This is a genomic window from Mesorhizobium sp. M3A.F.Ca.ET.175.01.1.1 (assembly GCF_004791945.1).
In the GTDB taxonomy this organism is placed as follows: Bacteria; Pseudomonadota; Alphaproteobacteria; order Rhizobiales; family Rhizobiaceae; genus Mesorhizobium.
The window spans coordinates 1-114,935 of the sequence record NZ_SRTP01000006.1 but is presented as its reverse complement, the minus strand read 5'-3'; the positions used below and the strand labels follow the sequence as shown (position 1 = coordinate 114,935).

Genomic DNA, 114,935 nt, shown 5'->3' with positions numbered 1-114,935 from the left:
TGAAGTTCCAGGAAACCGCTGCGCAATTTTCCTGGATAACGCAATTTCGGGCGGAAAACCGCTTCACGTTTTTCCTGAAATTTCCTAGCCGTGCAGGTTCTTGGAGATCGGTGGACCGACCGAAAACTCGGAGAACGTGACTTCGAACCCTTCGCGCTGCGGCGAGCAGCACATCACGCCGACATCGATGGTCCTCGAGGGTGGAAAATAGGCAAGCCGCACCGGCTTCCAGTGGGCGTCCGCCGCATCGAGGTACTGAACCCGCACCGCCTCCGCGTGGCGGGTCAGGCGGATGCGGACGCCGTCGGGACCGCCGGGAATGCTGACCAGCGACCAGTCGGAATTGTCGTTGGTGACCACGACGGAGACATAGGCCAGGCCGTCCGAGTATTCGATGCCGGCCTTGATCCAGTGCGTTTCGCTCAGGCGGACCATGAGGCCGGCCTGATCGTAAAGGACCCTGTACTCGCCTTTCACCGTGAGCTCGGCGCTGAAATCGCCTTCGGCCGGCCGGCAGAGAAAGTGGCCGCTGTCGCGGCGGAAACCATAGAAGGTTTCGCGCCAGAAATCGGTTTCCTTGCCGGTGCGGACATGGAGCGTCCCGTCGCCGAACACGTGGTGCGGCGGCGGGTTGAGCCATGTCATGCCGCCAAAGCCCGACAGCATTACGCTGATCCGTTAGCCGGCGAAGGTGTAGGCCGTCTTCACCGTGGTGTAGAACTCCATGGCGTAACGGCCCTGCTCGCGCGGGCCGTAGCTGGAGCCCTTGCGGCCGCCGAACGGCACGTGGAAGTCGACGCCGGCCGTCGGCAGGTTGACCATCACCATGCCGGCCTCCGAATTGCGCTTGAAGTGGGTCGCGTGCTTCAGGCTGGTCGTGCAGATTCCGGAGGTCAGGCCGAAAGGCGTGTCGTTGGCCACAGTCAGCGCCTCGTCGTAGTCCTTGACGCGAATGACGTTGGCGACCGGGCCGAAGATCTCCTCGCGCGAGATGCGCATGGCATTGGTGGCGCCGAGGAAGAGCGCCGGCCTGAGATAGAAGCCGGGCGTCTCGCGTTCCAGCCGCTCGCCGCCGAAGGCGAGTTCGGCGCCTTCCTGGCGGCCGATGGCGATATAATCCTCGTCCTGCTTGAGCTGGCTCTGGTCGACGACGGGACCGATCTGGGTCTTGGCGTCCAGCGCGTCGCCAATGACCAGCTTGTCCATACGCTCCTTGAGCGCGTCGACGAAACGGTCGTGAATGCCCTCGGTGACGACAAGGCGCGAGGATGCCGTGCAGCGCTGGCCGGTCGAGAAATAGGCGCCGTTGATTGCGCAGTCGACGGCGACCGCGAGGTCGGCGTCGTCGAGCACGACGAGCGGGTTCTTGCCGCCCATTTCGAGCTGGAACTTGCGCATGTGCTCGACGCTGGCGGCCGCCACCCGCTTGCCGGTGCCGACCGAGCCGGTGAAGCTGATAGCGTTGACATCCGGGCTGTCGAGCATGGCCTGGCCGACCACCGAGCCCTTGCCCATGACGAGGTTGAGCACGCCCTTGGGCAAGCCGGCCCGATGCAGGATATCGACGATCGTCCAGGCGCTCTCGGGAACCAGGTCGGCCGGCTTGAACACGATGGTGTTGCCGTAGGCGAGCGCCGGCGCGATCTTCCAGGCGGGGATGGCGATCGGGAAGTTCCACGGCGTGATGATGCCGACGACGCCGACGCCTTCGCGGGTCATCTCGACGCCGACGCCCGGCCTGACGCTCGGCACGAGCTCACCCGACAGGCGCAGCGTCTCGCCGGCGAAGAAGTCGAATATCTGGGCAGCGCGGATGGTCTCGCCGACGCCTTCGGCCAGCGTCTTGCCTTCCTCGCGCGCCAGCGACCGGCCGATCTCATCCTTGCGCGCCAGGATTTCATCGGAGGCTTTCTTCAGCACGGCGTGGCGGGCCAGCGGGCCGGAGCGCGACCATGCCGGGAACGCGGCCTTGGCAGCTGCGATGGCCTGCTTCGCCTCCTCCGGTCCGGCCGAGGCGTACTCGCCGACCACATCGTCGGTGTTCGACGGGTTGATGTTGCGCGAGCCGGCTTCGCCCAGCCACTCGCCGTCGATAAGGTTCTTGCGGAGCACGGTCATGTTGATTCCTTCGAGACTGGCTGGACGGCGACGCGACCGTCATTTGTCAGACAATTGATATAGCACTGCCTGCGAAAAGGTCTACCCGAGACCTTCGATAAACGTAGGCGCGAAGCGGTGGAAGTCCATCAAGCGCGACCGCGACGACCTGTCACGACCAAGGCGCGTCCCGCTGAATGCATGCCGTTGCCGAAAACCGCCGCGCAGGCCTTGGGCAACACGCGGCGCCTCAGATGGAAAAGGACCAGAACAGGCAGGCCAGCGTGGCCGCGGCGAAGATGACGAAGAACAGGCTTCTGAGCAGGATGTTGCGGCGAAGCTCATTCATGGTGAGATGCGCACCTGCGATCGCCGCGACGAACAGGAAGCGCCAGTTGACCAGCGTCCAGACCGCGTCGTGCTGGCCGAATGCCCAGCGGGCGAGAAGCGAGCCGACGATGGTCGAAAACAGCACGATCGTCGCCCAGAAGATCGCGTCGGCGGCATGAGTGAGCACAATGCCGGCGGCGCGGATAGGCAGGATCATCATCAGCAGCGCGCTGAAGAAATAAATCGCCGCGATCGCCAGGAAGGATCCCGCCTCGGCGATGCCGTCGAGGCGTTTCATGCCGAAGGCGCCGTATGGATAACCATGGCGGGCGACCGCCAGCGAAAGCGCCATCAGCAAGGCGCTCAGAACCGTAACCAATGCGAATGTGCCGAGAGCCTTGCTCATGCCGTTCCCTGTCGAGACGAATCAACGGGAGTCTAGCAGAGCGCGGCTGCCGAACACCGCAATTCACCTCTCGGCAGCATCGAAGCGTCAGGGCTTTTGCGATGCCCGGACGAGTTCGGCCTTGTGCCGGGCGGTCTCCATGCCGACGTCGATGAACCGGCGCGCATGGCGGGCTAGCTCCATGTTGTCGGTCCACAGATTGCGCCAGATCGCCGTCTTCCTCGACAGGTTCTCGTCGACGATCTCGGAAGAGAAGGATTCGAAGCTGAGGTCGTCCCTATAGCCGATCGCCGTCAGCGCATCGAAGATCGCGGCGAAATCGATGCTGCCGGTGCCGAGGAAACCGCGATGGCTCTCGCCGATATGGACATAGCCGATCTTCTTCGCGGCATGACGGATGGCCAGCCCGGCATCTGCCTCCTCAATGTTCATGTGGAATGTATCGAGATGCAGGAAGATGTTGTCGGAGCCGGTGTCCTCGATGAAGGCAAGCCCCTGCGCGGCGGTGTTGAGCAGGTTGCTCTCGAAGCGGTTGACAATTTCGAGGTTGAGCGTGACGCCGGCTGTCTTGGCGGTCTCCGCGACCTCGGCGAGGGTCGCAGCGCTGCGGTTCCACTGCTCGCGCGTGGGCGGCTCTGTCTGCAAACCGTGGCTGGCCGAAAGAATGCCGCCGACCTTGCGGCCGCCGAGATCGCGCGTGAGCGCGATGGTGCGGTTCAGGATTTCGACGCCGCGCGCGGCGACCGTCTTGTCGGGGCTTGAAATGTCGCCATCTGCGGGCAGGCCGATGCTGATCGCAACTCCCAGACGATGATCGGCGATGCTTTTGGCCAGCTTGGCGATATCGACGTCGGCCGGGTCGAGATAGGAGAACTCGATCAGGTCGAAGCCGGCTTCCTTTGTGTTGGCCAGCGTGCGCTCGAGGTCTTTCTGCGCCGAGCTCGCCGACCAGACGAAAGAATGGATACCAATGCGCGACATGTTCGTCTCCGTCTGCGGGGATGAGGCGCGGCCGGGTCGACCCGGCCGCGCCAGCCTTTGGCAGCGCTAGCGGGCCGCGGTCCAGCCCTTGTAGTCCTTAAGGTTCTCGGCGGTGATCAGCTTCGGGTCGAGCAGGACCACGGGCTCGGCCGGCTTCTTGCCGGCAAGCACGTCTGCCGCCATCTGCAGCGACTGACCGGCCATCACATAGGGATCCTGCGAGGCGGACGCCTTGATCATCGAGGTGCCGGAGGCGAACTCCTTCTCGATGTCGGGAGCGCCGTCGACCGCGGTGAAGATGAATTCCGAGCGGTTGAGCTGCTTGGCCGCGAGCTGAGCGCCGATGGCCGTCGGATCGTTGATGGCGAACACCGCGTCGATCTTGTCGAAGCGGGTGAGCAGCGACTGGAACACCTTCAGGCCGCCGTCGCGGGAGCCTTCGGCGTTCTGGTCGTCGGACAGGATCTTGATGTCCGGATGCTGCGAGAGAACATCCTTGCAGCCCTTGACGCGCTCCAGGATCGAGGACGATGCCGGGCCGTTGAGGATGACGTAGTCGCCCTTGCCGCCGGTGTGGTCGACCAGATACTGGCAAGCTTCCTCGCCCGCCTTGACGTTGTTGGTCATCACGGTGACGTCGGCGCCCGGTGCCGAAACGTCAAAGGCAGCGACCACGATGCCGGCCGCCTGCGCCTTCTTGACGGCAGGCGCGATCGCCTTGGCGTCGACCGCGTTGAGCATGATCACGTCGACGCCGGCGGCGATGAAGGAATCGATCTGCGAGACCTGCTTGTTGAGATCGTAGTCCGCCGATACCGACGTCACCTCGACCTTGGGATTGATCTTCTTGGCCGCGTCCTCGATGCCCTTGATGGTGGCGACGAAGAAGGGATTGCCGAGCAGGCCGACCGAGATGCCGACCTTGTTGAGGTCCTTGGCCGATGCCGGCGCGACGGCGAGCGCCGCGATGGCTGCGCCGCAGAGCAGTTTGGCGATGGTCTTCATTTACTTGCTTCCTCCGATTGCGCCGCGCCTCTCACGGTGCGTTACAAACAATCCGGCTCGTCCGAGCCGGCGACCAAGGTCAATCACGTTCTTGCGCCGGCCTGGAGCCGGTAACGGTCGAGGGCGACCGCCACGATGATGACCAATCCCTTGATGATGTACTGCCAGATGTCGGAGACACCGGCCAAAATGAGTCCGTTGGAGAGCACCGCGATGATCAGGCCGCCGATCAGCGTGCCCCAGATCGAGCCGACGCCGCCGACGCAGCTGGTGCCGCCGAGGATTACGGCAGCGATGGCATCGAGCTCGTAGGATTGGCCGAGCTGCAGACCGTTGGCGGCATAGAGTCGGGCCGCCGACATCACGCCGCCGAGGCCGGCAAGCAGGCCGGAGACCCCATAGACGAAGAGCAGCACGAGCGGCACCTTGATGCCGGTGAGGCGCGCCGCCTCGGCATTGCCACCCACGGCATAGATCCAGGTGCCGAGCACCGTGCGCTTGAGCACCATCCAGGACAGCACCACCACCGTCAGCGCGATGATGACCAGCCACGGAATGCCGAGCAGCGAGCCATTGCCGATGAAGTCGAACGGCAGGTCGGAATTGAACACGGTGGTGTCCTCGCCGAGCAACCGGGCGAGGCCGCGCACCGCGGTGAGCGAGCCCAGCGTGACGATGAAGGGCGGCAGCCTGACATAGGCGACGAGCAGCCCATTGATGACGCCGAAGCCGAGGCCGACCAGGATGGCGGCGGGAATGCCGAGCATGCCCCAATCCGGCACCAGCGACACCAGCACTGCCACCATCGCCGACGCGGCCAGGACGGAGCCGACGGAGAGGTCGATGCCGCCGGTGAGAATAACGAAGGTCATGCCGGCGGCGAGCACGATGTTGATCGACGATTGCTGGCTAACGATCAGCAGGTTGGTGCCGGTGAGGAAACGCGGGTTGATCAGCTGGAAGGCGGCCGCAAGCAGCACCAGCACGGGCAGCATGCCGAGCGCGGCGAAGGCCGTGCGCAACCGCCGACTCCTGAGCGCCGCCTGGTCCGCTGTCGTCGTTGCCGATGTGCTGTCGGTCATCGCTTCGGTCCTTCCTGGGCCGCTCCCGTCGCAAGTTCCATGATCGCTTCCTGACGAAGCGGCTCGCCGGCCGACGCCGTCACCTCGCCGACGATGGCGCCGTCGCGCATCACCAGCACGCGGTCGGCGACGCCGATCACTTCCGGCAATTCGCTGGAGATCATCAGGATGGCGATGCCCCTGCTGGCGAGATTGTCGATCAGCCGGTAGATCTCCGACTTGGCGCCGACATCGACGCCGCGCGTCGGCTCGTCGAGAATGACGACCTTCGGCTCGGTTTCCAGCAGGCGGGCGAGCAGCACCTTTTGCTGGTTGCCGCCCGACAGCGAGCCGGCATTGGCCTGCGCCGACCTCGTGCGGATCGACAGGTCGGCGACCGCCTTGGCGGCGCGCCGGTCGGCGGCGGCGAAATCGCGGAAGCCGCCGGCGCGCGCATCCCTGGGGAGCACGCCCATGTTGATGTTGTCGGAAATCGACATGTCGAGGAACAGGCCGAGCTCCTTGCGGTCCTCAGTGAGATAGGCGATGCCGGCCTCGAGCGCCTCGCGCGGCGAGGCGATGGCGAGCGGCTTGCAGTCGAGCTTCAGCTCGCCCGCGCTGCGCCGGTCGGCGCCGAAAATCAGTCTGGCGAGCTCGGTGCGGCCGGAGCCGACCAGCCCGGCAAGCGCCAGCACCTCGCCGTGATAGAGGTCGAACGAGCAGTCCTTCAACAGCCTGCCGTCCGACATGCCGCGCACCGACAGCGCCACCTTGCGCTTGCTGTCCGGCGGGCGATGATCCTTCTTGTAGAAGGCCGAGAGGTCGCGGCCGACCATCATCGAGACAAGGCGCGAAGCGTTGAGATCGGCGCGCTCCAGAGTGCCGACATAGCCGCTGTCGCGCAGCACGCTGACGCGGTCGGCGAGCTGGTAGACCTCCTCCATGCGATGGCTGATGTAAATGATGGCGATCCCTTGTGCCTTGAGCGCGGCAATGACTTCGAACAGCCTTTCGGTCTCGCGCGAGGTCAGCGAGGTGGTCGGCTCGTCCATGACGATGATGCGGGCGCTGGTCGACAGCGCGCGGGCGATCTCGACCAGCTGACGCTCGCCGAGCGACAGGCTGGAGACCAGGGCGCGCGCCGAGAAGGAAACACCAAGCCGGCCGATGATGTCCCGGGCACGCCGGTTGCACCGATCGCGGTCGACGATGCCGAACCTGCGCGGCTCGTTGCCGAGGAAGATGTTCTGCGCGACGGTGAGGTTCGGCGCCAGCGATAGTTCCTGGTAGATGACGGCAATGCCGTGGGCGCGGGCCTTGATCGGATCGCCGGTGGCAATCGGCGCGCCGTCGATGAGGATCTCGCCGCCGGCATCGGGCCGGTAGGCGCCGGACAGCACCTTCATCAGCGTCGACTTGCCGGCGCCGTTCTCGCCCATCAGCGCGTGCAGTTCGCCGGCGTTCACGGCGAGCGACACATCCTGCAGTGCGCGGATAGGGCCGAAGGTCTTGGAGATGTGACGCATCTCCAAGACCGGCCTCTGCGTCGCCTCGACATGGGCGGCGGAGCTCATCGCGCACCTCCCGCCGACCGGGCGACGCCGCGCTCGGCAATGAGGCCGCGCCATTGGTCACGGTAGCCGGTCAGACCCCGGAAGCTCGCAGCACGCGCCGGCTGCGGCTTCTCGGCGGCGAATTCGCGGCCGACGCTCTCGAAGGCGAGCGCGGCCGCACCGGTGGCACTGCCTTCCAGCGTGGAGCCCTGCAGGAAAGATTGGCCGGGGCGCAGCGCGGCCAAAAGACCGGCGAGCAGGCCGCCCGCATTGAGGCCGCCATCGACGATGACCGCGCCCAGCGAACGGATCATGTCGAGCGAGAGGTCGACCATCAGCGCGACATAGAGCAGCGCCATGGCCGCGCGTTCCTCGCCATGGGAAACGCTGCCTATGATTTCACCTGCCCGGCCGGGCATCGGGCCGCCCGGGGCAAAGCTCGGCAGGGCCATGACGCCGGCATCGATTGCCTGCTGTATGGAAGCCGGAGCAATGGTGCCTTGCCAGTTGCCGCTGATGGCCGCGAACTCGCGCCCGCCCATGAAACGGATGGTGGGCACCGGGCCGCCGTCTACATCGACATTGACCAGCATGTCGCGGTCGCGGTCGAGCGCCTCGAGCGGGCAGTCCGGGTTGAGGACGATCACCCAAGTGCCGGTCGACACCACGGTGAGCGGCCCGAGTTCCTGCCGCCGATGGACATGGAGCGCGGCGTTGCTGTCATGGACGCCGTTGTGGATGGCGACGGACTTGCCGGCCTTGCCGAAACGCCGCTCCCCGATGACCGCGCCGGCACGGGCGAAGGCCGGCATCCGGCCGCGCCATCCTTCGGCGTCGACCAGCGAGGAGAAGTCGCGCCGACGCGGCGCCCACAGATGCGAATGGCAGCCGAGATAGGACACTTCCGAAACGGCGCGGCCGCCGAAGCGCCAGCTCCAATATTGCGAATAGCCGAGGATCGACGTCGCCGCCGCGAAGGCGCCGGGCTCAACCTCCTGCAGCCACAGCATGTGACGGCCGTAGTTGAAGCCGAGCGGCAGGCGCGGCGAGAAGGTCTCGGCGAAATCGGGAATGCGACGATCGATCCGCGCGGCGATTTCGGCCGGCGGTTCCTGCTCGTAGTCGAGGATCGGATGCGTCAGCGCCATTTCGTCGACCAGGGCGAACGTGCAGCCATGGCCGGACACCATCAGGGCTTCGATGCCATGGCCGTCGACGGCCTCGTTGACCGCAGCGAGCGCCCAGTCATGAAGCGCCGCCTCGTCGAGCACGCTGAAACCATCTTTGCGTATCCAGTCGGGCCTGGTGCGCCGCTCGTCGAGGATGTGCCCGTCCTGTCCGAAGACGAACAGCTTCGAATTGGTCTTGCCGAAATCAAGCACCGCCACCTTCACTGGACGGCTCCCGAGGACGGCGCGATGCGCACCGCGACGCCGGCGTCCTCCAGCATGCGCGCGTCGGCATCGGAAAGACCGTCGTCGGTCACCAGCGTGCCGATGCGCGACAGCGGCAGCGCGACATTGCGGGCGTGGATCGACAGCTTGCGGCTGTCGGCCAACACCACGATCTGGTCAGCGCAGAGGCTGAGATCGACGATCGAGCGCACCAGGAGAGGATGCGATTCCAGCACGCCTTCATGACCGAGACCCTGCGCGCCGAGGAAGAATTTCGAAGCGTAGAAAGGCACCGATTGGGTGAGCGAATGGATGATGCCGGGTTCGCGGTGCAGGTCGCCGCCGGCGATGGTGAGGCTGCAGTGGCCGTGATCGCAGAGATAGGCCGCGAGCGGCATGGAATTGGTGAAGAGGCGGATATTGCGCTCGGCAAGCCTGACGCCAAGCTGGAAGCAGGTCGAGCCGCCATGGACGATGACGGCATCGCCGTCGCGCACCATGGTCGCGGCGACGGCGGCGATCTGCCGCTTGGCGTCGACCGCCAGATCCCGGTTCTCGTCATAGGGCCTGGCATAGGCGACGCTGGCGTGGGCCGCGCCGTCGAGAGCCGATATGCCGCCGTAGACCTTCCGCGCCTCGCCGGCCTCGTCGATCTTGTCGATGTCGCGCCTGACCGTCGCGGCCGACACTCCAAGACGCTCCTGCAGTTCGCGCACCGACGCGAAGGGGCGGTCGCGCAACAGCTCGACGATCTGACGCTGGCGGCCGGAGTCGCTCAAGTCTTTCCCTCCCGAGATGCCATTTTCCACGGCAATTGGCGCAACTTACTCAACACCAGGCGGAATGCAAGTTATTTTGACGATACTAGATCACTGTTGACGTAAGTCGCTCGCATCTGCGATATCAGCGCCGAACGCTCCCCGACGGGAGATGATGCCGGACCCGATCAAGCCATCGGAGGACAAGCGCCATGGCGACTGAAGCTGACGCGCAGGAACTGGCCGCCTTGCGGGCGCTTTCGGCAAGGATCGGCAGCAATCCGCATCTGACCCAGGCGGCCGGCGGCAACACTTCGCTGAAAGCCGGCGATACGCTGTGGATCAAGGCTTCCGGAACCTGGCTGAAGGATGCCCTATCCGACGACATCATGGTGCCGGTGGCGATGACGCCGCTGATCGAGGCCGTCAAACGGCACGATCCGGCCGCGGACAAGCCGCAGGCCTTCGCCATCGATGCGCTCAATCCGCGCGGGCTGCGCCCGTCGATCGAGACCACGGTGCACGCGTTGATGCCGCAGCGGGTCGTGCTGCATGTCCATTGCGTGGATACCATCTCGCTCGCGGTCCAGGCCGATTGTGAAAGCGAGGCCGCGCGGCGTCTCGAGGGCATCGAATGGGCCTATGTTCCCTATCGCCGGCCGGGCCTGCCGCTTGCCCAGGGCATTGCCGAACGGCTCCGGCCCGGAGTCGACGTGCTGATCCTCGGCAATCACGGGCTGGTCGTGGCCGCCGAGACCGTGGCCGAGGCGGAGCGTCTGCTGCATCGGGTCAGGTCGCTTCTGGCGCGCCCGGCGCGAGTGATGGCGAGACCGGATGTCGAGGCCCTGACGGCGCTTGCCGGAGACAGCGGCTACAGATTGCCGGCAGATGCCGAGGCGCATGCGGTGGCGCTCGACGTGGACAGCTGCCGCATGGCCGAAGCCGGCAGCCTCTATCCGGACCATGTCATCTTCCTCGGCCAGGGCTCGGTGCTGGCAAGACCCGGCGAGCAGGTTGCCGATGTCGCCGCGCGGCTGGGCGAAGACCCGGTCGCGGTCCTCTTTCCCGGCGCCGGCGTGCTGATGCGCGGCGACGCCAGCTCGGGCGCGGACGCCATGCAGCGCTGCCTTGCCGACGTGACTGTCCGGATCGACATCACGGCGCGGCTGAATTACCTCACCGCCGCCGAGAATGACGAACTGATCAACTGGGATGCCGAGCAGTATCGCCAGAAACTCAACGCGGCGGGCTAGGCGCATGGCGCCGCTTGCCATAGGCATCGACGTCGGCACCTCCGGGTCGCGGGCTGTCGCGATGCGGCCGGATTTTTCAATAGCAGCGCATGCCGCAGCACCGCTCGAACGCTTCGGCGCGAACGGGCGCGATCCCGCCGTCTGGTGGGCCGCGGTCGAGGCGACGCTGAAGGAGCTGCTCTCCGGCATTGACCGCGCGGCGGTGCGCGCGATCGCCGTCGACGGCACGTCTGGCACCCTGCTGCCGGTCGACGGCGCCGGGCTGCCGCTGGCCGAGCCGCTGATGTACAACGACAGGGTTCCGGACGACGCGGTCCTCGCCGCGATCGCCCGTTGGGCGCCGGAAACAAGCGCCGCGCATGGGGCGACATCGGGCCTCGCCAAGGCGCTCTGGTTCCAGCGGCTGCCCGGCGTCCATGCCGTGCTTCACCAGGGCGACTGGATCGCCGGGCAATTCTCAGGCCGTTTCGACGTCAGCGACGAGAACAACAGCCTGAAGACCGGCTATGACGCCGAGGCGCGACGCTGGCCAGACTGGATCGCGGCGACCGGCATGCGCATGGCGCTGCTGCCCGCGGTCGTCAGGCCGGGCAGCGTCACCGGCACCCTTACGGCCGCCGCCGACCTGTTCGGGCTGCCGCGCGAGGTGGCGATTGTTGCCGGCACCACGGATGGCTGCGCCTCATTCCTGGCGACGGGCGCCACAGGCGTGGGCGAGGGTGTCACCGCGCTCGGATCGTCGCTGACCATCAAGATCCTGTCCGGCCGGCCGATCTTTGCGCCGCGCTATGGCATCTACAGCCATCGGCTGGGCGACGCCTGGCTAGCGGGGGGCGCCTCGAACACCGGAGGCAAGGTTCTTGCCCAGCATTTCACGCTGGACCGCATCGTCGAGCTCAGCGCCGCGATCGATCCCGCAACCCAGACCGGCCTCGACTACTATCCGCTCGGGGTACCCGGCGAGCGTTTCCCAATTGCCGATCCTTCGCTGCAGCCGCGCCTGCTGCCGAGGCCGGCATCCGACGCCGACTATCTCAAGGCGATGCTGGAAGGCATCGCGGCCATCGAGGCGCTCGGCTATCGGAGGCTTGCCGAACTCGGCGCGCCGAAGCTCACCTCGGTGCGCAGCGTCGGCGGGGGCGCCGCAAATGCCGCCTGGACCGCGATCCGACGGCGCAAGCTCGGAGTCGATTTCCTGCCCGCGCTCTCAAACGAAGCCGCCGCCGGCACCGCGCGGCTGGCCCTGATGGGCGCAAAGGAAGCGGGGCTGCTTTGAGCGCGAAACAGGCCAAACATCTCGACGGGATCGCAGCGCTGGCCGAACGCTACGGGGTCTTCCTGCTCGACCAGTTCGGCGTGCTGCATGACGGCAGAGAGCCTTATCCCGGCGCGGTCGAAGCCTTGTCGGCGCTGAAGCGCGCCGGCAAGGCGGTGGTGCTGATCTCGAATTCCGGCAAGCGGGCGGCGCCCAACGAGCGGCGGCTGCTCAAGCTCGGCTTCGAGGCCGGGAGCTGGGACCATTTCGTGTCGTCCGGCGAGGTGGCCTGGCGAAGGTTCAAGGGCATGGTGGGCTCGGGCGCCTTGAAGCCCGGCACAAGATGCCTGCTGGTCAGCCGCGACGGCGACCGTTCGGCAATCGAAGGCCTCCCCCTGACCGTAACCGACAGCGGCGACGACGCGGAGCTGGTGCTGCTCTCGGCCAGCGAGGGCGATCGCTACGATCTCGATCATTACAGCGCGCTGCTTGGCCCGGCCGCAGCGCGGCGGGTGCCGTGCTTCTGCACCAATCCCGACCGGATCATGCTGACCGCGGTTGGCCCGCGTTTCGGCGCCGGCGAGATCGCCGGCCTCTATGAGCGCCTCGGCGGCAGCGTCAGCCGCATCGGCAAGCCTTACCCGGCGATCTTTGAAGCGGCGCTGGGGACGGCCGGAAATCCGGCGCGCGACAACATTGTCTGCGTCGGCGACAGCATCGAGCACGACATCGCAGGCGGGGCCGGTGCAGGCGTGGCGACCGTGCTGGTCTTGTCCGGGATATTGGCCGATAGCGGCGATCTGGCCGGACTGTACCGAGAGCTTGGCGCGTGGCCCGATTACACTCTCGACGCCTTCCGCTGGCGCTGACCTATCCGATGCGAGCGCCGCTTTCCGGGTCGAACAGATGCAGCGCGGCCGGATCGGCTGACAGCCGCACGGTGTCGCCCGGCCTGACATTGCTGCGGCCCATGACGAAGACGCAGACCTGCTGATTGGCCAGCCTGACATAGAACTGCGTCGAGAGGCCCAGTGGCTCGACCACCTCGACCTCGGCCTTCAGGGCGCCGTCGTCGATCAGCTTGATATGCTCGGGCCGCAGCCCGACGGTCAGCGCATCGCCATCCGTCAATGGCAGGCCGTCCGGCAGCCTGAGCTTGTGGCCGTCGGCCAGCACCGCATCGACCTTGCCGCCCTTGGCGACCTTGGCCGGCAGGAAGTTCATCCCCGGCGAGCCGATGAAGCCGGCGACAAAGGCATTGGCCGGGCGGTCGTAGAGCTCCAGCGGGTGGCCGACCTGCTGCACATAGCCGTCATGCATGACGACGATACGGTCGGCCATGGTCATCGCCTCGACCTGGTCGTGGGTGACATAGACCGAGGTGGTCTTGAGCTGCTGGTGCAGCGCCTTGATCTCGGCGCGCATGTGGACGCGCAGCTTGGCGTCGAGGTTCGACAGCGGCTCGTCGAACAGGAACACTTTCGGGTCGCGCACGATGGCGCGGCCCATGGCGACGCGCTGGCGCTGGCCGCCGGAGAGCTGGCGCGGGAGGCGGCCGAGGAAGCTATCCAGGCCCAGACGCTTGGCCGCGGCGCCGACCCTGCCATCGATCATGGTCTTCTCGGCCTTCTTCAGCATCAGGCTGAAGCCCATGTTCGAGGAGACGTCCATGTGCGGATAGAGCGCGTAGGACTGGAACACCATGGCGATGTCGCGGTCTTTCGGCGCGACGTCGTTGACCAGGCGCTCACCAATGCGGATCTCGCCGCCGGTGACCTCCTCAAGCCCGGCAATCATGCGCAGCAGCGTGGACTTGCCGCAGCCGGACGGACCGACGAGGACGACGAACTCGCCGTCAGCGATCTCGAGATCGACGCCGTGCAGGATGCGCAGCGCGCCGTAATCCTTCTCGACATGTTGCAGGGTGACGGAAGCCATCTTTTATCCTTTGACCGCGCCGGCGGTGAGGCCGGTGACGAGATAGCGTTGCAGGAAGGCGAAGAAGATGCAGACCGGGATCAGCGCCAGGATCGAGGCGGCCATCATCTGCCCCCAGTCGACGGCGAATTTGCCGATGAAGGTGAGCAGGCCGACGGCAAAGGTCTTCTGCTCATCGCTGGAGATCAGCATCAGCGCGAACAGCAACTCGCTCCAGGCGGCGGTGAAGACGAAGCCGAGCGTCGCGCCCATGCCGGGCAAAGTCAACGGGACGATCACCCGGCGCATCGCCTGGGCACGCGTGCAGCCGTCGATCATCGCCGCCTCCTCCAGATCCTTCGGAATGCCGTCGAAGAAGGACTGCATGAGGAAGGTGGCGAAGGCGGTGTTGAAGGCGGTGTAGATGATGATCAGGCCGGTCAGGCTGTTGGTGAGGCCGAGATCGCCCATGATACGATAGATCGGCGGAATGACCATGACGAGCGGGAAGGTCTGGGTCAGCAGCAGCAGGATGGCCAAGGTAGCCTTGCCACGGAAGGCGAAGCGCGACATGGCGTAGCCAGCCAGCGTGGCGATGACGGTGACCAGTGCCGCCGTCGATACCGAGACGATGACGCTGTTCAGGAAATAGCGCGGGAAGTCGGAGGCTTCGAGCACGGTGTCGAAGTTGCGCAGCGTCATCTCAGACGGCCAGAAGGTGATGCCTTCGGAGTAGAGCAGCCGCTCCGGCGTCACCGAGATCTTCAGCGTCCAGAAGATCGGGAACAGCGCGAAGATCACGTAGGCGGCAATCGCGCCGTAGAGACCGATGCCGCCGGCAATGCGCGAGGAGGTGGAGCGTCCGGCGATCATCAGACGTGCCTCACCAACGTGCGGCGGATGGCGATCAAGCCGATCGCATAAGCAATCAGCAGCACCAGCAGCAGCACCGCGACCGCCGAGGCATAGCCCTTATCCAGCGATTTGAAGGCGCTGACATAGATGTAGACCGGCACCGTGCTGGTCGAGCCCGCCGGTCCGCCCTCGGTCATGACAAAGATGAGGTCGGCGAAGGTGGCGATCCAGATGGTGCGCAGCATGACGGTGATGACGATGGTCGGAGCCAGGAAAGGCAGCGTCACCTTGGTGAAGCGCTGCCAGGGCGAGGCGCCGTCGATGGCGGCGGCCTCGTGCAATTCGGACGGGATCGACTTCAGCGCCGCCAGCAGCGTAATGGCGAAGAAGGGAATGCCGAACCAGATGTTGGCGACGATCGGCCCCCACATGGCGGTGGCGGGATCGGACAGCACATTGGTCGGCTCGGCCTTCAGCCCGAGCGCGAAGAGCCAGTGCGGCAGCGGCCCAATGATCGGGTTGAACAGCCACGCCCAGGTGAGGCCCGACAGAAAGGAGGGCACCGCCCAGGGCAGGAACACCACCGCCTGCACTATCCTGCGGCCATGGAACGGCTTGTCGAGCAGCAGCGCCAGGCCGAGCCCGAGGAAGAACTGGAAGAACAGGCTGGCGACCGTCCACCACAGCGTGTTGACCAGCGCCTGGCCGAGCACGGCGTCGGAGAGCATCGCCTCATACTGACCGAGGCCGACATATTCCGATTTGAAGGCAGAGAACTTACGGAACGAATAGCCGATGCCGATGATCAGCGGCACCAGGAGCACCACGACCAGCAGGACGATTGCCGGCGACAGATAGAGCCAAGGCTCGATCGCCGCCTTGCTCAGCCGCTTGTTGCGCGGCCTGGCGGCGGATCGGATTTCGGACACGGCGTAGGTCATGCGGTGCTCGCGGTAAGTAGTGGGTGCCGGCGCAGACGACAGCGCCCTTCTCCCCGTTCACGGGCAGAAGATGCCGGCAGGCAGATGAGGGGCGGAGCCAGCTTCTCGGAACTCGGCGCTGCCCCTCATCCGTCACTTCGTGACACCTCTCCCCGTTGAACGGGGAGAAGGCAGAGTGGGCGTCACTTCTTATTTTTCGCCAGCCAGGCCTGCTGCTCCTTGGTCAGGAACGCCGCCCATTCGTCGGCCACCTGCTTGGCGGGCTTCTGGCCGAGCAGCACTTCCTGGAAGTTCTTGATCGCCACCTGGTCGACGAAGTTGCCGAGGTTTTCCAGATGCGTCGGCGGCGTCACCATTTCATATTTGGAGCTGTCGCTCAGCTCGGTGAACCAGCCCTTGAACTGCTCGGTCTTGAAGTGAGCGTCCTGGTCGGCGCCGTTGTGGATCGGGACGACCCCGACTTCCTTTGCCCATTCCAGATTGTCCTTGGGCGACAGAAGCGTCGCCATCAGCTTCCAGCTCTCTTCCTTGTGCTGGGAGTTGGCGAACATAGCCCAACCTGCATAGCCCAAGGTCGGGTAGGACTTGCCGCTCGGTCCGACCGGCAACGGCGCCACGGCGAAGTCGTCGGCGCTCATCTTGTCGGCGATGCCCAGCAGCGCGTCGGGATCCTGGTTGAGCATGGCGCAGGTGCCGGAATAGAAACCGGTCACCGTCTCGTTGAAGCCCCAGCTCACGGAATCCTTCGGCGCCAGGCCGTTCTTGTACATGTCGGCCAGCATCTGCAGGCCCTTGACCGAGCCCTCGTCGTTGATGGTCGAGGTGCCGTCCTCGGTGAAATAGCCGCCCTTGCCGTCGGCGATGTTCATGAACATGTGCATGCCGTTGAAGGCGCCGGGGCCGCCGCGCAGGCAGTAGCCGTATTTGCCGGGGATGGCGGAGATCTTCTTGGAGAACTCGACGAACTCGTCGAGCGTTGCCGGCGGACGGTCGAGACCCGCTTCCTTGAACAGCTTCTTGTTCCAGAACAGCGCGTTCACATAGTAGCCGTAGGGGATCATGAACTGCGTGTTGTTGACGGTAGAGCCGAATTGCTTGGCGCGGTCGCCGAGCGTCTTGGCGTCGTCCCATTTGGCCATGTAGGGGCCGAGATCCTCGAGCTGGCCGTTGTTGGCGTAGAGGCCCATCCAACGTTCCGGCATCTCGACCACGTCGGGCGTGTCGCCGGCCTGGACCATGGTGAGAAACTTCTCGAACGCCTGGCCCCAGGGCAGCGAGACGAGCTCGACCTTGATGCCGGGATTGGCCTGCTCGAACTCGGCGATCTGCTTCTTCAGGAATTCGGTGCGCGGCGGACTGGTGATGACCTCGACCATCTTAATGGTGGTGTCGGCCAGCGCGGCCCCGGCGGAGATCGCCAGGCCGGCAACGGCGGCAAGCATGAATGTCAGTCTTTTCATGTTCGAAACTCCCATTTTGTACTCTGGTTATCTTCTTGCCTTGTCGAAGGCCTGGGCGATGTCCGTCCAGAGGTCCTCGACATTCTCCAACCCGACATTGAAGCGGATGGTTCGGGGGCTGACGCCGAAGCGCGCCATCGAATTGAGACCCGGCGTCTGCTCGAGCGAAGCCTTTGCCGGCACGACCAGGCTTTCGTGGCCGCCCCAGCTGACGCCGATGCGGAACAGCCTGAGCGCATCGACGAAAGCCGGAATGTCGACATCCTCGGCGACCTCGAAGGAGAACAGCCCGGCATAGCCGGCAAGTGTCTGCTTGCCGGGATGGTTGGAATAGGCAGGGTGGTTGACCCGCTCAACCTTGCCATGTGCTTTCAGCCGCTCGGCCAGCATGAGCCCGCTCTTCATATGATGCGGCAGTCTGAGCGGCAGCGTGCGCAGCCCGCGCAGCAAGAGCCAGCCCTCGAAAGGCGACAGCTTGCCGCCGAGCGAGGAATAGGTCTGCTCGTTGATGTGCCTGATATGCGCGGCCGAGCCGGCCACCACGCCGGCAACGGTGTCGCTGTGGCCGCCGAGGTACTTCGAAGCCGAATGCAGCACCAGATCGACACCGTGCGAGATCGGCTTCTGGAAGACAGGCGTGGCCCATGAATTGTCGAGGGTGGTGACGATGCCCTGTTCCCTCGCCAGCCGCGTCAGATGGGCGATGTCCTGCAACTCGAACATCATCGAGGTCGGACTTTCGAGATAGAGCAGCTTGGCGCCGGGAAGCGCCGCCGCCACGGCGTCGGGATCGGAACCGTCGACATAGTCGACCTTGATCTGCAAGCGCGGGAACAGCCGTTCGAACAGCCGGTAGGCATCGCCGTAGCAGTTACGTACGGCAACCATGCGCTGGCCGGCGCCGACGAAGGCGAGCACCGTGGCGCTGATGGCCGCCATGCCGCTTGAGAAGCCGCGCGCGGCCTCGGCGCCTTCGAGCGCCGCGACACGCGCCTCGAACTCCATCACCGTCGGATTGTCGCCGCGCGAATAGATCGGCTGGCGGCGACGGCCGGCGAAGGTGTCGGCCATGTCGGCATAGCTGTCGAAGGTGAACAGAGACGTCTGGTAGATCGGCGGCACCACCGCCCCGCCGGGAAACGGATCGTCATGGGCGAGAAGCGTGGCGGCCTCGCCGAGATAGTCGCTGGCCAGAGAAGCCGGGTCGAAACCGGTCGGGTGCTCGTTCATCTGCGGTCCGAAAGTTTGAGGTTGGCGGCGCCGCGCTTCAGGTCGTCCTCGACGGTGGCGATGAGCTTCAGCGCCTCGTCGCGGGCCCCGTCCGGATCGTGCGCGGCGATGCAGTCGAAGATGGTGCGGTGATAGGGAAAGCTGGCATGGCCGAAGTCGCGCACGCCGAGCGGATGTTCCCAGAAGCGGTGGAACATCTCGTACATGGCGGCGATGATCTGCTCGAACAGCGGATTTCCCGAGGCACGGAAGACCGCCTGATGGAATTCCCAGTCCTCCTCCGACGACATGCCGGCGCGGGTGTGGAAGGCCTCTTCCATGATGTCGAGCTTGCGTTCGATCTCTGCGATCTCGGCCTTGCCGGCGCGGACGGCGCAAAGGGCGGCGGCCTCGGCCTCCAGCGCGCGGCGGATCTCCAGCGTGGACATCAGGCCGGCGAAATCATTGCCGCCGGCCAATGTCAGCGGCATGTGCAACATATCGGGCGAGACGGCCGCCTTGAGATAGGTACCGCTGCCCTGCCGCCGCTCAACCAGGCCCAACCCTTCCCAGCGGGTGAGCGCTTCGCGCACCGTGTTGCGGCTGACCTTGAGACGCTCCGCCAGGATGCGCTCGGTCGGCAGCTTTTCACCCGGGCCAAGGGCCTCCTGCCTGACGAAGCCCGCCAACGCCTTGAGCACCGCGTCGTCGCGGGCCGTGGTCTGGATGGGCGGCAGGAGATCGGTCACGCCAAAACCTAAAGTGGTTCAATGGTCCAACCAATTTCTGCACGCACTACGACATGAGTCAATCATTTTTTCTGGAGTCGTCACCTGATGTAGTGACCGTGAAGTTCAGATCGGTCACGGCTGAACCGGTCAGGTCGCCGCCGACCGCGCCTTCTCGCGCCAGTTGGCTGGGCTGAGCGCGGTAACGCGCCGGAACTCGCGGTTGAAATTCGATTTGGTCTGGAAGCCGGATTCCAGCATCGCAGCCGTCACGGACAGGTCGGTTTCGTGCAGCAGCCGACAGGCTTCGGCGACGCGGAAATCGTTGATGTATTGCGAAACGTTCTTGCCGGCGAGCCGGTTGACCGCGCCGGATATGCGGCGGGCCGGAACGCCAGCGCGCCGCGCCAGGCGCGACAAGGTCAGGTTTTCGTCGCGCGAGAGTTTCTGCTCGACCAGCAGCTTGTCTATGCGGTCGAGGACCTCGCGATCCTGCGCGGCGATGGATGCGGCCTCAGTTTCGATGGGAGGCATCGGAGTTGCCCGTGCGCGGGCAGCGACAATGGCAGTGATACCGAAGAGAAAGAGACCGAGAAGGTTCGCATTGCTGACCAGGAAGGCCGCGTTCTTGCCCCTGCTCCATTCGAAATCCAGGAGCACCACCAAATCGAACAGGGCCGACAGACAAAGCGATGCGGCTGCGATGACGAGCGCGCGATGCGCGGCTATTGCGCCGTCGAAGCGTGCCTCGTCCAGCGCGTCCGGGCCGGCGCGGCCAAGGCTGAGCACAGCCAATGCGTAGCCGACGAAGATCACGATCAAGGCAGCATCTATCAACGCGGGAGCCAGCAGCAACAGCCCGACGATGACCACCGGGGGTGCGGCATGAAGCCAGCGGACACCGTCCGCTTCCGCCGCATCGTGATGGATCAAGCTGCGAAAGCTCGCCAGGACCAGCGGCGGCAGGCAGCTCGCCACCACAGGCATCAAAAAGCGCAAATCCAGGACATCATAGCCCCAGCGCAAGCCGACGAGGATAGATTGCACAGCGCACAACCCCACAAGGGCCAGGAATGGACGGTTGGCTTGCGACGACTGCTCGCCCTGCAGGATCCTGACAAGCAGGATCAGCAGCAGCAGGGCGACGACGAAGGGCAGAGGAACGAAAATCACGGCAGTCTCGAGACAAATCGGGAGGCACGGATAATGGCCCAGATCGCGATCGAGAACGACCTCGATCGCGATCGAGGACGCAGCTTAGGGACATTATCGGCAAATCATCGCCGGTCTTTTCAACCGAGCGAGGTTTTCATGACACTCTCCCGTTTGCTTTCCGCGGTAGTGCTTACAGTCGCGTTCTCCGCAGCCAGCCAGGCTGCCGAGATCGGCATGCGCGAAATCTTCGTGGCCGCGCCAGAACGCGGCCGCGACCTCCAGGTGTTTGTCTGGTATCCGGCCGAGGCCGGCGGCGAAGCCGTTCTGCTGGGCGACAACAAGGTATTCAAGGGCGTGCCGGCCCTGAAGAATGCGCCGCTCGTCAAAGGACGCTTTCCACTCGTCGTGCTGTCGCACGGGTCGGGCGGCCGTGTCCAGGGAATGGCCTGGCTGGCAACGGAACTCGCCAGGGCGGGCTTTATAGTCGCCGGTCCCAATCACCCCGGCACGACCAGCGGTGACTCGACCCCAGTCAACACGCCCAAGGTGTGGGAACGCACGCAGGACCTTTCCGCGGTGATCGACACGATGACGACCGACCCGACCTGGAGCAGCGCCGTCGACAGCGGCAAGATCGGTGTCCTTGGCTTCTCGCTCGGCGGCGCGGCGCCGATGGAGATTGCCGGCGCCCGCGCCAGCCTCGACGCCTATGCCCAATATTGCGACGAATACAAGAAATGGGACTGCGCCTGGTATGCCGGCGGCATCGGCTATCTCAACGACGTGGTCGTGCATGTCGACAAGCTCGACCTGCGGACGATCGACAAGACACGCTTCGATCAATCAAACCTCGACCCCCGCGTCAAATCGGCCGTGCTGATCGATCCCGGCCTTGCCCTGGCTTACGATGCCGGAAGCCTGAAGGCGGTCACGATCCCGATGGATTTCATCAATCTGGGCAGCGCCGACACGATCCCCGACGGGGTGATTGCCGATAAATTGGCGGCGCTGACGCCGCGCGGGACCTATGCCACCGTCAAGGGCGCAATCCACTTCAGCTTCCTGCAGGAATGCAAGCCGGGCGGCGCCGAACTGCTGAAGGAATCCGGTGAAGTCGACCCGATCTGCGCCGACGGCGGCAGCCGGTCACGCGCCGACCTTCACGCCGAGCTGGTCGGCCTGATACGGAGCGACCTGCAGCGAGCCTTCAAGGACCCGATGTGATTGGATGGCGGCGTGGCCGGCTTCGGTCAGCGCGTAGATGCCGCGCTCGGCCCTGGCGAACCAGCCATAATAATTGTGCAGCAGGATGCTGGCCGCGCGTGTTGAAATGCTTTTCAGATCGCGCGGCCGTTTGGGGCCGTCGGCCATGGCGGCGGCGCAGGCGATCGCTTCCTGCCGGTAAGCGGTCATGATCGGCTTTCGCGTGCTGCCGCCGGTAGCCGGATCGCCCTTGCGGCGCTGATGCTCCTCGACCAGACGCGAGCGCCGTCGCGGATCGCGCCGTGGCGGCAGGGCTGCGGGGCTGAGCAGCAGCTCGACCTCGCCCTTGCCGCCGACGCCAAGCAGGCCGAAGCCGAGCCGCCGGCAAAGCGCGCGAAAACGGCGGTCGTGCTCGCGACCTTTGCCGCGCGCCGACATGCGAGCAGCGAGCCAGACCTCGTCGCAGGCCGCCGCGCGATCGACGCCCTGTAGCACGAGCTCGAGATTGAACTGCAGCTTCAGCTCGCAGATGACCACCACCGGCGGCTCACCACCGCGCAGCCCAACGACGTCGCAGCCGCCGATCTCGCCCTTGACGGTGAAGTCGAGGCTCTCGAGGAAGCGCTTCACCGGGGCGTAGAGGGACGTCTCCTGCATTGCAGAGGCATAGCCGATTCGCCTTCACCCGGCACAGGTTGAAGCGATCAGGTGAGGCTGGACGAAACTCGATTCATGAGGGCGGCCGCAGGAAGTCGCGGGCGGCGGCGGAAAGCAGGGTAGCCCCAATGGAGAGCGCCGCCTCGTCGACGCGAAAGCGCGGATGATGGAGCGGATAGACCGCGCCGGCTTCCTCGTTACGGATGCCGAGCCGGAAATAGACCGACGGGCACTTCTCGCTGTAGAAAGCAAAATCGTCCGCGGCGGTCCAGCCCGGCGCGCCGACCACGCCCTCTTGTCCCAGCAGATCGGCGCCAGCCTTGCGGATGATCTCGACCATGTCGGGGTCGTTGATCACCGGCGGCTCACCGCGCTGCAGGTTCACCTCGGCGCTGGCGTTATGACATGCCGCCACGCCCTCGACGATCTGGCGCAGCCTCCTCCAAGCATACTGGCGGGTCGCCTCGTGGCCGCTGCGGATCGTGCCTTTCAACCTGGCCTCGGCCGCGATCACATTATAGGCGCCGCCGCCCTCGATGCCGGTGATGGAGACGACCAGCGGATCGTAGGGATCGATCTCGCGCGAGACGACCTTCTGCAGCTCCGTCACGATCGAGCAGGCGACGGCGATGGCGTCGACGCCCTCCGACGGCTTGGCCGCGTGCGCGGAACTCCCGGTCACCCTGATGTCGAACGTGTCGCAGGCGAGGGTATACGGCCCCGGGCCCACCGCGATCTTGCCCGTCGTGGTGTAAGGATCGACATGGATGCCGATCGCGGCGTCGATATCGTCGAGCAGCCCTTCCGCCACGACGCGCCGACCACCCAGCGGCTCCGCCTCCTCGGCAGGCTGGAAGATGATCCTCACCGTGCCGCTGAAGGACTGCTTCTGGCGCTCCAGCATAGCGGCGGCAGCATAGCCCATTGCCGCGTGGGCGTCATGGCCGCAGGCATGCATGACGCCTGGACGCTCGGAGCTGAACGGCACGCCGGAGGCTTCCGTGATCGGCAGCGCATCGATGTCGGCCCGGATCACCACCTTGCGGTTCGAAGGCGCCGCCGTGCCGACGATCTCCACGGCGAGACCGAAGCCGGCCACCGGCCTCACGCCATGCAATCCGGCTTCCTCCAGCGCATGCTTGAGATAGGCCTGCGTCTCGCGCTCTTCGTTGGAGAGCTCCGGGTTGCGGTGGAGATGGCGCCGGATCTCGATCATCCGGCGCTCCAGAGCGGGGTCCATCAAGCCATTGCCGGCTTCAGCGCTTGACATGGATTTCTCGCGGGAAGCTGGTCAGCGTCTCGCAGCCATTGGCAGTGACGAAGATCGTTTCGCTGATTTCGATGCCCCAGCCGTCCATCCACATGCCGAGAATGGAATGAAGCACGTTGCCAGGCTTCAGGATGGTCTTGTCGCCCTGGCGCAGGCTGATCGTGTGCTCGCCCCAGTCGGGCGGATAGGCGGCGCCGATCGAATAGCCGATGCGCGACTCCTTCTTCAGGTCGTAGCGCTGGATGACCTTGCGCCAGCTTGCCTCGACGTCTTCCGCCACCGCGCCGGGCTTGATCGCGGCGAGCACGGCGTCCATCCCTTCCAGCACGGCCTTGCCCGTGTCGCCGACCTTGGCGGGCATGGCGCCCAGCTGAAGCGTGCGCGCGAGACCGGCGGCGTAGCGGCGCACGACACCGGCGAGTTCCAGCGCGACGGTTTCGTTCTCGCCGAAGCGGCGGTCGCTCCACATGATGTGCGGGGCCGAGGCGTTCTCGCCGCCAAGGATGGTCGGCGGCAAAGCGGTGATGTCGCCGGCGAAGTCCGGCGAGCCGGCTATTTGTGCCGCCTGGATCTTGGCGATGGCGTCGCATTCGCGGACGCCCGGCGCAATCACCTCATAGGCCGCACTGACCGCCGCCTCGGCCAGGCGCGCGGCCTTGCGCAGGTAGGCGATCTCGGCCTCCGACTTGACACTGCGGATCCAGTTCACCAGGAGGTCGGCGTCGTGGAACATCGCGTTGGGCAGGCCGGCGGTCAGGCGGGCATGGGCTTTCGGCGAATAGTAATAGGCCTCGAGCTCGATGCCGATATTGCCGCGCCCCCAGCCCTTCTTGTCGATCCAGCCGGCAATCCAGTCCATCGGATGGCGGTCCGGGCGCTGGACATGGTCTTCAGGGAAGCCGACGACATTCTCCGGCTTCATCCAGGCCGTCAGCAGCCCGCCCGCCGCGTCCATGGCCCGGCCGATCCAGACCGGCTCCTCGTCGCCAAGCGGCACCAGGACCACCTGCGGCGTATAGAACGACCAGCCGTCGTAACCGGTGATGTAGTGCTGGTTGGCAACGTCATTGACGATCAGCAGATCGAGACCGCGCTGCGCCATCTCGGCGCGGATGGCGGCAAGCCTGCTTCGATACTCGGCAAGCGCAAAAGGCAATTGGATCATGCGGATTCGTCCTGTGGCCGGCGGAAGTTCGCTCGACAGTAAAGCGAAGCCCGGCGAGCGTGCTGAACCATGACCGACAAACCGAGGGGGCCATGCGCCAAAGCGCGTCGCGCTGACACGGATTCAGACGGCGCGCTTTTGCCGTTGTCCCAGAACCGCTGCACAATTCTGGTCCGCCTGCATCAGGAGAGTTCTGCCTATTGCTTTGCGAACTGGCCCTTAAAAGTCTGGCCGGCAAGCGCATAGGTGGCGGCCAAAGTTCCATCGGGCAGCATGGTGAAGGTGGCGTCGGCGCCGTTCGGAAGGCGCCCGAGCTTCAATGTGTTCCCGACAATTCTGCCGGCGCCGTCGGCGACCCCCGGCTTGTTCTCGGCCACGTCGCCCCAGGCGTAGCTTACCGTCGCCTGCCCGCCTGGAGACACCGTCAGCACGGCGAGCTTGCCTTCATACAATCCATCCAGCCGTCCGGCCCATATGCCTGAAAACGCGGCATACTTGGCCGGAACGCCCTTGCCGGGAGGAGTGACCGTCAAGGATTGATCCAGCACCGCCGTATCCGGGGAAGCCGGGGCCGCAACGGCAGCCAACGGAGGTTGGGACGGAGGAGGTGGTGGTGTCTCGGAGGCCGATTGGCAGGCAACGAGCGCGAATGTCGCAAAACCAAGCGTCAGAGAAGAAAGTCTGTGTGCCGGAGCCAATCGAGACCAACCCAATTGCGAAATGTAACAACAACAACGCTTAGCTGCGCATATCGCGCATAGTGTACTTCAATTGTATAGCATCCCTCGGTCGCGAAACTCAAGTTTCGCCGACGTCAGACGCGATGAAAAACAGATAGCAGTTTCGTTTGGGGGCCGCTGGCGGCTGTTCGACGAAAGTGCCGGCCGCCACGGGTTTTGGCTGGTGGCCGCTCCGTGCGGCAATAACTGAAGAGCGCCCGCCGCGACGGCGGCTTGCGGGAATGTCGAGAGCGGTCATTGCATCATCCAGGCTTGGCGTGCGGTCTAGGCACGAATGGCGTGCTTGCGCTTGTCCAGGTGAAACCGTTCCCCTCGACGATGTTCGGCCGTTTTGAGGGTATGCACGATTTCGAAAACAAGCGTCGCTCGGACCAGCATTCCGACCGCCGTCGGCCCGGTAAAGGGCAATTCGATTCATGCATGTATGAGCGTGGGCGCACCAACGGCCGCCGGTTCAGCAACGCCCCCACCGTCACGGAAAGTGTTTGGCGAGCATCCGCTCCGGCGCGATGCCGGCCTGGCTTCAGGCGGAAGATCTTGCCGAAAGCCAATCCCTGAACTGCGCTACGGCTCTTCTGATTCCAGGACCCGAAGCGATCACGGCATAGTGGTGACGACCCGTTTCCAACGTCCGGGGAAAAGCAATGGCAAGCCGTCCGGCAGCAAGCGCATGGTCGACGATCGGTCGCCAGCCCAGCGAAATCCCCTCGCCCATCTCGGCCGCTTTTTGGGCAAAGAGCGAATCGTTGACCTCCAGTGCGACGGGCAAATTCGCCGGCACCGGCAATTCAAGAGCTCGCAACCATTCGGCCCAGCCAATCCTCAATCGGTAAGGGTCGACATAGTGGATGAGCGGATGCGACAGCAATTCCGCGACAGACCCGAACGGTCCGTGACGTTCGAGAAACGCCGGGCTGCACACCGGAACAATCTGCTCGGCCCACAACTGGGTGCTGCTGCAAAAAGGCCAGTTGCCGTCGCCCAGTCGAATGTGAATATCGATCCCGGACGATGCGAGCTCCGGGTCGCGATCAAGACACCGGATCTCGATCTGCAGATTGGGATGCTCCTGCCGAAGCCCCGCCAGCTTCGGAAGCAGCCATTCGGTGGCGAGAACCGTGGAAGCGCTGGCAACGATCTTGTCGCGATGCGCCGAACCGGAAATCTCCGCGAGCGTCTCGGAAATGGTGCCAAAGCCGCTTGCCACCGCCGCGTACAGGCGCAGGCCCTGGGTGGTAAGGCTGAGCGTACGGTGCTCGCGCACGAACAATGGATGGCCGAGCGTCACTTCCAGCTGCCTGATGCCATGACTGACCGCAGGCTGGGTTATCGAGAGCTCGCTGGCGGCGGTGGAAAAATTGAGATGGCGCGCTGCCGCCTCGAACAAAATCAAACCGTGCAGCGAAGGGACTGAATGGCGGATCGTGCGGCGGTCGTGGCTCATACGTCCATGAATCTAATTGCTCTTTACCCAACCCGGCCGCGACGGAATTTTGATGTGATCGAAGGCCACCATTCGAGCGCTCCTGCCAACAATCCGATCAGAGAGATTCCAGAGTGTCAACTGATCCGCTTCTTCAGCCCTTGCAGCTCAAGCACCTGACGCTTCGCAACCGACTCATGTCGACCGCCCATGAGCCGGCTTATACGCAAGAAGGCCTGCCGAAAGATCGCTACCGCCTCTACCACGCCGAGAAGGCGAAGGGCGGCATCGCCCTGACGATGATCGGCGGCTCTTCGGTGGTCGACATCGACAGTCCCCAGGCATTCGGGAACATCCAACTCCACAGGGACGATTGCGTGAAATGGCTCCGCGAATTGGCCGACGACGTTCACGAGCACGGCGCAGCCGTCATGATCCAGATGACGCATCTGGGCGCCCGGACGAATTGGAACAAAGCTGACTGGCTGCCCATGATTGCTCCGTCCTCCATTCCGGAGCCAGCGCACCGCAGCTTTCCCAAGGCCATGGAGGATTGGGATATCGAACGGCTCGTCAAGTCGTTCGCGGACGCCGCGGAGCGCGTCAGAGACGCCGGGCTGGATGGGCTCGAACTGGAGTGCGCCTCGCACATCATCGCCCAGTCATGGTCGAAAGGAACCAACAAGCGCGAGGATGAGTATGGCGGCTCGCTGGACAACCGCATGAGGCTGGTGCGCGACATCCTGTCGGCAATCCGCGACAGGATCGGACGTGAATTCGTCGTTGGCGTGCGAATGGTCTGCGACGAGCAATGGGAAAAGGGCCTCTCGGCGGATGAAGGGGTGGAGATCGCCCGCAGGTTGAATGCAGACGGCATGATCGACTTCATCAACGTCATTCGCGGCCGGGCTGCCACTGACGAGGGATTGAGCCGGGTCATTCCGACGATGGGATCGCCGTCGGCGCCCCATCTCGATTTCGCCGGTTACGTGCGCTCGCAGATCAACCTGCCGACCTTCCACGCCGCCCGGATCCAGGACGTCGCAACGGCGCGCCATGCCATTGCGAGCGGGAAGCTGGATATGGTTGCGATGACACGCGCGCACATGGCGGACCCGCATATCGCGAACAAGCTCATCGAGGGACGCGAGCATCAGATCCGGCCCTGCGTCGGCATGGGTTACTGCATCGACTCCATCTATTCCGGGCAGGCTGTCTGCATCCACAACGCCGCAACCGGGCGTGAGGAAACCCTCTCGCACACCGTCGGCCGAAGCTCCAACGGCCGGAAGAAGGTCGTGGTTGTCGGTGCGGGTCCCGGTGGCCTGGAGGCGGCACGCGTCGCCGCCGAGCGAGGCCACGAGGTCGTGGTCTTCGAGGCGGGTTCCAAGGCCGGTGGTCAGGTAGTGCTTACAGCCGCCCTAAAGCGCCGACGCGAGATCATGGGGATCATCGACTGGCGGCTGGAAGAGTGCGCAAGGCTCGGGGTGCAAATCAAATACGATCACTATGCAGGCGTGGACGACGTTCTGGCGGAACAACCGGATTACGTCGTCACCGCGACCGGCGGCATACCCAATCTCGAACTGCTGAGCGGTGGCGAGGATCTCGCAACGACAAGCTGGGACGTGCTCAGCGGCGCCGTCACGCCGACGGGATCGGTGCTCATCTGCGACAGCAACGGTTCTCACCAGGGCATGACCATAGCGGAGTTCATCGCCGCGACCGGCGTCGATCTGGAGCTTGTGACGCCTGAGCGGACGTTGGCGCCGGATATCGGCGCGACGAACTATCCGGTCTATCTCCGGGCCTTGAACGCCGCCAACGCCAGGATCACCCTCAACCTGCGCCTGGAACGGCTCGAACGCAGGGGCAACAAGATTGCGGCAATCTTCGAGGACGAATATGCGAAGCGGCGGATTGAGAAGGAAGCCGACCACGTTGTGGTGGAGTACGGCACGACACCGCTGGACGAACTCTATTTCGGCCTCAAAGACCACTCCATCAACCGCGGCGAGGTGGACCATAAATCTCTTGTGGCGGCCATGCCTCAGACCGTTTCAAGAAACCCCGAGGGAAGATTCCAGCTTTACCGGATCGGCGATGCGGTCGCCAGCCGCAACATTCACGCCGCCGTCCTCGAAGGCTACCGCCTGATGGCGCTGGTGTGATCACCCACTGCACTGGCGGCGAGGTTCGGTAGTTTTTGCCCACGGATGCGAGCCGCATTCGTGGACATCAAAGAAACATTAATCCGGAAGGATGACTGGTGGAGCCAATCGGAATCGAACCGACGACCTCTTGAATGCCATTCAAGCGCTCTCCCAACTGAGCTATGGCCCCACTCCCGGCAGTCGGCCGGCGCCGTTTCCGGCGAAGAGATCCGGCGCAGATGGGAACCGCGCCGTCGTTTAGTGCTGGCGGCTTCTAGCGCCGCCTTCGGTCAAGATCAAGCCTTGTAAGCCGCTTTTTCGTCACAGGCCGAAATGGCCGGCAATCGATCGCGCAGAGGCTGAAACTCAGACCTCGTCCTCGTCGTCGCCGACGCCGATCATATCGGAAACGTCGTCGTCCTCTTCCTCCTCATCGGCAAGGAAGGTGTCGTCGTCATCGTCACCGAGGTCGACATCCTCGTCGTCGCCGAGATCGGGAAGATCGTCGCCGCCGCCCTTGGTTTCGTCGTCCGCATCTTCCAGCGAGACGAGCTCGGCGCCTTCCTCCTCGTTCTCGTCCACTTCCTTGTCGGCGACATCCTCATCTTCCTCGATGGCGGAAATCTTGCCTTCCTCGAAATAGGAACGCGGATAGCTCTTGCCAGTATAGGGAGAGACGATGGGATCTTTGTTCAGGTCGTAGAATTTCCGACCCGTTTCGGGGTCGATGCGTTTGGTGCCAAGTTCGGGTTTTGCCACGGCAAGCCTCGTCAAAAAAAGAATGGTCCCCTTAACCGCAGTTTACGGCGCTGTCAAAGCCAAAAGCCGGCATCGCAAAACCTTGCATTCGAAGGCCTGCGCGAGGGGATGACCATCGCCGCGCGCCGTGATACGAGACCGCCGCAACATGACGAATTGAGCCGGCCCGCCGGCATCTTGCTTGGAAGAAATCATGTCTCACGCTGCCGCTCCGAAGCCGGCCACGGCCCGCAAATCCCCTGCCCTTGCCGGCGTGGCCCGGGTGCCGGGCGACAAGTCGATCTCGCATCGTTCCTTCATGTTCGGCGGCCTCGCTTCCGGAGAGACGCGCATCACCGGCCTGCTCGAAGGCGAGGACGTGATGCGCACCGGCGCTGCGATGAAGGCGATGGGCGCGCACATCGAAAAGAAGGGCGACGAGTGGGTGATCCGCGGCACCGGCAACGGCGCGCTGCTTCAGCCCGAAGGGCCGCTCGATTTCGGCAATGCCGGCACCGGCTCGCGCCTCACCATGGGCCTGGTCGGCACCTATGACATGGAGACGACCTTCATCGGCGACGCCTCGCTCTCCGGCCGGCCGATGGCCCGCGTGCTGGAACCGCTGCGCCAGATGGGCGTGCAGGTGCTGAAGGCCTCGCCGGGCGACCGCATGCCGATCACGCTGCGCGGCCCCAAGCACGCCGCGCCCATCACCTACCGCGTGCCGATGGCGTCCGCCCAGGTGAAGTCGGCGGTGCTGCTCGCCGGCCTCAATACGGCGGGCATCACCACCGTCATCGAGCCGGTGATGACGCGCGACCACACCGAAAAGATGCTGAAAGGCTTCGGCGCGAACCTGACGGTCGAGACCGATGAGCGCGGCGTGCGCCACATCTTCATCGAGGGACAGGGCAAGCTTACGGGCCAGACCATCGCCGTACCGGGCGACCCCTCCTCCGCCGGCTTTCCGCTGGTTGCGGCGCTCATCGTGCCGGGCTCCGATATTGTGATCGAAAACGTGCTGATGAACCCGACGCGCACCGGCCTGCTGCTGACGCTGCAGGAAATGGGCGGCCGCATCGACATACTCAACCCGCGCAATGCCGGCGGCGAGGATGTCGCCGACCTGCGCGTGCGTTCCTCGAAATTGAAGGGCGTCGCTGTGCCGGCGGAGCGGGCGCCGTCGATGATCGACGAGTATCCGGTGCTGGCCGTCGCCGCCAGCTTCGCCGAGGGCGAGACGCTGATGCAGGGGCTGGAGGAGCTTCGGGTCAAGGAATCCGACCGGCTGTCGGCGGTCGCCAATGGGCTCAAGCTCAACGGCGTCGACTGCACCGAAGGCGAGGCCTCGCTCGCCGTGCGCGGCAAGCCGGGCGGCAAGGGACTGGGCGCTCATCCCAACGGGCTGGACACGGCGGTGAAGACGCATCTCGACCACCGCATCGCCATGAGTTTTCTGGTGATGGGACTGGCGACCGAAAAGCCGGTGACCATCGACGACGCCAACATGATCGCGACGAGTTTTCCGGAGTTCATGGGATTGATGAAGGGGCTGGGCGCGGAGATCGAGTGACGGGAGATGGGCTGGAACCAAACTGAAATGCTGGCGGGACAGCGGCGCTCGTCTTGTTCATCGCGCCTCATGGGCGGCCAATGAGCGCAACCTTCACCATCGCCATCGACGGCCCGGCCGGCGCCGGCAAGGGCACGCTGGCCCGGCGGCTCTCCGACCACTACCGGCTGAATCTGCTCGACACCGGTCTCACCTATCGCGCGGTTGCCCACAAGCTGCTCGAGCTCGGCCTGCCGCTCGACAATGTCTCGGCGGCCGAAACCGCGGCACGGCAGGTGGACCTCTCGAATCTCGACCGCACGGTGCTTTCGGCGCACGCGGTGGGCGAAGCGGCTTCCAAGGTCGCGGTCATTCCCACTGTGCGGCGCATCCTGGTCGACAAGCAGCGCGCCTTCGCCAAGGCGCCCCCAGGCGCCGTGCTCGACGGCCGCGACATCGGCACGGTCGTGTGTCCCGACGCCGACATCAAGCTCTATGTGACGGCAAGTGCTGCGGTGCGGGCGCAACGCCGGCTGGCCGAGATCGAGAGCATGGGCGGCAGAGCCGATTTCGCCACGATCCTGGCCGACATCGAGCGCCGCGACGAACGCGACATGGGCCGAGCCGACTCGCCACTCAAGCCCGCCCCAGACGCGCACTTGCTTGATACGTCCGAAATGGCTATAGAGGCCGCGTTCCTGGCGGCCATGGCGATCATCGACGACGTCCTGGCCAAGAGAAACAAGGCCTGAGCCGGGTTTCCCATCGCTGCCGATTGTCGGCGGCGCAAAAGATACCCATATCGGGCACGAACCAGCCTGCCAGCATTCTTCATGCGCCGGACTTGCCGCTTTGAGCGGCCAAGGGCTCTTAGCCCGGAACGCCGGCAGGCTCACGCAATGCTAACCCACGGCGCCCGTCCCGCTCGAGATGCGGGGCACTTCAGGAGAAACAATGTCTGCTGCAAATCCCTCTCGCGATGATTTCGCGAGCATGCTCGAAGAATCATTCACCGCCGGCCATTCCGGCGAGGGCCAGGTTGTCCGGGGCACGATCACCGCGATCGAAAAGGACATGGCCATCATCGATGTCGGCCTCAAGGTCGAAGGCCGCGTGCCGCTGAAGGAATTCGGCGCCAAGGGCAAGGAGTCCTCCCTCAAGGTCGGCGACACCGTCGAAGTCTATGTCGAGCGCATCGAGAACGCGCTTGGCGAAGCCATGCTGTCGCGCGAGAAGGCGCGCCGCGAGGAGAGCTGGGTGCGCCTGGAGGAGAAGTTCACCAAGGGTGAGCGCGTCGAAGGCGTCATCTTCAACCAGGTCAAGGGCGGCTTCACCGTCGACCTCGACGGCGCCGTGGCGTTCCTGCCGCGCAGCCAGGTCGATATCCGCCCGATCCGCGACGTCTCGCCGCTGATGCACAACCCGCAGCCCTTCGAGATCCTCAAGATGGATCGCCGCCGCGGCAACATCGTGGTGTCGCGCCGCACCGTGCTCGAGGAGAGCCGCGCCGAACAGCGTTCGGAAATCGTGCAGAACCTCGAAGAGGGCCAGGTGGTCGAAGGCGTGGTCAAGAACATCACCGACTACGGTGCGTTCGTCGACCTCGGCGGCATCGACGGCCTGCTGCATGTCACCGACATGGCATGGCGCCGCGTCAACCATCCGACCGAGATCCTTAACATCGGCCAGACGGTCAAGGTGCAGATCATCCGCATCAACCAGGAAACCCACCGCATCTCGCTCGGCATGAAGCAGCTCGAGAGCGATCCGTGGTCGGAGATCGGCACCAAGTTCCCGATCGGCAAGAAGATTAAGGGCACCGTCACCAACATCACCGACTACGGCGCGTTCGTCGAGCTGGAGCCGGGCATCGAGGGCCTCATCCACGTTTCGGAAATGTCGTGGACGAAGAAGAACGTGCATCCCGGCAAGATCCTGTCGACGACCCAGGAAGTCGACGTGGTGGTGCTCGAGGTCGATCCGGCCAAGCGCCGCATCTCGCTCGGTCTCAAGCAGACGCTGGAGAACCCGTGGGAAGCGTTCGCGCGCAACCATCCGGTTGGCAGCCAGGTCGAGGGCGAGGTCAAGAACAAGACCGAGTTCGGCCTGTTCATCGGCCTCGAAGGCGATGTGGACGGCATGGTCCACCTCTCCGACCTCGACTGGACCCGTCCGGGCGAGCAGGTGATCGAGGAGTACAATCGCGGCGACATGGTCAAGGCGCAGGTGCTCGACGTCGACATCGAGAAGGAGCGCATCTCGCTCGGCATCAAGCAGCTGGCCAGGGACACCGTCGGTGAGGCGGCAAGCAGCGGTGAGCTGCGCAAGAACGCCGTCGTCACCTGCGAGGTCATCGGCGTCAAGGACGGCGGTCTGGACGTGCGGCTGGTCGACAGCGGCCTCGAGACCTTCATCAAGCGCTCCGACCTCAGCCGCGACCGCGACGAGCAGCGCCCCGAGCGCTTCACCGTCGGCCAGAAGGTCGATGCCCGCGTCATCGCCTTCGACAAGAAGACCCGCAAGCTGCAGGTCTCCATCAAGGCGCTGGAAATCGCCGAGGAGAAGGAAGCAGTCGCCCAGTACGGCTCGACCGACTCCGGTGCCTCGCTTGGCGACATCCTGGGCGCGGCGCTGAAGAAGCAGGGCAACTAAGCTCCACTTCGCAAGGCCAAAGAAAACCCCGCCGGAGCGATCCGGCGGGGTTTTTCTTTACGGCAAGATAAACTTCCTGGCGTATTGCCTTGGGCCCGAAGGGAAGGGCTTCCATGGACATGGGCGACTATCGTCCCGCTACGCCATCTTCGCGGGTGCTGCATCTCTACGGCAAGTCGCCGGCCCTGTTCTGCTACTGTGCAACGGCATTGGTGATGATCGCCCTCCGATCATTGGGCTTCAGGCTCGATGGCGATATGGACGACTACATCAAACTCTATGAAGTCCGCACCTTCCTTGAGACGGGAAATATCTTCGACCGGACCCTGCCCGGCATTGTCCAGCCGGAGCCCTATATCTCGCATTGGCCGTGGATCGTGGACTTGCCCTATGCCGCCTTCGCGTGGCTGCTCGCGCCGTTTTTGGGCGCCGAGCCGGCGTTGGCGGCGGCAAGCTTTGTCGTGCCGGTGCTGCTGTTTGCGCCCGCCTTGTATCTCTACAGGCGGCTGATGATTGCCGTGGACATCGGCAGTCCGGCCGTTGCCTTGCCGCTGGGGCTGATCCTGGCCTCGAGCACGTTCTGCGAATACGCCCCAGAGCGCATCGACTATCACAATCTGCAAATATTGCTTCTACTGGCTGCGTTGGTGCTGCTGCTGTCGCAGAAACGCGCTGCTCCGTTGATCAACGGGCTGCTCACAGCCCTGGCGTTCGCGATCAGCGCCGAATTCGCGCCTTTCTATGCGCTGTTGATGGCCGTCTACGCCTTTGACTGGATCACGGACCGTGAACAGGGCGCAGCCAGGCTCACCGGTTTCGGCCTGAGCTTGGCGATGGGAGCAATCGCGCTGCTCGCCGCAGTCCAACCGCCTTCGGCCTATGCCGCGGTCAAGTGCGACACCTATTCGGCGCCATATGCGACGGCGCTGGTCGCCGCCGGGCTTTCCTTTGCCGTTTCACCGTTGCTGGCCGGCCGGCGCAGCAGGTGGGCAATGCGGGCCACGATCCTGGCGGTGTTCGCGGCCGCTAGCGTGGCGACGCTGACGATGCTGTTCCCGCAATGCCTGCATGGCCCCTATGCCTCGATCGACGCCTATGTGCGCGACAACATGCTCAACAGAATCCTTCAGGAAATGAGCCTGTTTCGGCATCCGCGCTTTCTGTCGTGGACATTCTCCGCCGCAGTGCTGATACTTGTGGGCGCGCTTGCCCCGGCCGTCATCTGCCTCGACGCCGAAAGCCGAACCCGGCCGCGCGTCATCCTCGCCTTGTTCTCGATGCTCGCCCTGGTGCTGGGGATCGGCTATCTGCGCTACTTTCGCTATGTTCCCCTCTTTTCCAGCATCGGCCTGGTTTTCGCGGTGGCGAAGTTCCTGCCGGCAGACTCGCGACTGGCACGCTCCCTGACACCTGATGTCGCCGTGGTATCGCGCAAATACGCCCTGATCCTGCCCGGCCTGATCCTGTCGGCGGCAATTGCGCTATACCACCTGTCGGTGCGAACGTCCCAGGCAGCCATTCCCGCTGGAGAGGTGGCCGACAGCTGCGATCTCAGCCGTCTGGAACCGCAGCCGGGGTGGCCCGCCGGCGCCATCGTCCTCTCGCCACCGCTGATCGGAGGCCATCTCGTCGCCCTCGCCACAGGTCCCAGGGTGGTGACGATCCCCAACCATCCGTCGGCAAAGGGTATCGAGCGGAGCTATCGTTTCCTTGATCCGTCGACCGCCGACCCGCGCATGTATCTGGATGCGTCCAGGGCGACGCATATAGCGGTTTGCGCCTGGCGAGGTCCGCCATTGCCGAAACTGGAAACCAACTATCCATTCGCGGCAGCGCTGATCGAAGGCAAGCCGCCGGCATGGTTGAGGGAGTGCCCCACCGATCCTTCATCGCCGCTGCGAATCTACAGCTACCGCAATCCGGACGGTTCCCAAGCCGCCTGCCCCGCGTCGGCGGTATCCGATCAGGCCCTGCCGTAGAGCGGCACCAGCGTGCCGCTCATCGCCTGGTTGGCGGGCGAGGCGAGATAGGCGATCGCCTCGGCGACGGCTTCGAGACTCACCCATTTGGCGAAATCGGCATCTGGCATGTCCGCTCGGTTGGCCGGGGTGTCGAGCGTCGACGGTGCCACGGCATTGACCAGGATGCCTTTGTGCTTCAGTTCCTCGGCCATCGCGACCGTCATCGCGGCCACGGCTGCCTTGCTGGCCGCATAGGCGACCATGCCGGAACCACGTCTCGGATCGAGCCCGGCGCGCGCGCTGACGTTGACGATGCGGCCCGCGGTTCCCGATGTCAGCATCGAGCGCACCGCCGCCCGGCTGCAGAGGAAGGTCGTGCGGGCGTTGGTGTCCATCATCTCGGCAAAGGATGCCGATTCGATCTTCTCCACCGGCGCCATGGTGAACCCGCCGGCGAGATGGATCGAAGCCCAAAGGTCGGGGAGCTGATGGTAGAAAGCCTCGACCTTGGCGGAATCCGACAGGTCGACATTGTGCGCCAGATGGACGCTCGCATGGGCGGAGTAGGGGAAGTTCGGCGGAGCGGCTGCATGGGCGTTGGGCACATGGCAGATGGCGCCTTGCTCCAGCAACCTGCCGACAACCGCGCCACCAAGGGCACCGGTGCCGCCGGTCACCACGACATGCCTGCCATTCAGCGTTTCCGTCATACTTCGACCGCTCCTGTCGCTTCTTTTTGCTTCTTCTTGGTCATTCCGCCCCAGGATAGACCGTCGCGCCTTTCGCGCTGTCACTCAATTGAAATATCGACATGGCAGGCGTCGCGTCTTTGCATGCTTCGGCTTGGCGCCGGGCCGATGTGAAGCTCATGCGGTGTGAGGCCAGCCATCGATGATGGCGTCCCAGAGCAGTCGTCCCCCGATCGCCGGCCGCTGGAACTTGTGCGTGAGCTTGTGCAGCCAGAAGCCGTCGTAGATCTCGCGGTGGACCGCCTCGTCGAACGGCTCGAGGAGCGCCCTTTGCAGTCCATGCGGCCGGTCGGCTCCTACCTGGGGCATGCGCAGGAAGTCACACCGCAGCCGGCGATGCAGGAGAAGGGCGGCCTCCATGTGATGCGGAAACATGAAATATTGAAGAAGCCTGTCATGCGTCTTCCAATAGTCGGCGAGGTTGTGCAGCACGGTTTCGACAAGCGGATGCCCCTTGCGGGCGTGGATGAACCACGTTTCCACGAGCCGCGGGGCGCGACTGGTTTCGCGCAGGATGTAGAACTCTTCGTCTTCGATCTGCGCCGGAACGGGTTGCCTGAGCAGGATCGTCGCGTCGAGCCATGTGCCGCCGTGGCGGGCGAGCAGGCTCAGCCGGATGAAGTTGGAAAAATGCTGGCGGTTCATCAGGCCGCGCCGTCGCTTGTCCCAGACATGGCCGGGCAGATCGATGTAGTCGCCAACGGTCCTGTCGTCGAGGATGACGAGTTCGCGCCCGCCCTTGTGGAGCTGTACGGAATGCAGGCAGGCCTTGACCACCGGTGGCGCGTCGTCGACGCCTTGCGCCCAATACTGCCAGATCGGACCGAGACTGCTGGACGGCGTGCTGGTGGAGCACCACTTCGAATGATCGACCGCAGCGCTGCGTGCGCGCCAGTCCCGGCGCCGGGCCAAGGTCGCGCAGGTCTTGGCGGCGCACGCGCGCAACGACCATGGCAGCACCTGCGAAGACGCCGCCCAACGCAGCGGCGCAAGATAGGGGCGCTTCAGCGGATCATTGAACGGCGCTTCGCTGAAAAACGAACTCTCCGAAAAATCGTGCGTGCGTGGCGCCATGTCGTCAGTCCACCCTGATCTCGACCACACGCGGCTTTGCGGCGGCTCGGGCTCGCCTCAGCGCCCCGGGAAGATCGCCGACGTCCGGCAGCCGCTCGGCCTCTACGCCATAGGCTTCGGCGAGCTTGCAGAAATCCGGCGGCGCCGGCGACACGCCGACCGGCTCGACGCCGACGTCGAGCATCGACGTCTCGATCTCGCGATAGCCGCGATTGTTCCAGACGACGAAGATCACCGGCGCGCCTGCATCGAGCGCGGCGCCCAGTTCCGGCAAGGTGAACTGGAAGCCGCCATCGCCGGTCAGGCAGACGACCGGCGCCTCGGGAACCGCAAGCGCGGCGCCGATCGCCGCCGGCGGACCATAGCCCAACGCGCCGAACCCCGTCGCGGCATTGAACCAGCCGCCTGGCCGGTCATGGTCGTAATAGAGATTGGCGGCATAGATCGGCTGCGTCGAATCGCCGACGATAATGGCGCCCGGCAGGGCGTCGCGGATCGCTTCCACGGCTCGCATCTGCGCCACATGGGCCGGCCTCAGCTCGGCCAATGCAGCCGCACGCGCTGCGGCAGCACGGGCCTCGCCGTCCTTCACGGCGACGTCGCCCGCGCCGAGCTCGGCTTGCAGGGCACGAAGTGCCTCGGCGCAATCGGCCTGGATCGCGACGGTCGCAGGGCGGCGAGCGAGCTGATCGGCGCCGATGTCGATGCGGATCAGGTTGGGCGGCAGCACGAAGCCGCCGTCGCCGTAGCCGTCATAGTCTGTCTGGCCGAACTCCGTCCCCGCGGCGATCACCAGGTCGGCGTCGGCCATCAGCGCCCGCACCGCCTTCAGGCTGGGGCTTGCGGGGACGCAGAGCGGATGATTGTGCAGCAGGCCGCGCGCATTGGTGGTCTCGACCACCGGCGCCCCGAGCGTCTCGGCGACAAGCGTGAGCGCCGCATCGGCCTTCTTCGCGCCGCCGCCGGCGAGGATAAGCGGACGGCGGGCCTGCTTTGCAAGCCGCGCCGCCTCCGCGATCGCGCTTGCCGCAGGAGCGGGCGGGGCTGCATTGCCGAGCACGGCCGAGATTGCGTTCGCCGGCGTCGCCATGACATCGGTCGGGATCTCGATATGGACCGGTCCCGGGCGTGAAGAGGAAAACAGCGCGAAGGCGCGGGCGAGCGCACCGGGCAACTGCCCGGCCTCGGTGACGCGTTCCGAAAACAGCGCCACCTTTTCCATCATGCCGCGCTGGTCGGGCAGTTCATGCAGGTATCCAAGTCCCTTGCCCAGCGTGTTGGTAGCGTTGACCCCCGAGATCACCAGCATCGGCACGGAATCGGCGCGCGCCTGCCCCATGGCGGTGATGGTGTTGGTCAGACCCGGACCGGTGATGACGAAAGCGACGCCCGGCCGGCCGCTGGCCCGCGCGTAGCCGTCTGCCATGAAGCCGGCACCCTGCTCGTGGCGGGGCGTCACATGGCGGATCTTCGAGCGCGCCAGCCCGCGATAGAGCTCGACCGTGTGAACGCCGGGAATGCCAAAGACGATGTCGACGCCATGCGCCTCGAGCAAGGTGATGAGCGCTTCGCCGAGCGTGGTCATTGGATATCTCCCCTTAGAGCGGATCACTGTTTAGCGGAAACAGTGATCCGCTCTATCTCTTTGTTTCTTGCGCAATTCCAGACGGAAAACCGTTTCTCACTTTTCCTGGGATTGCTCCAGAGGCGAGAGGCCGAGTTCGACCTCCACAGCCTTGATGCCAATCGCCGCCAATTCGCCGGGCGAGAACATCTCGCCGGCCAGGCAACCTTCGATCCAGAGCCCGTCGATGATCGCATTGATGGCGATCGCATGATGGCGCAACTGGCCTGCGTCCGTCTTGCGCCGTTCGGCGGCAAGCACTTCGGCCACAACCGCTTCCACCTCATTGCGAAAGCCAAGGTAGCCTTCGCGGTGGGCACGAGCCAGGGTCGGATCCGCATTGGCGCGGCCAAGGAAGGTTGCCCAGAGCGAAAACACCCGCGAGTCGATGATCGGCGGGTTGAGGTTGGCGGTGACGAAAGCCGCAAGGCGTTGGCGCGGCGAGGCATCTTCCATGACCAATGCTCGTTTCGCCTGCTCGGTCATGCGGCCGACCAGCGTCGTGTAGGCCTCCTGCAGCAATTCTTCCTTGCCGGGAAAATAGTGCCGGATCAGCCCGGCGGTGACGCCAGCACGCAATGCGATGGTGCGTAAGGTGGCGCCCTGCAGGCCATATTCCGCCACGCTGTCCAGAGTCGCCTCGATCAAATCCTGCCGCCGCCGCTCCTCGCCTTCGCGACGGAACTTGCGGCGGCCATTCATTGGCGCAGGATCGGCCGCGTCAGGCATGTCGGCCCGCCTTCGCAGGCGATGCAGAGCGCATCCGCCTCGAAGATCTCAACCGTGCAGCCGGCAGCTTCCATCGCGGCTTTGGTCTTGGGAAAACCTGCAACGGCGATAACCTTGAGCGGGCTGGTGGGCAGCACGTTCAGGCTGAGGCCGTTGGAAGCGGCGAACTCTTCGGCATCGCCTTCGACCAGACGGATGCCGCGCGCCTTGAGCATCTGGTAGAAGGGAGCCGGCAAAAGCGGTGAATAGACCAATGCCAGGTCGTCGGCCAGCGGGCTGATTACCGACATCAGATGCAGGCATGCCTCTTCGCCCTGCCACAGCGGCAGATCAAAGCCGTAGACGGAAATGCCCAGCGGCGTCAGCAGGTTGGAAACCTGTTGGATGCCTTCCTGGTTGGAGCGGACGCCGCGCCCGATCGCCAGCGTGCGGCCATCAACCCATACACAATCGCCGCCTTCGACCTGGCCAGGAGCCTCGATGCGGCCGAGGATCGGAATGCCTAGTCTTCTGTAGGTTTCCTCATGCAGCGATGGCTCCCTGGCGCGCAATGACTTGCCCATGGACAGGATCAGCGCGCCGCGGTCGGTCATCAGCGACGGGTCGTGCGTGAACACCGAATCCGAAAGGCCGTCGGCCTTGTCCTCGATCCATTCGATTTCGGCGCCGGAAGCCGCCACCAGTTCAGCAAGGACCGTGTGCTGCGACACTGCTTTGGCCGGGTTGAACCCCGGGCCATAATGCCAGGCAGTTCTGTCGGCGTCGCGCATGGCGTTGGCCGCCGACCGCATCAGCACGCGCCGCAGCGGCGCCGCCATGGACTGTGATCCGAAAGCGCTCATCGATGCCCTTTTAGGATGAAAAAACACGAGAAAATTTCATGAAGGGCTATTTATACACTTGCGCAACAAGGCCGCAAGTGCCGTAATGAGCGAGATTGACGGGCTCGCGCCGTCGGGTCCATGCTGAAATCCAAAGCGGGGCAGTAGAGCGTATGTTGATTAGCCGGATGGACGTTCGACGAGCTGCCCTCGCCCAAATTGAGGTCTTCCGGTGAGCGCGGTGGAAGCTGCCGCAGTCTCATCCGGTAAGGCGCAGAACAGTGCAGCCGAAGCCATCCATGTCGAGAACCTGCACAAGAAATTCGGCCAGTTGCATGTTCTGAAGGGCGTCTCGCTGTCGGCGCGCGACGGCGAGGTGATCGCCATCATCGGTGGCTCCGGGTCCGGCAAGTCGACACTGCTGCGCTGCATCAACTGTCTGGAAAACCCCACCAGCGGCATCATCCGGGTCAATGGCGAGGAGATCAAGCTCAAGGCCGACAGCTACGGCCACACGGTGCCGGCCGACCGCAGGCAGATCGAGCGCATCCGCTCCAGGCTCGGCATGGTGTTCCAGAACTTCAACCTGTGGAGCCACATGACGCTGATCGAGAACGTGATCGAGGTTCCGGTGCATGTGCTCGGCGTCAAGCGCGACGAGGCGATCGCCCAGGCCGAGAAGCTGCTCGCCCGCGTCGGGCTCGCCGAAAAGCGCGATGTCTATCCGGCCTTCCTGTCGGGCGGCCAGCAGCAGCGCGCCGCGATTGCCCGCGCGCTGGCAATCAATCCGCGCGTGATGCTGTTCGACGAGCCGACATCGGCGCTCGACCCGGAATTGGTCGGCGAGGTGCTGAAGGTGATCGGCGATCTGGCGCGCGAGGGGCGCACCATGGTTCTGGTAACCCATGAAATGAAGTTTGCCCGCGAGGTCGCGACGCATGTCGTCTATCTCTACAACGGGCTGGTCGAGGAAGAAGGTCCGCCGGAACAGCTGTTCGGCGCGCCCAAATCCGAAAGGCTCAAGCAATTCCTCCGCAACGTCGGCTAGCGCCGGCGAGAAGCGGAGCGAAAACCGGGAACAACAACAAACTGGGAGTTGTGAAATGAAGACTGTTCTCAAGACTTTCGCCGCGGCGCTGCTGTTCGGCGTCGCAGCGATGGGGGTCGCCAAAGCCGACCCCGTCAAGGTCGGCGTCGCCGCCGAACCCTATCCACCCTTCACCTCGCCCGACGCCTCGGGCAAGTGGGTCGGCTGGGAAATCGAGTTCATCGACGCCGTCTGCGCCGAGGAAAAGCTCGACTGCGTGATCACGCCGGTTGCCTGGGACGGCATCATTCCCGCACTGACCACCAAGAAGATCGACCTTATCGTCGCCTCGATGACAATCACAGAAGAACGCAAGAAAACGATCGACTTCTCGGACAAGTATTACAACACGCTGCCGGCGATCATCGGCCCGAAAGACCAGAAATTCGGGTCCACGCCGGACGACCTCAAAGGCAAGGTCATCGGGGTCCAGGTGTCGACCACCCACGCGGCCTACGCCAAGAAGCACTTCACCGGGGCGCAGGAGATCAAGGAGTACCAGACCCAGGACGAGGCCAACCAGGATCTCGCCGCCGGCCGTCTCGACGCGGTTCAGGCCGATTCCATCGCGATGACGGAATACCTCAAGAGCGACCAGGGCAAGGCCTGCTGCGATATGAAGGGCATGGTCGCGCCGGACGACGAGGTGCTGGGGCCAGGCATCGGCGCCGGCGTGCGCAAGGAGGACACGGCGTTGAAGGAAAAGATCAACGCCGGCATCAAGGCCATTCGTGCCAACGGCAAATATGACGAAATCACGAAGAAATATTTCGATTTCGACATCTATGGCGGGCCTTCGCAGTCGAACTGACTTTTGCCCCATGAACAAGGGGCATGGCGCCAGCGCCATGCCCCTTCCTTCCCACGCATGCTCGCCGCCAGGCGTTGCCTGAGCGGCTTGCCAGCAATCCGGGGGCGAAGCTGATCGACGCCTTTCTTCCGGCCTCGGCGGCCGGCATCATCGAACTCCTGTCGCCCGTGCCGCCCGGCTGGGGCGGCAACCTCTTGCGCGGCCTGCTCCACTCCGTCGAGATCGCCATCGGCGCCACCTGCCTCGGCCTGTTGATCGGCACCAGCGGCGCCTATGGCAAGCTCTATGGCGGCCCGGTGACGCGCGATCTCCTGGCCGTCTACACGACCGTGGTGCGCGCCGTGCCGGAGCTGGTGCTGATCCTGCTGCTCTATTATGCCGGCACCGACCTCATCAATCAGGTGCTGGAGGCGATCGGCTACCAGCGCATCGACATCAGCGGGCTGGCGGCGGGCATTTTCGTCCTCGGCTTTGTCCAGGGCGCCTATTCGACGGAAGTCATCCGTGGCGCCATCCTGGCGATCCCGCAGGGACAGATCGAGGCGGCCCGCGCCTACGGCATGTCTCCGGGTCTGATGCTGAGGCGCATAACGCTGCCGGCGATGCTGCCCTTCGCCATACCCGGCCTTGCCAATCTTTGGCTGATCGCCACCAAGGACACCGCCCTGCTCGCGGTCGTGGGCTTCAACGAGCTGACGCTCGAAACCCGGCAGGCCGCCGGCGTGACCAAGGCCTATCTGATCTTCTATGTCGCGGCAGGCGCGCTCTATCTCGCGCTGACGCTGTTCTCGAACCTGATCATCGGCCGTGTCGAAGCCTGGTCGCGGCGCGGCATGCCCTCTGTCAAGGAGGCGCGCTGATGGCTGGTGAAGCCGCCGTGATCAATGTGGCGGCGCGCGCGTCGCTGTGGCTTCAACCGCACCGCGTCGTGCTGATCCTGATAGCGCTGGCAATGGTGTTTAGTGCGGCCTTCTTCATGCGCTGGGACTGGCTGCCGCAATATTGGCAATTGGGGCTCATCGGCATCTGGCGGGCGCTGTGGATCCTCGCCGTCACCTGCGCGCTGGGCTTCCTGCTGGCCGTGCCGCTCGGCCTGGCGCAGGCCGGGGGGCCGTTCTGGCTCGCTGCGCCGGCCAGAGTCTTCTGCACCATCATCCGGGGAACACCGCTGCTGTTGCAGCTGTGGCTGCTCTATTACGGGCTCGGTTCGCTGTTTCCGCAATATCCCTGGATCCGCGAGTCCTGGATGTGGACATATCTGCGACAAGCCTGGCCCTATGCCGTCGTGGCGCTGACGTTTTCCTTCGCCGGCTATGAGGGCGAGGTGATGCGCGGGGCCTTCGCCGGCGTGCCGAAAGGGCAGCTCGAGGCGGCCCGCGCCTTCGGGATGAGCCGCTGGAAGATCTTCCGCCGCATCTGGCTGCCGCAGGCCTTTTACCGCGCGCTGCCGACGCTGACCGGCGAAACCGTGCTGCAGCTGAAGTCGACGCCGCTGGTGGCGACGATCAGCGTCATCGACATCTTCGCCGTATCCTCCAAGGTGCGGCAGGACACCTACCTGACCTACGAGCCCTTGCTGCTCCTGGCGTTGATCTATATGGCGATCACCGGCATTCTCGTCTTCGCCTTCAGCAGGATCGAGGCGCGGATTCCCGTTAAGATCGGGTAGTGAATGGTGAATGGTGAATGGAAAAATAGTGAATAGGCCTTCGGTTCGCCTTAGCTATGGCTTCTCACTGTCCCCATTCACCATTGACTATTCACCATTCACCAGAGGCACCATGCAACTCAGTCTCGACCAGGCAACAGGACTGTGCCGGATGGCGGCGCTCGGCGCTGGGGCAAATGAGGAGGTTGCCCAGTCGCTGGTCGCTTCGATCATCGCTGCGGAGGCCGAAGGGCTCACCGCGGTCGGGCTCGCCCATTTCATCGACTATCTGGAAGCGATCGAGGCCGGCCGCATCGACGGCAATGCCGATCCGGTCGTCACGCGGCCGGCGCTCGCGGTCTATCTCTCCGACGCCCGCGGCGGGCTCGCTCATACCGGCTTCGACCGCACGATCGGCGATCTCGCCAAGGCGGCAAGGCTGTTCGGCGTCGCCATCTTCTCGCAGAAGAACGCCTATACCTGCGGCGCGCTCGGCTATTTCACCGGACGCCTGGCCGGGCAAGGACTGGTTTCCTTCGCCGCCACCAACGGGCCGGCCGTGCTGGCAGGCTCGGGCTCCGTCAAGCCGGTCTACTGCACCAATCCGATGTCCTTTGCCGCCCCCGCCGCCGACGGGCCGCCGCTCCTCATCGACCAGTCGTCGAGCGCCACCGCCTTCGTCAACATCCGCAAGGCGGCCGAGGAAGGCAGGAAAATCCCCGAGGGATGGGCGCTGGATGCGAGCGGCAATCCGACCACCGATCCGGCGGCGGCGATGAAAGGCGCGATGCTCGCTTTCGGCGGCCAGCGCGGCGCCAACATCGCATTGATGGTCGAGGTGCTGGCGGCGGGTATTTCCGGCGCCAACTGGTCGGTCGACGCGCCGTGGTTCACCGGCGGGCCAGACAGCCCAGGAACCGGTTTGTTCGTGCTCGCGGTGGAACCCAAGCTGCTCGATCCGGATTTCGAGCGCCGCATGCGGGACCAGCTCGACCGGCTGCGACGGCGCTACGGCGTGCACATCCCCGGCCGCGCCCGCGCCGAGGCAGCGGAGAAAGCGACGGCGCGCGGCGTCGACGTGCCGAAGGCAGTGGTGCAGCGCATTTCCGAGTTCGCTGAGCGCTATTCGGCCTGATCGAGACGACAGACAGCAAAAAGCTGGGCGTTTCTTCGCGCAGCCGCTGAACCTTTTCCTGTCCCATTGCGACCCATTTTCGGCACCTCACAACGCGAGCCGCACGGGGTGGGCGTGGGTTGCGGCTTGCGGTTGGTGGCGCCGCGCCGGGCGTCCAGGGCCGCGGGCGGGCGTGCTTGCTTCACGCCGCCTTGATGCCGTCTCAGGTCAGGCCGCCTCGTTGGTCCTGTTTCGGCGCGAGCGTTGCCCGGAAAACCCCGCTGCGGCGGGGTTTTCTGTTTTCCTCATAGCAGGCGGCAAACCGCCTTCCGGGCACGGACAAAAACAAAGCCGCGGTGACCCCCGGTCGCTCTTTGCCTTTGACGCGAAACCGACTAAGAAGCGGCTTCAGCCAAGCTTTTGCGCGGAGCCAGCCATGACCGAAATCCTGCAGACCCCGAAGCTGATCGTCGTGTTTGGCGGCTCGGGCTTTGTCGGCCGCCATGTGGTGCGCGCGCTGGCCAAGCGCGGCTATCGCATCCGCGTCGCCTGCCGGCGGCCAGACCTTGCCGGGCACCTGCAGCCGCTCGGCAATGTCGGCCAGATCCAGCCGGTGCAGGCCAATGTGCGCGTGCGCTGGTCGGTCGACCGTGCCGTGCAGGGCGCCGATCATGTGATCAATCTGGTCGCCATTCTGCATGAGACCGGCCGGCAGAAGTTCAACACCGTGCATGATTTCGGCGCGCGCGCCGTGGCGGAAGCCGCACGCTCGGTCGGCGCCGGCCTCACCCATATCTCGGCGCTCGGCGCAGACGCAAACTCGCCGTCGAGCTACGCACGCACCAAGGCGCTCGGCGAGAAGGCCGTGCTGGAAACGGTCGAAGATGCGGTGATCTTCCGGCCGTCGATCAATTTCGGGCCGGAGGACAGCTTCTTCAACCGCTTCGCCAACATGGCGCGCTACTCGCCGGTGCTGCCGCTGATCGGCGGCGGACAGACCAGGTTCCAGCCGGTCTATGTCGGCGATGTCGCCGAGGCAGTGGCGCGCTCGGTCGAGGGCAAGGTCAAGGGCGGCCAGATCTACGAGCTTGGCGGGCCGCAGGTGCTGACCTTCAAGCAATGCATGGAGGAGATGCTGAGCGTAATCGAGCGCCGGCGGATGCTGGTGCCGGTGCCGTGGTGGATGGCGAACATCCAGGCCTCGATCCTCGGCCTGCTTCCCAACCCGCTCTTGACCAAGGACCAGGTGCTGCAGCTGCGCGAGCACAATGTCGTTTCCGAATCCGCCGCCAAGGCGAACAGGACGCTCGGCGGCCTCGGGATCCAATCGCAGTCGATTGCAGCGATCCTGCCCAGCTATCTCTGGCGCTTCCGTGCGGCCGGCCAGTTCCAGCAGCGCAAGCCGATAGCCGACCGGTAATTCCGGAGACGGAATACCGCTTCACGTTTTTCCTGGAATTGCTCGGCTCAGGCGCGGCGCGAAACCAGCATCGGCAGGCCACCCTGCGGCTGCGTGGTCAGCTTCTGCACCGGCCAGGGCCGGGTTTCGGATGTGACGTCGAAGCGGAAGCGCGACAACAGGATCGCCAACGCAATGATCGCCTCCTGCATGGCGAAGCTGGCGCCGATGCAGACACGCGGGCCGGCGCCGAACGGCAGATACTGGAAGCGGTCGATTCGGTCGCGGTTGTCCGGATGGAAGCGCTCCGGCATGAAGGCGTCCGGCCTGTCCCATAGCTTGCGGTGGCGGTGCACGACCCAGGGCATCACCAGCACGGCGGCGTATTTCGGGATGGTGAGGCCGTTCCAGGTCTCCGGCTCGATCGGCTCGCGGTTGATCGAGGGGGCCGGCGGATAGAGCCGCAGCGCCTCCTCGAAGGCGGCACGGGTGAATGGCATGGCGTCCAGCCATTTCGTCGGATCGGGCTCCCTTGCCAACACCGCGTCGATCTCGCGCTCGACCCTGTCGCGCTCCCAGAGCGCCTCGGCGAGGCAATAGAGCGTCCAGCCGAGCGCGCGCGCCGTGGTCTCGTGGCCCGCGCCGATGAAGGTGATGATGTTGTCCTCGACTTCCGCGCGCGTCAGCCCGTCCGGCCCCTCGGCTCTCAGCAGGAGCGTCAGGAAATCCTGCGGCACGCCGTCGGGATCGCGCCGCATGCGCTCTTCACGCATCCTGACCGTGCTGGCGACGATGTTGCGGAAATAGGTCATGGTCTTGCGGCCGCGGATGCGGGTGAGACGCGGCAGCCACTCCGGCGCGCGCAAAAGGTCGAGCGGGTCGACCCGGCCCATGGTCTCGAACAGCCGGTCGATCTCCTTGGCGAAGCTGCCTGGCTCGCCGGCAATCTCGCCGGAAAACAGCGTCTCGGCCAGGATGTCGAAGGTCAGCAGCGTCATGTCATGGGCGATGTCGAACGTGCCGCCGGCCTCGTAGCGGCTGACGAACTCCACCGTGCGTTTCAGCATCGGCTCGGCAAAGCCGAAGATGTGGCGGGGCGTGAAGACCGGCGCCATCGCCTTGCGCGAACGCTTCCACACCTCCCCCTCTGCGGTCAGCAACCCGTCACGCAGGATCGGGCGCAGGATCATCTGGCGCACCGTCGCCATCTTGTAATTCCTGGCATTGTCGACCAGCACGTGCCGGATGAGGCCGGGATGGTTGGCGATGACCAGCGGCCCGCCGATGCCAGTCACCGAGATCCAGGGCTCGTTGTAGGTCGGCTCGCCCCACAGCTCGAGCGGGTTGCGGTAAACGATGCGCATCATCTCCAGCGTCGAGGGCGGCGAGGTGCGCGGCCTCGGCGCGGGCGGCACGAAGGGGACAGGTTTGGTGTCCATGGCATGCTCCGCTGGCACCGCGAATGTAGTGCGCTGCAAGGCGGCCGTCCATGTGACCGAACCGCAAGGGCGCCGAGCGCAATAGGTTGGCAGGAGCGGTAGGATCGTTGTCATGCTTCTCGACCGCAGCTTCTATTGCCGCCGCGTCAGTCGGAATCTCCCAACTCGATGGTAAATCAGATCGGGGCAGCCCAGTCACTGGCACTGGATTCTTCTGGACGTAGAGCGGCGACGATACCAGCGGCAATTTCGATTAGACTGCTGATGGTGTCATCGGACATCGATGTATCTCTACCTTCAGACAGAATGTCTCTTATCCGGTGATACACAGTTGTGCAATCATGGCCGTCGGTTGCGCCTCAACCACTCGGGGGTCGACTATCTGTGTCCAAGTTGGTGTGGGGCGCAAAAACTACTATTGGATGTCTTCTAGATAAACAAAAACTGGATTAACCTAGAACTCATTCCTGACTTGGGAGGATTCATGGGTAAGAGAATTATCGTGTGTATCGATGGCACATGGAATAATGCAGCAAGCCAAAGCGGCAGTGGCACAAACATCGATGCGATATACCAGTCTCTGTCAAAAAGAGATCAAGCAAAGAACTATTTCCATGGCGTGGGCGAGCATGCAGGGACTCTCGGAAGGTGGGTGTTTGGGGCTACCGGAAAGGGTGTCTTTCAAACCGCCAGAGAGGCATGGAAATGGGTGGCAGGTAACCATGAAGACGGCGACAAGATTTACATCTTTGGCTTTAGTAGGGGTGCGTTCGCCGCGCGGCATCTTGCTGGAATGATCGTCAGACATGGCCTGAAAGGATGGCAAGGCAACATCGAAGAAGAATTTAGGAAATGGCGGGTCTCCGTGGCAAAGCCATGTACCCTCCCACGTGCCGAGGTATATTTTCTCGGCCTGTTTGATTGTGTGCCAGGCAATCAGATATATGTACTAAAAGACGGCTCTAGTCATCTTAATCGGCCCCAGCTGGAGCCCGGAATCAAGCATTTTCGCCACGCAATGGCTATCCACGAGAGGCGCTGGTCGTTTAGGCCGATACTATTCGAAAATACGGGCAACCAAGAGACCTTTGGGCAGGTCTGGTTTCCTGGTTACCACAGCGATGTCGGGGGAGGGGCTAATGTAGCTGGGGGCTTGGCGAGCGTGAGCCTTTGGTGGATGTTGCGGGAGGCTTACGGAATGGGCTTGGAATTTGACAACATAGGCTGTGGTCATCTTCATAAGTATGGGCACGCTCTTGGCGTGATATGCAGTGCTGACCCCGATGAAAAGCCGGTTTGTTCCGACTATTTGACAACAAGATTGGGCCTCAAATACGAAAGGTCAGGTTTGGGCCCGACCGTCGGCCCACCATTTTCAGAACTCGTCGATTGTCCTCGCTGTGGTACGGAAATGTTCGACGTCTTTCTTACGGTCCCGGGCCGGAGGTGGTTAGAGTCAAAGGGACTCCTTCGCAGCAGTACCGCGTGATGTTGCGACAAGGTCCGGGAGAGGCTGCTCGCCAAGCCGTCAAAATGCCCGCAAACCTTGGAAAACCCGCCATTTGCGCCTATATCTAGGACATCAAAACGGCGCGATTCGGGGTCATTTTTCTGCGCCGAGCCAGCAGCATCAATCAGACAGGTTTTCATGAGCGACCAGACCGAAGGCGCCAGCGGCGCGGAAGCCGAGTACGGCGCCGATTCCATCAAGGTTTTGAAGGGGTTGGATGCCGTCCGGAAGCGCCCGGGCATGTATATCGGCGACACGGACGACGGATCGGGCCTGCACCACATGGTCTATGAGGTGGTGGACAACGCCATCGACGAGGCGCTGGCCGGCCACGCCGATCTCGTTTCGGTGACGCTCAACCCCGACGGTTCAGTGACCGTTATCGACAATGGCCGCGGGATTCCCACCGATATCCATCCCAGCGAGGGCGTCTCGGCAGCCGAAGTCATCATGACGCAACTGCACGCCGGCGGCAAATTCGACCAGAACTCCTACAAGGTCTCGGGCGGCTTGCACGGCGTCGGCGTTTCGGTGGTCAATGCGCTCTCGGCCTGGCTGAAGCTCAAGATCCGCCGCAACGGCGAGATCTTCGAGATGGGCTTCACGCACGGCAACGCCGATGCACCGCTGAAGGTGACGGGTAGCTACGAGCAGGAAAGGCGGCCCGGCACCTATGAGGGCCGCAGCGGCAGCGAGATCACCTTCTTCCCGTCGGCCGACACCTTCAGCATGATCGAGTTCGACTACAGCACGCTGGAGCATCGGCTGCGCGAACTCGCCTTCCTCAATTCCGGCGTGCGCATCGTGCTGAGCGACGCCCGCCATGCCGACCTCGTGCGCCACGAGCTGCATTATGACGGCGGCCTCGAGGAATTCGTCAAATATCTCGACCGCGTGAAGAAGCCGCTGATCGACAAGCCGATCGCGATCCGTGCCGAGCGCGACGGGATCACCGTCGAGGTGGCGATGTGGTGGAACGACAGCTACCACGAGAATGTGCTGGCGTTCACCAACAACATCCCGCAGCGCGACGGCGGCACGCATCTGGCCGGCTTCCGCGCGGCGCTGACGCGGCAGATCACTGGCTATGGCGAGTCTTCCGGCCAGACCAAGAAGGAAAAGGTCTCACTGACCGGCGACGACTGCCGCGAAGGCTTGACCGCGGTGCTGTCGGTGAAAGTTCCCGACCCGAAGTTTTCCTCACAGACCAAGGACAAGCTGGTCTCGTCCGAGGTTCGTCCGGTCGTCGAAAGCCTGGTCAACGAGGCGCTCGGCACTTGGCTGGAAGAGCATCCGGCCGAGGGCAAGGTGGTGGTCGAGAAGGTGATTCAGGCGGCCGCGGCGCGCGAGGCCGCGCGCAAGGCGCGCGACATAACCCGCAAGAGCACGCTCGGCGTCACCTCGCTGCCCGGCAAGCTTGCCGACTGCCAGGAGCGCGACCCGGCGAAGTCGGAAATCTTCATCGTCGAGGGCGATTCGGCCGGCGGCTCGGCCAAGGGCGGACGCTCGCGCCAGAACCAGGCCATCCTGCCGCTGCGCGGCAAGATCCTCAACGTCGAGCGCGCCCGTTTCGACCGTATGCTGTCGTCCGACATGATCGGCACGCTTATCACCGCGCTCGGCACCTCGATCGGCAAGGACGAGTTCAACGCCGACAAGCTGCGCTATCACAAGATCATCCTGATGACCGACGCCGACGTCGACGGCGCCCACATCCGCACGCTGCTGCTCACCTTCTTCTTCCGGCAGATGCCGGAGCTGATCGAGCGCGGCCATCTCTACATCGCCCAGCCGCCGCTCTACAAAGTGACGCGGGGCAAGAGCTCGCAATACCTCAAGGACGAAGGGGCCTATGAGGAATATCTGATCGACTCCGGACTGGAAGAGGCTTCGCTGACGCTGGCTTCCGGCGAGGTGCGGACCGGACAGGACCTGCGGGGCGCCATCGACGACGCGCTTGCGGTGCGGCACCTGATCAACGGGCTGCATACGCGCTACAACCGCAGCGTTGTCGAGCAGGCGGCGATCGCCGGCGCGCTCAACGCCGACGTGCTTGCCGATCTGGGGCGCGCCAATGCCATGGCCGAACGCGTTGCCAGGCGGCTTGATCTCATCGCCGAGGAGACCGAGCGCGGCTGGACCGGGCATCTGTCGACTTCCAACGACGGCGCCGGCGGCTATGTGTTCGAACGCATGGTGCGGGGCGTCAAGGAATACGTGCAGCTCGACGCCGGGCTGATCAATTCGGCCGATGCGCGCCAGCTCGATCGTTATGCCTCGCGCTTGGCCGAGATCTACAGCGAACCGCCGGTGCTGCGCCGCAAAGAGCTCTCCGAGATCATTTCGGGCCCGCTGGCGCTGCTCAACGCGGTGTTCGCGACCGGCCGCAAGGGCCTGACCATGCAGCGCTACAAGGGCCTTGGCGAGATGAACGCCGAGCAGCTCTGGGAAACCACGCTCGACCCGAATGTGCGCTCGCTGCTGCAGGTCAAGGTCGCCGACGCCACCGATGCCGACTCCCTGTTCTCGCGGCTGATGGGCGACGAGGTCGAACCGCGGCGCGAGTTCATCCAGGACAATGCGCTGTCGGTGGCCAATCTGGATATCTGACCAGGATCCAGGCATTCGAAGCGTGTCGGCTGAATGCGTTGAGCCTGACGCGCTTTGGCGGAGGCGAACCAGCTTGGGACCCGCGATATGAAGCGCGTTATCGACATTGGCCTGCCGGATGTCGGCCGGCCCTTGGAATGGGTCATATTGGCCGATGGTATACTCTACGCAACTCTGTTGCCGGTGTACCCAGATGGCAGCTTCGAAACCGGCGACATCAAGAAGCAGACCGAGATTACCTTAAATCATCTGCGGAGCGCTGTTGAGGCGGCAGGCGGCTCACTCGACGATGTCGTGCAAGTCCTCGTCTACATGCCCTACGCAGAAGACTTCGCGGGAATGAACGAGGTTTACGCGCGTTACTTTTCGAAACCCTATCCGCAGCGCGCGACTCTTTTGAGCAAGCTCGTCATCCCCGGCGCTCGTATCGAAATCGTTGCCTATGCTCATATAAATGTCGCCGAACGAAACTGAAGCACGCCTCGCTCTGTTCAGCCCGAGGCGTTTGCGGTGAAAATTCCCGCTTGACCTGGAGCTGCTCCAGCTTGGTAGCCTGACGCAAGATCTGCAGGCTATGGGCGACATATGCTTATCTCTGAGGCGGCTTCTGCGAGCGGGCTGACTATCGACACCATCCGCTACTACGAGAAATTGGGCTTGCTTCCAAAGATCGCCCGAAGGCGGGACGGAAGGCGTGACTTCTCGGCCGAGAATGTCGACTGGCTCATACTACTGTCCTCGCTGCGCGAGACGGGAATGCCGATGGAGCGGATGCGATATTTCGCGCAGCTCTATCGGAGGGGTGACGAAACCCTGTCCGAACGCAAGGCGGTTCTTCTCGACCACGCTCAGCACTTGGATATGCGGCGTGCTGGGTTGGATCGCTGTGCCGAGCTGCTTGCCTACAAGCTCAGACGGTATGACGAGATGACAGAGGCAGTGTCATGAGAATTATCGTCGTGGGCGCCGGAGGCGATATCGGGAAAGCGGTCTGCAGCGAGTTGGGCTGCCGGCACGAGGTCATCAAGGCAGGACGGACGAGCGGCGACATTCAGGTCGACATAGCCGACCGCGCATCGGTCGAGGCCATGTACGCCAAATGCGCCCAGGTGGACGCCGTCATCTCGACCGCTGGCAATGTCCATTTCGGAGCGCTTGGCGAATACACCGAAGAGACCTTCATGCTGGGCCTGCGCGATAAGGTCATGGGACAGGTCAATTTGGTGCTGGCAGGGTTGGCTGCCGTAAGCGACGGAGGCTCATTCACTTTGACAAGCGGAGTGCTCGACCGCGATCCCATTCGCATGGGAACGGCGGCAGCAACCGCGAATGGCGCCCTCGGAGCCTTTGTCCTCGGCGCGGCGATCGAGATGCCGCGCGGTCTGCGCATCAATGCCGTAAGCCCCGGACTTCTTGATGTGTCCGTGCCGAGATATGGCGAATGGTTCCCTGGCCATGAGCCGGTTTCGTCGAAACGGGTGGGGCTTGCCTATGCAAGAAGCGTGGAAGGAGCCATCACCGGCAAGGTGATCATCGTCGGGTAGTCGGCGAAGCTCCGATGATCAACAAGCCGGGGTGAAAAGCGGAGTTCGGCGCGCGACTGGCGCATCCCGCCGGCGGTCTCGGAACGTAAGAAGCCCGGCATCGGCCGAGCTTTGGAATTTGATGCATGGCCGACAACCTTCTGCAGAAGGTTGCGGCCGATCAGTGATCGAAGGCCTTGACGATTTCTTCCGTCATCTTCTTGGCGTCGCCGAGCAGCATCATGGTGCCGTCCTTGTAGAACAGCGTGTTATCGATGCCGGCATAGCCGGAGCCGAGCGAGCGCTTGACGAACAGGCAGGTGCGGGCCTTGTCGACATCGAGGATCGGCATGCCGTAGATGGGGCTGCTCTTGTCATCGCGCGCGGACGGGTTGGTGACGTCGTTGGCACCGATGACGTAGGCAACGTCCGCCTGTGCGAACTCGGAGTTGATGTCCTCCAGCTCGAACACCTCGTCATAAGGCACATTGGCTTCGGCCAAGAGCACGTTCATATGGCCGGGCATGCGGCCGGCGACCGGGTGAATAGCGTATTTGACCTCGACGCCGTTGGCCTTGAGCTTATCGGCCATCTCGCGCAGCGCGTGCTGTGCCTGGGCGACCGCCATGCCGTAGCCGGGCACGATGATGACCTTTTGCGCGTTCATCATCAGGTAGGCGGCGTCGTCGGCCGAGCCCTGCTTGACGGTGCGCTCGATGCCGTCGTCGGCTGCCGCAGCGGTCTCGCCGCCGAAGCCGCCCAGGATGACCGAGATGAAGGAGCGGTTCATGCCCTTGCACATGATGTAGGACAGGATCGCACCGGAAGAGCCGACCAGCGCGCCGGTGATGATCAGCGCGAGGTTGCCGAGCGTGAAGCCGAGCGCCGCTGCCGCCCAGCCGGAATAGGAGTTCAGCATCGACACCACGACCGGCATGTCGGCGCCGCCGATCGGGATGATCAAGAGCACGCCGAGCACCAGCGAGGCGGCGACGATCAGCCAGAAGATGAGCTTGGATTCGGTGGTGACCAAAAGCACGATCAGCACCACCAGGGCGACGCCGAGCGCGATGTTGATGAGGTGGCGACCGCCGATCATGATCGGCTTGCCGGACATGCGGCCGTCGAGCTTCAGGAAGGCGATGACCGAGCCGGTGAAGGTGATGGCGCCGATGGCGACACCGAGGCTCATCTCGACAAGCGCCTGCGCATGGATGTCGCCTGCGGTGCCGATGCCGAAGCTTTCCGGCGCGTAGATGGCGGCGGCGGCCACCATGACGGCGGCGAAACCGACGAGCGAGTGGAAGGCTGCGACCAGCTGCGGCATCGAGGTCATGGCGATGCGGCGCGCGGTGACGGCGCCGATGCCGCCGCCGATGGCGAGGCCCAACACGATCAGGCCGAAACGGCCGGCGGATGGGGTCGCAAGCGCCAGCGTGGTGGCGATGGCAATGCCCATGCCGATCATGCCGTAGAGATTGCCCTGACGGCTGGTGGTCGGATGCGACAGACCGCGCAGCGCCAGAATGAACAGGATGCCGGAGACCAGATAGAGGAAGGAAGCGAGATTGACGGTCACGTCACTTATCCTTCTTCTTGTACATGGCGAGCATGCGCTGGGTGACGAGGAAGCCGCCGAAGATGTTGACCGAGACCAGCACCAGCGCGACGAAGCCGAAGCCCGCTGCAAGGCCGGAGGCAGCAATGCCGATGGCAAGCAATGCGCCGACGACGATCACCGAGGAGATGGCGTTGGTGACGGCCATCAGTGGCGTGTGCAGCGCCGGCGTCACCGACCACACGACGTAATAGCCGACGAAGATCGCCAGCACGAAGATGGCGAAGCGGAAGACGAAGGGATCGATGACGCCGCCGGAGAGAGCATGCGCGGCACCGCCGGCAGCGTCCGCGGCGGCGGGGGCGTTGGCCAGATCCTGGACCGCAAGGCGAACGGCGGCGGTGGCCTGATCGAGCTGGTCGAGGGCTTTCTGCAGCTGTTCCATCACGCTGTCCCTTTTGGCTTGGCGGCAGACTTCTTCGCCGTTGTCTTCCTAGCAGCTGGCTTCTCGGAGGCGTCGGCGACGATGGTCGTGGCCGGGATCGCGGCCGGTTCGGTGCGCGGCGCCTCGACCGCCCTGGCGAAGTTCGGATGCACGACCTTGCCGCCGTCGGTCAGCATGGTCGCCTTGACCAGTTCGTCGTCGCGCTTGATGGCAAGCTCCTTCGTCGCCTTGTCGACCATCGTTTCGAGGAAGGCATAGAGGTTCTTGGCATAGAGCAGCGAGGCGGACGCTGCGACGCGGCCGGGCACGTTGAGATGGCCGACGATCTTGACGCCGTTTTCTGTCGTCACGACCTTGCCGGCCTCCGCGCCCTCGACATTGCCGCCGCGCTCCACCGCAAGGTCGACGATCACCGAGCCCGGCTTCATCGAGGCGACCATGGCGGCCGAGACCAGCTTCGGCGCCGGACGGCCGGGGATCAGCGCCGTGGTGATGACGATGTCTTGCTTGGCGATGTGCTCGGCGGTCAGCGCCGCCTGCTTGGCCTGGTATTCCTTCGACATTTCCTTGGCGTAGCCGCCCGCCGTCTCGGCCGCCTTGAACTCCTCGTCCTCGACCGCCAGGAATTTCGCGCCGAGCGACTGCACCTGCTCCTTCACAGCAGGACGCACGTCGGTGGCGGTGACCACGGCGCCGAGCCGGCGCGCGGTGGCGATCGCCTGCAGGCCGGCGACGCCGACGCCCATGATGAAGGTCTTGGCCGCCGGCACGGTGCCCGCCGCCGTCATCATCATCGGCAGCGCGCGGTCATATTCGGCGGCCGCATCGACCACTGCCTGGTAGCCGGCGAGATTGGCCTGCGAGGACAACACGTCCATCACCTGCGCGCGGGTGATGCGGGGCATGAACTCCATGGAAAAGGCGGTGATGCCGGCCCTGGCCATCGCGGCAAGCGCCGCATCGTTGCCATAGGGATCCATGATGGCGATGACGGCAGCGCCCGACTTATAGCCCGTCAGCTCGCCGTCGGTCGGCCGGCGCACTTTCAGGACCACGTCGGCCTTCTTGGCGTCGGCGGCCGTTCCGATCGTGCCGCCGACAGCGGCAAAATCCTGATCGACGATGCGCGAACCGAGGCCGGCGCCCTTCTCGACGACCACATCGAAGCCGAGGCCCACCAGGCGCTTCACCGTCTCAGGCGAAGCCGCGACGCGCGGCTCGTTCGGGTCAACCTCACGAGGGATGAATACCGTCTGTCCCACCGCATGATCCTTTCGGCTGGAACCTGTTTGCGCAAGGCGTGCGCCGGGTTTCCCGGCGGGACGTCATTGGCAATGGGCTTTGGAAATCTATCGCAGAATGAAGGCGCCGGCGGCCATGATCAGCATGAACAGGATGGTCGCCGAGAAGAAGCCGCCAACGAAGAAGCCGAAGGCCATCGCCACGAGCAGGGCGACGCAGACGAGCGAGCCGTATTTGGCGAGCGCCAGGAAGGCCGCGTAGGTGCGGTCGTGCTCGGCATAGTCCATCTTCGCGCCCAGTTCGACAGGACCGGTCGGCGTGTGTTCGGCCATTAGGAGTACCCCTTCGAAGATATCTTCGAGGCACATAGCGAAAAGCCGAACGGAGAGCAATGGCGCTATTGCCGCACAGCAGGCGACAACAGCGTCAAACGAAAGTTGAAATTGGGGAGAGGACGGCGACCGGCGTTATGCGCCGCGATTCCTCGGTCTTTCAGGCCGCGAGATGCGGGAAAAGCCCGAGCAAGCCGACGACGATCAGGTAGAGCGCGACGATGTAGTTGAGCAGGCGCGGCATCACCAGGATGAGCACGCCGGCAATCAGCGAGATCAGCGGCGTGAGCGCGAGCGAATGGATGGTCATGTCGGTGTCCTTTCGAGGATTGCTGCCTGCAAGGCAAGTTGCCCCGCCCCCAAACGCGGATCGCGCCGGAAAGCTCCGCTGGGGCCATCACTCAGCCGTGAGGTCTCAGGCCGCCTCGTGGAAGTATTTTGCCGTCGGCAGGATGGTCAGTGGCGCGAGTTCGCCGGCATTGGGAGTGTCGAACAGCATGCGCTGCTCCATCGGCGTCGAACGGAAGAAAGGGAAGCGCGAGAAGGAGCGTTCGCGAATGGCCGCGACATTGGCGCGATAGAGCACGACTTGATAATTCAGGCCCGGGTAGTCTCGGAGCTCGCCGATCTGTTCCGAACAATAGATGCGGCGGTAGAATCCGGCATGTTCCGGCCGGATGGTAGAGAGGCAGTAAGGCGCATCGAAATAGAAGCACGCCATGCCGGCAAGTCTGAGCGTCAGGTAAGGAATTTGTGGGTATACGCGCGACCAGTCCGGATCAGCAGCGAAGCGGCTCGGGTCGACGAAATGCGCGCCGGCCGCGAGCATTGGCCGCAATATGTCGCCATAGACCGTCGTCGAAGGCGATTGCGGCGTCGCGCTGCAGGCATGGTGAATGCGCAGCGTGCTTACCAAAGTTCCGTCTATGTAGATGCCAAATTTGGAGCAGTTCTCTGCTTCGTCGAGATCGTCATGAACGATGTGGGCGGGATTTTCCGGCACCATATCGCTCATGCGGTAGGATTTGTAGCGCAACCTATATATGTCTTCGAGGTCTTCGCCCTTGTCGCAACGGCGATACTCGGTCCGCTCCAGGATTGTTGCGACATGACGGGCGAAACTCGATGTGTTGTAAGACGCATCTACTTCGCTTGCGCTCGCACGTTGGCGAAGCGCACTCATCTGCGCATCCATGCACTGTCCCCGTAAACTGCCGCCGCGTTGCAACCCTACGACAGGGCGGCAGGATGTAAAGATGAAAATGAGACAGAGGTCGTTTACCGAGGGTTAAGGTTAATATTCGGTAAAATTGCAATAAAATGCCGCGCTTTGGCGCAAATCTAGCGGCGTGCCGCTTTTCCGGCTGTCTCGATGTCCTTGGCGAAAGGCCAGACTGTGGTCGACATCGTCTCGATACCGGATGCGCTCAGCGCCGAGCCGAACAGGAAACCCTGCACCAAATCCGGTTTGACCTCCAGCGCCAAGATCTTGAGTTGTTCGAAGGTTTCTACGCCTTCGACCGTCACCGCGAGGCCGAGCGGCCGCGACAGACTGACGATGCCGCGCAGCAACTCCAGCGATCGGATGTTCTGGGTAACGTCGATGAGAAAAGAGCGGTCGATCTTGATCTTGTCGAGCGGCAGCTTGTGCAGATAGCTGAGGCTCGAATAGCCGGTGCCGAAGTCGTCAAGCGCAATGCGCACGCCCAGCTGCTTCAACTCCTCGATATACTGTCTTGTCAGCGACTTGTCGTCGAGCAGCGCCGTCTCGGTGACCTCGATCTCGAGGCGCTGGGGCGAAAGGCCCGAGGTCACCAGCGCATCCCGCACTTTGTGCACGACGTCGCGGTTGCGGAAATCCCTGGCCGAGAGGTTGACGGAAACGCTGGTTTGCGCCGGCCACTTCGCGCATTCCGCGCAGGCCGCCTGGAGCACGAAGCTACTTATCTCGGAGATAATGCCCATCTCCTCGGCCAGCGGGATGAAGATGCCGGGTGAAATCGGCCCGAGGTCGGGGTGATCCCAGCGGCAGAGCGCTTCGCAGCTTGCGATGCGCATCGAGCTCATCGCCACGATGGGCTGGTAGACGACCCGCAGTCCCTTGTTTTCAATGGCAGCGCGCAGATCGGCCTTGATCAGCTGGCGATTGCGGAAGGCGGCATCCATCGATGCCTCGAACAGCCGCCAACTGTTCTTGCCAAGCTCCTTGGCCTTGTAGAGGGCAAGGTCGGCTTTGACGATCATGGCGTCGACATCGGTGTCCCTGACCGTCGACAGCACCGCGCCGCCGCTGGCCTGGATGCGCAGGCCGTGGCCGGCGACGTCGACCTCGCCCTGCAGGTCGGCGAAAATCTCGTCCAGCAGGTTGTTGAGGTGGCTTTCGTCCTCGATACGATCGAAATAGATCATGAACTCGTCGCCGCCAAAGCGGCTGACATTGATGCCGGATCCTGCGATCGCCGAGAGCCGTTCGGCCACAGCGTAGATCAGCCCGTCGCCGACCGGATGGCCAAGCGTGTCGTTGACGCTCTTGAAGTCGTCCAGGTCGAGCACGGCGAGGCCGCAGAGCCGGTCGCGATCGCCGGAGGCCATCGCCTCGCCGACCAGCTCGTGGAAATAGGCGCGGTTCGGCAGGCCGGTGAGGTTGTCATAGCGCGCCATGAAGCGGATCTTTTCCTCCGCCTCGACACGGGCCGTCACGTCCTCGAAGGTGATCACGCCGAGTTCCTGGCTGCCTTCGCGCGCCGAGAACTCGTAGTGCTGGCCGTTGGCCAGCGAGACCAGCACCTTGCGGTCGCGCCCTTCGCGCAAAGCGCGCGTCAGCTGCGCCTCGATGTAGCGGCAGTCCTTCGGCGCCAGCATGCCGCCGGCCACGCCGCGCATCAGCAGGCCATGGATCGATCGCCCCAGCAGGGCATCCGCCGATCTCAGCGACATCAGATGCGCCGCCTCGGCATTGGCCACCGCAACGCGTCCGTCAGGCCCCAGCATGACCAGGCCATGCGACATGGTGTTGAGCGCGCGATTGAAGCGCTGGGCTATGCGACTGGCCTTCTTTTCCTCCGACAGCGCAGCAAAAAGCACCTCGCGGACCATGTCCGCGAAGCGCTTGATGGCGAACAAGAAAGGCGCCGATAGGAGACCAAGAATGAAATGGTATGGGTCCCCGCGCAGGATGAAGCCCAGCGAAATCGGCCAGGTCATCGTCATGATGAAGATCATGACCATGCGGGGAGAGCCATAATTGCGGCCGGCGATCGATGTGGCTGAAGCCAGGGTCACGCAGACGGCGGAGATCTCCGCGAAATTGTCATGCGCCAAATAGATGCCAACAAAACAGAAGGCACCCAACATCAAGCCATGCATCGAACCGTAGAGAATGTAGTCGTTCTCACGGCGGCGGGCTTCTTCCCAGTTCTTCGGCGAGGGCGCATTGCGGTATTTGCTGATGTTTCGCAGGCGAAGGAAAGCCACCGTCAGCAGTCCTGCGGCAACAGCGATGTAGGTGGGCTCCTTGGTCTTCCAGTAAACCAGGAAGACCAGCAAGGTCTGGGCGAAGAATCCGATAGATAGCGTCAGACCGTCGCGAAACAGGGTTTCCACGAACGGGATGTAGACGTCGACCGGGATCTCGTTTTTTCTTCGCAGATTCACGCCTGAATCCCAACCCTTGGGAGCCAAGGAGTGTCATATCCGCCTTAAGAAAGGTTTAGAGGGAGCTTTTTTGCCCCCGCAGTCAAGCGGGTTTCCGCAATGCAGGGTTGGGAATTTTAGCTTCAGGTAAATAAGCCGTATCGATCATTCCGCAGCCTGCAATTCCGGGCTTTCAGGCGTTTTTTGCAGACGCTCCAGCAGCCTGGAACGCTCGGCTGCCGCCACCTCGGCACTGGCCTGCCGGACATGGCCGTAGCCGCGGACGAGCGCAGGCACGGAGGCAAGCGCAGCGGCGGCTTCGATCCTGCCCGGCGCCAGCGATGCGGCGATCAGGCCAAGATCGGCCTCGTACTGCGCCAGCAGCTGCCGTTCCATGCGCCGCTCGGCGGTTCGGCCGAAGACGTCGAAGGTCGTTCCACGCAAGCCCTTCATCGCCGCCAGCAGGCGGAAGCCCTTCATCATCCACGGACCGAAGCTCGATTTCCTCGGGCTGCCGTCATTGCCGCGGCGGCCGAGAATTGGAGGCGCCAGGTGGAACTCGAGCTTGTCATAGCTCTGGAACTGCCTGGCGAGATCGGCGGCGAAGGAGCCGTCGGAGTAGAGCCGCGCCACCTCGTACTCGTCCTTGACGGCCATCAGCTTGAACAGGTTCTTCGCCGCGGCCGCGGTGACGGCGGTCGAGCCCGGCACCGCCTTCGCCTCGGCTTTGCGCAGCGCCGCGATCCTCTCGGCATAGCGCTTGCCGTAGGCGGCATTCTGGTAGGCGGTGAGGAAAGCGACGCGCCGGGCGATCATGGCGTCCAGCGTCTCGGCAGCCGCCGGCGCGGTCTTGCCTGACTGGCTGACCAGGCCGCGCACATAGTCCGGCTGATGCGCGGCGCGACGACCCCAGCGGAAGGCGGCGACATTCATCGCGACCGCTTCGCCGTTCAATTCTATTGCTCTTTCAATGGCTTGGGCCGACAGCGGCAGCCCGCCATGCTGGAACGCGAAGCCCAGCATGAACATGTTGGCCCCGAGCGAATTGCCGAACAGCACGGCAGCGGTGCGGGTGGCGTCGAAGAAGTGCGACTTTTCCTCGCCGGCCGCCGCGCGGATCGCCTTCTTCAGGCGCTCGACCGGCAGCGAGAAATCGGCGGAACGGGTGAATTCGCCGGGCATGATCTCGGCGGTGTTGGCGAGGAACATCGTGTGGCCCTCGCGCACCGCCGCGAGCACTTTCTTGGCCCCGGACACGACGAGGTCGCAACCGAGCACGAGATCCGCCTTGCCGGCCGAAACGCGGATGGCGTGGATGTCCTCCGGGGTGCGGGCAATGCGGACATGGGTGAACACTGAGCCACCCTTCTGGGCAAGGCCCGCCATGTCGATCATGCCGCAGCCCTTGCCTTCGAGGTGGGCAGCCATGCCGAGCACCGCGCCTATGGTGACGACACCAGTGCCGCCGACCCCGTCGATGATCGCCGCCCAGCCCTGCTCGTGAAGCGCAAACTCGGCCGGAGCGGGGACGCCGGCGAGCGGATCGTTGCTGCCGGCGACACCCTCGGCCTTCCTGATCTTGCCGCCATGCACCGTGACGAAGGACGGGCAGAAGCCGTTGAGACAGGAAAAATCCTTGTTGCAGCTCGACTGGTCGATCCTGCGCTTGCGGCCGAATTCGGTTTCGACAGGCTGGATCGAGACGCAATTGGACTGCACGCCGCAATCGCCGCAGCCCTCGCAGACCAGTTCGTTGATGAAGACGCGGCGGTCGGGGTCGGGGAAGGTGCCGCGCTTGCGGCGACGGCGCTTCTCGGCGGCGCAGGTCTGGTCGTAGATGAGCACCGAGACGCCGCTGACATCGCGCAGCTCGCGTTGGACAAGATCGAGGTCGTCGCGGTGGTGGATGGTGATGCCGGTCGGAAAGTCGGCCGTGCCGGCATATTTGCCCGGTTCGTCGGTAACGACGGCGATGCGGCCGACGCCTTCGGCGCGCACCTGCCTGGCGATCATGTCGACGGTCAGGCCGCCCTCGTGCGGCTGGCCGCCGGTCATGGCGACGGCGTCGTTATAGAGGATCTTGTAGGTGATGTTGGCACCGCTCGACAGCGCGAAGCGGATCGCCAGCAGGCCGGAATGGTTGTAGGTGCCGTCGCCAAGGTTCTGGAAGATGTGGCCGCGCTTCGAGAACGGCGCCTGGCCCACCCATTGCGCGCCCTCGCCGCCCATCGCCGTGAAGCCGACTGTGTTCCTGTCCATCCAAAGCGCCATGAAATGGCAGCCGATGCCGGCGGCGGCGAGCGAGCCTTCGGGCACCTTGGTCGAGGAATTGTGCGGACAGCCGGAACAGAAGAACGGCGTGCGCGAGCCGATGTCGACGGTGTCGGCGAGCATGGCCTGGAACTGGCGCAGTTTCGCCACACGTGCGGCGATCTCCTCCGAGCGACCGACGGTGCGCAGGATGCGCTCGCCGAGCGCAATCGCGATCTCGTTGGGATCGAGCGCGCCCTTGGCCGGGAACAGCCAGTCGCCACGCTCGTCCTTCTTGCCGATGATGACCGGCTGCATGGCAGTGCCATAGAGATTTTCGCGCAGCTGCAGCTCGATCAGCGAGCGCTTCTCCTCGACGACGACGATGGTGTCGAGGCCGCGCGCGAAGTCGGCAATGTGCTGGAGATCGAGCGGCCATGGGCAGCCGACCTTGAACAGGCGGATGCCGATGCGGTTGGCGGCCTGTTCGTCGACGCCGATGTCGTCCAGCGCCTGGCGGACATCGAGATAGCTCTTGCCGATGGTGATGACGCCAAGCTTCGGATTGCGGCCGCCGGAATAGACGATGCGGTTCAGCCCGTTGGCATGGATGAAGGCGGAAGCGGCGGCGCGCTTATGTTCGTGCAGCCGCTCCTCCTGCCCGAGCATGTCGATCTCGTGGCGGATGTTGAGACCGCCGGGCGGCATGTCAAAGTGAGGAACGACGATGTTCAGCCGCTCCAGCGAGGCGTCGACCGAGGCGGTCGATTCGATGTTGTCCTTGACGCATTTGATCGCCGCCCAGGTGCCGGCGAAACGCGACATGGCAAAGCCGTAGAGGCCGTAGTCGATGATCTCCTGGACACCGGCCGGGTTGAGGATCGGCACCATGGTATCGACGAACAGGAATTCTGTGGCGTGCGCGTTGGTCGAGGATTCGGCCATGTGATCGTCGCCCATCAGGGCGAGCACGCCGCCATGCTTGGAGGAGCCGGCGAGGTTGGCGTGGCGGAACACGTCGCCGGAACGGTCGACGCCCGGCCCTTTTCCGTACCAGACCGAGAAGACGCCGTCATGCGTGCCCTCGCCGAGCAATTCGGTCTGCTGCGATCCCCAGCAGGCGGTGGCGGCGAGTTCCTCGTTGAGCCCCGGCTGGAAGACGATATCAGCCTGCGCAAGCTGCTTCTTGGCCCTCCAAAGCTGCATGTCGAGGCCGCCGAGCGGCGAACCGCGATAGCCTGAGACGAAGCCCGCGGTGTTGAGGCCGGCGCGGCGGTCGCGCTCGCGCTGCATCAACAGCATGCGGATGACGGCTTGCGCGCCGGACAGGAAGATGCGCTCCTTGCCAAGGTCGAACTTGTCGTCGAGCGCGACGTCATGCAGCGTCATCAGGTATTTCCTTCGCGGAGGCGCGCGGAATCACGCGGCCTTCCTCGGAGTGCCATGCCGCAGTCTTTCTCCGCTTGCTAGAGAGGTCAAACGAAATCGCAGGGGCCAAGCCAGACGCAACAAGCGGTCCGCTCGGGGCTCGTGGGAGCACAGAACGACAAGGCCGACGCCACGCGCAAGCAAGAAAATTCCAGGGGCCGCGGCCTCAGGCAGGCTTGGGGCAGTCAGGCTTCGGCTCGTCGGGCAACTTGCCGTCGGGATGGCCGACCATGTCCTTGTTGAGCTCGTAGACCGGGCCGATCACAAGTGGCCTGTCGGGCAGCACCGATTGATCCATCGAGGAGGTCAGCGTGGTCTCGAAACTCTGCAGCAGCTTGCCATTGGCATCCTCGATGCGGATCGAGACCGAATAAGGCTTGTCCTTCACCACGCATGTCAGCGGCGGGCTGGTGAGCGTGACATGCGGCAGCTTCGGCCAGATCTTCTGGTTGACGATGATCGGGTCACCGCCGGCCGGGTTCTGGAAGCTAACCACTGCGACCTGGCCCTCGCCCATCGGCCGCAGCGGGTTGAGGGTTATGACATAGGTGGCGATGCCAAGCCGGTAGTTGAACTCGAACAGCTTGCCGGAAATGGCGAAGAGCTGCTCCTTGCCGGAATCGCGGCAAGCGCCGAGCACCGTCGCCGCAAGCAAGGCCGTGCCGACAACCACCGAACGGACGAACTTTCTAGACATTGCCTGCCTCCCTGGCCACCGTGCGGCGGCGATAATGGCGATTTGCCTTCTGTCTGTTGCCGCACACCTTCATGTCGCACCAGAGGCGGCTGGAGTTGCGGCTGCGATCGACGAACAGCCAGCTGCAGTTGGGACAGATCCTGAGCCTGGCCACCGTCTCGTCACGCAGCAGCGACAGCGCCGAGACGGCGAGCGCCGCCTCGAATGCAATCGGCGTCGCCGGATCACCGAATGGCCGCCCGGGCGCGCCGACCTCGGTCGAGCTGCCGGCCAGCCCCGCGGCGCAGGCCGACAGGAAAGCCGGCAGATCGACGGTGGCAATGGCCCCTTGCGCAACGGCATGGCGGAACAGTCGGTCGGTAGCCTCGCGGATCGACAGCACGAGCGGTGCAATCCGGTCGGGCGCGCCCGCTTCCAATCGCCGCCCGCCGAGCTCGGCGGCGCGAAAGCCGCTGGCCGCCTGGGCGAAACGTACGATCTCGGCCGGATCGTCGAAACGGTCGAAAGTCTTTTGCGGATCGTTGCGCAGCACCACCGTGTTCGCCGCGTCGAGCGCGAGAATGCCGCCGGTGAAGCGATGCGGGGTCCAGGATACAGTCATGGTGGAAATCTAACCGATAAAACCTATTTGACAAGTTAGATTCCGAATGCAACGCTCCCATCGGGGCCGGATCGCGCGGTCCCGAGGATGCTGCATGCTTTACTTCCTCCAGCAGGTGCTGAACGGGCTGCATTCGGGCGCGCTCTATGCGCTGCTCGCCTTCGGCTATGTGCTGACCAACGGCATCCTGCACCGCACCAATCTCGCCTATGGCGCGCTGTTTGCCTTTTGCGGACATACGATGATCCTGACCGCCGCCTTTGGTTACCAGGCGCTGTGGCTGACACTCTTCGCCTCCGTCGCGCTCGGCATCGTTGCCGCCCTGCTTTATGCGGCGCTGATCAGCCAGATCCTGTCGCGCAGCGTCTTCGAAAAGCTCGCCGACCGCTCACCCAATGCCATCGTGGTGACGACGCTCGGCATCCTTTTGTTCCTGTCCGAAGCGAGCCGCATCGCCGCCGACACCCATGATCTGTGGCTGCCGCCGATGCTGGCCCAGCCGGTCGTCTTCGCCGAGGAGGCTGGCTTCAAGGTGACGCTGACGCTCATCCAACTGCTCGACTGTGCCGGCGTGCTGGCCATCGTGGCGCTGGCGGCGTGGGGTTTCGCCCATTCGCGCTACGGACGCGCCTGGCGCGCCGTGTCGGACGACCCGAGGGCGGCTGCCATGTGCGGCATCGACGTCACCGCGGTGTTCCGCCGCGCGGTGCTTTACGGCGGCTTGTGCGCGGCCCTGGCCGGCGTGCTCGCCGGCCTCTATTACGGCAACATCAGCTTCGGCACCGGCCTGGTCTACGGGCTGAAGATCCTGTTCATCACGGCGGTCGGCGGCTATCTCTCGCCGCTCAGGGCGGCGCTCGGCGCGGCTGCCTTCGGCATGGCCGAATCGCTTTGGGCCGGCTATTTCCCGCTCGAATGGCGCGATGCGTGGATGTATCTGTTCCTCGTCGCCATGCTGGTGCTGATCGGCGCCGGCCGCGACCAAACGAAGGTCGCCTGATTCACAATCAGACTTTGGTTGCATGGCGTGCCCTGAGGCCGCCTGTTTGGCGCGGTGCGCGCTGGATGGCGCAGCCGCTCGACCATTGCGTTGTTGACCATCCGGACCACGCGCTGCATACCGTTGGACCAGATGGTGCCACCCCAAGGGGAAAATAGGGCGCATCTCCGGCACGAGGGAGGAAATGCATGGCAGGGCTGCTCGCTCTATCCAGGACCATCGACCGCCTGAACGAGTTCATCGGACGATGGGTGTCGTGGCTGATCCTGCTCGCGATCCTGGTGAGCGCCGGAAACGCCATCATCCGCAAAGTGCTCGACACCTCCTCCAACGCCTGGCTGGAGCTGCAATGGTACCTGTTCGGCGCCGCCTTCATGCTGGCGGCCGCCTACACGCTCAAGCAGAACGACCATATCCGCATCGACATCGTCTACGGCATGTTTTCCCGCCGCGTGCAGCACTGGATCGACCTTCTCGGCCACCTGTTCTTCCTGATGCCGTTCGTGGTCCTGATGGTGATCTATTTCGTGCCTTACGTGTCGCTGTCGTTCCGCAGCGGCGAGATGTCGACCAATGCAGGCGGCCTGATCGTATGGCCGGCAAAAGCCATCCTGCTCGCCGGCTTCTTCCTGCTGGCGCTGCAGGGCATCTCCGAGATCATCAAGAAGATCGCCATCATGCGGGGCGACATGGACGATCCCAATCCATTCATATCCGCGCACGACCAGGCCAAGATCGAAGCCGAGGCGCTTGCCGAAGAAGCCAAGGCGCTGGCCGGCGAGGTGCGCTCATGATCGAGTTCATCGCGCAGAACATGGCGCCGATCATGTTCGCCTCGCTGATCATCTTCCTTTTGATCGGCTACCCGGTCGCCTTCTCGCTCGCCGCCAACGGCCTCCTGTTCTTCTTCATCGGTGTGCTCTTGTCGCCCTATTCGGGCGGATCGATCAATCTTGCCTGGCCACTTCTCTACGCATTGCCGGAGAATTTCTACGGCAACCGGGTCATGTCGAACGAGACGTTGCTGGCGATTCCCTTCTTCACCTTCATGGGCATCGTGCTGGAACGATCCGGCATGGCCGAGGACCTGCTCGACACCATCGGCCAATTGTTCGGGCCGATCCGCGGCGGCCTTGCCTATGCGGTGATCTTCGTCGGCGCGCTGCTTGCCGCCACGACCGGCGTGGTGGCGGCCTCCGTCATCGCCATGGGCCTGATCTCACTGCCGATCATGCTGCGCTACGGCTATGACCGGCGGCTCGCCTCAGGCGTGATCGCGGCCTCCGGCACGCTTGCCCAGATCATCCCGCCCTCGCTGGTGCTGATCGTGCTTGCCGACCAGCTCGGCCGCTCGGTCGGCGACATGTATGCGGGCGCCCTGATCCCCGGCCTGGTGCTGACCGGCATCTACATGCTCTACATCCTGATCATGTCGATCGTCCGGCCGAATTCGATGCCGGCGCTGCCTGTTGAGGCGCGCACGCTCGGCCACGGCGTGATCTCGCTCATTGTCGCCTTGCTGGTCGCGGGTGCGATCTCCTATGCCGCCTATCGCTACCTCGCGCCGACACATGGCAACAATGCCGACATCCTCGGCGCCACAGTCGGCGTCGTCGTGATCTACATCGTGGCGATCGCCGACCAGCGCCTCAACATCCACATGATGTCGAAGCTGGCGCAGCAGGTGGTAATCGTGCTGATCCCGCCGCTGGCGCTGATCTTCCTGGTGCTCGGCACCATCTTCCTCGGCATCGCCACGCCGACCGAAGGCGGCGCAATGGGTGCTGTCGGCGCGCTCATCATGGCGGCGTTCAAAGGTCGCCTGAGCATGGACGTCATCAGGCAGGCGCTGGCCTCGACGACGCGGCTGTCCTCCTTCGTGCTGTTCATCCTGATCGGCGCGCGGGTCTTCTCGCTCACCTTCTACGGCGTCAATGGACAGAAATGGGTAGAGCACCTGCTAATCTCCCTGCCCGGCGGCGAGATCGGCTTCCTGATCGGCGTCAACGTCCTGGTGTTCGTGCTCGCCTTCTTCCTCGATTTCTTCGAGCTCGCCTTCATCATCGTGCCGCTGCTCGCGCCCGCCGCCGAAAAGCTCGGCATCGACCTGATCTGGTTCGGCGTGCTGCTCGGCGTCAACATGCAGACCAGCTTCATGCATCCGCCCTTCGGCTTCGCGCTGTTCTACCTGCGCTCGGTGGCGGCACGCGTGCCTTATCTCGACCGCATCACCGGCAAGAAAATCGCGCCGGTCACGACTGGCCAGATCTACTGGGGCGCGGTGCCCTTCGTCTGCATCCAGGTGATCATGATCGCGCTCACCATCGCCTTCCCGCAAATGGTGATGCGCTACAAGGGCGCTGCCGTCGAGCCGAGCACGATCGACATCCAGCTGCCGGGTATGCCGGGACTGACACCGCTCGGTGCGCCGCCGGCCGACACTGGCGCGGCGCCTGCGAATGGAGGCGCGACGCCGGCCGCTCCCGCCGCGCCCGGCACGCCCGATCTCTCGCAGCCGCCGAATTTCGGCGATACGGCCCCAGCCAAGCCGGCCGCGCCTGCGCCGGACCTTTCGCAGCCGCCAAAATTCTGAGGTGATGCGATCATGAGAGCAGTCCGGCTCGAAGCCATCGGCAGCATCGCAATGCGCGAGGTGGAGAAGCCCGCTCCGGGACCGGACGATGTGCTGGTGCGGATCGAAGCCTGCGGCGTCTGCGGCACCGACAGGCATCTTCTGCATGGCGAATTTCCATCGAAGCCGCCGGTGACGCTCGGGCACGAATTCTGCGGCATCGTCGAGGCCGTCGGGCCAGATGTTGCCGGCATCTCGATCGGCGACCGCGTCACCGGCGATCCCAACATTTCCTGCGGGCGCTGCAGCCACTGCCGGGCCGGCCGGGTCAATCTGTGCAGCAATCTCCGGGCGATCGGCATCCACCGCGACGGCGGCTTCGCCGACTATGTCGTGATGCCGCAAAGCCAGGCCTTCCTGCTGCCCGCCAGCCTCAAGCCGACGCACGGCGCCTTCTGCGAGCCGCTGGCCTGCTGCCTGCATGGCGTCGACCTCGCCGGCATCCGGCCGGGCGCCTCGGTGGTCGTGCTCGGCGGCGGCGTCATCGGCTTGCTCACCGTGCAACTGGCGAAGCTCGCCGGCGCGGCGACCGTCATCCTGTCGACCAGGCAGGCCTCCCGCCGCGCGCTCGCCGAAGAACTCGGCGCCACGGCAACGGTCGATCCAAGTTCCGCCGATCCCGTCGAGACCATCGCCGGACCCGGCGGCGTGGTTCCTGGCGGCGTCGACGTGGTGCTCGAATGCGCCGGCGTTCCCGACACGGTCGAGCAATCCATGCGGCTGGCGAAGCCGGGCGGCACTGTGGTGATCGTCGGCGTGATGCCTCAAGGGCAGAAGGTTGCCTTCGAACCCTTCGATGTCCTGTTCCGCGAACTGAAGGTGCTGGGCTCCTTCATCAATCCTTTCACGCACCGGCGCGCGGCCGACCTCGTCGCCTCGGGCGCGATCGAGATCGACAAACTGATATCGAGACAGGTCGGTCTCGAAGACGCTCCGGCGGTGATCTCCAACCCGGCCGCCTCGGGCGAGGTCAAGGTGCTGGTGCTGCCCGGCCGGGACTGACGTAGAGCCTGGCGCCAATGCCGGAGGCACGAGGTTGAATTTTCGGCCGTCCATGGCGATTAATCGCCGAAGCCTGCGCCGCCCCTCTGCCGGGACCTTCTCCCCGTAGGTGACGGGGAGAAGGGGCTAATCGCCTCTTACAGCTTGCCGTTGCGCTGCTGCACCATCATGAAGGTGTCGTAGTTGTATTCGGCGACCTGAGCCCAGAGATAGTGCTCCTTGCGGAAGCCCTTGATGGAGTCCCAGATCTTCTTGAACGGCACGTTCGAGGCCTCCATCTCGGCGTAGACCTCGTTCGCCTTCTCGAAGCAGGCGGCCATGATCTCCTGGCTGAACGGCTGCAGCTTGGCTCCGGCGGCCACCAGCCGCCTCACCGCGGGCGGGTTCACGAAGTCATACTTCTGCAGCATGTCAGCGTCGGTTGCCTGAGCGGCGGCGCGGACCAGCGCCTTGTAGGCCGGCGAAAGCTCCTCGTATTTGGCCTTGTTGAACATCAGGTGCACGGTCGGGCCGCCTTCCCACCAGCCGGGATAGTAGTAATAGGGCGCGACCTTGTAGAAGCCGAGCTTCTCGTCATCATAGGGACCGACCCATTCGGCGGCGTCGATCGTGCCCTTTTCCAGCGCCGGATAGATGTCGCCGCCGGCGATCTGCTGCGGCACGACGCCGAGCTTCTGCACCACTTTGCCGGCAAAGCCCCCGATGCGCATCTTGAGGCCGGAAAGGTCGGCGACGGTATTGATCTGCTTGCGGAACCAGCCGCCCATCTGCACCCCGGTGTTGCCGCCGGGCAGACCGAAAAGCCCTTGCGTGGCCAGGAACTCGTTGAAGAGGTCGATGCCGCCGCCATGGTAGTGCCAGGCGTTCATGCCGCGCGCGTTGAGCGAGAACGGCACCGCAGCACCCAGCGCCCAGGTTGGGTCCTTGCCCCAGTAATAGTAAGCCACCGTGTGGCAGGCCTCGACGGTACCTGCAGCGGTGGCGTCCGCCGCCTGCAGGCCCGGCACCAGTTCGCCGGAGGCGAAGACCTGAACCTGGAAATTGCCGTCGGTCGCTTCCGACAGCATCTTGGAGAAGACTTCGGCGCCGCCATAGATCGTGTCGAGCGATTTCGGGAAGGACGATGCCAGCCGCCACGTCACTTTCGGATTGGACTGGGCTATGGCCGGCGTGGCAAGCGCCGCGGCCGCCGCCGCGACACCGACGCCGGACGCACCGGCCTTGCGGATGAATGAACGACGATCCATGCAGTTTCCTCCGTTTTGGATCAACACACCGACGCGCGGACATCCTCGCTGTCCTGATCGGCTGCGCGAACAATACACGGGCGAGATGTCGAGTCCAGCATCGCGGGCAGGCTGCAACCATAGTCTAACGCCAGTCCGCCGTGGCCCATCCGCAGAGGCGAACTTGCCATGGCAAAGTGCCCTCGGATCGCCTATTTAATAGGCAGAGTAATTCCTTAGCTCTGGGAACCGCGTCCAAAATGCAGCAGCCGCTCGTTGCCGTCTCGTCCGATGTCCGCCAGTTCGACAACTACACCTGGCATGCCGCCCCGCAGCAATATCTCGAGGCGGCGATCGCCGGCGCAGGCGTCTTCCCGCTCGTGGTGCCTTCCTTCGGCGATCAGCTCGATCTCGACGAACTGCTGTCTTCCGTCGACGGCGTCATGATCACCGGTTCGAAGTCCAATGTGCATCCTTCGCTCTATGGCGGCGATCCGAACGAACGGAACGGTCCTTACGATCCCGCGCGCGACGCCACGACGCTGCCGCTGATTCGCAAGGCCATCGAGCGCGGCGTGCCACTGCTTGCCATCTGCCGCGGCATCCAGGAACTGAATGTGGCGCTGGGCGGCACGCTGGCCACGGAGATCCAAGAGCGCGAAGGCTCGCTCGACCACCGCGCGCCGGCGAGCGACAATCAGGACGAGCGCTTCGCCATCCGCCAGACCGTTTCGATCGAGCCGGGAAGCTGCCTGGCCAGTGTTTTCGGCGTTGGCGACATCACGGTGAATTCCGTGCACCGGCAGGGCATCGAGCTGCTCGGTTCAAGGCTGCAAGTCGAGGCGCTCGCCGGCGACGGGACGATCGAGGCCGTCTCGGTCAAGGACTCCCGCGCTTTCGCGGTCGGCGTTCAGTGGCACCCCGAATATTGGGTGAAGTCCGACAGCGCGTCGGCCAAGATCTTCCGCGCCTTTGGCGACGCGGTGCGCCTGCATGCCTCGGCGAAGGCCGGCTCGCGAGCGGCGGCGGAATAGACGCAGCCGAGTAATTCAAAGACTATTCATCGCTGCGAAGCGCCAGCAGCGGCGTCGCGGGCGCGTAGGATTCGTAGCCATCGCCATCGGCAACGCCGAAGGTGACGATCGGGTCGACGCCGTTCTCGCTGAAAGCGACCGAGCCGTCCGCCTGCTCGCGCCAGAATTTCACTTGTTCGATGCCCGGCATCAATACACGGCAGTTCGGAGCGACGGTCAGCCGCGACAGGCCGGCCGACACCTCGGCGCCGCGCTCGACGGCGCAGGTTTCCTCGCCATTGGCAGTCAGGTGGTAAATGCCTGACGGCGCGGCTTCCGGGGCCGTGGTCTGGCCATTGCCGCCGGGCAGGAACTGAGTGCTCCCAAACATCGCAAAGGACGCAACCAAGCCCACCAGCAACTTCACCCTGATTCTCCACTTGTTAACCAAGTATGGAGAATGATTTCAAAGAGTTAAGCGTGGGTTAAGAATGTCGCCACCGGCTCGTCAGGGACGCGCCTTGACGTTGACGGTCTCGGGCACCGGGGTCAGCGCTCGTCGCTCACCGAACCAGGCAATCAGATTGTCGACACAGAGATCGGCCATGGCGCGGCGCGTGTGGTGCGACGCCGAGCCGACATGCGGCAGCAGGGATGTGTTGGGGGCGTCGAGCAGGGCCTGCGGCACGTTCGGTTCGTCGGCAAAGACATCGAGCCCAGCGGCGGCGATGGTGCCGTTGGCAAGGGCAGCGGCAAGCGCCGCCTCGTCCACCACGCTGCCGCGGCCGATATTGACGAGAACGCCGTTCGAGCCGAGCGCCAAGAGGATATCGGCATTGATGGCCTTCTCCGTCGAGGCGCCGCCCGGCGCCACGCAGATCAGCGTGTCGACCGCCTCGGCAAGGCTCATCAACGTCGAGTGATATTCATAGGACAAGCCCTCCACCTTGCGGCGGTTGTGGTAGGCGATCGGCAGGCCGAAGGCCTCAAGGCGCCGGGCGACGGCAAGGCCGATGCGGCCCATGCCGAAGATGCCGATGCGCCTGCCTCGCAAGGTCAGCCGGCTCAGGCGGTAGTCGCCCTTGTTCATCCAGCCGCCGTCGCGCAGCCATTTCTCGGCGTTGTAGAGTTCTCGCACGGTGTTGATCAACAGGCCGATCGCGGTGTCCGCCACCTCCTCGGTCAGGACGTCCGGCGTGTTGGTGACCATCACGCCGCGCGCGGCCGCATGGCCGGCGTCAACCGAATCATAGCCGACGCCAAAATTGGCGATGATTTCAAGATTGGGCAGCGCGTCGATCATCGCAGCATCGATGCCGCCGTAGGAGGCGATGCCGCGCACCGTCTGGCGCATTTCCTCGGAGAGCAGCGACGGATCGGCGCGCTCGATACGCACGCATTGGAAGGCTTGCTCTATCCGGCCGCGGGCATGTTCGTGGAAAGGACCCGGCACCAGGATGGCGACCGGGAATTTTGCTTCGGCTCTTGTCATTGGCGCTCCACCGGTTTGCCGGTGGACTGGCGCACGTGCAGCTCCGGCTTGATCAGTTCCTGCGAGGGCCGCACGGCTTGCCCGTTCAGCTTGTCGAGCAGCGCGCTGGCGGCGCGGCGGCCGACCTCGCGCTGGCCATTCCAGACCGTTGTCAGCGCCGGAGTCGCGATTGCGGCCTCTTCGAGATCGTCATAACCGGTGACCGAGATGTCGACGCCCGGCACGAGCCCTGCCCGCGCAATGCCGTTCATCAGTCCGATGGCGACGAGATCGTTCCAACAGCAGGCTGCGGTCGGCTTGTCCTTGAGCGCCAGGAACTGCCCGGCGGCCTCGAAGCCTGCCTGCTTGGTGCGCGGCCCGGGAATGCGCCAGGACGGCTTGACTTCCAGCCCGGCCGCTTCCATGGCGTTGACATAGCCCTGGTAGCGGTCGCGGCCGGTCGAGGTCTGGTCCGTGCCGCCGATCATGGCGATACGCTTGTGGCCTAGCGAGATCAGGTGATTGGTGGCCAGGGCGGTGCCATAGGCGTCATCGCCGCGAAACACCGGCACGTCCGCTCCAGCGACGGTGCGCGCGATCAGCACGGCCGGCAGGCCGTTTTCCTCGGCCATGATGATGTCTTCGGCCGGCGTGCCGATGGCCGGCGACATGATGACCCCGTCGGCGCCGAGTTGCAGCAGCGTATCAATGAAGGTGCGCTGCTTTTCCAGTTGGTCATAATGGTTCGAAAGAATGAAAGTCTGGCGGCTGCGATCGAGCTCGCTTTCGATCGAGCGCAGGATTTCGGCAAAGAACGGATTCATGATGTCGTGCACCACGACGCCGACAATGCCGGAGCGCGAGGTGCGCAGGCTGGCGGCGCGGCGGTTGTAAATATAGCCGATGGCGCGGGCATGTTCCTTGATGCGCTCGCGCGTGGTGCCAGCGACCAATGGGCTGTCGCGCAGCGCCAGCGATACCGTTGCCGTGGACACGCCGAGCGCATCCGCGATCGTAGAAAGCTTGATCTTCTGTGCCAGCCCTCAGTCCCCCGGACTTTTAAACTGTTTAAAGGGGGCCTTATGCCATCGATCCAGGGCAAATCAAAGTTTTTTTGCCAGGGTCTCGGCTTCGGTATCGACGGAGGCTGAATTGCGCAGACGCAACCGATGCTCGCGATGGATGATATAGAGGCCGCTGGCGACGATGATGGCGGCCCCCAGCAACGTCCAGCGGTCGGGAAACTGGTGGAAGATGAGCCAACCCGAAATGATCATCCACACCATCTGCGAATAAGGATAAGGCGCCAGCGCCGTGGTGGTCGCCAGGCGGTAGGCCTGCACCAGCAGCCAGTGGCCGCCGGCGCCGAAGACGCCAAGCATCATCAGGATGAACCAGTGCCAGCCATCCTGCGGCAGCGACAGCGAAAAGGGCAAGGTCGGCAGGAGCAGCACCGCCGGCGCCAGCGCCGAGAACAGGATCAGGCTTTCCGGGGTCTCCGTCGACGACATGCGCCGGGTCATGATGACGTAGAAGCTGTTCGACAGCATCGATCCGAGCGCGAACAGATGCCCGACGCCGAACACGCCGACGCCCGGCCGGGTAATGATGAGAACGCCGGCTAAGCCGGTGAGGATTGCCAGCCAGCGCCGCCAGCCCGCCCATTTTCCCAGCAGCGGTCCCGCAAGTGCCGTGATCACCATCGGGCCGAAGAAGTAGATCGACGTGGTTTCGGCCAGTTGCAGCGTGCGCAGCGCCAAAACGTTGAAAATCGTCGAGCCGAACAAGAGCAAGCCGCGCAGGATGTGAGCCGGCAGGTTGTCGGCGCGGAAGCGCGACGGCTCGCGCCAGCCGCGCAGAAAGAGGCCGACAATCAGGACATGGACGGTGAAGCGGGCCCAGGCGACGATCAGCGCCGAGACACCGGCGAGCACCAGATACTTGCTTGAGGTGTCGAGGAAGGTGAAGCAGACATAGACGCACAGCATCAACAGCATCGCCGCCGGCGGCGTTGCGCTTTCGTCGTGGCTTTTGGGAACGTTCAAGATCGGGCCGAGCTAAGGTAGATGCCCGCCTTTTGCGGCAATCGCCGCTGGGCGGCAAGCCAAAAGCGACTGGCCCAACAAGCGCTCAGGACAGGCTCAGTCTCGCGGTCAATCAGGCATGCATGCGGGCGCCCTTGGTGATCTTGTCGACCAGCCTCTTTTCGGCACGCAGCGCAATGCCGACCACTTTGGCGTCATCCGGCGCGAACTCGGCGAAGACGGCGCGGTTGGCCGCATCATGGCCGGTCGCGAACATCTCCTCGACATAGGCGGACGCCGTCACGCCGCGCTCCAGGGTCCGGCGATGGATGGTGCCGAGCGTCGGCCCGTCGGCCGAGAGCACGATGACGGGCTGGATCGAGAGCGGATTGAAAAGGTTGCCGACGCGGTCGCGATAGGGCTCGCCGATGATCTGAGGACATTGCGCGACGATGCCGCTGGTCAAGAAAGCGGTGACGTTGAGCTTCTGCCAGACGGCGAGGTCTTCCCTGAGCACGATTGCAAATTTCGTATCGAACACCAAAATGTTTCTCCAGGATGGACCTTGATGAGCAGGCGATGGAGCGCGGTCTAGGCGGTGAGGCGCAGCAAGGTCTTGAACGTTCGTGCGCGGATGTGATCACCCGGGGCGACCGGATCGTTTCGGCGCCCGGCGCTACCGGCCTCGAGCGCATCGAGGCACACTTTCATGGCAACGCCTTCGACCTGCACCGCCACGACACCTACGCCATCGGCGTGACGCTCGATGGCGTACAGCGCTTCCACTATCGCGGCGCGCTGCAACACAGCCTGCCCGGCCAAGTCATCGTGCTGCATCCCGACGAACTGCACGACGGCGGCGCCGGAACCGAAGACGGGCTGCGCTACAGGATCCTCTATCTGGAGCCGTCGCTGCTGCTCGATTGCCTCGGCGGCGCGCCGCTGCCTTTCGTCCGCGACGCCGTGGTGAGCGACCCGGCGCTGCGCGACACGCTGCTTTCAGCCTTGGCGCCGCTCGGCGAGGAACTCGACGAGCTGTTTGTCGCCGATTTCATTGCGCAGTTGGCACAGCATCTGCAGCGTCACGCCGGACAGCCGGCAAGATCGACGGGCAAGACGGCATGGCGCGCCGCCGCCCTTGCGCGCCACTATCTGGAAGAGAATGCCGAGCGGTCGGTCCGTTCCGACGAGTTGGAGGCCGTCACCGGCCTCGACCGCTACGCGCTGTCACGACATTTCCGCGCGACCTATTCGACCAGCCCGCATCGCTTTCTCCTGATGCGAAGACTGCAGCGGGCCCGGCGCATGATCGAAGCGGGAGAGCCGCTGGCCGAAATAGCTGCGGCGGCCGGCTTCAGCGACCAGAGCCATTTCAACCGGCATTTCAAGAAGGCGTTCGGAGTGACGCCGGGACGCTGGGGAGGGCTGGTGCGAAGCGCGACGCGCAGTGTCGTCGCCGAACCGCAAGAGGCCGGTGATAGCTCTTAGGCGCGACCCGCAGCGTCGTCGTCCTTTCCGCTAAGCCGCCGATGCTTGGGTAGAGCGTGAAGCGACGACGCTGCGCGTTCGCCTATGTCGCACGAGACGACGCTTACGCGTCGCTCTTTTGGGGGCAACGCTGGCGCACTGCACCGCGACGACGCTTGCGCGTCGCGCCTTACGCGTGGCGCATCAATCATCCAACTCGGCGTCGTCGTCGATCAGCACGAGGTCTTCGTTCGAGAGATTGGCCTCGATACGGGCAAGCAGCTTGAACAGCGCCTTCTGGTCCTTCTTGTCGAGGCCCCTCAGCGCCTGCTTCTCGGTCTTCTTAACCGACTTCTCGATGGCGCGGATGGTTTCGCGGCCGGTATCGGTCAGAAAGATATGGGCCTGCCGAGCATCCGCGTTGGAGGCGCGCTTGTCCAGGAAACCCTGTGCCTGCAGCCTGTTGATGGTCTTGGTGATGGTCGGCGGACGAACGCCCAGCCGCCCGGCCAGATTGCCCGGAGTCTGGCCGTCCTCACGATCGAGCGCCAGCATGATCTGGTCCTGGCCGGCGTAGAAGCCATGCGCCAGGAGCCGCGCCGCCAGCGCCGTTCGCGCCAGCCGCGCCGCCGAATGCAGCCGGCTCATTGTCGCTGCCTTGTCCGCCTTGGCCATGGTCATTCCCTCTTCGGCCGAACCGGTCCGGCCAGCATAGAGGCTGTCCAGCGGCAGGCAAATGACGATTTGACGAGTCCGGCTTGCAAACGCTTTGCCGGCAAGCATTTCCGTGCTCGCCGTGGCTATGCCAGATGTTTATTTCAGTTAGATGACAAACGACTTTCCCGGCTGGAGACTCTCAGGCGGGCGCGACAAAGGACGAATGGAGTCGCTCAGCCGGCCTTCACCGCGACAACCAGGAGCGCCTGGTAGGCGTCCGCCGCCTCACGCAGGGCGGCCTGCGACAGGGTTCCCGCTCGTCTTGCTATGCTGTCCCGCGCATTGGAGGTATCGCGTTTGCCGGCGCGCTCGGTGTAGGGCGGGACGGTGGAAAAGACGCGGTCGCTGAGCGCATCGGGAAAGAACATCTGGCCGGTCATAACCGAGCGGTCGTCCGGAAACACCTTGAAGTGGATATGGACGGTGCGGCCGCGGTACCAGCCGGGATAGATCGTGGCGAACGACACGACGCCGCCTTCGCCGGTCTTCTGCCAACCGCGCAGAAAGGTCTGTCCCGAGGTATCGACATCCTGGCCGTCGCCTTGGCCGGGATAGCCGGAATAGTGGCCCTGGGCGTCGCAATGCCAGATGTCGACCCGAGCACCGACAAGCGGCCGGCAGCTGGCATCGACCACCTGCAGCCGGACAGCGAGGCCGATGCCGCTCCTTCCCTCGGTGATGTCGGAGCGCTCGAGCTTCGGGTCGAAATAGAACGGCCCTTCGGTCACCTCTGGCATGATGGCGCAGACGCCGGCGCCGGCGTCGAACAAGGCAAGTCCGGCATAGGGCGAATTCTGCGCGGAGCGCGCTGTGGATGACAGGAATACCCCGCCGCCGGCGGTCACGGCGATGAGGCCGAGTGCCTGACGGCGGTTCAACGACAAGGACGACGACTCGTCGTTCATTTGGCGCCTTTCTGACGGGTTGCCTGATCCATCGTTTGCTGCGTGCAAAAGCGTGGCACACGTCCTATATGGAGCCGACAATCCCCCTTTTCGAGACCGCAGTTTTCCAGGTCCAGACTTTCGAGGCAAGACATGAGCGACGCACAGACGCAGATCCCCGTAACGGTGCTGACCGGCTATCTTGGCGCCGGCAAGACGACGCTGCTCAACCGCATCCTGTCGGAGAACCACGGCAAGCGTTACGCCGTCATCGTCAACGAGTTCGGCGAGATCGGCATCGACAACGACCTGATCGTCGAATCCGACGAGGAAATCTACGAGATGAACAATGGCTGCGTGTGCTGCACGGTGCGCGGCGACCTGATCCGCGTCGTCGAGGGCCTGATGCGTCGGCCCGGCCGCTTCGACGCCATTGTGGTCGAGACCACCGGCCTTGCCGATCCGGTGCCGGTGGCCCAGACCTTCTTCATGGATGACGACGTGCGCTCCAAGACCAAGCTCGACGCGGTGGTGGCGCTGGTCGATGCCAAGCATTTGCCGCTCCGGCTGAAAGACTCCAAGGAGGCCGAGGACCAGATCGCCTTTGCCGACGTCGTGGTGCTGAACAAGACCGATCTCGTTAATGCGGAAGAGCTCGAAAGGGTCGAGGCGACGATCCGCGCCATCAATCCGGCGGCCCGGATCCATCGCACCACCCGCGCCGGCGTGGCGCTGGACGAGGTGCTCGACCGCGGCGCCTTCGACCTGTCGCGCGCGCTCGAGAACGATCCGCATTTCCTCGAGGCGCATGATCACGACCATGAATGCGGCCCGGATTGCGATCACGACCACCATCACCACCATCATGACGGGCATGACCACCACGATCACGCCCATCCATCGGACATCCATGACGTGACGGTGAAGTCGGTGTCGCTGCGCGGCGGCGAGATGGACCCGAAGAAGTTCTTCCCCTGGATCGAGAAGGTGACCCAGATGGAAGGGCCGAACATCCTGCGGCTGAAAGGCATTATCGCGCTCAAGGGCGACGACGAGCGCTATGTTTTGCAGGGCGTGCACATGATCCTCGAGGGCGACCACCAGCGCGCCTGGAAGGATGGCGAGAAGCACGAGAGCCGCCTGGTCTTCATCGGCCGCGATCTCGACGAAGAGCGGCTAAGGAAGAGTTTCGAGGCCTGCCAGGCGGCTTGATTTCCCGACTTTGAGACGGTAGCGCTGCGCTTTCTTCCTTCTCCCCTTGTGGGAGAGGGCCAGGCCGCATCTGGGTGCGCTAGCGTTGCCCGCACGGTGCTGATCATAAATCTCGAATGGATCAGTTCGCATGCCCACAGTCGCCCCGCTTGATCTCGAAGGCCATTGCGTCGCCGCCGTTTTCCTGAACGACGTGCCGCATTTCGCTTTGGCCGACGGGACGATTCACCGGCTCGACAACGGGCATAAGACGGTTCAGTCCAATGACGGATTGCTTGCCGCGGTCCACGACGCGGCCAATGACCGGCTGATCACCGGCGGCGAAGACGGCAGGGTGTTTGCGGTCAAGGCAGGCGGCGCGGCGACAGAGCTCGCCAGCGCCGGCAGGAAGTGGATCACCAGCGTCGCCGCCGGGCCGCAAGGCGCGATCGCCTATGCCTCGGGCAAGATCGCTTTCGTGCGCTTCGCTGACGGCAAGACTAAGGAATTCGCGCATCCGCGCTCGGTGGAGGGGCTTGCCTTCTCGCCAAAGGGCATGCGTTTCGGCGTGGCCCGCTACAATGGCGCGACGCTGCATTTCCCGGCGGCTGCGGGCAAGCCGGTCGAGCTTGAATGGGCGGGCGCCCATACCGGCATCAGCTTCTCGCCGGACGGCGCCTTCTTGATCACCACCATGCAGGAGAACGCGCTGCATGGCTGGAAGCTTGCCGACGGCAAGCACATGCGCATGAGCGGCTATCCCGGCAAGGTGAAAAGCCTGTCCTGGAGTGTCAAAGGAAAATGGCTGGCAAGCTCGGGCGCGCCGGCGGCGATCGTCTGGCCGTTCGCAAGCAAGGACGGTCCGATGGGCAAGGCGCCGCTGGAACTCGGCACGCGCGGCAACTCGATGGTGACCTGCGTTGCCTGTCATCCCAGCCAAGAGGTGGTTGCCATCGGCTATGAGGACGGCATGGTGATCGCGGCGCGCTTCGCGGACGCCAAGGAGGTGCTGCTGCGCCGTCCAGGCAAGGGCGCCATCACCGCGATGGCGTGGGACAAGGAAGAGCGCCGCATCGTCTTCGGCAGCGTCGCGGGCGACTGCGGCGTGATAGACATCACTGCTTAAGGGAGTAGGGGAGTAGGGAAAAGACACCTACTGCCTTACTGCCTTACTGCCTTACTGCCTTACTGCCTTACTGCCTTACTGCCCTACTGCCCTACTGCCCTACTGCCCTACTCCCCACTCCCCTACTCCCCTACTCCCCTACTCCCTGACCCAATGTGCCCCCCCTACGCGGCCAATTGCGGATTTGCCGGCCGGTTGGCAGAGTGCCGCGCCGCACGGAGGGGATTTCATGCACGCATCGGATACAGGCGCTACCATCGGCGGCATCGCTGCTGCCCGCATCGCCGAACTGCGCGAGACGGAAGCGGCCGCTTTCCGCAAGGCACGGCCGAAGTCCGAGGCCAAGCTCGGCAACGGCATCGCCGGCTTCCTCGGCGGCGTGCCGATGCATTGGATGAGCGACTGGCCGACGCCGTTCCCGATCCTGGTCGACGGCGCCAGGGGCGCCACCATCAGCGATATCGACGGCAACAGGCTCGACGATTTCTGCCTCGGCGACACCGGCTCGATGCTCGGCCATTCGCCCGCTCCGGTCGCCCGCGCCATCCGCCGGCAGTCCGCACGCGGCCTGACCTATATGCTGCCCAGCGAGGATGCGCTTGCCATCGGGCCGCTGCTGCGGCAGAGCTTCGGCCTGCCTTTCTGGCAGATTGCCACCACCGCCACCGACGCCAATCGGTTCGCGCTGCGCGTTGCCCGCGCGGTGACAAGCCGCGAGAAGATCCTGGTCTTCAACGGCTGCTATCACGGCTCGGTCGACGAGACGATGGTGCGGCTGATCGACGGCAGAGCGGTGAACCGGCCAGGCCTTGCCGGCGAATTCCGCGATCTGACGCGGGCCACCAAGATCGTCGAGTTCAACGATGTCGCGGCGCTGGAAGCCGCACTTGCCGACCGCGACGTCGCCTGCGTCATCACCGAGCCGGTGCTGACCAATTCCTGCATGGTGCTGCCGGAGCCCGGTTTTCACGAAGCGCTGCGGCGCCTCACCCGCGCGGCCGGCACGCTGCTCTTGATCGACGAGACTCACACCATCTCCACCGGGCCCGGCGGCTACAGCGGCAAATACGGCCTGGAACCCGACCTCTTCGTGCTCGGCAAGCCGGTGGCCGGCGGCGTGCCCGCAAGCATCTGGGGCATGACCGAAGAGGTTGCCACCCGCTACGGCGCCTACAGCCGCACGAAGGAGCCGGGATATTCCGGCATGGGCACGACGCTGTCGGCAAACCCGCTGCAATTCGCGGCGATGCGCGCGACGCTGGAAGAGGTGATGACCGAGGCAGCCTATGCGCATATGGACCGGCTGGCGCGCCGCCTCGACGCGGGGCTGAGCGCCGTCATCGACCGCTATCATTTGCCCTGGCACGTTGCGCGCGTCGGCGCCCGCGTCGAGTTCGTCTGCGCGCCCGGCCCGCTGCGGAATGGCGGCGAGGCGGAGAAGGCGCATGCACCGGAACTCGAGGCCGCCATCCATGTCGCGCTGGTCAATCGCGGCGTGCTGATCGCGCCGTTCCACAATATGATGCTGATCTCGCCGGCGACGACGGCGGCGCAGGTGAGCCGGCTGGTCGCCGCTTTCGCCGCGGTTGCGGCAAGGCTTACGGCGTGAGACAAGCGGCCATGGACAATCCGAACGCAGTTGCTATCTCGCCTTCAGGCTCGACGCCCGCCGAGGCGAAAGCCTTTCTCGATGCTCATCCCGAGATCGAGGGCTTCGACATCGTGCTCACCGATGCCAACGGCATCGGCCGCGGCAAGATCGTGCGCCGCCACGAGTTGATGGGGATTTTCGAGAACGGGCGACATATGCCGATCTCGATCCTCGGCCTCGACATCACCGGTGAGGATGTCCACGACACCGGCCTGATCTGGGACACCGGCGACGGCGATCTCAGGGCGTGGCCGATCCCCGGCACGCTGGTGCCGCTGCATGGGACCAATCCGCCGCGCGGCCAGGTGCTGATGTCGATGTACCATCTCGACGGCCAGCCGATGACCTCCGACCCGCGGCTGATCTTGGCGAGACAGGTGGATTTGCTCGCCGCAAGAGGCCTGCGCCCGGCCGGCGCCTTCGAGCTGGAATTTTTCCTCCTCGCCAACGACCGCGACGCCGACGGCAAGGTGCAGGCGGCGCGCGCCGTGCTGGACGGCCGCCGCTCGGCCAAGACGGAAGTTTATTCGGTCGATCATCTGCATGGCATGGAGCCGCTGTTCTCCGACATCTACGCCGCCGCAAAGGCGCAAGGCATTCCAGCCGAGACGGTGATTTCCGAGTATGCGCCGGGCCAGTACGAGCTGACGCTCAATTACCGCAAGGACGTGATGCGGGCGGCCGACGACCTGGTCATGCTGAAGCGGCTGGTGAGGGCACAGGCGCGCCGGCACGGCGTGACCGCCTGCTTCATGGCCAAGCCGATCGAGACCTATGCCGGCTCGGGCATGCATTTTCATGTCTCGCTGCAGGACGATGCCGGCCGGAACGTGTTCACCGAGGCTGACGGCGAGAAATGGTCGCCAAGCCTGCTGAACGCGCTTGGCGGCCTGATCCACACAATGGCAGAATCGATGCTGGTGTTTGCGCCGCATGCCAATTCATGGCGGCGCTTCGTCTCGCAATCCTATGCGCCGGTGGCGCCGAGTTGGGGCGCGAACAACCGCTCGGTGGCGCTGCGCGTACCGGCCGGCGATGCCAAGAACCGCCGCATCGAGCACCGGCCGTCAGGCGTCGACGCCAATCCATATCTGGTCGCGGCGACGGTGCTGGCCGGCATCGTCAAAGGGCTGGACGAGCGGTTGGACCCCGGCCCGGAAACGACCGGCAACGGCTATGAGCAGGCTTCGGAGAGATCGACCATGCCGGTCGACTGGCGCGCGGCGATCGAGGCGGCCAGAACCTCCGATTTCCTGAAATCGGCGCTCGGCCCGGACCTCCACCGCACCTTCGTGGCGATCAAGCAGGCGGAATATCTGCGCGTCGCGCGCACCGTCAGCGAGCTCGACTACCACCTTTACCTGCACGAGGTGTGAGCCGATCAGGCAGCCTGTCAGGCGCTTCGGCGGACCTTTTTCGAAAGCATCTTCAACCCAGCCCGCCTCGATATGAAGGCGATGCCGAAGAAATATTGGCGGAACCTTCCCCAGGCCTCGCTCATTCCAAATCTGATAGCAGGAGCGGACAGAGCCGCGTCAGCCATGATCGCCCGGATGCCAACCACGCCAGCACCGCACCATGCCAAGGTCAAAGCCAGGCATTGGCCGACGCCGGAACCAGCCGACGTGGTCGGGCCCGAGGGCACAGACATTGCGGAGCTGCGCGAGGAGGCAATGGGGTGTCGCCGCTGCCCGCTGTGGCGGGATGCCACGCAGACGGTGTTCGGCGAGGGACCTGAGAATGCGGAAGTGATTTTCGTCGGCGAGCAGCCGGGCGACCAAGAGGATCTTGCCGGCAAGCCTTTTGTCGGGCCGGCGGGCAAGGTGTTCGACAGCATTCTGGACGATGCCGAGATCGATCGCCGCAAGGTCTATGTGACCAATGCGGTCAAGCATTTCAAGTTCGAGCCGCGCGGCAAGCGGCGCATCCATTCCAAGCCCAATGCCGGCGAGATCCAAGCCTGCCGCTGGTGGCTGGACAAGGAGCTCGATCTCGTCAAGCCGACCCTGGTGGTGGCGCTTGGCGCGACCGCGGCGCAGTCGCTGCTCGGCAAGGCGGTGCCGATCACCAAGATGCGCGGCGACGTCATCGAGCGCGAGGATGCCTTGCGCGTCTTCATCACCATCCACCCCTCCTTCATCCTGCGCATCCGCGAGCGTGAGGACAAGGAGGCCGAGCGCGAACGCTTCCTGAAGGATATGCGAAAGGTGAAGCAACTGATGGCTGCTTGATCGTCGTTCTGCGCACCCAAAGAAGGGTTCGAGAAGATCCCGCTGTACGGAGGTCGCGCGGCCTTGAAATTGGGCGAAACGCCTATCGCCTCGTCATCCACGGGCGGAGCAAGGAGCGAAGCGACGCGGCGCAGACCCGAGGATCCATTCCGTTACTTCGGCGTCTTGCAATGGTGCAGAATTCTGCTCCGCCGCATCCTTCGATCAAGGTCACGGCATGGATCCTCGGGTCTCCGCGACGGAGCTGCGCTCCTGCTTCGCCCGTGGATGACGACGTTCTGTGGGCCTCGGTGCTACCGGACGAGAATTGCCCTCAAATCGTTGACATTCGTTCCGGTCGGACCGGGCACGAACAAGTCGCCAACCGCATTGAACGCCGTCCAGGCATTGTTGCCGGCAAGCATCGCCTTGGCGTCGACGCCGGCGGCGCGCATGCGCGATACCGTCGAGCCGTCGGCAAAAGCGCCGGCATTGTCCTCGGAGCCATCGATGCCGTCGGTGTCGGCCGCCAAGGCATGGATGCCGTCCACGCCACTGATGCCGATGGCGAAGGCGAGCAGGAATTCCGAATTGCGGCCACCCTTGCCTTTGGCCCGCAAAGTGACCGTCGTCTCGCCGCCCGACAGGATCAGCACCGGCTTGGCGAAGGGACGATCGCGCGACGCCACCTCACGGGCGATGGCGGCATGGACGCCGCCGACCTCGCGCGCCTCGCCCTCGATCGAATCCGACAGGATGACGGCCTCGATACCTTGCCGCCTGGCCTCAGCCGCCGCTGCTTCGAGCGACACGCCAGCCGACGCGGTCAGATGCACCTCATTCGCTGCAAAGCGCGGATCATCAGGGCGCGGCGCGTCGGCGGCCGGCGAATTGATATGCGCCATGACCGAGGCCGGGAGCTTCATGCCATAGGCGGCGATCGCCGCCAGCGCATCCTCGCGGCTGGCGGCGTCAGGAACGGTCGGACCGGAAGCGACAAGGGCCGGATTGTCGCCGGGAATGTCGGACACGACCAGCGACACCACCCTGGCCGGATGGGCGGCGGCGGCAAGTCGGCCACCCTTGATGGTCGAGACGTGCTTGCGAATGGTATTCATCGCCGCGATCGGCGCGCCGGATGCAAGCAGCGCCTCGTTGACCGCGATCTCGTCGGCAAGGGTCAGGCCGGGTGCCGGCGACGGCAGCAGCGCCGAGCCGCCGCCCGAGATCAGCGCCACGACGAGGTCGTCCGCGGTCAGGCCGCGCACCTTCTCAAGCAGGCGGCGCGAGGCCTCGAGGCCGGCGGCATCCGGCACCGGATGCGCCGCCTCGATGATCTCGATGCGCTCGCACTTGGCGGCATAGCCGTAGCGGGTGACGACCAGCCCGTCGATCGGGCCGTCCCAGACCTTCTCGAAAGCCGCCGCCATCTGCGCCGAGCCCTTGCCGGCGCCGATGACGATGGTGCGGCCCTTTGGTTTCGCCGGCAAATGGTTGCGGATCGTCTTTTCCGGATCGGCGGCGGCGACCGCGGCCTCGAAGATCGCGGTGAGGAAGGCTTTGGGATCGGTCATTTTTCCTCCGGAGGCAGCGCAAGCCCGTCCGCATCGATGCCCAGATGGGCGCAGAGCGCATCAACCACGACGCCGTGATCCTGCCGTTCAGGAAGGCCGGAGACGGCGATGACGCCGATGACGCCGGCGCCCTTGACGGTGACAGGAAAGCCGCCGCCGGCGAGCACATAGTCGGCAATGTCCAGGCCCTCGCCGACCTTGAATGTGCGGTCGGGCCGCTGCTGCTCCAGCACCATGCGGTAAGTGCTTCTGAGGTAGCGCTTCACGACATTGATCTTGCGCCGCGCCCAGTCCGGATTGGAGGCGTTGGAACCCGGCATCGCAGCGTAGAAAAGGGGACGGTCGAAGGTCCTGATGTCGACGATGATCGGCAGGTGTTCCTTCAGCGCCCGCTCCCTGATCGCCGAGCCGATCTCGAAGGCCACGGCCTCGTCGAAGGCCGGGAAGACCAGCGTCGCCTCCTGCTTCTTGATCAGAGCGATGTCGTCGGCGACAGCCATATCGTTCCCCTGTCAATGTCGAGGCACGCTTTGACCGATGGCTGACGCCGGGTCAAGCGGCTGAACGCAGGGATGACGCTATGCCGCGAGGGTGCTCTTCGCCGGCCGGCCGGCCACATAGACCTCGCGCACCGCGCGGTCGTCGCCGAGCGTCTGCAGCAGGAACAGCTCCTCGGCCAGCGTCTCCACGGTCTCCATCCGCAGCCGCATCGCCGGCGTGGCACGGGCGTCGAGCACGGCGATGTCGGCATCGGTGCCCTCATCGAGCGTGCCGATCTTGTCGGCAACCGACAGCGCTTCGGCATTGCCGCGCGTGAGCTGCCAGAAGGACTGGAACGGGTTCAGCTTCTCGCCGTTCAGCGCAATCACCTTGTAGCCTTCATCCATGGTGCGCAGCATCGAATAATTGGTGCCACCGCCGACATCCGTTGCGGCGGCGATCCTGAGCGGCTTTTCGCGACTGCGATAGCGTTGGTAATCGAACAGGCCGGACCCCAGGAAAAGATTGGAGGTCGGGCAGAACACCGCCACCGAGCCCGACTGCGACAGCGCGTCCGCCTCGCGTTCGGAGAGGTGGATGCAGTGGCCGAAGAGGCTTCTCCTGCCCAGCAGGCCGTAATGCTCGTAGATGTCGGTGTAGTCGCGCGACCAGGGATAGAGTTCCTGGGTGAAGGCGATCTCGGCGTGGTTCTCCGACAGATGCGTCTGCATGTGCAGGTCGGGATGCTCGCGGCAAAGCGCGCCGGCCATCTCCATCTGCTCGGGCGTGGACGTGATGGCGAAGCGCGGGGTGACGGCATAGAGCTGGCGGCCCTTGCCGTGCCACTCGTCGATCAGCGCCTTGGTGTCGTCGTAGCCGGCCTGCGGCGTGTCGAGCACGCCGTCCGGCGCGTTGCGGTCCATCATCACCTTACCGGCGATGTTGAGCATGTTGCGGTCATGCGACTCGGAAAAGAAGGCTTCGGCGGACGATTTGTGCACCGAGCAATAGGCGGCGACCGTCGTCGTGCCCTGGCGCAGCATCTCGTCGAGGAACAGCCGCGCGATGCGGCGGCCATGCTGCGCGTTCTGGAATTTCGTCTCTTCCGGGAAGGTGTATTTGTTCAGCCAGTCCAGCAACTCGGCGCCATAAGAGGCAATGACCTGCATCTGCGGGACATGCACATGGGCGTCGATGAAGCCTGGCAGGATGAGATGCGGGCGATGGTCGATGGTCTCGGCGCCGGCGCCGGCCCGCTTCGCGACCTCGGCATAGGGGCCGGCGGCGATGATCTTGCCGTCATCGATCAGCAGCCCGCCATCCTCCTCGTAGCGCCAGGCGGAATGGTCGTCGATGGTTTCGGGCCAGCGCAGGAAGGAGAGCGTGCGGCCGCGCAGGAGTTTCGAAGTCATGCTCTACTTTCCCGCGTCTTCGAACCAAGCCACCAGTAGGGCCCGTTCCTGATCGGTTATCTGGGTGACGTTGGCGGGCGGCATCGCATGAGCGCGGCCGGCCTGCAGGTAGATTTCGCGGGCGTGTTCTGCGATGCGCGCATCGGTGTCGAGCAGCACGCCCTTCGGCGCATGGTAGATGCCCTCGTAGACCGGTTCTTCGGTATGGCACATCGAGCAGCGGCCGAGCACGGTGTCGCGCACGGCCGGGAAATGCGCCGAGGCGATGTAGATCTGGCCGGCAGCGGAGGCGGCGGAGGCCTTCGGCTCGCCGGTCAGCACCTTCGGCACGGTCGACAGCCAGATGATGATCATGAACAGCACGGCTGCCCCAAGCCAGGTCCAGGTCGGGTTGCCCTTGCGGGCGTGCACGGTGTTGAAATAATGCCGGATCAGCACGCCGATGATGAAAACCAGCGAGGCGATGATCCAGTTGAACTCGGTCCCGAACGCCAGCGGATAGTGGTTCGACAGCATCAGGAACAGAACCGGCAGGGTCAGGTAGTTGTTGTGCAGCGAGCGCTGCTTGGCGATCTTGCCGTATTTCGGATCCGGCTTGCGACCCGCGATCAGGTCGGCGACGACGATCTTCTGGTTCGGGATGATGACCATGAAGACATTGGCCGACATGATCGTGGCGGTGATGGCGCCGAGATGCAGGAAGGCGGCGCGGCCGGTGAAGAGATGCGTCAGCCCCCAGGCGATGAACACCAGCACGCCGTAGAGCACCAGCATCAGGCCGGTGTCGCTTTTTCCCAGCGGCGAACGGCAGAGCAGGTCATAGACGATCCAGCCGATACCGATGGTGGCCTGCGACAGCAGGATGCCCACCGGCACCGAGATGTTGAGCACGTTGGGATCGATCAGGAAGAGGTCGGCGCCGGCATAGTAGACCACGCAGAGCATGGCGAAGCCCGACAGCCAGGTGGCGTAGGATTCCCATTTGAACCAGGTCAGATGCTCCGGCATCTCGGCCGGCGCCACCAGGTATTTCTGGATGTGGTAGAAGCCGCCGCCATGGACCTGCCATTCCTCGCCGAAAGCGCCGGCGGGCAGCCCGGGACGCTGGCGCAGCCCGAGATCGAGGGCGACGAAATAGAAGGACGAGCCGATCCAGGCGATGCCGGTGATGACATGCAGCCAGCGGACGGCGAAGCTCAGCCAGTCCCAGAAAATCGCAAAATCCAGCATCGTGTCGCCCTTGGGGAACTCGTCCCTGCCGAGCGATGACTTTACGGGCTGGCGCCGAAACGAAAAGAGGCGAGGTCCGCGATGACTTTCAAAAAAATTTGGAAAATAATAGGCTTGCTTCGCGCAGTCGTTTGAGAGCCACAAAAGCCGCATGGCCTATCTCGACAACATCGCCGTCTTCGTCCGCGTCGTCGAGCTCGGCAATCTGTCGGCGGCGGGGCGCGACATGCGCATTTCGCCGGCGGTGGCCTCCAACCGCATCAAGGAACTGGAAAAGCATCTCGGCGTGCGGCTGTTCAACCGCACGACGAGGCAGTTGATGCCGACCGAGCACGGCACGGTGTTCTATACCGGCGCCAAGCAGGTGCTGGACGCGATCACCGAAGCGGAAGCTGCCGTCTCGGCGCTGTCGGGCCAGCCGCGCGGTACCATCAAGGTGACGGCGCCGCTTGGCCTCGGGCGACGGCTGATTGCCTCCGGCATTCCGGACTTCCACGACAAATACCCCGATATCGAGGTGCGCCTGAGGCTCTCCGACCACAATGTCGACATCATGAAGGAGGGCATCGACGTCGCCTTCCGTCTCGGCATCATCGAGGATTCCAGCCTCCGGATGCGCGGCATCATGGAATGCGAGCGGGTGCTGGTGGCGGCGCCGAAATATCTGGAGGCGCGCAGCGAGCCGGTCGAGCCGCAGGAACTGATCGGCAAGAAGCACGACTGCCTGATGCTGCGCTATGCCGGCGCCCGTGAGTATGTCTGGACGCTGCAGATGCCGACCGGCCCGCAGAAATTCGAGGTGCACGGCCCCTACGACACCGACGACGGCGACGTGCTGACCGGCTGGGCGCTGTCGGGGCGCGGCATCATCAACAAGCCGCGCTTCGAGGTCGAGCCGTTCATCCGCGACCAGCGGCTGAAGGTTATCCTGGCCAAGACGCCGCCGACACCAGTGCAGTTCGCCGCCGTCTACCCGCACAAGAAGCTGCAGGACCCGAAGGTTCGCCTGCTGCTCGACTTCATGGCCGATCGCTGCCAACGGCTGATCAAGGACATTCTTGCCGGCAAATGAGGCTGGCCGGCAGGTGACGGCGCAGTTGCAATCTAGCCGGCGTCCATCAGGCGAGCCGTTCCGGACACCCTGATCGAGCTGCCCGGCATCGGCGGGATGTCGGCATGAAGCCGTGAGCGCATGCCCATGTCCTCGCCCTGGACGACGTCTATCGCACCTCCATGCGGCCAGCCGAGGTCGCGCAGATAGCCGGCAAAAGCGGCGGTGGACGCGCCCGTGGCCGGATCCTCATAGACCCCACCGGAGGCGAACGGATTGCGCGTGTGAAAGAGGCGCGGCGTCTCGGCATGGGCCATCATGATGGTGACCAGCCCTTCGCGCCGCATCAAGGCCTGGCCCTGCTTCAGATCATAGGCCATGGCGGCGAGCCGCTCGCGCGACTTCAGCGCCAGGACGAAATGGTCGGCGCCGCCGTGGATGAGCGCCGGCGGGATCGCCGGATCGAGATCGCCTGCCTGATAGCCGAACAGCGCAAGCATCTCAGCGACCAGTTCCGGCGGGGCCGGCCGGCTGCGTGTCGGCGGCGACTGCAGGGCGGCGGCAAAGTTGACGCCGTCGCGGAACCCTTCCACCGTGATGCTGGCCTGGTTGAGGCTCAAGTGGAAGACGCCGTCGCCATGCTGCCGGACAAGTGCCGCCCCCAGTGCGATGGTGGCGTGGCCGCAGAAGGGAACTTCCGATTCCGGCGAAAAATAGCGCACGCGCCAGCCGTCGGCCTGAGGGGCGGCAAAGGCGGTTTCTGAAAAGCCGACCTCGGCTGCGACACGCTGCATTACAGCGGCGTCGGGCAGCACTCCACCGATCATCACGCCGGCTGGATTGCCGCCGGTGCTGCCGTCCGAAAATGCCGCTATGCGCAATACGTCCATGTTGCTCGCCTCCTGTTCGCCAGGCGCGCAGAAAACACGTTCCAGGCCGGTTTGGGAAACGAAGAAAGCGACGAGCAGCTGTGAGCTTCGCTCATATCTCGGCGCCACAACAATGTGGTCTTCGCAGGCGGAACGAAATTCGACCCTTTGCCGTTTTCGCGGTTGGCGGCGCGCAAGGCCGCCTTCGAGACCAGTCCTCAGCTTTCATCCAAAGTGAAGCATCCGCGACAGGAGCCGACCATGGACGCCATCGTCACCAAGAACGACCTCAGATCCGATGCCAGGAAGGAATCGATCGATCTTCTCAACGCCAGGCTTGCCGACGCCATCGACCTTGCGCTGATCACCAAGCAGGCACATTGGAACGTCAAGGGGCCGCAGTTCATCGCCATCCATGAGATGCTGGACGAATTCCGCGAAGAGATCGACGGCCATGTCGACATCATTGCCGAGCGCGCCGTGCAACTCGGCGGCACCGCGCACGGCACCTCGCAGGAGGTGGCCAGGGCAACGCAGCTGAAGCCCTACCCGATCGACATCCACAAGACCAAGGATCATCTGACGGCGCTGATCGACCGTTATGCTACGGCGGCCAAGCTGACCCGTGAGGCGATCGACGAGGCGGACGACGCCGGCGATCGCGACACCGCCGACATCTTCACGGCCTATTCGCGGTCGCTCGACAAATTGCTGTGGTTCCTCGAAGCGCATACGCAGGAAAGGGAATAGGTCTTTTGACAGTGGCCGGCTGGCTTCAGCCGGCCATCACCTTCTCCGAGACCTTCGGCACCGACATTTGTGCTGCGCGCGACACCAGCGCCGTCATGATTTCGGCGGCGGCGAGCGCCGCAATCACCGGCGGGCGCTTGTCCTTGACGGCACTGCCGCCGATCGGGGAGACGAGACGGCTGAACTCGGCCTCCCTGCCATCGGCGGATTTCAGGAACCAGCTCTTGAATGTCGCCTTCTTGGTCTTCGAGCCGATCATGCCGACATAGGCGGCATCGTCGCGCTTCAGCGCCTCGGCCACGATCAGGAAATCGAGTGCATGGTCATGCGTGAGGACGGCGAAGGCCGAGCCCGCCGGCGCCTCGCGCACGACGGATTCGGGCATTGGAGTAAGCCTGGTCTCGACAGTTTGCGGCATTCCCTCCAGCGCCTCGGCGCGCGTCTCGACGACGATGGTGTGGATCGGCAGCAGCGCCAGCGAGGCGGCCAGCGCCTGGCCGACATGGCCGCCGCCGAAGATATAAACATGCGGCAGATGCGCTTCCTCGGCCTCGGCGTCGCGGACCAGCTCTTGTTGGAGCGCAGTGTCGACCAGGCGGATCAACACCTCGACCCGTCCGCCGCAGCACTGGCCGATCTCCGGCCCGAGCGGCACGTCGAGCGTGGCGCAGACTTCGTCCACCTCGATACGGGCTGCCCTCTCCCTCGCGGGGAGGGTGGCGGCGGAGCCGACGGGTGCGGTCGCCCGCGCAGTGCTCGGCGCCCTTTGGGAGCCTTGTGAGAGCACCCCTGCTGGCCGCTTTGCGGCCATCTCCTCCTCAACGGGGGAGAGAAGCTGCCGCGCCTTGTCGATCGCCATATATTCGAGCTGGCCGCCGCCGATGGTGCCGAAGGTCGCCGATGCCGAGACGAGCATGAAAGCGCCGGTCTCGCGCGGCGTCGAGCCCTTCGTCGCCGCGACCTCGACATGCGCGACATGGCCGGCGCGGCTGAGAAATTGCTTCAGACTTTGCAAGTTCGAGTTCATCGTTCGCGGTTCCAGGGCCGAAATATAGGATTTTTCGACCCGAATTGCACCTTTCAGGCCGGCTTTGCCGCTTCCCGCTTCAGCCTTTCAATCGTCATCAGCACCCGTTCCGGCGTCGCCGGCGCGTCGAGGCACGGACAAATCCTGTGGTCGGCCACGCTCGCCACCGCATCCGACAGCGCGTGCAGCACTGACATGCCCAGCGGGAAAGGCGGCTCACCGACCGCCTTGGAGCGGTGCACGGTCGGCTCCTTCGCCTCGGACCAGTCGGCAAGCGTGACGTTGAAGATCTTCGGCCGGTCGGAGGCGAGCGGGATCTTGTAGGTCGACGGGGCATGGGTGCGCAGCCGGCCCTTCTCGTCCCACCACAACTCCTCGGTGGTCAGCCAGCCCATGCCCTGGATGAAGCCGCCCTCGATCTGGCCGAGGTCGATGGCGCGGTTCAGCGAGCGGCCGGTCTCGTGCAGGATGTCGGTGCGCTCCACCACATATTCGCCGGTCAGCGTGTCGACCGACACCTCCGAACAGGAGGCGCCGTAGGCGAAGTAGTAGAAGGGGCGCCCTTCGCCCTTGTCGCGGTTCCAGTGGATCTTCGGCGTCTTGTAGAAGCCTGCCGCCGAAAGCTGAATGCGGGCCATGTAGGCCTGCCTGACCAGGTCGCCGAAGGGAATCTCCTGGTTGCCGATGCGCACCCTATTGGGCAGGAACAGCACCTGGTCGCGCGGCACCTGGTATTTTTCCGAAGCGAAATTGGCCAGCCGGTCCTTGATCTGGCGCGCGGCGTTCTGCGCCGCCATGCCGTTGAGGTCGGAGCCCGAGGAAGCCGCGGTGGCGGAGGTGTTCGGCACCTTGCCCGTCGTGGTGGCAGTGATCTTCACCTGGTCGAGGTCGATCTGGAACTCTTCCGCCACGACCTGGGCCACCTTGAGGTAGAGGCCCTGCCCCATCTCGGTGCCGCCATGGTTCAGATGCACCGAACCGTCGGTGTAGACATGCACCAGCGCGCCGGCCTGGTTGTAGTGCGTGGCGGTAAAGGAGATGCCGAACTTGACCGGGGTGAGCGCCAGTCCACGCTTGATGAAGCGGCTGTTGTTGTTGAAGGCACTGATCTCGCGCCGCCGCCGCGCATAGTCGGAACTCGCCTCCAGCTCGGCGATGACGCGCTGGATGACGTTATCCTCGACCGTCTGGTGGTAGGGCGTGAGGTTGCGGTCATTGGTGCCGTAAAAATTCTTCTTGCGAATCTCGAGCGGATCCTTGCCGACGGCGAAAGCCACTTCGTCGATCACGCGCTCGGCGCCGACCATGCCTTGCGGGCCGCCGAAGCCGCGGAAGGCGGTGTTGGACACGGTGTTCGTGTAGAGCGGTGCCGACTGCGCATGCACGTTCGGCCAGAAATAGGTGTTGTCGCAGTGGAACAGCGCCCGATCGGTCACCGGGCCGGACAGGTCCGCAGAGAAGCCGCAGCGCGCCGCGAACATGAAGTCGACGCCGAGGATATTGCCGTCGTCGTCGAAGCCGACTTCATAGTCGATGAGGAAATCGTGGCGCTTGCCGGTCGCGGTCATGTCGTCGTCGCGGTCCGGCCGGATCTTGACCGCGCGGTGATGGCGCTTGGCGGCAATTGCGGCGAGCGCCGCGAACTGGTTGCCCTGCGTTTCCTTGCCGCCGAATCCGCCGCCCATGCGGCGAATCTCGACCATGACAGCGTTGCTCGGCACGCCGAGCGCATGACTCACCATATGCTGGACTTCGCTCGGATGCTGGGTCGAGGAATAGATGGTGACGTCCTGGTCCTCGCCAGGGACGGCCATGGCGATATGGCCTTCGAGATAGAAATGCTCCTGGCCGCCGACGCGCATCTTGCCTTTGAGCTTGCGGGGTGCCGCCTTGATCGCCGCCGCCGCGTCGCCGCGCCTCAGCGTCAGCGGCGGCGTCACCAGCCTGTCCTTCACGGGGTCGAGCGCGCCGATGTCGGTGACGAAAGGCAATTGCTTGTATTCAACCCTGGCCAGCCGGGTGGCGCGGCGCGCCTGCTCGCGCGTCTCGGCGATGACGCAGAAGATCGGCTGACCAAAGAACTGCACCTTGCCTTCGGCAAGCACCGGTTCGTCGTGGCGACCGGTCGGCGAGATGTCGTTTTCTCCCGGCACGTCCTTTGCCGTCAGCACATCGACGACGCCGGGAGCACTGCGCACCGCCGACAGATCCATTTTGATGATCGTCGCATGCGTTGCCGTGGACAGGCCAAGGCAGCCATGCAGCGTGCCGGCCGGTTCCGGCATGTCGTCGATATAGAGTGCCGTGCCGCTGACATGCTTGTGCGCTGAATCGTGACGCTGGTCGCTGGCGACACCGCCCGAAATCTTTTGGGCCTTGAGGTTGGGAACGTGCTTGGTCATCAGGCAGCCTCGTAGCGTGAGACCTGGAACGGCGCCCTGGTGCCGGTGGTCTCGACAAAGAAGCGCAAGAGGAGATTCTTGGCCGCCAGCGCCCGGTATTCGGCGCTTGCCCGCATGTCGGTAAGCGGCGTGAAGTCGTTGGCGTATTCGGCCATCGCGGCCTCAACCGAAGCCTCCGTCCACGGCTTGCCAATCAGCGTCTTTTCGACGGCGAAGGCCCGCTTCGGCGTCGCGGCCATGCCGCCATAGGCGATGCGGATATCGGCCACGCTGCCGTCCTTGGCCAGGGTCAGATAGAAGGCGCCAAGGGCGGCAGTGATGTCCTCGTCGCGGCGCTTGGTGATCTTGTAGACGGCGAACTTGGTTCCCTTCGCGGGCACCGGCACATGAACCGCCTCGACGAACTCGCCGGGACGCCGATCCTGCTTGCCATAGGCGATGAAGTAGTCTTCCAGCGGGATCGTGCGCCGCTTCTTGCCGCGGCGAAGCGTCAGGCGCGCGCCAAGCGCGATGAGCGGCGGCGGCGTGTCCCCGATCGGCGAGCCGTTGGCGATGTTGCCGCCGATGGTGCCCATGTTGCGCACCTGGTCGCCGCCGATGCGGTCGAACAGCGGCCCGAGCGCCGGGATGCGCTTCGACAGCGTCGCGAAAGCTTCCGTGTAGGTGACGCCGGCGCCGATCGAGATCACGGCCTTGTCCTCGGCGATGGTGCCAAGCCCCTCGAGACCGCCGATGAAGATCACCGGCGAGATGTCGCGCATGTGCTTGGTGACCCACAGGCCGACATCGGTCGAGCCGGCAACGAGCGTCGCCCCCGGCTCCTTGTCGAGAAGGCCGGCGAGATCATCGGCATCGGCCGGCACGATGAGCCGTGCCTTGCCCGTGCCGATCTCGACGCGGGCGCCGTCGCGCATCGCCTGCAGCCTTGCAGTGATCGCCTTGCGCTCCATCGCCAGCGGGTCCTTGGCCGCCTTGCCGTAGCTGGAGATGGCGCGCGCGGCGCGCATGATTGCCTCGTAGCCGGTGCAGCGGCAGAGATTGCCCTGCAGCGCCTTTTCTATTGCGGCGTCCGACGGTTCGGGCGAGCGCATCCACAGCGCATAGAGCGACATGACGAAGCCGGGGGTGCAGAAGCCGCATTGCGAGCCGTGGAAATCGACCATCGCCTGCTGCACGGGATGCAATTTTTCCGCGTTGCCGCGCAGATGCTCGACGGTGACGACATGGGTGCCGTCGAGCGAGCCGAGAAAGCGGATGCAGGCATTGACGCCTTCATAGACCAGCCTGCCGGCGGAAAGCTTGCCGACCAGCACGGTGCAGGCGCCGCAGTCGCCCTCGGCACAGCCTTCCTTGGTGCCGCGCAGCGAGCGGTCGAGCCGCAGCCAGTCGAGCAAGGTGGCGTCGGGCGCGACATCGGCCAGCGCAATGTCGGTGCCGTTGAGGATGAAGCGTATCTCGCTGCGGGTCTTGGGCTTGGCCATGTCTCAGCTCCCGCGGTAGGTCGAATAGCCATAAGGCGAGATCAGCAGCGGCACATGATAGTGGCGCTCCTCGGCCATGCCGAAGCGGATCGGCACGGTGTCGAGAAAGGCCGGCTCCGGCAGGCTCGTCCCTTGGCGGCGCAGATAATCGCCGGCGGCAAAGACCAGTTCGTACTCGCCGGTGCGGAACTCGGCGCCGGCAAGCAACGGCGTATCGCAGCGACCGTCATCATTGGTGGTGACGGTCTTGAGATGGGTGCGGGCCTGGCGCTCGATGCGAAAAAGCTCGATCGACAGGCCTTTTGCCGGCCTGCCGGTCGCGGTGTCCAGCACATGGGTCGTCAGGCGACCGCCATCGGCTTTCGACGTTTCTGCCACTGGCCGCCTCCCATTTCCAGTACGACCGATTGGCCGGTGCGGTCGAATGTTTTCAGATCAATTGTGCGCCCATTAAAGGCGATGCATAAGTCCCGGTCGAGCGGAGCGTGGCAAAAAGCACTTTCAAAAATTTTCGAGGGAATGTCCCAGCACTGCTTTCGATATCTTCAGTGCAACCACCGGGCAGGAGCGACAATGCGTTACGACAGGGACATGCGCGGCTACGGAGCCAACCCGCCGGACCCGAAATGGCCGCGCGGCGCGCATGTCGCGGTGCAGTTCGTCGTCAATTACGAGGAAGGCGGCGAGAACTGCGTTGTGCATGGCGACAAGGCCTCGGAAGCTTTCCTGTCGGAGATCGTCGGTGCCGCGCCCTGGCCCGGCCAGCGCCACTGGAACATGGAATCGATCTACGAATACGGCGCGCGGGCCGGCTTCTGGCGGCTCTACCGGCTGTTCACCGAAGCGCAGGTACCGGTGACCTGTTACGGCGTCGCGACCGCACTCGCGCGCTCGCCCGACCAGGTGGCGGCGATGCAGGAGGCCGAGTGGGAGATCGCCTCGCACGGGCTGAAATGGATCGACTATCGCGACCATAGCGCGGAGGAGGAACGGCGGGATCTCGAAGAGACGATCCGGCTGCATTCCGAAGTCACCGGGACGCGGCCGACCGGCTGGTACACCGGCCGCACCTCGGTCAACACAGTGCGGCTCGTGGCGGAAGAGGGCGGTTTCGACTACGTCTCCGATACCTATGACGACGAGCTCCCCTACTGGTTCGACCGCGAAGGGCTGGAAAAGCCTCAGCTCATCATTCCCTACACGCTCGACGCCAACGACATGCGCTTTGCAACGCCTCAAGGCTTCAATTCGGGCGACCAGTTCTTCGCTTATCTGAAGGATAGCTTCGACACGCTCTATGCCGAGGGCAAGGCGGGTCGGCCGCGCATGATGAATATCGGCCTGCATTGCCGGCTGGTCGGACGTCCGGGCCGCGCCGCAGCGCTGAAGCGCTTCGTCGACTATGTGAGGTCGCACGATAAGGTTTGGCTGACCCGGCGCATCGACATCGCGCGCCACTGGCGCGAGACGCATCCTTACCAGGCGCCGGTTCTGCGTCCGTCGCGGATGCAGTTCGAGGCCTTCGTGCACGCCTTCGGCGGGGTGTTCGAACATTCGCCGTGGATCGCCGAGCGCGCCTACGAGCTGGAGCTCGGTCCGGCGCATGACAGCGCCGGCGGCCTGCACAATGCGCTCTGCCGCGTCTTCCGCGCCGCTACCGAAGCCGAGCGCCTTTCCGTGCTCAATGCGCATCCGGACCTTGCCGGCAAGCTGGCGAAGGCCAGGCGGCTGACGCCGGAATCGGCCAGAGAACAGGCCTCCGCCGGGCTCGACGCGCTGACCGACAAGGAGCGCGAGCTGTTCACGAAACTCAACGCCGCCTACGTCACCACCTTCGGCTTCCCGTTCATCATAGCGGTCAAGGGCAAGAGCAAGGACGAGATCCTGGCCGAGTTCGAGGCACGGATCGGCAATGGCCGCGGTGTGGAGTTCGACACCGCCTGCAAACAGGTCGAGCGCATCGCGCTGCTTCGGCTGAGAGACATGCTTCCACAATAGGTTTCAACACATGGATATGATGAAAGTGGCCGAGCGAACCTACTATGCACCGCATGGCGGCCATCCCGGTCAGAACGAGCTTTTGACGGGACGCGCTGTCTTCACCGAGGCCTATGCGGTCATCCCAAAGGGCGTGATGCAGGATATCGTCACCAGCCCGCTGCCGTTCTGGGACCAGACCAGAGCCTGGATCATCGCGCGGCCGCTCTCCGGCTTTGCCGAGACGTTTTCGCAATACATCGTCGAAGTGCTGCCCGGCGGCGGCAGTGACCGGCCGGAACTCGATACCGGCGCCGAGGGCGTGCTGTTCGTGGTCGAGGGCGAGCTCAGCGTTTCGCTTGACGGTAATACGCACGTGCTTGCCCCCGGCGGCTTCGCCTTCCTGCCGCCGGCAAGCGGCTGGACGGTGCGCAACGAGAGCACCACTGCCGTTCGCTTCCACTGGATCCGCAAGGCCTATGAAGCCGTCGATGGCCTCGACACACCGGAAGCCTTCTTCAGCAGCGACCAAGAGGTGACGCCGAGTCCGATGCCCGGCACGGAGGGCCGCTGGGCGACGACGCGCTTCGTCGACCCGGCCGACATGCGCCACGACATGCACGTCACCATCGTGACGCTCAAGCCAGGCGCGGTGATCCCCTTTGCCGAGACGCATGTGATGGAGCACGGGCTCTACGTGCTCGAAGGCAAGGCCGTCTACCGCCTCAACCAGGACTGGGTCGAGGTCGAGGCCGGCGACTTCATGTGGCTGCGCGCCTTCTGCCCGCAGGCCTGCTATGCCGGCGGTCCCGGCAATTTCCGCTACCTGCTCTACAAGGACGTCAACCGCCACGCCAAGCTTGGCGGCGCCGCCCTTGGGGGCCGCGGGCGGTGACCCGTATCGTCGCCCGGCCGCTGACGCGCGAAAACTTCGCGCCGTTCGGCGACGTCATCGACATGGGGGGCGACGACCGCTACCCGATCAATGGCGGCAAGGCGATGCGCTATCACGACCTCGCCACGGCCGAGGCTGCCGGGCCGAATGCGCGCGTGCTGATCTCTATGGTGCGCGGCACGCCTTACGAGTTGCCGCTGAAGCTGACCATGGTCGAGCGCCATCCGCTGGGCAGCCAGGCTTTCATTCCATTGTCACCGCGCCCGTTCCTGGTTGTCGTGTGCCGTGACACCAAGGACGGACCGGGCGAACCGCATGCATTCATCACCGCGCCCGGACAGGGCATCAACTATCGCCGCAACCTCTGGCACGGCGTGCTGACGCCGATCGGCGAGGAGCAGGATTTCCTGATCGTGGACCGTGGCGGCGAGGGGTCCAATCTCGAAGAGTTTCACTTCTCGCACCCTTACGAAATCCACCTTCCCTGAAAGCCTCCGATTTCCCATGACCGACATTTCGCTGATCGACCGCCTGCTCGACGTGATCGAGCTCGACATCGTGCCGAGGACGGCCGAAGGCGTTGCCCACGGCAACAAGCTCTTCGGCGCCGCGATCCTCCGAAAAAGCGATCGCTCGCTGGTGCTCGCCGAAACCAACAATGAGATCGAAAACCCGCTCTGGCATGGCGAGGTGCATTGCCTGAAGCGCTTCTACGAAATGCCGAGGGCCGAGCGTGTCGACACCAAGGATGCGCTTTTCATCGCCACGCACGAGCCCTGCTCGCTCTGCCTGTCGGCGATCACCTGGACCGGCTTCGACAATTTCTACTATCTCTTCAGCCATGAGGATTCGCGCGACAGCTTCGCCATCCCGCATGATTTGAAGATCCTGAAGGAGGTCTTCACCCTCGATCCCGGCGGCTACAATGCGGAGAACGCCTACTGGAAGAGTTTTTCGATCCGCAGGCTGGTGCGCGCTTTGCCCGAAGCCGATCGCAAGCGGCTGGAGGCGCGTATCGGCCAGATCTCGGCACGCTATGACGAACTCTCCGGCACCTATCAGGCGAGCAAGAGCGAGAACGATATTCCGTTGAACTGAGAGTTGACCAGGAACTGAGTTGACCAGCCGATTTCGCCGGCTGGCCCATGACGCGGCGCCGGCGGCTCCACCATGTGCTTGCCATGAAAACCGTCACTGAATTCCCCCGCAAGGTCGTCGAATTTCCCGATATGGGCATCGTCATGCCGGATGGCTGCCGGCTATCGGCGCGGGTCTGGATGCCGCAGGATGCGGCCGACGATCCGGTGCCGGCGATCCTCGAGCACCTGCCCTACCGCAAGCGCGACGGAACGATCCTGCGCGATCAACTGACCCATCCCTATTTCGCCGGCCACGGCTACGCCTCGATCCGCGTCGACATGCGCGGCAACGGCGATTCCGAAGGGCTGATGGACGACGAATATTCCGAGCAGGAACTGCAGGACGCCTGCGACGTCATCGCTTGGGCGGCCGCGCAGCCTTGGTGCAACGGCAATATCGGCATGATGGGCATCTCCTGGGGCGGCTTCAACTGCCTGCAAGTGGCGGCGAAGCAGCCGGCGGCGCTCAAGGCGGTGATCAGCCTGTGCTCGACGGTGGACCGCTATGCCGACGACATCCACTACAAGGGCGGCTGCCTGCTGCTGGAGAATTTCGGCTGGGCCTCGACGATGCTTTCCTATTCGTCGCGGCCGCCGGATCCGCTGATTGCCGGCGGCAACCGCTGGCGCGATCTTTGGCTTAACCGGCTGGAGAACCAGCCGTTCCTGGGGCCGCTATGGCTCAGCCACCAGCATCGCGATGATTATTGGAAACGCGGCTCGATCTGCGAGGATTTTTCGGCCGTCCATGCGGCGGTGCTGTCGATCGGGGGCTGGCATGACGGCTACCGCAACACGATCTCGCACCTGGTCACCAACATCCAGTCGCCGGTCAAAGGCATCGTCGGCCCCTGGATCCACAAATACCCGCACTACGCGGCCCCCAAGCCGGCCATCGGCTTCCTGCAGGAGGCGCTGCGCTGGTGGGACCGCTGGTTGAAGGGCGAGGAGACCGGCGTCGAGCACGACCCCGACTACCGCGCCTATGTGATGGACAGCGTTCGGCCCGCCCGGTGGCACCCGAAGCGGCCGGGCCGCTGGATTGCGGAACAGGAGTGGCCGTCGCCCATCATCAAGGTCGAGGCGGTCGAGCTCATCCCGGAGGGTACCAGACCTTCGATTTTGGCGTCCCCGCAGACCTGCGGGCTCGCCGGCGGCGAATATTTTCCGTTCACCTTCGGGCCGGAACTGCCGGGCGACCAGCGTTCCGACGACGCATTGTCGGTGTGCTTCGATCAGCCGGAACTCGAGGCGGCGATCGACATCGTCGGCGCGCCGGAGCTTGAAGTCCGGGTCGCCTCCGATCGCCGTCAGGCGAACATCGCGGTCCGGCTCTGCGACGTCCATCCCGACGGCGCCTCGGAACTGATCTCCTATGGCGTGCTCAACCTCACGCATCGCAACTCGCATGAATTCCCGGAAGCGCTGGTACCGGGCGAGACCGTCTCGGCGCGCGTCGTGCTCGACCAGTGCGCCTACCGGATGCCGGCCGGCCACCGGCTGAGGATCGCGGTTTCCAATGCCTACTGGCCCATGATCTGGCCATCGCCCGAGCCGGTGCGTCTCGAGCTTTCGAAGGCGACACTCAAGCTGCCGCTGCGCCCGCTGGCGAAAGGCGACGAGACCTCCTTCGCCGACCCGGAAGGCGCCACGCCCTGGGCAACGGAAACGCTCAGGCCGACCAATTCCGAGCGCCGTGTCGAGCGCAACGAAAAGACCGGTGTGGTCACGCTCGCCATAACCGACGATTTCGGCGAGGTGCGCGACCTGGAACATGGACTGGTCCATGGCAGCATCGTCCGGGAGATCTGGACGATCCATCCCGACGATCCGCTGTCGGCGACGGGAAGCACCCATTGGACGCAAACGTTGTCGCGAAATGAATGGTGGGTGCGGACCGAGACCTTTGCCGAGATGCGCGCGAACGCGCAAAATTTCATGCTCAAGGCCAGAATCGAGGCCTATGAGGGAGAAACTTTGGTTTTCGAGCGCGACTTCGAGCAGACGATTCCCCGCGCCCTCGTCTGAGCGCTGGCAAAGTTAGTCCAATTGCGACGCGCCATTTACGCCACGGTATGTCGCATTCGGTCTTGTTACAGCTTTCCGTTGCGGTCATTATCCTCACAAGAACAAGAAACGACCGCATGGTCGAACCATCAGAGTGAGGAACCAAAACATGTCCAATGAACTCGACTATCTCAGCCGTCGCGTCGCTGCCGGCAAGCTCAGCCGCCGTGACTTTCTCGGCCGCGCCGCCGCCCTCGGCATCAGCGCGCCCTTCGCCAATTCGCTGCTTTCGAGCGCGGCTCGCGCCGCCGGTCCCGTCAAGGGCGGCACGCTGAAGGCCGGCCTCGTCGGCGGCGAGTCCACCAACAGCCTCGATCCGGCGCTGATGATGACGCAGGTGCCGTTCGCCTTCGGCAAATGCTGGGGCGAAATGATCGTCGAGCTGTCGCCCGACGGCAAGCTCGAGAACCGCATCGCCGAGGAGATCGGCTCGTCCGACGACGCCAAGGTGTGGACACTGAAGATCCGCGACGGCGTCGAATTCCACAACGGCAAGACCGTGACCGCGCAGGACGTCGCAGCGACGCTGGAGCGCCATTCCGACGAGAAGTCGAAGTCCGGCGCGCTGGGCTACATGAAGGGCATCGAGACCATCAAGGCCAACGGCAAGGAAGTCGTGCTGACGCTGAAGGAGGCCAATGCCGATCTTCCCTATTTGCTCAGCGACTATCACCTGATCGTCCAGCCGAACGGCGGCAAGGACAAGCCCGATGCGGGTATCAGCGCCGGTCCGTACAAGGTCAAGGTCAACGAGCCCGGCGTGCGCCATGTCGGCGAGCGCTTCGCCAACTACTGGCAGGGCGACAAGATGGGCCACGCCGACCAGATCGAAGTCGTCGTCATCAACGACGCGACGGCGCGCACGGCGGCCCTGCAGGGCGGCCAGGTCAACATGATCAACCGCGTCGAGCCGAAGATCGTCGACCTGATCAAGCGCGTGCCGGGCGTCACCATCCGCAACCACTCCGGTCCCGGCCACTACGTGTTCATCATGCACTGCAACACGGCGCCGTTCGACAACAACGACCTCAGGATGGCGCTGAAGCTGGCGATCGACCGCGAGGAGATGCTGAACAAGGTGCTGCGCGGCTATGGATCGCTCGGCAACGACTTCCCCATCAATGCGTCTTACCCGCTGTTCACAGAGATCGAGCAGCGCAAGTACGATCCCGACAAGGCCAAGTTCCACTACAAGAAGTCGGGCCATGACGGTTCGATTCTTCTCAGGACGTCGGACGTCGCCTTCCCCGGGGCCGTCGATGCCTCGCAGCTCTATCAGCAGAGCGCGGCCAAGGCCGGCATCAAGCTCGAGATCAAGCGCGAGCCCGGCGACGGCTACTGGAACGAGGTGTGGAACAAGCAGCCCTTCTGCGCCTCCTACTGGGGCGGCCGCTCGACGCAGGACCAGATGTACTCGACAGCCTATCTGTCGAGCGCCGACTGGAACGACACCCGCTTCAAGCGCCCGGATTTCGACAAGATGGTGCTGGCGGCGCGCGCCGAGCTCGACGAGGCAAAGCGCAAGGCGATGTACCACGACATGGCCGTCATGGTGCGCGACGAAGGCGGTCTGATCCTGCCGATGTTCAACCAGTTCATCGACGCGACCGGCCCCAAGGTGGGCGGCTGGGTCGACGATCCGCATCAGGAACTGAGCAACGGCTACGCTCTGGCAAAGTGCTGGCTCGAAGCCTGAGCCTGGCCTTGCGGAGATGTCCTCGCCCATCGTGAAACTGGTGGCCCAGCGCATTGCGCTGGGCATCCTCCTTCTGCTGGCCGTTTCGGTCCTGATCTTCGCCGGCACCCAGATCCTGCCCGGCGACGTCGCGCAAGCCATCCTCGGACAATCGGCGACGCCGGAGTCGCTCGCCAACCTGCGCGAGCAGCTCGGGCTTAACCAGCCTGCCTATATCCGCTACTTTCACTGGCTGGGCGGCGTGCTCACCGGCGACCTCGGCACAGCCATGTCGAGCGGGCAGGACATAGCGACGTCGATCAAGGACCGGCTGTGGAACACGCTGTTCCTGGCGTTCTGGGCGGCGATCGTCGCCGTGCCGCTGGCCATCACGCTGGGACTGATCGCGGTGCGCTTCCGTAATGGCTGGGTCGACAAGCTGATCTCCGGGCTGGCGCTCGCCTCGACTTCGTTCCCGGAATTCTTCATCGGCTATCTGCTGGTGTTCTACTTCGCGGTTCAGCACCAGTGGTTCCCCGCCATCTCCACCGTCTATGAAGGAATGCCGCTCGGCGAGCGCATACAGGCGATCGCGCTGCCGGCCTCGGCGCTGACACTGGTGGTGCTTGCCCATATGATGCGCATGACGCGCGCGGCGATCCTCAACGTCATGCAATCGGCTTATGTCGAGACGGCCGAGCTCAAGGGTCTTTCCGCCTTTGCCGTCATCCGCAAGCACGCCTTCCCGAACGCCATCGCGCCGATCATCAACGTCGTCATGCTCAACCTTGCCTATCTCGTCGTCGGCGTCGTCGTGGTCGAGGTGATCTTCGTCTATCCGGGCATGGGCCAGTATCTCGTCGATCACGTCACCAAGCGCGACGTGCCGGTCGTGCAAGCGGTCGGGCTGATCTTTGCCGCGGTCTACATCAGCCTCAACATCATTGCGGACATTGCGGCGATCGTCGCCAATCCGCGTCTCAGGCATCCGAAGTAGGGGGCGACCGATATGCTCGATATCAGACGCATCCCCATCCCCGCTCTTGTCGGCGTCGTGCTAACAACGCTATTCGTGCTTATGGCGGTCTTTGCGCCCTGGATCGCGCCGCACGGCAATGCCGAGATCATTGGCGACGTCTGGGGGCCGATGTCGTCGGCCCACTGGCTGGGCACCGACAATCTCGGCCGTGACCTGCTGTCGCGCATGATTTACGGCGCCCGCATCACGCTGTTCATCGCGGTGCTGGCCACCGCGCTGTCCTTCTCGCTGGGCGCCATCCTTGGCTTCTCCGCGGCAGTGTTCGGCGGCTGGTACGACACGCTGCTGTCGCGCCTCGTCGATCTCCTGATGTCGATCCCGACGCTGATCATGGGCCTGGTGGTGCTGTCGGTGCTGCCGTCGAACCTGGTGACACTGATCCTGGTGATGGGCATCCTCGATTCGACCCGCGTCTATCGCCTGTCGCGCGCCGTCGCCGTCGACATCAACGTCATGGATTATGTCGAGGCCGCCAAGCTGCGCGGTGAAGGCAGCGGCTGGATCATCTTCCGCGAGATCCTGCCCAACGCATTATCGCCGCTCGTCTCGGAGCTGGGGCTGCGTTTCATTTATGCGGTGCTGTTCTTGTCGACGCTATCCTTCCTCGGCCTCGGCGTGCAGCCGCCGGATGCCGATTGGGGCGGCATGGTGAAGGAGAACAAGGACGGCATCGTGTTCGGCATTCCGGCCGCGCTGATCCCGGCCGCGGCGATCGCGGCGCTGGCGATCTCGGTCAATCTCGTGGCCGACTGGGTGCTCAACCGCACGACGAGCCTGAAGGGAGGGCGCGGCTGATGGCTGACGGCAAAGCGAAGTCAGGCCTTCTGCTCGATATCCGCAATCTGCGCATCGAAGCGACGGTCTATCCGCCCGGCGAGGCGCCGAAGACCATCACGCTCGTCCACGACGTTTCGCTGACGCTGGAAAAGGGCAAGGTGCTCGGCCTGATCGGCGAATCCGGCGCCGGCAAGTCGACCATCGGCCTGTCGTCCATGGGCTATGGCCGCGGCGGCGTGCGCATCACCGGCGGCGAGGTGATCCTCAACGGCCGCGACATCATGAAGGGTGGCAAGGAAGGCTTCCGCAAGCTGCGCGGGCGCGAGGTCTGCTATGTCGCGCAATCGGCGGCCGCCGCCTTCAATCCGGCGCACCGGCTGATGGACCAGGTGGTGGAAGCGGCGCTTCTGCACGGCACGGCGACGCGGGCCGAAGCGGAGAAGCGTGCCGTGGCCCTGTTCAAGAAGCTCAGCCTGCCCAATCCCGAAACGATCGGCCAGCGCTTCCCGCACCAGGTCTCGGGCGGGCAGCTGCAGCGCGTGATGACGGCGATGGCGCTGTGCTCGGAGCCGGACTTGATCGTCTTCGACGAGCCGACCACGGCGCTGGACGTGACGACGCAGATCGACGTGCTGGCGGCGATCAAGGATGCCATCCGCGACACCCATGTGGCGGCGCTCTACATCACCCACGACCTCGCGGTGGTCGCGCAGGTGGCCGACGAGATCATGGTGCTGCGTCACGGCCGGCTGGTCGAATGGGGCGGCACCCGCCAGATCATCAAGGAGCCGCGGCAGGAATACACCAACGCGCTGGTCTCGGTGCATGAGATCAAGCATGACGAGCAGCAGCCGGGCAACGCGCCGATGCTGTCGGTGAAGAACGTGACGGCTGCCTATGGCGGCGGCCACATCAAGGTGCTGAAGAATGTTTCCGTCGATATCTTTCCCGGCCAGACGCTGGCGGTGGTCGGCGAGAGCGGCTCAGGCAAGTCAACGCTGGCGCGCGCCATAACCGGCCTGCTGCCGCCCGAGCAGGGCAGCGTCGTGTTCGACGGCCGCACGCTCGGCAACCGGCTGGCCGACAGGCCGAAGGAAGATTTGCGCCAGCTGCAGATGATCTACCAGATGGCGGACGTGGCGATGAACCCGCGCCAGACGGTGGGCACCATCATCGGCCGGCCGCTGGAGTTCTACTTCGGCATCAAGGGCCGCGAGCGCGACAAGCGCGTAACCGAACTGCTCGACCAGATCGAGATGGGCAAGGGTTTCGTCGACCGCTACCCGGCCGAGCTTTCCGGCGGCCAGAAGCAGCGCGTCTGCATCGCCCGCTCGCTGGCGGCCAAGCCGAAGCTGATCATCTGCGACGAGGTGACGTCGGCACTCGACCCGCTGGTCGCCAACGGCATCCTCAAACTCTTGCTCAACCTGCAGCAGGTCGAGAAGGTCGCCTATCTCTTCATCACCCACGATCTGGCGACGGTGAAGTCGATCGCCGACTCCATCGCGGTGATGTATCGCGGTGAGGTGGTCCGCTATGGCTCGAAGAGCAAGGTGCTGACGCCGCCCTTCGATGCATATACGGACCTCCTTCTGTCCTCCGTTCCGGAGATGGAGATTGGCTGGCTCGAGAAGGCCATCTCGGGGCGGCGCATGGCGAGCGCCGGCAACTAGGGCCCAGGTCTTTCTCAGCGTTTGGACCTGATCATTCGGCCCAGACGCAGCCCTCTCGCAAGCCCGCATGGAGCAGCCCGTGGCGCTCAAATCCCGACTGCTGCTCGTCATCCTCGACGGCGTGCCCTACCGGAACTGGCGCCGGCTGATGGGCAATCTGGAAGGCTGGGTGCAGTCGGGCGAGGCGCAGGTGTGGAGGATGCGCTCGGTGCTGCCGTCGACCTCGGCCTGCTGCTACGCCTCGATCCACACCGGTGTTTCGCCGCAAGTGCACGGCATTCTGTCCAACGAGAACCGGTTCCGGGTCGAGCAGCCCGATATCTTCTCCGAGGTCAGCAAGGCCGGCGGCAAGACTGGCGCCGTCGCCCATTCCTACTGGTCGGAGTTCTTCCGTTCCTGTCCTTTCGACCTGGTCGAGGACATGGAATATGACGAGCCGGGCGGCCCGATCACGCATGGCCGCTTCCACACCATGACCGGCTACAATCTGAAGAACCAGATGACGCCGAGCGACGTCGACCTGTTCGCGACGCTGACCATGCTGACCAGGCGTTACGGCATCGATTACGGAATCCTGCACAGTTGCACGCTGGACTCGATGGGCCATCGCTTCGGCCATGACTGCCACGAGATGGACCATGCCTGCTACGCGGCGGACGGCATGCTTGCCGCCTTCCTGCCCGGCTGGCGGCGGGCCGGCTACGAGGTGATCGTCACCGCCGACCACGGCCAGACGAATCGCGGCCACCACGGCGGTCACGACGACGAGATGCAGGATTTCGCGCTTTATTATTTCGGCCCGGCGAAAGGACCGGAAGCCGATACGCTGCTCGACCAGTTGCAATTGGCGCCGACGGTGCTGCGCCGGCTCGGCGTGGCGATACCGCCGACGATGAAGGCGAAGGTGTTTTTGGAATGAAGGTAGCGTCGGCGCGCCCTCTCCCCGTCCATACGGGGAGAGGGTGAGGGCAGCGCCAGCGTCGATGCGTAGACAGGAACGCTGGAGCCGCCCCTCATCCGCCTGCCGGCACCTTCTCCGCGTATAGTGACGGGAAGAAGAGAGACACTCTGGCAACCTCCCTGCTCTTCGGCTAGCTTCCGGAAATTCCTTGGCGGAGGATGAACCTTTTTGATCCAATCAGCGACACAGCCACGAGGAGCCAGGCGGCTCGACCGGCCATGAATGCGGCGACCGAAACCGATCGCGCGCTCGTAGACCGGGTCGCGAAGGGCGACCGGGCTGCCGTGCGGCTCCTGTTCATGCGTCACCACGCGCGGATCTACCGCTTCGTGGCGCGGCAGACGGGATCGGAAATGATGGCCGACGATATCACCAACGAGGTCTTCCTCGAGCTGTGGCGCCAGGCGCCCGGCTTCGAAGGCCGCTCCGAAGTCTCGACATGGCTGCTCGGCATCGCCCGCTTCAAGGCGCTGTCGATGCTGCGCAAGAAGAAGGAAGACTGGATCGACGACGATGACGCGGCGCAGGTTCCCGACAGCGCCGATACGCCGGAGGTCGTCACCATGAAGGAAGACAAGGCCGCCGCCTTGCGCCGCTTCGTCAACGCCCTGCCGGAAGAGCACCGCACGGTGATCGACCTTGCCTACTACCACGGACAGTCGGTGACCGAGATCGGCGAGGTGCTCAGCATTCCGGTGGCGACAGTCAAGACCAGGATGTTCTACGCCCGCAAGAAACTCGGCGAGGCCTTGAAGGCCGCCGGTTACGACAGGGGGTGGCCATGAGCGCCGCTGAAAAGATGTCGCGCCGCGACGAGATGGAGACGCTGCTGCCGTTCTATCTGAACGGCTCTCTGGAAGGCGCCGAGCTGGAGGCCGTCGAGGAATGGCTGGCCACGGATCCCGCCGCCCTTGCCGCGCTTGGCGAGGCGGAAGCAGAGTTCTCCGGCACCGCGGCCGCCAACGAAGCGCTCCGCCCTCCCGCCGATGCGCTCTCGCGTTTCGCCCGGGCGCTCGACGCCGAAGCCGGTCCGGCCCGCGCACCTGCCGGCCAGTCCTGGCTCGCCAAGGTCTTCGGCCGGGTGACGGCAATGCCCGCCGGCGTCGCCTGGGCCGCGGCCGCGGCGCTGCTGGCGCTTGTCCTGGTACAGTCCTTCGAGCAGCCGGGCGGCAAGGGCAATGATTTCGAGATCGCCGGCGCCCAGGACGATCTGGCGAAGCTGCCCTTCGCGCTGGTCAAGTTCAAGGCGGACGCCAAGATGTCGGAGATCGCCGCCTTCCTTGGCCAGAACGGGCTGAAGATCGCCGGCGGACCGACTGCCGACGGCGTGTTCCACCTGACCATTCCGGCCAGCAGCGCAGCCGATTACGAGAAGCTCGTCGGCCTTATTGCCGCCCAGCCTTTCGCGGAGGCTGTGGTGCAGGGAAGGAAACCGGCCGATGGCGGCTAAGGCGGTCATTCTGCATGCGGCAATCCTTGCGGCGACGGCATTCGTCGCCGCGCCCGCCTTTGCGCAGACCAATGATTCAAAGCTCACCCAGACACAAGTCGACTGCCTCGACCGGGGCACCGCAGCGGGCGCGGACTGTGACAAGGACGGTGGCGCCAAGAATGGCGGCACCAGTAAGGGCGGCGCTGTCGGGGGCGCGGTGTTCATCCCGGCGCTGATCGTCGATCTGTTTCCAAACCCGCCGGCGAGTGCGGCGCCGTCAGGCCCGCCGGGCGGAACCCAGCAGCCGGGCGGCGCGACGGACGCGCTGCCACCCGCGTCCCCGCCAAGCGGGCCGGTCACAGTGCCCACCGGTCTCAATCTGGCCGCGCCGCCGCGCGCCGTGTCCGGCGAGTTCGTGCCCGACGAGGTGCTGGTGACGGTGAACGGCGATGCCGGCGCGGTGCAGCAGATCGCCACCGCCTTCGGCCTGCAGGTGCGTTCGCAGCGCCAGTCGCGGCTGCTCGGCTCAACGCTGGTGCGATTCGGCATTACCGACGGGCGACCGGTCGGCGTGGTGTTGGCGCAGCTTGCCGCCGACGGGCGCACGCAGCGGCGCGAACCCAACCATATCTATTCGCTGCAGCAGGCGGCCGGCATCGTGAATTATGCCTTCGAGCGCATCGCGCTCGATTCAAAGCAGGCGAGCGGGGAGAATGTCCGCATCGCCGTCATCGACACCGGCATCGACGACAGCAATCCGGCGCTGGCCGGGGTCATCGCCGGGCAGTTCGACGCGATGCCCAACGTGCCGATCGAGAAGCGCGACCACGGCACCTCGGTCGACGGGCTGATTGCCGGCGTCGGCGCGCTGGAGGGCATGGCGCCGGGCGCCAGGATTTTTCACGCGCGCGCCTTCGAAGGCGGCAAGTCGACCATGGACGTCATCCTTTCGGCGCTCGATTGGGCGGCCGAGCAGGATGTGAGCATCATCAATATGAGCTTCGTCGGCCCGAAGAACGACCTGCTGGGCACCGCCTGCCGCAACGCGCGCGCGCTCGGCATGGTGCTGGTGGCGGCCGCGGGCAACAACGGGCCGAAGGCGCCGTACGGCTATCCAGGCGCCTTCGACGGCGTCATCGCGGTGACCGCCACCGACGCCAAGGACGGGCTGATGCCGCAGGCCAATCGCGGCCCTTATGTCTTCATCTCGGCGCCGGGCGTGGAGATGGTGGCGCCGAGCGGCGCCGGCTCCGAGGTGGTGACCGGCACTTCCTTCGCGGCAGCGATCGTGTCCGGCGCCATCGCCAACCTGATGCATGCCGCGCCCAACCGGTCGGCCGACGAGATCGAGAAGGCGCTCGCCGCCACCGCGAAGGATCTCGGGCCGAAGGGACGCGACAATGATTTCGGCTATGGGCTGATCGACACGAAGGCGGCTGAGGCGGCGAAGTAGCGTTGTCAGACGGACCGTTTGCCGGTTTGGGTCACTGGTCCAAAGGCGCGGTTGCGGCCCCAAACTGAAGCGTCGCAAACTCACTGCTTCGCAACCGATCGAGGAAAGCCGCAACGGCAGAGGGATCGCTGCCTGCTGGAAATACGACAAAGAGTTCCCATCCTTCGGGCGAGTTCATTTGCTTGCTCGGAAAGCTGCTTTTCCGGGTTAATGCCTGCAATCGATCCAAATCGGCTTGCGGCCCCGTGGCGGTGATGCCTATCAGGCGGGTGGTTGGTGATGCAAGGATGGGAGGCGAGGCCTCCTCCGCAACGGAAAATGTTGGGAAAGCGCTGGGAGCGAGCGCTGCCGAGATGAGCAGGATGTAGCGTCCGGCCATATGCATGAGGCAATGTGCACTGGCACGCTATCGTTCGCAAGGAATCCAGGACGGCCCGGCGTATCTGACTTTATACCGGCGCCCCCGCCACCGATCCCCTCGCCACCAGATTGACCGGCCAGACCTCGCCCCGCGACCCTTCCTCCAGCCCCGATATGCGCGCCGCCAGCCGTTCGGCGACGCGCACCGGCACCACCGTTGGTCACTGGCGCTTCGGACTGACGGCCTCGACCTCTTCTCGCATGCTCGCATCAGGTAGTTCGCTGGGACCATCTGGGTTCGGGGCTGGGTTTTCACGCGTGTCCCTCGGCGGCTTGTCCTTTGGATTGGGGTTATCTGGTATTGGTTTCCGTGCTTTTTCCTGTTTCGTTGATTTCGGCATCGGACAGATCCCTTTCCTGCACAACTTCGGCGAAAGCTGCGGTTTCATGCCAAGTCAGTAGCTAGTTGGTCGTTCGGTGCTTTTTGCGATTTTGGCACCCGCCTCCACCGAGCGGCGGCGGCGAGTCGACGCCGGATAATAGCTCGCTCGTCGCGATGAACCAGGAGACCCAGTTTGTGATGGAACGCTACCGCCGAACAATTAGTTCCTGGTCAAATACCGATCCGGCGGAGGGTTTCGTACCTGGGAGAGAACAATGAAGATCCGCAGTTGCATGACAAAGGATGTAACGATTGCCAATCCCGAACAGTCAATTCGCGACGTGGCGCAGATGATGGAAAGGCTTGACGCGGGGGCCGTCCCCGTGGCCGACGGTGATCGGCTGGTCGGCATGATAACCGATCGCGATATCGCCATCCGTGGGGTGGCGGCGGGTAAAGGACCTGACGCCAAGGTAGGGGATGTGATGAGCCCGGAGGTCAAATACTGCTTTGATGACGATGATGTCGAGCGTGTGCTCGAAAACATGGGCGACTTGCAAGTGCGCCGACTCCCCGTCCTCAATCGAGACAAGCGGCTCGTCGGCATCGTTTCCATTGGCGATCTGGCGACAAATGGCGAAACTGCAGAGACTGGAGACGCTTTGCGCGATATCTCGCGGCCGGGCGGCGAGCATTCGCAATCTGCACATTGATTAGTGCGCAAGTCGGCTGGATGTGAGCCTCCCCTTCGTTGACCGGCGGTTCGTGCCGGCTGGGCAGGCGCTTTCTTCGATTGGTCGAGGATCCCAGATCCGAAGCGTCGGCGCTCGACGCTTCGGGGTGCGGGGGAGCTATTGGGCTGGCGTGCCGCCGAGGATAAGCAGAAAACCCGGGGACTGTCAGGAATTCTGTGCGCGAGGCCGGTTTCGTCACTGGCCGACGAACCTTTCGCCGAAGACGACGGCGAACTGGGTCTTGGCCTCGAACCACTCGCGCGGCGGTCGTTTCCATTCCTCGGC

The 114,935-nt window shown here is 64.3% G+C and carries 104 protein-coding genes, 1 tRNA gene and 2 pseudogenes (1 of these 107 running past the window's edge); 48 read left to right on the top strand and 59 right to left on the bottom strand.

Going from position 1 to position 114,935, the window contains the following annotated elements:
* On the top strand, positions 1-3 hold the final stretch of the coding sequence (locus EN818_RS16315; protein ID WP_095806709.1) for an SDR family NAD(P)-dependent oxidoreductase. The gene continues 741 nt to the left of window position 1, outside the view; only the last 3 of its 744 coding nucleotides appear in the window; its start codon lies off the left edge, out of view; the stop codon is at positions 1-3.
* A gap of 81 nt (positions 4-84) precedes the next feature.
* Here EN818_RS16315 and EN818_RS16310 read toward each other — a convergent pair whose 3' ends face one another.
* The 9 genes from EN818_RS16310 to EN818_RS16270 form a co-directional block, all read right to left on the bottom strand.
* Positions 85-666 (bottom strand): DUF1349 domain-containing protein, encoded by a 582-nt coding sequence (locus tag EN818_RS16310; RefSeq protein ID WP_095806710.1) that lies wholly within the window; start codon positions 664-666, stop codon positions 85-87.
* A 12-nt stretch (positions 667-678) separates the two neighbouring features.
* On the bottom strand, positions 679-2,118 hold the full coding sequence (locus tag EN818_RS16305; RefSeq protein ID WP_095806711.1) for an aldehyde dehydrogenase family protein: 1,440 nt from the start codon (positions 2,116-2,118) through the stop codon (positions 679-681).
* A gap of 229 nt (positions 2,119-2,347) precedes the next feature.
* Positions 2,348-2,833 (bottom strand): hypothetical protein, encoded by a 486-nt coding sequence (locus tag EN818_RS16300; protein ID WP_095806712.1) that lies wholly within the window; start codon positions 2,831-2,833, stop codon positions 2,348-2,350.
* Positions 2,834-2,920: 87 nt separating this feature from the next.
* Positions 2,921-3,814, bottom strand: a complete 894-nt coding sequence (locus EN818_RS16295; RefSeq protein WP_095806713.1) for a sugar phosphate isomerase/epimerase — start codon at positions 3,812-3,814, stop codon at positions 2,921-2,923.
* Positions 3,815-3,880: 66 nt separating this feature from the next.
* Positions 3,881-4,819 carry an ABC transporter substrate-binding protein gene (locus tag EN818_RS16290; RefSeq protein ID WP_095806714.1) on the bottom strand — a complete coding sequence of 313 codons (939 nt, stop codon included), beginning with the start codon at positions 4,817-4,819 and terminating at the stop codon, positions 3,881-3,883.
* 83 nt (positions 4,820-4,902) lie between these two features.
* The gene (locus tag EN818_RS16285) at positions 4,903-5,901 is read right to left on the bottom strand and encodes a ribose ABC transporter permease (protein ID WP_135904791.1); all 999 of its coding nucleotides are present in this window, start codon (positions 5,899-5,901) and stop codon (positions 4,903-4,905) included.
* Positions 5,898-7,454 carry a sugar ABC transporter ATP-binding protein gene (locus EN818_RS16280; RefSeq protein WP_095806716.1) on the bottom strand — a complete coding sequence of 519 codons (1,557 nt, stop codon included), beginning with the start codon at positions 7,452-7,454 and terminating at the stop codon, positions 5,898-5,900. Before EN818_RS16280 ends, EN818_RS16285 begins: the two co-directional genes overlap by 4 nt.
* A complete protein-coding gene (locus EN818_RS16275) occupies positions 7,451-8,827 on the bottom strand; it encodes a carbohydrate kinase (RefSeq protein WP_095806717.1) in 1,377 nt (458 codons plus the stop codon). Before EN818_RS16275 ends, EN818_RS16280 begins: the two co-directional genes overlap by 4 nt.
* Positions 8,824-9,606, bottom strand: a complete 783-nt coding sequence (locus EN818_RS16270) for a DeoR/GlpR family DNA-binding transcription regulator (RefSeq protein WP_095806718.1) — start codon at positions 9,604-9,606, stop codon at positions 8,824-8,826. Before EN818_RS16270 ends, EN818_RS16275 begins: the two co-directional genes overlap by 4 nt.
* A gap of 191 nt (positions 9,607-9,797) precedes the next feature.
* Between EN818_RS16270 and EN818_RS16265 the strand changes: the two genes are divergently transcribed.
* Genes EN818_RS16265 through EN818_RS16255 form a run of 3 tightly spaced genes read left to right on the top strand, consistent with a single transcriptional unit; the run spans position 9,798 to position 12,962 of the window.
* On the top strand, positions 9,798-10,838 hold the full coding sequence (locus tag EN818_RS16265) for a class II aldolase/adducin family protein (protein ID WP_095806719.1): 1,041 nt from the start codon (positions 9,798-9,800) through the stop codon (positions 10,836-10,838).
* A gap of 4 nt (positions 10,839-10,842) precedes the next feature.
* Positions 10,843-12,114: an FGGY-family carbohydrate kinase gene (locus EN818_RS16260; protein WP_095806720.1), complete on the top strand. Its 1,272-nt coding sequence runs from the start codon at positions 10,843-10,845 to the stop codon at positions 12,112-12,114.
* Positions 12,111-12,962, top strand: a complete 852-nt coding sequence (locus EN818_RS16255) for a TIGR01459 family HAD-type hydrolase (RefSeq protein ID WP_095806721.1) — start codon at positions 12,111-12,113, stop codon at positions 12,960-12,962. Before EN818_RS16260 ends, EN818_RS16255 begins: the two co-directional genes overlap by 4 nt.
* Before the next feature lies 1 nt (position 12,963).
* Here the strand turns inward: EN818_RS16255 and ugpC are convergent, their stop codons facing one another.
* The 7 genes from ugpC to EN818_RS16220 form a co-directional block, all read right to left on the bottom strand.
* Entirely contained in the window at positions 12,964-14,031 is a 1,068-nt protein-coding gene (gene ugpC, locus EN818_RS16250; protein ID WP_095806722.1) for a sn-glycerol-3-phosphate ABC transporter ATP-binding protein UgpC, read from the bottom strand.
* A 3-nt stretch (positions 14,032-14,034) separates the two neighbouring features.
* On the bottom strand, positions 14,035-14,883 hold the full coding sequence (locus EN818_RS16245) for a carbohydrate ABC transporter permease (protein WP_095806723.1): 849 nt from the start codon (positions 14,881-14,883) through the stop codon (positions 14,035-14,037).
* Positions 14,883-15,806 (bottom strand): sugar ABC transporter permease, encoded by a 924-nt coding sequence (locus EN818_RS16240; protein WP_095806724.1) that lies wholly within the window; start codon positions 15,804-15,806, stop codon positions 14,883-14,885. Before EN818_RS16240 ends, EN818_RS16245 begins: the two co-directional genes overlap by 1 nt.
* A 182-nt stretch (positions 15,807-15,988) precedes the next feature.
* Positions 15,989-17,266, bottom strand: a complete 1,278-nt coding sequence (locus tag EN818_RS16235; protein ID WP_095806725.1) for a sugar ABC transporter substrate-binding protein — start codon at positions 17,264-17,266, stop codon at positions 15,989-15,991.
* Positions 17,267-17,293: 27 nt separating this feature from the next.
* Positions 17,294-18,496 carry a PLP-dependent transferase gene (locus EN818_RS16230; protein ID WP_135904789.1) on the bottom strand — a complete coding sequence of 401 codons (1,203 nt, stop codon included), beginning with the start codon at positions 18,494-18,496 and terminating at the stop codon, positions 17,294-17,296.
* Positions 18,493-19,224, bottom strand: a complete 732-nt coding sequence (locus EN818_RS16225) for a FadR/GntR family transcriptional regulator (RefSeq protein WP_095806727.1) — start codon at positions 19,222-19,224, stop codon at positions 18,493-18,495. The genes EN818_RS16230 and EN818_RS16225 overlap by 4 nt, the downstream gene beginning before the upstream one ends.
* Before the next feature lie 129 nt (positions 19,225-19,353).
* On the bottom strand, positions 19,354-20,376 hold the full coding sequence (locus EN818_RS16220; RefSeq protein WP_095806728.1) for an AraC family transcriptional regulator: 1,023 nt from the start codon (positions 20,374-20,376) through the stop codon (positions 19,354-19,356).
* A gap of 138 nt (positions 20,377-20,514) precedes the next feature.
* On the opposite strand from EN818_RS16220, the gene EN818_RS16215 reads away from it, so the two are divergent.
* Positions 20,515-21,582 (top strand): dienelactone hydrolase, encoded by a 1,068-nt coding sequence (locus EN818_RS16215; RefSeq protein ID WP_135904787.1) that lies wholly within the window; start codon positions 20,515-20,517, stop codon positions 21,580-21,582.
* Here the strand turns inward: EN818_RS16215 and EN818_RS16210 are convergent.
* From EN818_RS16210 to EN818_RS16185, 6 genes are all read right to left on the bottom strand, one after another.
* Positions 21,505-22,218 (bottom strand): DUF2161 family putative PD-(D/E)XK-type phosphodiesterase, encoded by a 714-nt coding sequence (locus EN818_RS16210; protein ID WP_095806730.1) that lies wholly within the window; start codon positions 22,216-22,218, stop codon positions 21,505-21,507. The genes EN818_RS16215 and EN818_RS16210 overlap by 78 nt on opposite strands.
* A gap of 73 nt (positions 22,219-22,291) precedes the next feature.
* On the bottom strand, positions 22,292-23,488 hold the full coding sequence (locus EN818_RS16205; RefSeq protein ID WP_245420373.1) for an amidohydrolase: 1,197 nt from the start codon (positions 23,486-23,488) through the stop codon (positions 22,292-22,294).
* Positions 23,475-24,653: a M24 family metallopeptidase gene (locus tag EN818_RS16200; protein ID WP_095806731.1), complete on the bottom strand. Its 1,179-nt coding sequence runs from the start codon at positions 24,651-24,653 to the stop codon at positions 23,475-23,477. The genes EN818_RS16205 and EN818_RS16200 overlap by 14 nt, the downstream gene beginning before the upstream one ends.
* A gap of 197 nt (positions 24,654-24,850) precedes the next feature.
* Positions 24,851-25,186, bottom strand: coding sequence for a hypothetical protein (locus EN818_RS16195; protein WP_245420374.1), 336 nt, complete (start codon positions 25,184-25,186; stop codon positions 24,851-24,853).
* Positions 25,187-25,451: 265 nt separating this feature from the next.
* Positions 25,452-25,631: a hypothetical protein gene (locus EN818_RS16190; protein WP_129553533.1), complete on the bottom strand. Its 180-nt coding sequence runs from the start codon at positions 25,629-25,631 to the stop codon at positions 25,452-25,454.
* Positions 25,632-25,916: 285 nt separating this feature from the next.
* A complete protein-coding gene (locus tag EN818_RS16185; RefSeq protein ID WP_095806732.1) occupies positions 25,917-26,837 on the bottom strand; it encodes a LysR substrate-binding domain-containing protein in 921 nt (306 codons plus the stop codon).
* Positions 26,838-26,950: 113 nt separating this feature from the next.
* On the opposite strand from EN818_RS16185, the gene EN818_RS16180 reads away from it, so the two are divergent.
* A complete protein-coding gene (locus EN818_RS16180; protein WP_095806733.1) occupies positions 26,951-28,987 on the top strand; it encodes an NADH:flavin oxidoreductase in 2,037 nt (678 codons plus the stop codon).
* Between the two features lie 96 nt (positions 28,988-29,083).
* On the opposite strand, the gene EN818_RS16175 is transcribed toward EN818_RS16180, so the two are convergent.
* A tRNA-Ala gene (locus EN818_RS16175) sits at positions 29,084-29,159 on the bottom strand.
* Between the two features lie 176 nt (positions 29,160-29,335).
* Entirely contained in the window at positions 29,336-29,728 is a 393-nt protein-coding gene (locus EN818_RS16170) for a TIGR02300 family protein (protein ID WP_095806797.1), read from the bottom strand.
* 193 nt (positions 29,729-29,921) lie between these two features.
* Between EN818_RS16170 and aroA the strand changes: the two genes are divergently transcribed.
* The 4 genes from aroA to EN818_RS16150 all read left to right on the top strand — a co-directional run bounded on the left by aroA (position 29,922) and on the right by EN818_RS16150 (position 35,890).
* A complete protein-coding gene (gene aroA, locus EN818_RS16165) occupies positions 29,922-31,280 on the top strand; it encodes a 3-phosphoshikimate 1-carboxyvinyltransferase (protein WP_095806734.1) in 1,359 nt (452 codons plus the stop codon).
* Between the two features lie 80 nt (positions 31,281-31,360).
* Entirely contained in the window at positions 31,361-32,011 is a 651-nt protein-coding gene (gene cmk, locus EN818_RS16160) for a (d)CMP kinase (RefSeq protein ID WP_095806735.1), read from the top strand.
* Positions 32,012-32,213: 202 nt separating this feature from the next.
* The gene (gene rpsA / locus EN818_RS16155) at positions 32,214-33,911 is read left to right on the top strand and encodes a 30S ribosomal protein S1 (protein WP_095806736.1); all 1,698 of its coding nucleotides are present in this window, start codon (positions 32,214-32,216) and stop codon (positions 33,909-33,911) included.
* 113 nt (positions 33,912-34,024) lie between these two features.
* Positions 34,025-35,890, top strand: coding sequence for a hypothetical protein (locus EN818_RS16150; RefSeq protein WP_135904785.1), 1,866 nt, complete (start codon positions 34,025-34,027; stop codon positions 35,888-35,890).
* Here the strand turns inward: EN818_RS16150 and EN818_RS16145 are convergent.
* From EN818_RS16145 to EN818_RS16125, 5 genes are all read right to left on the bottom strand, one after another.
* Complete coding sequence (locus EN818_RS16145; RefSeq protein WP_095806738.1) at positions 35,875-36,582, bottom strand: SDR family NAD(P)-dependent oxidoreductase; 708 nt, start codon at positions 36,580-36,582, stop codon at positions 35,875-35,877. The two genes, EN818_RS16150 and EN818_RS16145, sit on opposite strands and share 16 nt — an antisense overlap.
* A 156-nt stretch (positions 36,583-36,738) precedes the next feature.
* Positions 36,739-37,695: a capsular polysaccharide synthesis protein gene (locus EN818_RS16140; protein WP_095806739.1), complete on the bottom strand. Its 957-nt coding sequence runs from the start codon at positions 37,693-37,695 to the stop codon at positions 36,739-36,741.
* Positions 37,696-37,699: 4 nt separating this feature from the next.
* A complete protein-coding gene (locus EN818_RS16135; protein WP_095806740.1) occupies positions 37,700-39,280 on the bottom strand; it encodes a 5-guanidino-2-oxopentanoate decarboxylase in 1,581 nt (526 codons plus the stop codon).
* 96 nt (positions 39,281-39,376) lie between these two features.
* The gene (locus EN818_RS16130; protein WP_095806741.1) at positions 39,377-40,048 is read right to left on the bottom strand and encodes a TetR family transcriptional regulator C-terminal domain-containing protein; all 672 of its coding nucleotides are present in this window, start codon (positions 40,046-40,048) and stop codon (positions 39,377-39,379) included.
* Entirely contained in the window at positions 40,018-40,890 is an 873-nt protein-coding gene (locus EN818_RS16125; protein WP_095806742.1) for a dimethylarginine dimethylaminohydrolase family protein, read from the bottom strand. Before EN818_RS16125 ends, EN818_RS16130 begins: the two co-directional genes overlap by 31 nt.
* Before the next feature lie 211 nt (positions 40,891-41,101).
* Between EN818_RS16125 and EN818_RS16120 the strand changes: the two genes are divergently transcribed.
* The 6 genes from EN818_RS16120 to EN818_RS16095 all read left to right on the top strand — a co-directional run bounded on the left by EN818_RS16120 (position 41,102) and on the right by EN818_RS16095 (position 46,949).
* Complete coding sequence (locus EN818_RS16120) at positions 41,102-41,917, top strand: ABC transporter ATP-binding protein (protein WP_095806743.1); 816 nt, start codon at positions 41,102-41,104, stop codon at positions 41,915-41,917.
* 55 nt (positions 41,918-41,972) lie between these two features.
* A complete protein-coding gene (locus tag EN818_RS16115) occupies positions 41,973-42,767 on the top strand; it encodes a transporter substrate-binding domain-containing protein (RefSeq protein ID WP_095806744.1) in 795 nt (264 codons plus the stop codon).
* Between the two features lie 194 nt (positions 42,768-42,961).
* The gene (locus EN818_RS16110; protein ID WP_165350079.1) at positions 42,962-43,627 is read left to right on the top strand and encodes an ABC transporter permease; all 666 of its coding nucleotides are present in this window, start codon (positions 42,962-42,964) and stop codon (positions 43,625-43,627) included.
* Positions 43,627-44,436 (top strand): ABC transporter permease, encoded by an 810-nt coding sequence (locus EN818_RS16105; RefSeq protein ID WP_095806746.1) that lies wholly within the window; start codon positions 43,627-43,629, stop codon positions 44,434-44,436. The genes EN818_RS16110 and EN818_RS16105 overlap by 1 nt, the downstream gene beginning before the upstream one ends.
* Positions 44,437-44,548: 112 nt before the next feature.
* Positions 44,549-45,550 (top strand): Ldh family oxidoreductase, encoded by a 1,002-nt coding sequence (locus EN818_RS16100; protein WP_095806747.1) that lies wholly within the window; start codon positions 44,549-44,551, stop codon positions 45,548-45,550.
* A 415-nt stretch (positions 45,551-45,965) separates the two neighbouring features.
* The gene (locus tag EN818_RS16095) at positions 45,966-46,949 is read left to right on the top strand and encodes a complex I NDUFA9 subunit family protein (protein ID WP_095806748.1); all 984 of its coding nucleotides are present in this window, start codon (positions 45,966-45,968) and stop codon (positions 46,947-46,949) included.
* A 47-nt stretch (positions 46,950-46,996) separates the two neighbouring features.
* Here EN818_RS16095 and EN818_RS16090 read toward each other — a convergent pair whose 3' ends face one another.
* Positions 46,997-48,367: a cytochrome P450 gene (locus tag EN818_RS16090; protein WP_095806749.1), complete on the bottom strand. Its 1,371-nt coding sequence runs from the start codon at positions 48,365-48,367 to the stop codon at positions 46,997-46,999.
* A 484-nt stretch (positions 48,368-48,851) separates the two neighbouring features.
* Here EN818_RS16090 and EN818_RS16085 point away from each other — a divergent pair, with 484 nt between their 5' ends.
* From EN818_RS16085 to EN818_RS16065, 5 genes are all read left to right on the top strand, one after another.
* On the top strand, positions 48,852-49,856 hold the full coding sequence (locus tag EN818_RS16085; RefSeq protein ID WP_095806750.1) for a DUF2235 domain-containing protein: 1,005 nt from the start codon (positions 48,852-48,854) through the stop codon (positions 49,854-49,856).
* Between the two features lie 159 nt (positions 49,857-50,015).
* Complete coding sequence (gene gyrB / locus EN818_RS16080) at positions 50,016-52,487, top strand: DNA topoisomerase (ATP-hydrolyzing) subunit B (RefSeq protein WP_095806751.1); 2,472 nt, start codon at positions 50,016-50,018, stop codon at positions 52,485-52,487.
* Between the two features lie 87 nt (positions 52,488-52,574).
* Positions 52,575-52,961 (top strand): RidA family protein, encoded by a 387-nt coding sequence (locus tag EN818_RS16075; protein ID WP_095806752.1) that lies wholly within the window; start codon positions 52,575-52,577, stop codon positions 52,959-52,961.
* A gap of 111 nt (positions 52,962-53,072) precedes the next feature.
* A complete protein-coding gene (locus EN818_RS16070; protein WP_095806753.1) occupies positions 53,073-53,435 on the top strand; it encodes a MerR family transcriptional regulator in 363 nt (120 codons plus the stop codon).
* Positions 53,432-54,031, top strand: coding sequence for a short chain dehydrogenase (locus tag EN818_RS16065; protein WP_095806754.1), 600 nt, complete (start codon positions 53,432-53,434; stop codon positions 54,029-54,031). The genes EN818_RS16070 and EN818_RS16065 overlap by 4 nt, the downstream gene beginning before the upstream one ends.
* Before the next feature lie 160 nt (positions 54,032-54,191).
* Here EN818_RS16065 and EN818_RS16060 read toward each other — a convergent pair whose 3' ends face one another.
* The 10 genes and pseudogenes from EN818_RS16060 to EN818_RS16015 form a co-directional block, all read right to left on the bottom strand.
* Positions 54,192-55,589, bottom strand: coding sequence for an NAD(P)(+) transhydrogenase (Re/Si-specific) subunit beta (locus EN818_RS16060; RefSeq protein ID WP_095806755.1), 1,398 nt, complete (start codon positions 55,587-55,589; stop codon positions 54,192-54,194).
* 1 nt (position 55,590) lies between these two features.
* Positions 55,591-56,013: a proton-translocating transhydrogenase family protein gene (locus EN818_RS16055; protein WP_095806756.1), complete on the bottom strand. Its 423-nt coding sequence runs from the start codon at positions 56,011-56,013 to the stop codon at positions 55,591-55,593.
* A complete protein-coding gene (locus EN818_RS16050) occupies positions 56,013-57,275 on the bottom strand; it encodes a Re/Si-specific NAD(P)(+) transhydrogenase subunit alpha (RefSeq protein ID WP_095806757.1) in 1,263 nt (420 codons plus the stop codon). Before EN818_RS16050 ends, EN818_RS16055 begins: the two co-directional genes overlap by 1 nt.
* 87 nt (positions 57,276-57,362) lie before the next feature.
* On the bottom strand, positions 57,363-57,587 hold the full coding sequence (locus tag EN818_RS16045) for an aa3-type cytochrome c oxidase subunit IV (protein WP_095806798.1): 225 nt from the start codon (positions 57,585-57,587) through the stop codon (positions 57,363-57,365).
* Between the two features lie 160 nt (positions 57,588-57,747).
* A complete protein-coding gene (locus EN818_RS16040; RefSeq protein WP_095806758.1) occupies positions 57,748-57,897 on the bottom strand; it encodes a DUF3096 domain-containing protein in 150 nt (49 codons plus the stop codon).
* A 105-nt stretch (positions 57,898-58,002) separates the two neighbouring features.
* On the bottom strand, positions 58,003-58,770 hold the full coding sequence (locus tag EN818_RS16035; RefSeq protein WP_245420375.1) for a hypothetical protein: 768 nt from the start codon (positions 58,768-58,770) through the stop codon (positions 58,003-58,005).
* Between the two features lie 158 nt (positions 58,771-58,928).
* Positions 58,929-61,241: an EAL domain-containing protein gene (locus EN818_RS16030; protein ID WP_135904783.1), complete on the bottom strand. Its 2,313-nt coding sequence runs from the start codon at positions 61,239-61,241 to the stop codon at positions 58,929-58,931.
* A 144-nt stretch (positions 61,242-61,385) separates the two neighbouring features.
* Positions 61,386-64,868 (bottom strand): annotated as a pseudogene (locus tag EN818_RS16025) (indolepyruvate ferredoxin oxidoreductase family protein); the annotation flags it as partial.
* Between the two features lie 196 nt (positions 64,869-65,064).
* The gene (locus EN818_RS16020) at positions 65,065-65,595 is read right to left on the bottom strand and encodes a hypothetical protein (protein ID WP_095806762.1); all 531 of its coding nucleotides are present in this window, start codon (positions 65,593-65,595) and stop codon (positions 65,065-65,067) included.
* On the bottom strand, positions 65,588-66,196 hold the full coding sequence (locus EN818_RS16015) for a CGNR zinc finger domain-containing protein (protein ID WP_095806763.1): 609 nt from the start codon (positions 66,194-66,196) through the stop codon (positions 65,588-65,590). The genes EN818_RS16020 and EN818_RS16015 overlap by 8 nt, the downstream gene beginning before the upstream one ends.
* 94 nt (positions 66,197-66,290) lie before the next feature.
* Here EN818_RS16015 and EN818_RS16010 point away from each other — a divergent pair, with 94 nt between their 5' ends.
* From EN818_RS16010 to EN818_RS15995, 4 genes are all read left to right on the top strand, one after another.
* Entirely contained in the window at positions 66,291-67,196 is a 906-nt protein-coding gene (locus tag EN818_RS16010) for a branched-chain amino acid ABC transporter permease (protein WP_095806764.1), read from the top strand.
* Positions 67,197-67,384: 188 nt separating this feature from the next.
* Entirely contained in the window at positions 67,385-67,990 is a 606-nt protein-coding gene (locus tag EN818_RS16005; protein WP_095806765.1) for a TRAP transporter small permease subunit, read from the top strand.
* Complete coding sequence (locus EN818_RS16000) at positions 67,987-69,789, top strand: TRAP transporter large permease subunit (RefSeq protein ID WP_165349934.1); 1,803 nt, start codon at positions 67,987-67,989, stop codon at positions 69,787-69,789. Before EN818_RS16005 ends, EN818_RS16000 begins: the two co-directional genes overlap by 4 nt.
* Before the next feature lie 12 nt (positions 69,790-69,801).
* The gene (locus EN818_RS15995; RefSeq protein WP_095806766.1) at positions 69,802-70,830 is read left to right on the top strand and encodes a zinc-dependent alcohol dehydrogenase family protein; all 1,029 of its coding nucleotides are present in this window, start codon (positions 69,802-69,804) and stop codon (positions 70,828-70,830) included.
* Between the two features lie 137 nt (positions 70,831-70,967).
* Here EN818_RS15995 and EN818_RS15990 read toward each other — a convergent pair whose 3' ends face one another.
* Positions 70,968-72,077, bottom strand: a complete 1,110-nt coding sequence (locus tag EN818_RS15990; protein WP_095806767.1) for a TRAP transporter substrate-binding protein — start codon at positions 72,075-72,077, stop codon at positions 70,968-70,970.
* Between the two features lie 239 nt (positions 72,078-72,316).
* Here EN818_RS15990 and EN818_RS15985 point away from each other — a divergent pair, with 239 nt between their 5' ends.
* Positions 72,317-73,090 (top strand): gamma-glutamyl-gamma-aminobutyrate hydrolase family protein, encoded by a 774-nt coding sequence (locus EN818_RS15985; RefSeq protein ID WP_095806768.1) that lies wholly within the window; start codon positions 72,317-72,319, stop codon positions 73,088-73,090.
* A 22-nt stretch (positions 73,091-73,112) separates the two neighbouring features.
* Here EN818_RS15985 and EN818_RS15980 read toward each other — a convergent pair whose 3' ends face one another.
* The 5 genes from EN818_RS15980 to EN818_RS15960 form a co-directional block, all read right to left on the bottom strand.
* The gene (locus tag EN818_RS15980; RefSeq protein ID WP_165349935.1) at positions 73,113-73,496 is read right to left on the bottom strand and encodes a hypothetical protein; all 384 of its coding nucleotides are present in this window, start codon (positions 73,494-73,496) and stop codon (positions 73,113-73,115) included.
* Positions 73,497-73,577: 81 nt separating this feature from the next.
* Positions 73,578-74,561 (bottom strand): 2-hydroxyacid dehydrogenase, encoded by a 984-nt coding sequence (locus EN818_RS15975; protein WP_095806769.1) that lies wholly within the window; start codon positions 74,559-74,561, stop codon positions 73,578-73,580.
* Positions 74,558-75,580 carry a LacI family DNA-binding transcriptional regulator gene (locus EN818_RS15970; protein WP_095806770.1) on the bottom strand — a complete coding sequence of 341 codons (1,023 nt, stop codon included), beginning with the start codon at positions 75,578-75,580 and terminating at the stop codon, positions 74,558-74,560. Before EN818_RS15970 ends, EN818_RS15975 begins: the two co-directional genes overlap by 4 nt.
* A 63-nt stretch (positions 75,581-75,643) precedes the next feature.
* Positions 75,644-76,528, bottom strand: a complete 885-nt coding sequence (locus EN818_RS15965) for a DMT family transporter (RefSeq protein WP_165350080.1) — start codon at positions 76,526-76,528, stop codon at positions 75,644-75,646.
* Positions 76,529-76,697: 169 nt separating this feature from the next.
* Positions 76,698-77,105 carry a DUF2000 family protein gene (locus tag EN818_RS15960; RefSeq protein ID WP_095806772.1) on the bottom strand — a complete coding sequence of 136 codons (408 nt, stop codon included), beginning with the start codon at positions 77,103-77,105 and terminating at the stop codon, positions 76,698-76,700.
* 38 nt (positions 77,106-77,143) lie between these two features.
* Between EN818_RS15960 and EN818_RS15955 the strand changes: the two genes are divergently transcribed.
* Entirely contained in the window at positions 77,144-78,052 is a 909-nt protein-coding gene (locus tag EN818_RS15955; protein WP_095806801.1) for an AraC family transcriptional regulator, read from the top strand.
* Between the two features lie 183 nt (positions 78,053-78,235).
* On the opposite strand, the gene EN818_RS15950 is transcribed toward EN818_RS15955, so the two are convergent.
* Positions 78,236-78,706, bottom strand: a complete 471-nt coding sequence (locus EN818_RS15950) for a MarR family transcriptional regulator (RefSeq protein WP_095806802.1) — start codon at positions 78,704-78,706, stop codon at positions 78,236-78,238.
* A gap of 215 nt (positions 78,707-78,921) precedes the next feature.
* Positions 78,922-79,653, bottom strand: a complete 732-nt coding sequence (locus tag EN818_RS15945) for an intradiol ring-cleavage dioxygenase (protein ID WP_095806773.1) — start codon at positions 79,651-79,653, stop codon at positions 78,922-78,924.
* A gap of 132 nt (positions 79,654-79,785) precedes the next feature.
* Between EN818_RS15945 and EN818_RS15940 the strand changes: the two genes are divergently transcribed.
* The 5 genes from EN818_RS15940 (at position 79,786) to EN818_RS15920 (ending at position 85,831) form a co-directional block, all read left to right on the top strand.
* Complete coding sequence (locus EN818_RS15940; RefSeq protein WP_095806774.1) at positions 79,786-80,844, top strand: GTP-binding protein; 1,059 nt, start codon at positions 79,786-79,788, stop codon at positions 80,842-80,844.
* 130 nt (positions 80,845-80,974) lie between these two features.
* On the top strand, positions 80,975-81,949 hold the full coding sequence (locus EN818_RS15935; RefSeq protein ID WP_095806775.1) for a WD40 repeat domain-containing protein: 975 nt from the start codon (positions 80,975-80,977) through the stop codon (positions 81,947-81,949).
* A gap of 229 nt (positions 81,950-82,178) precedes the next feature.
* Complete coding sequence (locus EN818_RS15930) at positions 82,179-83,558, top strand: aspartate aminotransferase family protein (protein WP_095804984.1); 1,380 nt, start codon at positions 82,179-82,181, stop codon at positions 83,556-83,558.
* 11 nt (positions 83,559-83,569) lie between these two features.
* Positions 83,570-84,976: a glutamine synthetase family protein gene (locus EN818_RS15925; protein WP_095804985.1), complete on the top strand. Its 1,407-nt coding sequence runs from the start codon at positions 83,570-83,572 to the stop codon at positions 84,974-84,976.
* A 177-nt stretch (positions 84,977-85,153) separates the two neighbouring features.
* A complete protein-coding gene (locus EN818_RS15920; RefSeq protein ID WP_245420301.1) occupies positions 85,154-85,831 on the top strand; it encodes a UdgX family uracil-DNA binding protein in 678 nt (225 codons plus the stop codon).
* Positions 85,832-86,124: 293 nt separating this feature from the next.
* Here EN818_RS15920 and EN818_RS15915 read toward each other — a convergent pair whose 3' ends face one another.
* The 4 genes from EN818_RS15915 to EN818_RS15900 form a co-directional block, all read right to left on the bottom strand.
* Entirely contained in the window at positions 86,125-87,384 is a 1,260-nt protein-coding gene (locus EN818_RS15915; protein ID WP_095804987.1) for a glycerate kinase, read from the bottom strand.
* Positions 87,381-87,884, bottom strand: a complete 504-nt coding sequence (locus EN818_RS15910) for a heme-degrading domain-containing protein (RefSeq protein WP_095804988.1) — start codon at positions 87,882-87,884, stop codon at positions 87,381-87,383. The genes EN818_RS15915 and EN818_RS15910 overlap by 4 nt, the downstream gene beginning before the upstream one ends.
* 78 nt (positions 87,885-87,962) lie before the next feature.
* Entirely contained in the window at positions 87,963-89,276 is a 1,314-nt protein-coding gene (gene guaD, locus EN818_RS15905; protein ID WP_129553538.1) for a guanine deaminase, read from the bottom strand.
* Positions 89,277-89,279: 3 nt separating this feature from the next.
* A complete protein-coding gene (locus EN818_RS15900; RefSeq protein ID WP_135904781.1) occupies positions 89,280-90,506 on the bottom strand; it encodes a urate hydroxylase PuuD in 1,227 nt (408 codons plus the stop codon).
* A 151-nt stretch (positions 90,507-90,657) separates the two neighbouring features.
* Between EN818_RS15900 and EN818_RS15895 the strand changes: the two genes are divergently transcribed.
* Complete coding sequence (locus EN818_RS15895) at positions 90,658-91,578, top strand: LysR family transcriptional regulator (protein WP_095804990.1); 921 nt, start codon at positions 90,658-90,660, stop codon at positions 91,576-91,578.
* Positions 91,579-91,610: 32 nt separating this feature from the next.
* On the opposite strand, the gene EN818_RS15890 is transcribed toward EN818_RS15895, so the two are convergent.
* Entirely contained in the window at positions 91,611-92,447 is an 837-nt protein-coding gene (locus EN818_RS15890) for a PhzF family phenazine biosynthesis protein (RefSeq protein ID WP_095805406.1), read from the bottom strand.
* A 240-nt stretch (positions 92,448-92,687) separates the two neighbouring features.
* Between EN818_RS15890 and dps the strand changes: the two genes are divergently transcribed.
* The gene (gene dps, locus EN818_RS15885; RefSeq protein ID WP_095805407.1) at positions 92,688-93,176 is read left to right on the top strand and encodes a DNA starvation/stationary phase protection protein Dps; all 489 of its coding nucleotides are present in this window, start codon (positions 92,688-92,690) and stop codon (positions 93,174-93,176) included.
* A gap of 25 nt (positions 93,177-93,201) precedes the next feature.
* On the opposite strand, the gene xdhC is transcribed toward dps, so the two are convergent.
* The 4 genes from xdhC to uraH are packed head-to-tail and all read right to left on the bottom strand — an operon-like array spanning position 93,202 to position 98,464.
* Positions 93,202-94,203 (bottom strand): xanthine dehydrogenase accessory protein XdhC, encoded by a 1,002-nt coding sequence (xdhC, locus tag EN818_RS15880; protein WP_135904779.1) that lies wholly within the window; start codon positions 94,201-94,203, stop codon positions 93,202-93,204.
* 53 nt (positions 94,204-94,256) lie between these two features.
* Complete coding sequence (gene xdhB, locus EN818_RS15875) at positions 94,257-96,605, bottom strand: xanthine dehydrogenase molybdopterin binding subunit (RefSeq protein ID WP_095804992.1); 2,349 nt, start codon at positions 96,603-96,605, stop codon at positions 94,257-94,259.
* Positions 96,605-98,086, bottom strand: a complete 1,482-nt coding sequence (gene xdhA / locus EN818_RS15870) for a xanthine dehydrogenase small subunit (protein WP_095804993.1) — start codon at positions 98,084-98,086, stop codon at positions 96,605-96,607. Before xdhA ends, xdhB begins: the two co-directional genes overlap by 1 nt.
* Positions 98,087-98,089: 3 nt before the next feature.
* On the bottom strand, positions 98,090-98,464 hold the full coding sequence (gene uraH / locus EN818_RS15865) for a hydroxyisourate hydrolase (RefSeq protein ID WP_095804994.1): 375 nt from the start codon (positions 98,462-98,464) through the stop codon (positions 98,090-98,092).
* Positions 98,465-98,659: 195 nt separating this feature from the next.
* On the opposite strand from uraH, the gene puuE reads away from it, so the two are divergent.
* The 13 genes from puuE (at position 98,660) to EN818_RS15800 (ending at position 113,174) form a co-directional block, all read left to right on the top strand.
* On the top strand, positions 98,660-100,084 hold the full coding sequence (gene puuE, locus EN818_RS15860; protein ID WP_095804995.1) for an allantoinase PuuE: 1,425 nt from the start codon (positions 98,660-98,662) through the stop codon (positions 100,082-100,084).
* Positions 100,085-100,094: 10 nt separating this feature from the next.
* The gene (locus EN818_RS15855) at positions 100,095-100,958 is read left to right on the top strand and encodes a bifunctional allantoicase/(S)-ureidoglycine aminohydrolase (protein WP_095804996.1); all 864 of its coding nucleotides are present in this window, start codon (positions 100,095-100,097) and stop codon (positions 100,956-100,958) included.
* Complete coding sequence (locus EN818_RS15850) at positions 100,955-101,446, top strand: ureidoglycolate lyase (protein WP_095804997.1); 492 nt, start codon at positions 100,955-100,957, stop codon at positions 101,444-101,446. The genes EN818_RS15855 and EN818_RS15850 overlap by 4 nt, the downstream gene beginning before the upstream one ends.
* Positions 101,447-101,462: 16 nt before the next feature.
* Positions 101,463-102,056: a nucleoside deaminase gene (locus EN818_RS15845; protein WP_095804998.1), complete on the top strand. Its 594-nt coding sequence runs from the start codon at positions 101,463-101,465 to the stop codon at positions 102,054-102,056.
* A gap of 83 nt (positions 102,057-102,139) precedes the next feature.
* Positions 102,140-104,125: a CocE/NonD family hydrolase gene (locus EN818_RS15840; RefSeq protein WP_129553541.1), complete on the top strand. Its 1,986-nt coding sequence runs from the start codon at positions 102,140-102,142 to the stop codon at positions 104,123-104,125.
* Positions 104,126-104,273: 148 nt separating this feature from the next.
* Positions 104,274-105,860 carry an ABC transporter substrate-binding protein gene (locus EN818_RS15835; protein ID WP_095804999.1) on the top strand — a complete coding sequence of 529 codons (1,587 nt, stop codon included), beginning with the start codon at positions 104,274-104,276 and terminating at the stop codon, positions 105,858-105,860.
* Between the two features lie 16 nt (positions 105,861-105,876).
* Positions 105,877-106,836 carry an ABC transporter permease gene (locus tag EN818_RS15830; RefSeq protein WP_095805000.1) on the top strand — a complete coding sequence of 320 codons (960 nt, stop codon included), beginning with the start codon at positions 105,877-105,879 and terminating at the stop codon, positions 106,834-106,836.
* A 12-nt stretch (positions 106,837-106,848) separates the two neighbouring features.
* Positions 106,849-107,673: an ABC transporter permease gene (locus EN818_RS15825; RefSeq protein WP_095805001.1), complete on the top strand. Its 825-nt coding sequence runs from the start codon at positions 106,849-106,851 to the stop codon at positions 107,671-107,673.
* A complete protein-coding gene (locus EN818_RS15820) occupies positions 107,673-109,328 on the top strand; it encodes an ABC transporter ATP-binding protein (RefSeq protein WP_095805002.1) in 1,656 nt (551 codons plus the stop codon). The genes EN818_RS15825 and EN818_RS15820 overlap by 1 nt, the downstream gene beginning before the upstream one ends.
* 79 nt (positions 109,329-109,407) lie before the next feature.
* On the top strand, positions 109,408-110,247 hold the full coding sequence (locus tag EN818_RS15815; RefSeq protein WP_095805409.1) for an alkaline phosphatase family protein: 840 nt from the start codon (positions 109,408-109,410) through the stop codon (positions 110,245-110,247).
* Positions 110,248-110,507: 260 nt separating this feature from the next.
* A complete protein-coding gene (locus EN818_RS15810; protein ID WP_095805410.1) occupies positions 110,508-111,074 on the top strand; it encodes a sigma-70 family RNA polymerase sigma factor in 567 nt (188 codons plus the stop codon).
* Positions 111,071-111,739, top strand: a complete 669-nt coding sequence (locus tag EN818_RS15805; protein ID WP_095805003.1) for an anti-sigma factor — start codon at positions 111,071-111,073, stop codon at positions 111,737-111,739. Before EN818_RS15810 ends, EN818_RS15805 begins: the two co-directional genes overlap by 4 nt.
* Positions 111,729-113,174: a S8 family serine peptidase gene (locus tag EN818_RS15800; RefSeq protein ID WP_095805004.1), complete on the top strand. Its 1,446-nt coding sequence runs from the start codon at positions 111,729-111,731 to the stop codon at positions 113,172-113,174. The genes EN818_RS15805 and EN818_RS15800 overlap by 11 nt, the downstream gene beginning before the upstream one ends.
* 31 nt (positions 113,175-113,205) lie before the next feature.
* Here the strand turns inward: EN818_RS15800 and EN818_RS15795 are convergent, their stop codons facing one another.
* A complete protein-coding gene (locus tag EN818_RS15795; protein ID WP_095805005.1) occupies positions 113,206-113,559 on the bottom strand; it encodes a hypothetical protein in 354 nt (117 codons plus the stop codon).
* Positions 113,560-113,623: 64 nt separating this feature from the next.
* Positions 113,624-113,737 (bottom strand): annotated as a pseudogene (locus tag EN818_RS34430) (transcriptional regulator); the annotation flags it as partial.
* Positions 113,738-114,191: 454 nt separating this feature from the next.
* Here EN818_RS34430 and EN818_RS15785 point away from each other — a divergent pair.
* On the top strand, positions 114,192-114,629 hold the full coding sequence (locus EN818_RS15785) for a CBS domain-containing protein (RefSeq protein WP_095805006.1): 438 nt from the start codon (positions 114,192-114,194) through the stop codon (positions 114,627-114,629).
* The last annotated feature ends 306 nt before the right edge of the window (positions 114,630-114,935 follow it).

Excerpts from the sequence above, each read along its gene's own strand:
- EN818_RS16310 (WP_095806710.1), bottom strand. The coding sequence starts at position 666 with ATGCTGTCGGGCTTTGGCGGCATGACATGGCTCAACCCGCCGCCGCAC.
- EN818_RS16305 (WP_095806711.1), bottom strand. The coding sequence starts at position 2,118 with ATGACCGTGCTCCGCAAGAACCTTATCGACGGCGAGTGGCTGGGCGAA.
- EN818_RS16300 (WP_095806712.1), bottom strand. The coding sequence starts at position 2,833 with ATGAGCAAGGCTCTCGGCACATTCGCATTGGTTACGGTTCTGAGCGCC.
- EN818_RS16295 (WP_095806713.1), bottom strand. The coding sequence starts at position 3,814 with ATGTCGCGCATTGGTATCCATTCTTTCGTCTGGTCGGCGAGCTCGGCG.
- EN818_RS16290 (WP_095806714.1), bottom strand. The coding sequence starts at position 4,819 with ATGAAGACCATCGCCAAACTGCTCTGCGGCGCAGCCATCGCGGCGCTC.
- EN818_RS16285 (WP_135904791.1), bottom strand. The coding sequence starts at position 5,901 with ATGACCGACAGCACATCGGCAACGACGACAGCGGACCAGGCGGCGCTC.
- EN818_RS16280 (WP_095806716.1), bottom strand. The coding sequence starts at position 7,454 with ATGAGCTCCGCCGCCCATGTCGAGGCGACGCAGAGGCCGGTCTTGGAG.
- EN818_RS16265 (WP_095806719.1), top strand. The coding sequence starts at position 9,798 with ATGGCGACTGAAGCTGACGCGCAGGAACTGGCCGCCTTGCGGGCGCTT.
- EN818_RS16260 (WP_095806720.1), top strand. The coding sequence starts at position 10,843 with ATGGCGCCGCTTGCCATAGGCATCGACGTCGGCACCTCCGGGTCGCGG.
- ugpC (WP_095806722.1), bottom strand. The coding sequence starts at position 14,031 with ATGGCTTCCGTCACCCTGCAACATGTCGAGAAGGATTACGGCGCGCTG.
- EN818_RS16245 (WP_095806723.1), bottom strand. The coding sequence starts at position 14,883 with ATGATCGCCGGACGCTCCACCTCCTCGCGCATTGCCGGCGGCATCGGT.
- EN818_RS16240 (WP_095806724.1), bottom strand. The coding sequence starts at position 15,806 with ATGACCTACGCCGTGTCCGAAATCCGATCCGCCGCCAGGCCGCGCAAC.
- EN818_RS16235 (WP_095806725.1), bottom strand. The coding sequence starts at position 17,266 with ATGAAAAGACTGACATTCATGCTTGCCGCCGTTGCCGGCCTGGCGATC.
- EN818_RS16230 (WP_135904789.1), bottom strand. The coding sequence starts at position 18,496 with ATGAACGAGCACCCGACCGGTTTCGACCCGGCTTCTCTGGCCAGCGAC.
- EN818_RS16215 (WP_135904787.1), top strand. The coding sequence starts at position 20,515 with ATGACACTCTCCCGTTTGCTTTCCGCGGTAGTGCTTACAGTCGCGTTC.
- EN818_RS16210 (WP_095806730.1), bottom strand. The coding sequence starts at position 22,218 with ATGCAGGAGACGTCCCTCTACGCCCCGGTGAAGCGCTTCCTCGAGAGC.
- EN818_RS16205 (WP_245420373.1), bottom strand. The coding sequence starts at position 23,488 with ATGTCAAGCGCTGAAGCCGGCAATGGCTTGATGGACCCCGCTCTGGAG.
- EN818_RS16200 (WP_095806731.1), bottom strand. The coding sequence starts at position 24,653 with ATGATCCAATTGCCTTTTGCGCTTGCCGAGTATCGAAGCAGGCTTGCC.
- EN818_RS16190 (WP_129553533.1), bottom strand. The coding sequence starts at position 25,631 with ATGACCGCTCTCGACATTCCCGCAAGCCGCCGTCGCGGCGGGCGCTCT.
- EN818_RS16185 (WP_095806732.1), bottom strand. The coding sequence starts at position 26,837 with ATGAGCCACGACCGCCGCACGATCCGCCATTCAGTCCCTTCGCTGCAC.
- aroA (WP_095806734.1), top strand. The coding sequence starts at position 29,922 with ATGTCTCACGCTGCCGCTCCGAAGCCGGCCACGGCCCGCAAATCCCCT.
- cmk (WP_095806735.1), top strand. The coding sequence starts at position 31,361 with ATGAGCGCAACCTTCACCATCGCCATCGACGGCCCGGCCGGCGCCGGC.
- rpsA (WP_095806736.1), top strand. The coding sequence starts at position 32,214 with ATGTCTGCTGCAAATCCCTCTCGCGATGATTTCGCGAGCATGCTCGAA.
- EN818_RS16150 (WP_135904785.1), top strand. The coding sequence starts at position 34,025 with ATGGACATGGGCGACTATCGTCCCGCTACGCCATCTTCGCGGGTGCTG.
- EN818_RS16145 (WP_095806738.1), bottom strand. The coding sequence starts at position 36,582 with ATGACGGAAACGCTGAATGGCAGGCATGTCGTGGTGACCGGCGGCACC.
- EN818_RS16140 (WP_095806739.1), bottom strand. The coding sequence starts at position 37,695 with ATGGCGCCACGCACGCACGATTTTTCGGAGAGTTCGTTTTTCAGCGAA.
- EN818_RS16135 (WP_095806740.1), bottom strand. The coding sequence starts at position 39,280 with ATGACCACGCTCGGCGAAGCGCTCATCACCTTGCTCGAGGCGCATGGC.
- EN818_RS16130 (WP_095806741.1), bottom strand. The coding sequence starts at position 40,048 with ATGCCTGACGCGGCCGATCCTGCGCCAATGAATGGCCGCCGCAAGTTC.
- EN818_RS16125 (WP_095806742.1), bottom strand. The coding sequence starts at position 40,890 with ATGAGCGCTTTCGGATCACAGTCCATGGCGGCGCCGCTGCGGCGCGTG.
- EN818_RS16115 (WP_095806744.1), top strand. The coding sequence starts at position 41,973 with ATGAAGACTGTTCTCAAGACTTTCGCCGCGGCGCTGCTGTTCGGCGTC.
- EN818_RS16105 (WP_095806746.1), top strand. The coding sequence starts at position 43,627 with ATGGCTGGTGAAGCCGCCGTGATCAATGTGGCGGCGCGCGCGTCGCTG.
- EN818_RS16100 (WP_095806747.1), top strand. The coding sequence starts at position 44,549 with ATGCAACTCAGTCTCGACCAGGCAACAGGACTGTGCCGGATGGCGGCG.
- EN818_RS16095 (WP_095806748.1), top strand. The coding sequence starts at position 45,966 with ATGACCGAAATCCTGCAGACCCCGAAGCTGATCGTCGTGTTTGGCGGC.
- EN818_RS16090 (WP_095806749.1), bottom strand. The coding sequence starts at position 48,367 with ATGGACACCAAACCTGTCCCCTTCGTGCCGCCCGCGCCGAGGCCGCGC.
- EN818_RS16085 (WP_095806750.1), top strand. The coding sequence starts at position 48,852 with ATGGGTAAGAGAATTATCGTGTGTATCGATGGCACATGGAATAATGCA.
- gyrB (WP_095806751.1), top strand. The coding sequence starts at position 50,016 with ATGAGCGACCAGACCGAAGGCGCCAGCGGCGCGGAAGCCGAGTACGGC.
- EN818_RS16075 (WP_095806752.1), top strand. The coding sequence starts at position 52,575 with ATGAAGCGCGTTATCGACATTGGCCTGCCGGATGTCGGCCGGCCCTTG.
- EN818_RS16070 (WP_095806753.1), top strand. The coding sequence starts at position 53,073 with ATGCTTATCTCTGAGGCGGCTTCTGCGAGCGGGCTGACTATCGACACC.
- EN818_RS16065 (WP_095806754.1), top strand. The coding sequence starts at position 53,432 with ATGAGAATTATCGTCGTGGGCGCCGGAGGCGATATCGGGAAAGCGGTC.
- EN818_RS16055 (WP_095806756.1), bottom strand. The coding sequence starts at position 56,013 with ATGGAACAGCTGCAGAAAGCCCTCGACCAGCTCGATCAGGCCACCGCC.
- EN818_RS16045 (WP_095806798.1), bottom strand. The coding sequence starts at position 57,587 with ATGGCCGAACACACGCCGACCGGTCCTGTCGAACTGGGCGCGAAGATG.
- EN818_RS16040 (WP_095806758.1), bottom strand. The coding sequence starts at position 57,897 with ATGACCATCCATTCGCTCGCGCTCACGCCGCTGATCTCGCTGATTGCC.
- EN818_RS16035 (WP_245420375.1), bottom strand. The coding sequence starts at position 58,770 with ATGAGTGCGCTTCGCCAACGTGCGAGCGCAAGCGAAGTAGATGCGTCT.
- EN818_RS16020 (WP_095806762.1), bottom strand. The coding sequence starts at position 65,595 with ATGTCTAGAAAGTTCGTCCGTTCGGTGGTTGTCGGCACGGCCTTGCTT.
- EN818_RS16015 (WP_095806763.1), bottom strand. The coding sequence starts at position 66,196 with ATGACTGTATCCTGGACCCCGCATCGCTTCACCGGCGGCATTCTCGCG.
- EN818_RS16010 (WP_095806764.1), top strand. The coding sequence starts at position 66,291 with ATGCTTTACTTCCTCCAGCAGGTGCTGAACGGGCTGCATTCGGGCGCG.
- EN818_RS16005 (WP_095806765.1), top strand. The coding sequence starts at position 67,385 with ATGGCAGGGCTGCTCGCTCTATCCAGGACCATCGACCGCCTGAACGAG.
- EN818_RS16000 (WP_165349934.1), top strand. The coding sequence starts at position 67,987 with ATGATCGAGTTCATCGCGCAGAACATGGCGCCGATCATGTTCGCCTCG.
- EN818_RS15995 (WP_095806766.1), top strand. The coding sequence starts at position 69,802 with ATGAGAGCAGTCCGGCTCGAAGCCATCGGCAGCATCGCAATGCGCGAG.
- EN818_RS15990 (WP_095806767.1), bottom strand. The coding sequence starts at position 72,077 with ATGGATCGTCGTTCATTCATCCGCAAGGCCGGTGCGTCCGGCGTCGGT.
- EN818_RS15985 (WP_095806768.1), top strand. The coding sequence starts at position 72,317 with ATGCAGCAGCCGCTCGTTGCCGTCTCGTCCGATGTCCGCCAGTTCGAC.
- EN818_RS15975 (WP_095806769.1), bottom strand. The coding sequence starts at position 74,561 with ATGACAAGAGCCGAAGCAAAATTCCCGGTCGCCATCCTGGTGCCGGGT.
- EN818_RS15965 (WP_165350080.1), bottom strand. The coding sequence starts at position 76,528 with ATGCTGTGCGTCTATGTCTGCTTCACCTTCCTCGACACCTCAAGCAAG.
- EN818_RS15955 (WP_095806801.1), top strand. The coding sequence starts at position 77,144 with ATGGAGCGCGGTCTAGGCGGTGAGGCGCAGCAAGGTCTTGAACGTTCG.
- EN818_RS15950 (WP_095806802.1), bottom strand. The coding sequence starts at position 78,706 with ATGGCCAAGGCGGACAAGGCAGCGACAATGAGCCGGCTGCATTCGGCG.
- EN818_RS15945 (WP_095806773.1), bottom strand. The coding sequence starts at position 79,653 with ATGAACGACGAGTCGTCGTCCTTGTCGTTGAACCGCCGTCAGGCACTC.
- EN818_RS15940 (WP_095806774.1), top strand. The coding sequence starts at position 79,786 with ATGAGCGACGCACAGACGCAGATCCCCGTAACGGTGCTGACCGGCTAT.
- EN818_RS15935 (WP_095806775.1), top strand. The coding sequence starts at position 80,975 with ATGCCCACAGTCGCCCCGCTTGATCTCGAAGGCCATTGCGTCGCCGCC.
- EN818_RS15930 (WP_095804984.1), top strand. The coding sequence starts at position 82,179 with ATGCACGCATCGGATACAGGCGCTACCATCGGCGGCATCGCTGCTGCC.
- EN818_RS15925 (WP_095804985.1), top strand. The coding sequence starts at position 83,570 with ATGGACAATCCGAACGCAGTTGCTATCTCGCCTTCAGGCTCGACGCCC.
- EN818_RS15920 (WP_245420301.1), top strand. The coding sequence starts at position 85,154 with ATGCCAACCACGCCAGCACCGCACCATGCCAAGGTCAAAGCCAGGCAT.
- EN818_RS15915 (WP_095804987.1), bottom strand. The coding sequence starts at position 87,384 with ATGACCGATCCCAAAGCCTTCCTCACCGCGATCTTCGAGGCCGCGGTC.
- EN818_RS15910 (WP_095804988.1), bottom strand. The coding sequence starts at position 87,884 with ATGGCTGTCGCCGACGACATCGCTCTGATCAAGAAGCAGGAGGCGACG.
- guaD (WP_129553538.1), bottom strand. The coding sequence starts at position 89,276 with ATGACTTCGAAACTCCTGCGCGGCCGCACGCTCTCCTTCCTGCGCTGG.
- EN818_RS15900 (WP_135904781.1), bottom strand. The coding sequence starts at position 90,506 with ATGCTGGATTTTGCGATTTTCTGGGACTGGCTGAGCTTCGCCGTCCGC.
- EN818_RS15895 (WP_095804990.1), top strand. The coding sequence starts at position 90,658 with ATGGCCTATCTCGACAACATCGCCGTCTTCGTCCGCGTCGTCGAGCTC.
- EN818_RS15890 (WP_095805406.1), bottom strand. The coding sequence starts at position 92,447 with ATGGACGTATTGCGCATAGCGGCATTTTCGGACGGCAGCACCGGCGGC.
- dps (WP_095805407.1), top strand. The coding sequence starts at position 92,688 with ATGGACGCCATCGTCACCAAGAACGACCTCAGATCCGATGCCAGGAAG.
- xdhC (WP_135904779.1), bottom strand. The coding sequence starts at position 94,203 with ATGAACTCGAACTTGCAAAGTCTGAAGCAATTTCTCAGCCGCGCCGGC.
- xdhB (WP_095804992.1), bottom strand. The coding sequence starts at position 96,605 with ATGACCAAGCACGTTCCCAACCTCAAGGCCCAAAAGATTTCGGGCGGT.
- xdhA (WP_095804993.1), bottom strand. The coding sequence starts at position 98,086 with ATGGCCAAGCCCAAGACCCGCAGCGAGATACGCTTCATCCTCAACGGC.
- puuE (WP_095804995.1), top strand. The coding sequence starts at position 98,660 with ATGCGTTACGACAGGGACATGCGCGGCTACGGAGCCAACCCGCCGGAC.
- EN818_RS15855 (WP_095804996.1), top strand. The coding sequence starts at position 100,095 with ATGGATATGATGAAAGTGGCCGAGCGAACCTACTATGCACCGCATGGC.
- EN818_RS15845 (WP_095804998.1), top strand. The coding sequence starts at position 101,463 with ATGACCGACATTTCGCTGATCGACCGCCTGCTCGACGTGATCGAGCTC.
- EN818_RS15840 (WP_129553541.1), top strand. The coding sequence starts at position 102,140 with ATGAAAACCGTCACTGAATTCCCCCGCAAGGTCGTCGAATTTCCCGAT.
- EN818_RS15835 (WP_095804999.1), top strand. The coding sequence starts at position 104,274 with ATGTCCAATGAACTCGACTATCTCAGCCGTCGCGTCGCTGCCGGCAAG.
- EN818_RS15830 (WP_095805000.1), top strand. The coding sequence starts at position 105,877 with ATGTCCTCGCCCATCGTGAAACTGGTGGCCCAGCGCATTGCGCTGGGC.
- EN818_RS15825 (WP_095805001.1), top strand. The coding sequence starts at position 106,849 with ATGCTCGATATCAGACGCATCCCCATCCCCGCTCTTGTCGGCGTCGTG.
- EN818_RS15820 (WP_095805002.1), top strand. The coding sequence starts at position 107,673 with ATGGCTGACGGCAAAGCGAAGTCAGGCCTTCTGCTCGATATCCGCAAT.
- EN818_RS15810 (WP_095805410.1), top strand. The coding sequence starts at position 110,508 with ATGAATGCGGCGACCGAAACCGATCGCGCGCTCGTAGACCGGGTCGCG.
- EN818_RS15805 (WP_095805003.1), top strand. The coding sequence starts at position 111,071 with ATGAGCGCCGCTGAAAAGATGTCGCGCCGCGACGAGATGGAGACGCTG.
- EN818_RS15800 (WP_095805004.1), top strand. The coding sequence starts at position 111,729 with ATGGCGGCTAAGGCGGTCATTCTGCATGCGGCAATCCTTGCGGCGACG.
- EN818_RS15795 (WP_095805005.1), bottom strand. The coding sequence starts at position 113,559 with ATGCATATGGCCGGACGCTACATCCTGCTCATCTCGGCAGCGCTCGCT.
- EN818_RS15785 (WP_095805006.1), top strand. The coding sequence starts at position 114,192 with ATGAAGATCCGCAGTTGCATGACAAAGGATGTAACGATTGCCAATCCC.